Genomic DNA, 115,343 nt, shown 5'->3' with positions numbered 1-115,343 from the left:
GTGGGTGTACTCCGCTCTGCGCAGCAGTCTGGACATATTCGAATTGGGGTTTGGGATACTGGACCTGGTATTGCCGAAGAACAACGGATTAAGCTATTCCAAGAGTTTGAGCGCTGTGGGCATTTATCACCTTGGGGTGAACAAGGTTTAGGGCTAGGACTTGCCATCGTACAACGTATGACAGGTTTGCTAAATTACCCTGTTCATGTTTACTCAGAGTTGGGCAAAGGCTCATGCTTTATGATTGAAGTACCTATTGTCGAGCCACCAAAAGTTGCAACACCAGCTGTACAAGCCGTACCTTTAAAAACTAAAGCCTACCGTATTTTGTGCCTAGACAATGATGAAACTATTCTTGAAGGAATGAGTAGTTTATTAGGACGATGGGGTTATCAAGTTTTCAAAGCGACTGAACCTGAACAGGCGCTAGAAATTATTCAAAAAGAGAATATTCAGGTTTGGCTCATTGACCAGCACTTAAACCACAATCAACTTGGCGTTGATTTTATTACTCAAAATCGTCAAGAAGATGTTCCTGTTGCCTTAATTACAGCGGACTCGCACCCTGAATTACCGCAGCAATTAAAAGAACTGAATATTGTTTTACTCAAAAAACCGTTAAAACCTGCTTCATTAAGAGCATGGTTATCTGGGCTTAAAATTGCCAGCACGACAGACTAATCATTTATCGCTTCCCAACCTTTAATAAGTTTGGGGAGCGGTTCTTGGCAAAAATGTTTGACTGAATTTAAGCCAATAGGCAGAACTGCTCAAAAAGTCTACTTTTACCCAGTAAATCATTGACCAAAATTTCCAATGCCTTTTTTTCTATGGCAAAGCCCACCTTTTTTGTAAGTGAACACTTGTATACTTAGTTACAATTTAATAAATCATTGTTTTTATAATAGATTATTTACAAAAAATCATCTTATACGACTTTAGTCGTATTCTACTTGCATTCTTCATGACACATAAATATTCAAAACGAATTTTTAAATTGTATAACGAATTATCAAATCGATTTCCAATCTATATAGCTTCACTGCTCTAGAATGAATGCAAAGGATAACTGCCATGAATATTTCTGATAACACCCCACAAGGGCAACTCTCGTCTCAACAATTTTATCGTCAATACAGTGCCAATGCCTTACTTCCTGAGTTAGATTGGCAAAGTATTTTTCCGCATAGCAAGCTGAGCGAAGCACATATCAAAGCACTCAATACTATTTATCAGTGTGCTGTACCTCTCGCACTTAATGTATTTCATGATCTAAATTTTGATGTATTTGCGCCTGCTGCCTATCATCCGCAAGGCTTAGGTTTATTTGATAAATTAGCCCAACAAGAAGAGAACTTCTTAAAAGTTCTTACTGCTGAAAGTGAAAACCTTGACCATGAGACACGCCATCAAATCTGGAGTATGCTTTTACGCGGTGGCGCTGTTCTGGTTTTCAAGGCTTGGCTTGGTCATGTCAAACTCGGAGAAAACCTGTTAGATATGACTCAGTTCGATGAGCTTTCTGACTTGCTGTTTATTAAGACACCTCCACATCAACTTGCTGAACGTTTGCATGTAGATGAAAAAGCAAAACTTGACCATATCTTCTTAATGTATGGCAATGATATTTTCCTTGACCGGTTCAATAGCCTAGAAACCGCAGCTCTCTTTGTTGATTTAGGTGTTTATGATGCGGCGTTCTTAAGCTTGCGTGATGACCGTGTAGCTGAATATTTAAAAAGCAAGGGCTATGTGACCCAAGAACAAATTGATGATTTGCAATGTGCTCTTAACCCACTGTACTGCGATAGCCTAACACCTAAGCAAGATTGCCTTGCCTAAGTGGAACATATAAAAAAGACCTCAATTGAGGTCTTTTTTATTTTAGATTTTTTTATCTTCAATATTTAATGCACTAATTGCCAATACAGCCTGTGTACGATTTTGTACGCCTAGTTTTCTAAAAATAGCCGTTACGTGCGCTTTGATGGTAGCCTCTGAAACATCGAGTTCATAAGCAATTTGTTTATTTAATAAACCTTCTGCAACCATCATCAAAACACGGAATTGTTGAGGCGTTAACGACTGAATACGTTCAGCCAAAGCAGTTTCATCTGCCGCTCTCGGATCAAGATTAATATTTGATGGCAAGTTTGGCGGTAACCAGATTTCCCCATCTAACACTTGACGGATTGCTTCGCCAATATGACTTGGATGAGCCGATTTAGGAATATAACCCATTGCACCATGCGCAATTGCACGTTGAATAATTGACGCTTCTTCGTGTGCAGAAACCACAATAATAGGAATAGATGGATATTGTGCTCTTACATAGACCAGAGCCGAAAAGCCTGAAGCACCCGGTAAGTTTAAATCGAGTAATACCAGATCAGGTTCTGCCCCATTTTCCAAACGCTCATAAAACTCATCAACCGAAGCTGTTTCATGAATTTGTGCCTGCGGCAGGCTATAACGTACTGCTTGAATCAAAGCATGACGAAACAAAGGATGATCATCAACGATTAAAATATTCATAAGCGATTAAAGTAATCTTGAGCATAAGTATGGCCTATTGTAACCCTACTATTTAGATGAAAGATATGCTCATCTTATCCATTTTTATGCAAAATGTTGTTAAATACAGACCTTTGCTTCGATTTTCAGATGTTTTTTACCTTTTAATCAAAATTAATCTGTTTTTTATATAAGCTTTATTTTTATTCTAAAAAATATATCATCAATAATTATATAAAATAAAAACAGTTATTTAACTCGCTATTAAATAATAAAAATCAACTATTCGGGTTTTATATTTAAAACTGATAAGGTTGACCAATTTCGTTATTTTACAGTTCGCCAGCATTGTTGATTAATAAGTCCAATCTTCTTTTTTAGGCTTAGGAACCAAATCATGACTGGTATCACATCATCAAAACCCTTAAATATTGTTGCTGTTTCTGGTGGTTTGAATACGCCATCTAAAACCGAAAGTCTGGTTCAGGCCATTCTTGATGAGTTATCTGAAGCAATTGATATTAAAGTTCACTTTATTAAATTGAGTGAAATCGGGCCCTTATTAGGCGGCGCATTTTATCGCAACCAGCTTCCACAGCGCGTACAAGATGACCTTGCAGCGGTTGAAGCAGCAGATGCCTTAATTGTTGGTACGCCTGTTTACCGTGCTTCTTTTACAGGCCTTTTCAAACACTTTTTTGACTTCGTTGAACAAACTGCATTAGTAGATGTACCTGTACTTTTAGCTGCATCAGGTGGTAGTGATCGTCATGCACTCGTACTAGAGCATCAGCTTCGCCCATTGTTTAGCTTCTTTCAGGCGCAAACTTTACCAATTGGCGTATACGCAACAGATCGCGACTTTACTCCTGAATATACGGTGAAAAGTGAACAGTTATCTGACCGTATTACGCTAGCCGTAGCGCGTGCATTGCCAATTTTAGAATGGGCACCAGCGAAAGGTAAACGTGCTGAAGTGGTTAAACCTAAATCTCAGCAAGCGAATCAAGAGCTCGGTATTAATAAGCAAATTGAGCAAGAAGAAGTATTGCCTTCAGCAGCTGTACCAAATCTCGATGCAGCAGAATCTCGTTTGCATCATAAGTCCGGTAAATCATTAACGCATGTTGCCTAAGCGCAATATAGCTAAATAAAAATAACGAATGGGGAGAGAGCACCATGACGCAATTACAACAACCAATTAAATTTGCTTATTGGGTACCAAATGTAAGCGGTGGCCTTGTCGTAAGTAACATCGAACAGCGTACAGACTGGAGTTATGACTACAATGTTCGACTTGCACAGGCAGCCGAAAACAATGGTTTTGAATATGCGCTCACCCAAATTCGTTTTACGGCAGGGTACGGGGCAGAAAACCAGCATGAATCTGTGAGTTTCAGTCATGCATTACTTGCAAAAACTGAGAAACTTAAAGTGATTGCGGCTATTCTGCCCGGCCCTTGGAAACCGGCACTTGCAGCTAAACAACTCGCAACGATTGATTATCTAACTCAAGGTCGTATTGCCATTAATGTGGTAAGTGGCTGGTTCAGAGGTGAGTTTGATGCTATTGGCGAAGAATGGCCTGAGCATGATGAGCGTTATGTTCGCTCTGAAGAGTTTATTCGCACGCTAAAAGGAATCTGGACCACCGATAACTATAGTTTCGATGGTAAGTATTACCAATTCCAGAACTACACACTTAAGCCAAAACCTCTGCAAAAACCACATATTGAAGTCTTTCAAGGTGGTAGTTCACGTGCCGCACGTGACATGGCCTCTCGAGTGTCTGACTGGTATTTCACCAATGGTAATACTGTAGAAGAAATTCAAAAACAGATCGAAGATATTCGTACTAAAGCAAAAGCCAATAACCATCAAGTTAAAATTGGGGTGAACGCTTTCATTATTGCTCGAGATACCGAAGAAGAAGCTAAAGCAGTACTTCAAGAAATTATTGATAAAGCCAACACTGAAGCAGTCAACGCGTTTGGCGATGCAACTCGTGAAGCGGGTGCGGCCTCACCAGAACAAGAAGGCAACTGGGCAAAATCAACTTTTGAAGATTTAGTTCAATATAACGATGGCTTTAAAACCAATTTAATTGGTACACCTCAGCAAATTGCAGAGCGTATTGTGGCGCTTAAAAATGTAGGTGTCGACTTGGTTCTTTCAGGTTTCTTACACTTTATTGAAGAGGTGGAATACTTTGGTGAAAAAGTTCTGCCGCTCATTCGTCAGTTAGAACTACAACAGGAAAAGGAGGTAGAAATTCAAGCTAAATCAGCCTAAAACCTCCAGTTAAAACAGCGCAAGACAATAAAAACAATAAATAAAAATAAAGACATATTGGCTCCAAGACTCGGCTTGGAGCTTTTATTTTTTTTTAAGCTTTCTCTACTTCTCGAATGACAGTTTCAACTGAGTAACGACACCATTTTGAGAGGACTTCAATAAAAGCATTGAGTTCTGCTGGTTCGAAATGACTAACAATCATATAACAAGCATTACCCATAACTTTAAAGCACTCATCGATTTGTTCATATTGCTTCACTAAATTTTCAATTTCTTCAAAGGAGCGTTGTTCATTTAAATGCAAATGAATAAATTGTTTATGCCTGTATTGCACAGCAATGGTGTAATTTTTAATAACGCCTGCATCCATTAACTGAGCAATTCGCGCTCCTACTGCCTGTCCTGTCCGATGAACACGCTGCCCAATTTCTTTATTTGTTAAGCGAGAATCTTGCTTAAGCAATGCAATAATTTTTAGATCAATAGGGTCTAATTCAATATTCATTTTTCATAACGAAAGAAAACTGGCGATAATGCTTTCATAGGACTATAGCCGATTTTGCGGGCAGAGAATAACCTTGTTTTATCTTATACCAACAAGAGTATTCTCATGAAACAAGCACTATTAGTTATCGATGTACAAAATGATTATTTTAAAAATGGCAAAATGGAATTGGTTGGACCAGATCAAGCGCTCGATAAAATAAAACAGCTCGAGCAATATTTTAATGAAAAAGATTTACCGATTATTTATGTGCAACATATTAACCCGCCACAAGCCAGCTTCTTTCAAGAAAATACTGAAGGTGTGTTACTTCATCCAGAACTCAGTGCTGGCAGTAATTCATTAATCGTGACAAAGCATTATCCAAACAGTTTTTTAGAAACCAATTTAAAAGAACTTTTAAAAGCACATCAAATTGAACAACTCGTGATCACAGGCATGATGACACATATTTGTATTGATTCTGGCACACGTGCAGCCAAAGAGTTAGGTTATCAACCCATCTTAATTGGAGATGCCACTGCGACCCGTGATTTAAGCCATAACGGAAAAACTGTTAAGGCCGAAGATGTACAAACTGCTTTTTTAGCTGCTCTTGGTATGTTTGCGAGCGTACAAAATACTGCTGACTTTCTAGCAAAATCTTAAACAGGCTTAATAAAAAAGCCCCTATCGGGGCTTTTTTATTAAAACGTTATTTTTGTCTATCGGGATAAACTGTCGCAATCAGTTGATCCACCACAGCAGGTTCAGCTAGGGTTGAGGTATCGCCCAAACTATCCAGTTCATTCGCTGCAATTTTTCTTAAAATACGGCGCATGATTTTACCCGAACGGGTTTTAGGTAATGCCGGCGCCCAGTGCAGTGCATCTGGTGAAGCCACTGGTCCAAGTACTTTACGTACCCAGCTAATTAACTCTTTTCGCAGTTCTTCCGACTCTGGAACCCCCGCCTGCAAAGTCACAAAAGTACAAATACCCTGCCCTTTAATATCATGCGGCATACCCACAACAGCAGCTTCTGCCACCGCTTCATGCGATACAAGAGCACTTTCAATTTCAGCCGTACCTAGACGGTGGCCTGAAACGTTTAAGACATCGTCAACACGACCCGTGATCCAGTAATAGCCATCTTCATCACGGCGGGCGCCATCACCTGTAAAATAAGTATTTTTAAAGGTCGAGAAGTAAGCTTCAATAAAGCGATCTGGGTCACCCCAAATGGTACGCATCTGGCCCGGCCATGAATCTTTAATCACAAGGTTACCTTCGGCAGCGCCTTCTAGTTCATTGCCTTCACCATCGACAATCGCTGGTTGAATACCAAATAAAGGACGCGTTGCCGAACCGGGTTTTAAAGCTGTTGCCCCCGGTAATGGCGCAATCAAAATACCACCTGTTTCGGTTTGCCACCATGTATCAACAATTGGACAGCGGCCTTCACCAACAACGTTGTAATACCAGTTCCAAGCCTCTGGGTTAATAGGTTCACCCACTGAACCTAACAAACGCAAGCTACTGCGGTTACTTTCACGTACATACGAATCACCCTCTCGCATCATGGCACGAATCGCGGTTGGCGCTGTATATAAAATAGAGACTTTATGTTTATCGACCACATGACCAAGACGTGCCCATGTTGGATACTGAGGCACACCTTCGAACATTAAGGTCGTCGTACCATTTGCTAGTGGTCCATAGATTAGATAACTATGGCCTGTAATCCAGCCGACATCAGCGGTACACCAGTACACATCATCTTGTTTTAAATCAAAAACTTCTTTAAAGGTACTCGCCACATACACCAGATAACCACCTGTCGTATGCAACACTCCTTTAGGTTTACCCGTCGAGCCGGAGGTATAAAGAATAAATAAAGGGTCTTCGGCCTTCATTGGTTCTGGAGGACAGTTTGCATCCACCTCCATAATAATAAGGTGATACCACAAATCACGACCCGGCTTCATCTCGATTGGGTTTGCATTACGGTAAACCACAATCACATTTTCAACGCATTCTGTGCCCGGCAATGCTAGAGCCAAATCAACATTTTCTTTAAGTGGTAACAACTTACCGGCACGTAGGCTTGAGTCAGCCGTAATCACAAGTTTAGCTTGGCTATCTTCAATACGACTCGCCAACGAGTCTGGTGAGAAACCACCGAATACCACGCAGTGCACCGCACCAATACGGGCACAGGCTAACATGGCAATTGCAGCCTCAGTCACCATTGGCATATACAGCACAACGCGGTCACCTTTACCAATGCCATATTTCTTTAAAACGTTGGCGAAACGGCAGACTTCGTCGTGTAATTCTTTATAAGAAACGATTTTATGACGAGAAGGATGATCACCTTCCCAAATAATTGCAGGTTTGTGAGGGTGTTCTTTAAGATGCCTGTCCAAGCAGTTTGCTGATACGTTCAACTCACCATCAGCAAACCATTCAATCTTGAAATTGTCTTTGTCAAAACTGGTATTTTTAACTTGGGTAAATGGCTTTATCCAATCGACAATTTTAGCTTGCTCTGCCCAGAATTCATCTGGGTTCTCGATAGAGTGTTGATAACGTTTAAAGTAGTCTGCTTCAACAGTACGAGCAGTTTTTTTAAATTCCTCTGGTACTGGATAGATCTCATTCATACGCAACTTCCTTGATCTTGTGCATCCCATCTCGAGACTGTGGCTATTATTTTACTGGATCTTATTTGTTTGCCTTTTCAGTATGATGACTCTTTCAAAGCCTAGACAATGCGACTTTGGTCATATATTAATCACTTACTCAAGCATACGAAATTGTGAATATTTTTATAAAATTAAGTTGATTTAAAACATTTGTCTATAGCTTTTACTTTTATAATTTTTTTAAGTTTTGATGGTTTTGACCATCAACAAAGATTATTTTAGCTTTTAGAAGCAGTGCAGGAATAAAATAAGATGTTTGCCGAAACTCCCTCTTCACGTCCACCTCAACTCCCGTTTAAAGACAGCCCTTTTTCAATTCATGGCCGCTTTAACCGAATGAGTTATTTAGGTGGATATGGCCTGATTTATTTAGTCACAATCGTGGGCTATTTTATTCTGGCTTCGTTTCTTGGAAGTTTTCAGCTTTCAAGTGATCTATTTAATTTTGAATTTTACAGCTCTCTCTCCGGTATAAGTGCTTTAATGGTCTGGGCTTTCTGGCTATTTCTGATCTATCTCAACATTATTCTGGTCGTTCGACGCCTACACGATTTAAATAAAAGTGGCTGGATGGGACTACTGTTATTTATTCCAGTCGTTCAGTTCTTTTTTATGCTTTATTTACTGCTTGCTTCTGGTACAGCCGGCACTAATCAATATGGTCCTGTTCGGCCTTCAACGTTTATAGAAAAACTGATGGCTTGGCTTATTTTAATCGCTATTTTAATTAGCCTTATTTCTACAGCAGGCTTTTTTTACTACTTCTCTGGTACCGATACTATTCAAACCCCGACACAAATCTTACAAAAAGGAACGGAATACTTTTAATTAAAAAACACTTTATTATTTAGATGAACTCATTATAGTAGGCGCACATTTTATCTCCTACTATGATGGAAGCTGAAAAGGCTTTCTGAATTTATTCAATTAGAGACTTGTCGTGGCTGATGAACAAAAATCCTTAACGGATGTTGCAAAAAATACAGGCGAACTTTTGCAAGAAGCAGGTACTAAAACCACTCAAACAGTTTTAGCGCATACCGAGAAATACCATGATGCCTATACCACTATCGACAAAATCGTAGATAGTTTTTGGGAACGTGTACCTTATATCTGCATTGCAATTGTTGTTTTTCTTATTTTTTGGCTACTGACCAAATTATTTAAGTTCTTTGTTCGTAAGACTTTAGAAAATCGCTCTTATACTCGTCAAAATCTAGTTTTAGTTTTAAACCGTGTCGGTAGTACAGCGATTTTATTCTTTGGTTTCTTAATAGCTCTCGTCATTATGATTCCGGGGTTCACACCAGGCCAGCTTATGAGTGCGCTAGGTATTGGTTCGGTCGCCATTGGTTTTGCATTTAAAGATATTTTCCAAAACCTACTTTCAGGTATTTTGATTTTATTGAGCGAGCCATTCCGTATTGGCGATTCAATTGTGGTGAATTCACTTGAAGGAACTGTAGAAGACATCCAGATCCGTGCAACCTTCCTACGCTCACCGGATGGACGTCGCATTGTTATTCCAAATGCAACGGTTTATACAAGTGCCTTAACTGTTAATACTGCTTATCAACAACGACGCTGTGAGTTTGTAGTCGGAATTGGCTATGATGATGATGAGCAAAAAGCAAAACAGATTATTTTAGATATTCTCAACAATGACCGAAATGTACTGAGTCAGCCTGCGTTTTCGGTTAACGTCACAGCTTTAGCAGATTTCTCGGTTAACCTGACTGTACGCTGGTGGGTTGATACCACTGAAACTGATATCTCTTCATCTATTAGTAATATTCAAGCTCAAGTAAAACAAGCTTTCAATGAAAATGATATTGATATTCCTTACCCAATTCAGGAATTAAAAATGGTATCTAATCCACCAGCTTTAAACCCTGAAACATCAGCTAAACAAACGACCTAAAATATAAGAAATAGACGTTTCGGTTCTTAAAATACGGTTGCCTAAGCTCATAGCTTGGCAGCCGTTTTTTATGAGCAAATCTACTTCGTAAGGAATAAATCCCCCTTCCGGTCCGACCACTACACTACAAGCATGGCTAATATTAATTGGCATACGTTGCTCAGCATAAGGATGAGCCACATAGGCAGGTGTTTCCTGCGTAATTAAACTTGGCAAGACGTCTTCAACAAAAGGTTTAAAGCGTTTATAGAGTTGAATTTCAGGAACAATTGTATCGCCTGCTTGCTCAAGTCCCAGCGTAACGTAGTTGTCTATTTGCTGTAAAAAAGGAGTTTGCCAATAGCTTTTATCAACACGATAACTATGAATCAGGCTTATCCTTTCAACACCTAAAGTCACACTGTCCATAATTAGACGGCGTAAAACTTTAGGTCTTGGTAAAGCTACAATTAAATGAACCGGAAGTTTTGCTGGTAGTAGTTCTTCACAAATAGGCCGTATACGGACTTCATGCTCATTCATCGAAACAATTTCAGTGATATAACGGGCGCCGTTACGAATACCAACTTTTAGATTCTGGCCGACTGTAATATCAAGATGTTCACGCAAATGTTGTAATTGACGTTTTGAATGGATAGACCATGTATCCGACTGAACATCTTCAGGCTCTAGTAAAACAATATTCATGATTTTTCGGCCAGATAGCGATTAATCACCCCGATATGTTTTTGTAAGGAACCTTGATTACGTTGCAACACTTTATGCGCCTGTACCACTAACTGTTCAGTCGCCTCAGGTTCTGCCAGACATGCTAACCAGATATCAACGACCTGCTGTGCATCTTGAGCGATAAGCACAGCATTTTCATCAATGAACTCATCGACAATCGTTTGAAAGTTAAAATAACGCGGTCCAACCACAGTAGGTACATTTAAAACCATAGGTTCTAAAATATTATGCCCACCACCCGGTTCATTTAAAGAACCGCCTACAAAACACACCTGACTTAAGGCATACCATAACCAGAGCTCACCCATACTGTCAGCGAGATAAACTTGCGTGCTGGCATGAATACTTTGGCCCATACTTCTACGATGCGTAATTAAATTTAAATTTTGGCAAATTTCAAATACTTCATCGAAACGCTCAGGATGACGAGGCACCACAATACACACCAACTCACGATCTGAATTTAAATAAGGTGCGAGCGCTTCCAAAATTTGTTGTTCTTCGGGTGCATGTGTACTGGCAATCGTCACAACCTGCCGATTTTCCAGATACCACTGCTGATGCAATTGGGCTGCTTGTTTAATAAAAGCCTCTGGTGCATGAATATCAAACTTAATATTACCAACAACCTGACTTTTGTGTTCGTCTAAACCTAGCTCAACATAACGCTGACGAGTTGCACTATCTTGCGCTAACACCCAGTCCAGCTGTTTTAACATACCTGCGGTTAAACCCGAGACTTTGCCATATCCTTTTGCAGATTTCTCTGACAACCGAGCATTAAGCAGCAAACAAGGTACATGCCGTAACTTGGCTTGATCGATTAAATTTGGCCAGAGTTCAGTTTCAACCAGTGCTAAAAGCTTTGGCTGATATAACTCAAAAAATTTTTTTAAAAGAGGCTTCTGGTCTACAGGCAAATAAACGGCTTGAAATAAATCTAAATATGGTTCTTTTAGAAAAAGTGACTTGGCACGAGCCTGACCTGTTTTCGTGGTATTGGTCACTAAGACTGGCTGCCCAAGTTTTAGATAATACTCAATTAAAGGCTGTGCAGCATTGGTTTCCCCGACTGAAACAGCATGAAACCAGATCGCTTTTACATTCTTCGGTGCTTCAAACGGCCCAAATCTTTCCAGACATTCCTGCTGATATAATTCTAGACTTTCTGCACGTCTTTTTATCCGCCAACGATAAAACGGTTTTAATAAATGAAGTGCGGTGTTGTACCAAAATGGGGTCGCCAAGCGATTTGCCTCAAATAGTCAAAATTCAAAAACTGCGGAAAATATAACATAGATAAAAAAAATGGCAGAGTTTCGATACCTAAACTCTACCATATACAAGAAAAGTCATTTACTGAACTCACGAAAGAGCAAGTTCAGCATATAGTAAATTTAAATAATATTATGAACTTATGAAGCTTCTAAAGCCGGATAGTCTGTATATCCTTCAGCGCCTTTAGCATATAAAGTCGTTGGTTGAAGTTCATTTAATGGTAAGCCTTGTTCTAAACGCTGTAATAGATCTGGGTTAGCGATATATGCTTTACCAAAAGATACAGCATCTGCCTGACCTTCACGCAAGATACGTTTTGCTGACTCTGGTGTCAGATTTTCATTGGCAATCCATACACCATTAAATTTTTTACGTAATTGTGGGCTAATACTATCAGCTGCTTCATATTCACGAGAGAAAATGAAAGCCACATTACGTTGGCTGAGTTGTTCAACCACATAACCAAATGTCGCTAGCGGGTTTTCATCACCCATATCATGCGAGTCGCCACGCGGTGCAATATGCACACCTACTCGGCCAGCGCCCCACACTTCAATAAAGGCATCAACTACTTCTAATAACAAGCGAGCGCGGTTTTCAACCGGACCACCATACTCATCATCACGCTGGTTAGTATTACTTTGAAGGAACTGGTCAATTAAATAACCATTTGCTGCATGTAGCTCAACGCCATCAAAACCTGCTGCTTTAGCCAATTCAGCTGAATGTTTATATTGAGCAACAATTTCCTGAATTTCTTCAATTGAAAGCGCACGTGGCGTTACATATGGACGTTTAGGGCGTAATAAACTTACTTCACCCGCAGGTTGAATCGCACTCGGTGCAACAGGAATATCGCCATCTAAAAGCTCTGGATGTGAAATACGACCCACATGCCACAGTTGAACTACAATTTTTGAACCTTGAGCATGAACTGCTTCAATAATCTTATTCCATGCTTGTGCTTGCTCTTGTGACCATAGTCCCGGAGTATCTGCATAACCTACGGTTTTTGAACCAATCACTGTTGCTTCAGTGAGAATGAGACCAGCATTTGCACGTTGCTGATAATATTCCACCATTAAATCGTTTGGAACACGGCTTTCGCCACTACGCGCACGTGTTAATGGGGCCATTACCAGTCGATTTTTAATTTCAAAATCACCAACTGTTAAGGGAGTATTGAGTTCAGCCATGATCGCCTCGACTTACACTTTATTTGTTTTAAAGTGTTTGTTTTAAATGTTCGATATATTGCTGAATCAAAGCTTCGTTACGTGAAAAATAAGACCATTGTCCATATTTTTGGACCTGAATGAGACCCGCCTGCTGTAATACAGACAAATGATTGGACATCGTAGACTGAGCTACTTTACCCAAACGTTCAATATGACCTGCGCAAACCCCTTTTTCAAAACTACCACCACACTCTTCTACCGGTAAATAATGCTCCGGTTCTTTTAACCATTGCAGAATCTGCCGACGCAGAGGATTGGCTAGGGCTTTGCTAATTGCATCAATATCCATAGGCTCAACACGTCTTGTAAACGAACAAAGCTTTGTTCAGCATTTCGAAAACATAATATCGTATTTTGACGATATTCATATCTATTTTTTTCGATATTCATATCGTATTTTTCCGATTAACTTCCGAACACTGAACTGCTTTGCCGTTTTAATCGCTAAAAATTTAAGAGTTATAGAGCATTAAAAGTTCAAAAGACTCTTATAACCCCTGTTTTAAACTCGCTTCAATAAAACGATCAAGGTCACCATCAAGAACCGCACCAGTATTTGAATTTTCAACACCCGTACGTAAATCCTTGATTCGAGAGTCATCAAGTACATAAGAACGAATTTGGCTACCCCAACCAATATCAGACTTCGAGTCTTCAAGTGCCTGAGCGGCTTCATTACGTTTTTGCATTTCTAGTTCATACAATTTTGCACGTAACTGTTTCCATGCATGATCACGGTTCGCATGCTGTGAACGCTGGTTCTGACATGCCACTACAATACCAGTCGGAATATGCGTCAAACGTACTGCCGAATCGGTTTTGTTAATATGCTGACCACCTGCACCAGATGCACGGTAAGTATCAGTACGAACATCTGAAGGATTAATATCAATTTCGATATTGTCATCAACTTCTGGAGAAATAAATACCGCAGAGAAAGAAGTATGACGACGGTTACCACTGTCAAATGGTGATTTACGTACTAAACGGTGTACACCAGATTCTGTACGTAACCAACCATACGCATATTCACCTTCAACACGAATTGTTGCAGATTTGATACCAGCCACGTCACCGTCAGACACTTCCATAAGTTCTGCTTTAAAACCATGACGTTCAATCCAGCGCATATACATACGTAATAGCATTGAAGCCCAATCTTGTGCTTCTGTACCACCTGAACCCGCCTGAATCTCGACATAGCAAGGATTCGGGTCCATTGGATTGCTAAACATACGGCGGAATTCAAGTTTTGCTAATTCTTCTTCAGCAGTACTCAGTTCAGACTGAACATCTTCAAGCAAGCTTTCATCATCAGCTTCTACAGCCAAATCCAACATTGCTTTTGCATCTTCAAGCTGTGTAGATAAGCCATCTAATACATTAATAACGTTTTCTAGTTCGCCCTTTTCTTTCGCCATTGCCTGAGCACGGTTTTGATCGTTCCAGATCGCAGGGTCTTCTAACTCACGTAAAACTTCTTCTAAACGTTCTTTTTTTAGATCGTAGTCAAAGATACCCCCGTAGTGTTTGGCTACGATCAGTTAAGTCTTTCAATTGGTTTAGATAAGGATTAATTTCCACGCGAGTGTTCCCATAAAAGCAGATAAACAGTCGAATATTTTATCATAGCTACGGTTATCTTCGAACCTGCTTTAAACGCTAACTCTTATTTCAATGAATAAGTTTGCTAATTTTCTTTCAGTAGATTTTAAGCTTAACTCGTAACATCCCCATACAAAATTGGGTACTTTTCCAGCATTTTTAAGTTTCTACACAAAATCTCCTCATTTTTAATAAAATAAAACATTGTTTTTTTATTATTTAAAATCAATATATTAAATTAAATATAGTTACATAAAAAGCACATGGTTACAGTCCAGTTACTTGGACAAGATTGACGGTGAATGATTTTGCTCTAGACTGAAAGTTGTAACAAAACATTTATAAAATCGTTTTTAGAGGGGAGAGATTCCATGAAAAAACTAGCAATTGCATCAGCTCTTTTATCTGCTCTTGCAGTAAGTGGCACAGCAAACGCTTACCAAGCTGAAGTTGGTGGTTCTTACAATTATCTTGATCCAGATAACGGCAGCAGCGTAAGCAAATTCGGTGTTGATGGGACTTATTATTTCAACCCTGTTCAAACACGTAATGCACCGCTTGCAGAAGCAGCATTCTTAAACCGTGCAAGTAACGTTAACGCACATGTTAACTATGGCGATAACAGCGGCACAAAAGACACTCAATATGGCGTAGGCGTTGAGTACTTCGTTCCTAACTCTGACTTTTACCTTAGCGGTGATGTAGGCAGAAACGAACGTGAAATCGACAACACTAATATCGACAGTAAAGTGACTACTTATGCTGCAGAAGTAGGTTATTTACCAGCTCCTGGTTTATTACTTGCTCTAGGTGTTAAAGGTTACGACGAGAAAGACGGTAAAGACGGTGCAGATCCTACCGTTCGTGCTAAGTATGTAACTCAAGTTGGTCAACATGACGTAAACCTTGAAGCTTATGGTGCGTTTGGTGACCTTGACGAATATAAAGTTCGCGGTGACTACTACATCGATAAAACTTTAAGTTTAGGTGTGGACTACTACAATAACGACTTAACTGATAAAGATGAATTTGGTATCAATGCTAAAAAATTCTTAAATCAGCAAGTAAGTGTTGAAGGTCGTGTTGGATTCGGTGATAACGACAACACTTATGGTGTTCGTGCAGCATACCGCTTCTAATCTAACCTAGATTAAAAAAAATCCGCTCAATTGAGCGGATTTTTTTATTGATTTAAATGCACAATGCGTAGCTGTAAGCTCACATTACCATTAAAGACATTACGGTCTATTTCATAAACCAAATGCACATGGTCACGCATCGGATCAAACTCGAAGCGACCTGCTGCATTAAAAGCAATAGCATCGAAACTATATTGGTCTATCGCTAATCTAAGCTTTAAATGTGTCTCTTTGAGCCAACGAAAATCGACAACTTTAAAATGTCCTTCAAATTGAGGCAGTGGAAATTTTTGTCCCCACGGACCTAATTGCTCAATCCAGTTTAAGGTATCTAATTGCAAAGCAGAGACAGGTAGCTCACCATCGGTCCATAATGTCGCTTGAAAGATTGATTCATCCATAGCAGCTACACAATCATTAAATACGGTTTTAAAAGCTTCAAAGTTTTCTTTGCGAATCGTTAAGCCTGCCGCTGCCGCATGTCCACCAAAATGACTCACCAGCTCAGGATGTTGTTCGGCAACTTGTTCAATGGTATCTCGAATATGCACCCCATCAATGGAACGTGCTGAGCCTTTAATATGAATACCATCTTCATCTGGGGCAAACACAATCGTTGGGCGATGAAACTGTTCTTTTAAACGTCCCGCGACAATCCCGATGACACCTTGGTGCCAGTTTTCTTCAAACAAAACAAGCGCCGCAGGAATATCTTGTTGTGAGAGTTGTAAACTGTCTAAAGCAGATAAAGCTTGTTGCTTCATCTCCCCTTCAATTTGACGGCGATCGATATTTAACTGATTTAATTGCTGAGCAATGGGGTATGCAGTTTCCATTGTGTCAGCTAATAAACACTCGATCCCAATGCGCATACTCTCCATACGTCCAGCAGCATTAATACGCGGTCCGAGCACAAAACCTAAATCTTGGGCACGTATTGAAGTAGCTTCCCGACCAGCGATATCGAGTAAGGCTAAGATTCCTACTCGACACTGATGTTGCTGAATGCGTTTTACACCTGCATCGACCAAAATACGGTTGTTATAATCTAGGACAGCAACATCAGCATAAGTTCCTAAAGCGACCAAATCTAAATATTGAGTCACTTTACTTGTGCTTTTACCTTGTCTATTGCGTAGGCTCGCCAAATTGGCAAGTACATAAAAAGCAACGCCAACACCTGCCAATGCTTTACTTGGAAACTCACAGCCTAATTGATTTGGATTAACAACTGCTTCTGCAAGTGGTGTTTCTTTAGTCGTTAAGTGATGATCGGTAATAATCACTTGCATGCCTAGGGCATGTGCTGCATCAACACCAGCATGGCTAGAAATTCCATTATCAACCGTAATTAATAGATCGGGTTGATAGATGTGATGAGCAAGCTCAGCAATGGCAGGAGTAAGTCCATAGCCATATTTAAAACGATCCGGTACCAAATAGTCGACTTGTGCTCCCATATCGCGAAGCACGAGCATCATTAAAGCAGTGCTGGTTGCGCCATCAGCATCATAGTCCCCCACAATAACTATTTTTTTCTGCTCATCGATGGCTTGATCCATTAATGCTACAGCAGCGTCCAACCCTTTGAGTTCAGGGGCCAATAAATTCTTAAGCTTTAACTCTAGTTCTTGCTCGGATTGTACCCCACGTCTTGCCAAAATTTCGGCAATAAACGGAGGCACGCCCTGAAACTGTTCAGGGCGTGTCAATAAAGGTCTTTGTTTAATTTGTATTTTTGTCATTTAAGGCATCAGTCGGTGCAACGTCCATTGACCGTCGATTTTTTCATAACTCAAGCGGTCATGTAAACGATTTGGTCGCCCTTGCCAGAACTCATAATAATCTGGCTGTAGACGGTATCCACCCCAGAACTCCGGCTTATCGAGTACTTCACGGCTTTGAACTTGTTGTTGCAAGTCTTGAAAACGCTGTTGTAACAATTCGCGACTTTCAATTTTGCCACTTTGGGGGGTACTGATATGAGCTGCGATCTGGCTATCACGTGGACGTTTATGATAGTAGTCTGTAGATTCCTGTTCAGGAATTTTTACAACATGCCCACCTACTCGTACCTGACGCTCTAGACTTGGCCAATAAAATAACAATTCAGCATATGGATTTTCTGCCAAATCTATACCTTTTTGACTGTCATAGTTGGTATAGAAATCATAGCCTGCTTCTGTCGCACCGCGTAACAGCACAGTTCTGACATGCGGACGACCACTAGCACTCGCAGTTGCTAATGACATTGCATACGGTTCATGCAAGTTAGCTGCTAAAGCATGATTAAACCAACCTAGAAATTGTTCGTGGGGATTGCTAGCAACTTGAGTCTCGTACAACTCACCTTGTTCATAGCTTAAGCGCAATTCACTTAAGTCTTTAATGACATCACTCATGCCATACACCTTATGCGACTTGTGCCTGTGAACGAACTGCATTTGCTAAATGTTCAGCTAAAGTTTTCACTTCTTGCTCGTTATCACCTTCAACCATGACACGAATGACTGGCTCAGTTCCAGACTTACGAATTAAAATACGTCCACGTCCTTTGAGCTGCTCTTCAGCTTTATTGAACTCAGCAACTAATGCAGGAATAGAATATGGATCAAGCATTTGTTCCAAACGTACATTTACAAGAACTTGTGGGTACAGTTTAAAGTCGTGAACCAATTCGTGCAGCGCTTTGTTCTGCTCAACCATCACGGTTAACACTTGTAATGCTGCAATAATCGCATCACCTGTTGTGCTCTTGTCTAAAGTCAGAATATGACCAGAAGGCTCACCACCTGTTACCCATCCGTTTTCTTCTAGGGCTTGTAACACATAACGGTCACCGACTTTTGCACGGACAAAGCCAACATTTGCTTTTTCAAGTGCCACTTCAAGTGCCATGTTACTCATTACCGTACCAACAACACCTGCTGGCTTGTTTTTTGCCTGAGTCGCTAAAATATATAAGATGTGGTCACCGTCAATTAAGTTACCGAACTTATCAACCATCACTACACGGTCAGCATCACCATCAAAGGCAATACCTAAGTCAGCCCCATGTTCCACAACCGCTTTTTGTAAGCTCTCTGGATGAGTTGAACCACAGTTTTCATTAATATTTAAACCATCTGGCTCATTGTATAAAGCGACAACTTTAGCGCCGAGTTCACGGAAAACCGAAGGGCCAACGCTGTAAGCAGCGCCGTGAGCACAATCCACAACAATTTTTAAATTATTTAAATCAAAATGATATGGGAATGTAGATTTACAAAATTCGATATAACGACCATTTGCATCGGTCACACGAACACTTTTACCTAAGTTTGCAGTGTCTTCGATAAATAAATCTTTTTCTAATTCTTTATTAATTTCTTCCTGCAATGAATCTGGTAATTTTTTACCTTCACTTGAGAAGAACTTAATCCCGTTATCAAAATATGGGTTATGTGATGCAGAAATAACAATCCCTGCATGTGCATGTAAGGCACGGGTAAGATGTGCAATTGCCGGTGTCGGTAATGGTCCAAGTAAGTGAACATATACACCAGCAGCATTTAATCCCGCCTGCAAAGCAGACTCTAAAATATAACCGGATAAACGAGTATCTTTTCCTAATACAACAAGTGGTTTATTTTTCGGACTCGTTCGTTTTAATACCTTCCCTGCAGCAAAACCGAGTTTTAAAGCAAACTCTGGCGTAATCGGCATTTGCCCAAATTTTCCACGAATACCATCCGTTCCAAAATAACTCATAGCTTATCTCATTTTTACGCCACTTCAGCCGTGGCTCATTTCATATATGGCTATTCCGCCATATCTCTTTTCATCGGATTTACTTTACACCAAAAACAAAAAGCCGTCAGTGTACTGACGGCTTTCTTGATTGTTTTGGTTACCAAAATCTAACCAACACGATAGTTCGGAGCTTCTTTAGTAATCGTTACATCATGAACATGTGACTCAGACATGCCTGCTGAAGTAATTTTCACAAATTTCGCATTTTGGCGAAGATCTTCAATCACAGCTGAACCTGTATAACCCATCGATGAACGTAAACCACCCATCATTTGATGAACGATGTTACCCATTGGGCCTTTATATGGAACGCGGCCTTCGATTCCTTCTGGTACTAACTTCTCAGCACCCGCTTTTGAATCTTGGAAATAACGGTCAGCAGAACCAGTTGCTCCCGCCATTGCACCTAATGAACCCATACCACGATATGCTTTGTAGTAACGACCTTGGAAAAACTCAACTTCGCCCGGCGCTTCTTCAGTACCTGCAAGTAATGAACCAACCATGATCGTACTTGCACCCGCACCGATCGCTTTTGCCATATCGCCAGAGAAGCGGATACCGCCATCTGCAATTAAAGGAATTTGATCTTTTAGTGCGCTAGCAACGCTGTCAATTGCAGAAATTTGTGGCATACCGATACCAGCCACAATACGTGTTGTACAGATTGAACCAGGGCCAATACCCACTTTTACAGCATCTGCACCTGCATCTAATAATGCTAATGCAGCATCACCAGTTGCAATGTTGCCACCAATCACTTGTACTTGAGGGAAGTTTTGTTTCACCCAACGTACACGTTCAATTACACCAGCAGAGTGGCCATGTGCTGTATCAACAACAATGACGTCAACACCAGCTTCAACCAATGCTTCCACACGACTTGGTGTATCAGCCCCTGTACCTACCGCAGCGCCAACACGTAAACGACCAAGATCATCTTTACAACTGTTTGGATAGCTCTCGGCTTTGCGGAAGTCAGTTACTGTAATTAAGCCTTTAAGTTCGTTGCTCTCGCCAACGACCAAGACTTTTTCAATACGGTGTTTTTGCAATAATGCTTGAATATTTTCTTTAGACTCGCCTTCACGTACAGTGACTAAACGATCTTGGCCTGTCATGATGTTGCTAACAGGTTGTTCTAAGTTGGTTTCAAAACGCGTATCACGGCCTGTCACAATACCAACAACCTTGCCGTCTTTAACAACAGGTACACCACTAATGTTATTAGCAGAGGTAATTGCAATCAGTTCACGTACTGTAGTTTCAGGGCTTACAGTGATAGGGTCTTTCACCATACCCGCTTCGAATTTTTTCACACGGCGTACTTCTGCAGCTTGAGCAGCAATATCCATGTTTTTGTGCAAAATCCCGATACCACCATTTTGCGCCATTGCAATCGCCATACGTGACTCAGTCACTGTATCCATTGCAGCTGAAACTAATGGGATATTTAAATAAATGCCGCGAGTTAAACGTGTCTTTAGAGAGACATCTTTTGGGAGAACAGTAGAGTAGGCAGGAAGTAATAAGACATCATCGAAGGTTAGCGCTTCTTGAACGATGGTCAGCATAACAATCTCACTGGTAAATTCCGTGAGCTATTATAAACAAATTTCGATGCAATTTTCATATTATCTTTGCCTTTTTCAGCAATAGATATTCGCCTACTCTAAATATTTTCCACTTATTATTGTGTTAGCTTATATTTAACTCACCTGATCATAGTCGTGATCATTCTCTGAATCTGCCGGGCTAACTTGAATAAGAGGAATAAGCTGGTGCGCTAAACGAGCTTTATTACACTGCTCATCAGCAATCTGCACTTCTCTACAGGTAGAACTACGCACCGCATAGATGGAACAACCCACCTCTTTACCAATTTCACCCGTCAAAGCCTGACATCGGGGCTCAGGCTGATTGGTTCCACGCATACATGAATAGACAGGTGTCAAAGGTTCAACTAGATGTTCTTCCATTAACTCGGCCTCAGCCCAGTAAAATGAAACCCGAAAATGTGCACAACATGCCCCACAGCGTAGGCATTCATCTGGAGTCGCAACTTGAGATAACATTTTTATTCAAATTCTCGTCATCAAAAATTTTTCTGCGACGCGAAATCCTAAAAAAATTTCAAATTGGACTCAATATGTCGAACATTATTTTTTATGTTGGACAGCTAAAAATTTGTTCTGTCATTAAATCTACACCGCATGGTAATGTTTCAATCCAGTCTAAAAACTGATTAATCATCTCTTTACCAATAAATGGACTACCGTGCTGAGGGACAATCATTTCAATATCCATCTGACGAACCATGTTGACCCATAAGCGAATGACTTTATTTGAACACATATAACGTTGATGAAAAGCTTTCATTTTCATCACATGGCTATCAAAATCTTTTAGAGGCTGACTTGCATCATCTACGATGGATGCTCCCATATCGCCCGAAAACAAAATTTTAGCCACGGGATCATAAAACTGAAAATTACCCACCGAATGTAGAAAATGCGCTGGAACGATTACAAGTTTCGATTCACCTAATTGAATCACTTGACCACGATCAGGCAGCTCAATCAGACGGTCTTCCCAATTCCCTTTCATACGCTCACTCATAAATGATGAATTTAAGTGAGGTAAAAAACGTGCCCATAATTTTGAGGCCACCACTTTAGCATCGGTATAAACCAACCAGCGGGGCATTGAGGTTATAATGTCTGGATCCTGATGCGAAGCCATCACATAATCAAGATTTTTAAGGCGCGTATATTTATTAAGTTCCATTGTCAGCGGAACATAGGTCAAATCACCACCCGGGTCGATCACGGCAGCACGCTCATGATCAATAATTAAAAATTGATTGGCTTGTATGCCTTCCCCTTTGACCAAACTGGTAAAACTAATACATTTGTGTACGCCATTATCAAATAATATCTGTGATGTTGTTTTTTCAAACCCCATAAAATTCCCCAAAAAAACTTTAAATATTAGATATTTTTATTTCCATAATAAAATAATGGGATTCAATAACTCATGCAATGAATTACTCTATTTTTCTCATAATATTTTAAAATTGATTTTGCTTTTCTTATTTTATAAATGAATCATAATGTTATTTAAAATTAAACCGCAATAAATTAAAATAATTCTCATTATCAAATTTACTTTTTGTGCTGTTTAGGCCTCCCATGACTCAACGCTTTGCTTTTTCAACTTCAAAAACTTTGTTAGCAGTTGCTATTTTTACTTCAATGACAACAAGTCATGCTGAAGAACCGGCAGAACAGCAAAATTCAACCAATGTGTTACCCACTATTTCTATTCAAGCACAAAAAGAAAACCCCACTTCTTATGTCGCAACAAAAGCAAATTCAGCTTTAAAATCAGATGCACCTCTATTTAAAACTGCTCAATCAGTTTCTGTCGTCACCCGTGAACAACTTGACCAAAAACAAGCAAGAACTTTAGCAGACGCACTTGAAGGTGTTGCAGGCGTAGAAGCTGGGAAACTTGGTCGTCGTGGTTGGGACGACTTTATTATTCGAGGCCAAACTTCTTCTGATTCGGTCTATGTCGATGGTTTAAGGGTAGGCCAAAATACTTATGTTGCCACCGAACTATCTGGTATGGATCAGGTACAAATTTTAAAGGGTCCTGCTTCTATTAATTTCGGTTTAGTTGCTCCGGGTGGTATGGTCAATTTAGTGACTAAAAGGCCTGAAGCAGAAAGCTTTGCACGTGCTAGCATGACTTATGGTAGCTACAGTCTTAAAGAAGGAACATTCGATTTAAACTACAGCCCAAACAATAGCGAAAAAGGTGCTTTCCGTTTAAATGGACGTATCTCTGATCAAGATGATCCAACCGATTATGTTTATTTTAAAAATTTTTATATCTCGCCTTCTTATAATTTTAACCTCGGTGATAACACTGACCTCTCTGTAATCGCAAGCTATCAACACCGCGAATATATTCGTCAGCAAGGTTTACCTGTAATTGGTACATTAAAAGACAACCCTAATGGACCTATAGATCGTAGTTTATATATTGGCGATCCTAATTTCGGTAAATATGAGGCAGATGTTTATCGCACTGGTTATACGTTTAAACATACTTTTGATAATGGCTGGAACTTTAACCAGAATTTTGCCGTACAAAAAACCGAAATGGATGGCAAAGCAGTCTTTGCTCGTACAGGTAGTAACTTTTGGGCAAAAGATAAACAAGGGGAAATTGATTACACGACTATCAGCCGTAGAAATAACAGCCGACACCAAGTTATTGATAACTTAAGCTTCGCCATTGATAACCGTTTAAATAAACAGTTTGATCTATATGGCATGCAGCACGACATTAATATTGGAGTCGATGCTTTTCAGGAAAAAAGTGATTATACCAATGATAAATATGATATTGGTGATTTAAATATCTATAACCCTATCTATGGTCAGAACGTGACATTGAAGCAAAATGTACGTGATATCAATCGTCTCAAATATCTAGGGCTCTATTTACGCGACCGTATTCAGCTTAATGATCAATTACTTTTAAGCTTATCAGGACGTCAAGATTGGGCACAAACCCAAACTACAAGTTTAGTAACTGGCAATGCGAGTAAACAATCAGATAATGCATTTACGGGCAGTGCTTCTGTCATGTATACCCTCAATGATATTGTGGCACCTTATGTGAGCTACGCTACATCATTTACTCCAAATAGTGGTACTGATGTAAATAGCAACCCATTTAAGCCAGAAAAAGGAAAACAGGTTGAGGTCGGGATGAAATTACAAAGTCCCGATCAACGAATTCAAGGTGCTATCGCTTGGTATGATCTAAAACGTCAGAATGTTTTGGTTACTGATACTGCGAATAGTGGCTATAAAGTACAACGTGGTGAACAGTTAACTCGCGGTATTGAAACTGAACTTAGTGCAGAAATTTTAGAAGGATTAAAATTAACGGCTGCATATACCTACACAATTGATGCAGAAATTAGTAAAGATGCAAATGCAAGCAATGTAGGGAAAGCGCTCGACAATATTCCTGAACACGCTTATAGCTTGTCAGCTCGTTACAAATTTGATCCATCATCAAAACTTGGTTGGTATGTAGGTGGTGGTTTCCGAGGTGAAACTTATAAAACCGTTGATGGTTTAGATGTGCATGTTCCGGGCTATACAGTATTTGATACCGAAGCGGGTTATGATGCTGAGCGTTGGGGTGCCCAACTTGCGATTCGTAATTTATTTGATAAAGATTACTATGCAGGTGCTCTCAACGAAAATTTAGTGACTTTAGGTAATCCACGCCAAATTAACTTTACTGTGAAATTTAACTATTAAAATTACCTATAAAAAAACGCACTCCATTCGAGTGCGTTTTTTTGGCAGCTTAAAATGCGTTAGAAGAAATAATGCTGTACGAGCGTAGAAACACCTACAATGAAGAAAATAGCGGCGCCAATTTTATGAATGAGCGCAATAGACAAACGTTCAGCCAATTTGTTACCAATAAATACAGCTGGTGCGTTGGCAATCATCATTCCTAAAGTTGTGCCTAACATTACCCAGAAAATGCTGTCATAACGTGCAGCTAAAGCGACTGTTGCAATTTGAGTCTTATCGCCAATTTCCGCCAAGAAAAATAAAATAAAGGTTGCGCCAAAAACGCCAAACTTTTGCCATTTATTAATACTCGCTGTTTCATCATCAAGCTCATCTGGAATAAGCATCCAGAACGCCATACCAATGAAACCAACTGCAAGTACCCAGACTAAGATTTCAGGGCTTAAAACCGTTGTAATCCACTGCCCAAGCACAGCAGAAATACCATGGTTAATTAAAGTTGCTAAAAGAATCGCGATTAAAATAGGGATTGGCTTACGAAAACGAGCAGATAATAAAAGTGCCAACAATTGAGTTTTATCGCCCATTTCAGCGAGGGCAACAATCGAAGTAGAAATCAGAAATTCTTGCATGTCGGTTCTCTGGCTAGCATAAATGCCTATGACCTACCCCTCCTGCTAGCCAAATATCATAAAATGATTGCAGAGTGGTAAATCAAAGGTCTTGCCAACTCAGGAACGATGAGACGTTTAAGCTATGATGACCATGTTCTGTTGAACAATTATGTTGACCATCACCTATTCACATTTGCTGTGAATAGCGGCTACTCCCCAATGAAGTATGGGCTTATTATATTCGACTAAATCTATTTTTCAAATATTCAGGCAAAAAATTTTACCCATGTCCATACGAATAAACGGGCTATTCCTAACAGCACTGCAAGACAAGCACTTATACTGATAAAACCAATATGGCTGCTACTTGTTCCAGTTTGATATTCAAGGGGTAAAATCAGAGTAGCGACAAACACTTCAATCCCCATGACAACATAAGTCATCCACTCCCAAGGGAAGTGCAAAATACTGACCCATATTCCCATCAATAAAAATACAACCAACAACAAGGGCAACATAATTTTCAGAAAACCCAACATTTACTATTTCTCCTTTACGTAATAACGAGAAATGTCTCCTCACTCTCGATAAGTCCTGCTTAATCTGTAGATTAACCTAAAATTAAGTCAAATAGACATTAAAACAAAACCCCGCCGAAGCGAGGTTTTAGTATGTTCTTTCAAAGCATTAGATTAATAAAGTACGAATATCTTTAAGAAGTTTCGTAAGTTTATTTGTAAAGCGCGCTGCATCCGCACCATTAATTACACGGTGGTCATAAGACAATGACAACGGCAACATTAAGCGTGGATCAAAGTCTTTACCATTCCATACAGGCTGCATCGTTGCAGGTGAAATACCCAAAATTGCAACTTGTGGCCAGTTAACTAGTGGCGTAAATGCTGTACCGCCAATTGAGCCCAAGCTTGTGATCGTGAAGTTAGCACCTTGTAAATCTTTCGGTGTTAATTTCTTATCACGCGCTTTTTTACTCAACTCACCTAATTCAACAGCAATTTGCTTAATTGATTTTTGGTCAGGATTACGTAGTACAGGTACTGTCAAACCATCTGGAGTCGCAACCGCAATACCCATATGGATTTCATTACGGAGCAATACAGATTTCTGATCATCTGCTAAGTGACCCGCGAAATAAGGCTCTTCTTTCAACAAGTGTGCTACTGCTTTTGCAATAAATGCCAAAATTGTCAGGCTCACACCTTGTTTCTTAAAGCCGTCTTTCAACTCACCACGCCAAGCTTCTAGCTCAGTAATATCCGCAAGGTCAAACTGAGTTACTTGTGGAATGTAGTTGTTTAAAGACAACTGCGGTACAGAAACTTGCTGTAAACGCGTCATTGGTTTCACTTCACCACCACCAAAAGCAGTAAAGTCAGGTAATGACGGCAATCCAGCCGGAGCAGCAGTAGCTTGAGCTACTGGTGCAGCTTGCGGTGCAGTTAAACGACTCTTCACATAAGCAAAGATATCTTCTTTGACAACACGGCCATGCTCACCAGAAGTTTTAACTTGTGACAAGATTACACCAAGTTCACGAGCCAGCTTACGAACAGCAGGACCAGCATACACTTTAGCGTTTTCTGCCTCTTGCTCTTTCGTTAACTTATCAGTACCAGATGTAGGTGCCGCAGGTGCAGACTGAGTTGCAACAGGAGCAGCTGCTTTAGGTGCTGCTGCCTGTGGAGCTGGGGCTGCTTCTGCTTTTGCCGCTGGTGCAGCAGCAGGTGCTTGGCCTTCAGCTTCAATTGTTGCAAGCAATACACCTTGTGAAACTTGTTGGCCTGCTTGCAGGTGAATTGCTTTTACAACACCAGCAACGGTACTTGGAACTTCTACAGTTGCTTTATCTGACTCAACAACAACAAGGCTTTGGTCTACATCAACTTTATCGCCAACTTGAACCAAGATTTCAGCAACAATAGCTTTGTCTACACCCAAATCAGGAACATTGATATCAACTGAACCAGACTGAGCTGGAGCCGCTGCCACAGTTTCTTGCTTTGCAGCAACCGGTTCTGCTACCGCAGCTGGAGCTGGTGTGGTAGCAGGAGCTTCTGCTTGCGCATTAGATGCAGCTGCTGTTTTCACTTGAATAAGAACAACACCTTCTTTAACGGTATCGCCTTCTTTCACTTGAATACTTTCTACAGTACCAGCAACACTACTTGGAACTTCTACAGTCGCTTTATCCGACTCTACAACCACAATACTTTGTTCAACATCGATCTGGTCACCCACTTTAACGAGGATTTCACCAACCAATGCTTTTTCAACACCGATGTCAGGTACAGTCACTTCAACAGTTGCACTTGATGTAGCGGCAGCAGGTTGAGCTGAAGCTTGAGTTTGTTGCGCAGGTGCTGGAGCAGCTGGCTTTTCAGCCGCAGGAGCTGGTGTTGGTTCCGGTGCTGGTTGTGCCGCACCTTCTGCTTCGATCTCAATCAAAGCAACACCTTCAGTCACATCATCACCTTGATTAATCAAGATACTTTTTACGACACCTGCTGAAGTGCTAGGCACTTCAACAGTTGCTTTATCAGACTCAAGCACAACGATACTGTCGTCAACTTCAACACGGTCGCCAACTTTTACTAAAATTTCAGCGACATTTGCTTTATCTACACCAATATCAGGGGTCTTAATTTGCATGCTTAGTTCCCCTCACCTGTTTGCGTTTCATTGTATTCAGCAACTGGCTGAACTTCCGGATGTGCTTGCGGCGCCCACGCAACCGGACGGTCAGTATCTAGCTCAAAGTTAGAAATTGCATCTTTCACTAAACGTGCGTCTACTTCACCTTCGTCAGCTAATTTTTTCAAGGTAGCAACAACGATGTGCGCAGCATCAACACCAAAGAAACTACGTAAGTTCGCACGTGTATCTGAACGGCCGTAACCATCTGTACCCAATGCAACAAATGGGCGACCATCTGGAAGATAAGCACGGATTTGTTCACTGTAAGCACGCATATGGTCGGTCGCAGAAACTACGATACCTTCCGTACCACGTAATTGTTTAGATACCCAAGATTCTTTAACTTCTTCAGCAAGTGGGTGTAGGCGGTTGTATTCTTCACATGCCATACCATCACGTGCCAATTCATTGAAGCTTGTTACACTCCAAACATTTGAATGGATTTGGTATTCATCACGTAAGATTTTCGCAGCTTTAATTACTTCACGAAGAATTACACCTGAACCAAGTAACTGAACAGTTGCTTTTTCATCTTTCTCGAATAAATACATACCACGTTTAATGCCTTCTTCAACGCCTTCTGGCATTGCAGGATGCTCGTAGTTTTCATTCATTACAGTTAAGTAATAGAACACACGCTCTTGATTCACATACATACGTTGTAAACCGTCATGTACGATGACAGCTAACTCATAACCAAAACATGGGTCATAAGATACGCAGTTTGGAATCGTGTTCGCCAAGATGTGAGAATGACCGTCTTGGTGCTGTAAGCCTTCACCGTTCAATGTTGTACGACCCGCAGTCGCACCTAACAAGAAACCTTGAGCTTGTGCGTCACCCGCAGCCCATGCAATATCACCAATACGTTGGAAACCAAACATTGAGTAGTACATGTACATTGGAATCATTGGCAAGTTATTGGTTGAATAACTTGTCGCTAACGCAGCCCATGCACTCATCGCACCTGCTTCGTTAATCCCTTCTTGTAACATGTGACCGTCTTTTGCTTCACGGTAATGCATTAACTGTTCTTGGTCTTCCGGTGTATATTTTTGACCATGAGCGGCATAAATACCAAGCTGACGGAACATACCTTCTAAACCAAAAGTACGTGCTTCATCCGGAACGATTGGCACTACGCGGTCTTTAATTGCTTTTTCTTTAAGTAAAGCAGCAATTAAACGAACCATCACCATAGTGGTTGATTGCTCTTTGCCACCCGAACCTTTCAACACTGCATCAAATACAGATAGATCAGGAATCGCTAAAGATTCACTCTCACGACGACGTGCAGGTAAGTAACCACCTAACGCTTCACGACGCGCTTTCATATATTTCATTTCTGGAGAGTTTTCACTTGGGCGATAGAATGGAAGCTCTTCTAATTGCTCATCTGTGAATGGAAGATTGAAACGGTCACGTACATATCTTAAAGAGTCAATTTGCATCTTTTTGATTTGGTGAGTTTTGTTTACCGCTTCAATTTCTTCAGATAAACCGTAACCTTTAATAGTTTTCGCCAAGATTACTGTTGGTTGACCTTTTGCTTTCATCGCTTCTGCATATGCAGCAAAAACTTTATAAGGGTCATGACCACCACGGTTAAGATTATCGATATCTTCATCGCTTAAATCTTTTACAAGTTCCGCAGCTTCCGGGTACTTACCAAAGAATTTTTCGCGTGTATATGCACCGCCTTTTACTTGATAGCGTTGATAGTCGCCATCAACAGCTTCTTCCATACGTGCTTTTAATGCGCCGCTTGTGTCTTTAGCTAGTAATGGATCCCAATGACGACCCCATACTACTTTAATGACACGCCAGCCTGCGCCACGGAAGATTGATTCAAGTTCTTGAATAATTTTACCGTTACCACGTACAGGACCATCTAGACGCTGTAAGTTACAGTTAACTACCCAAATTAAGTTATCAAGCTTCTCACGACCAGCAAGTGAGATCGCGCCTAAGCTTTCTGGCTCATCCATCTCGCCATCACCGAGATATGCCCAAACTTTACGATCTTCTTCTTTGATCAAGCCACGGTTCATCAAATATTTTTGAATATGCGCTTGATAAATCGACATGATTGGACCAAGACCCATTGATACAGTTGGGAATTGCCAATAGTCAGGCATTAAATATGGATGTGGATAGCTTGGTAAACCGTTACCGCCAACTTCACGGCGGAAATTACTTAACTGTTCTTCAGTTAAACGTCCTTCAAGGAATGAACGTGCATAAATACCAGGAGCACAGTGTCCTTGGTAATAAATCATATCTCCGCCAAAGTTATCACTGTTAGCGCGGAAGAAATGGTTAAAACCTACGTCATATAATGTTGCACTTGATGCGAAGCTCGCCAAGTGACCACCTAAATCATCACCTGTTTTATTCGCGCGAAGTACCATTGCTAAGGCATTCCAACGAATCAATGCACGAATACGGCGTTCCATATCTTGGTCGCCTGGCATTGCAGGTTGCTCTTCAACAGAAATTGTATTTAAGTAAGGTGTATTGAGACGTTGAATTGGAACATGCTTAGCAATTGCTTGTTGGTAAAGTTTTTCCAACAAGAATGCCGCTCGCTCAGTTCCCATGTGTTGTAAAACTGAATCGAATGCATCTTGCCATTCTTGGGTTTCTTGTGCGTCGGAGTCACCGTAAAACGCCATAATTCACCTGTTCCTTGTTCTCTAATCTACTTTGTATTTTTACCACGTTTTACCCCTTTCAAGTTATTGCCACGGGTGAATGTGGGGGGGGCCTATTATTTTCTGAATGAATAGTCATTGACCGAGCAGTAAACAAAATAACAAAAAAACGCCAATAAAGGCGTTTTTTTATACAATCATTACGTTAAAAAAGGTTTAAGTTAATTTCAAATTCATAAATTTAATAACCTTGACCTTTGCGGCAATGTAATTAAGGCAACATTGCTAAGTAAGTTGATGGATTCTTACGTTGACCATCTTTAACTACTTCGTAATGTAAATGTGGACCAGTACAACGGCCTGTACAACCAACATTAGCAATATGGTCACCAGCAGAAACCTGATCACCTACTCGAACCATTAAGCGTGAAGCATGCGCGTAACGTGTTAAATAACCATTACCATGGTTAATTTCAACATATTGGCCATAACCTGTGCCCCAGCCTGATTTAGTCACAATACCCGGACCAGTCGCATAGATTGGCGTACCACTTGGTGCAGCCATATCTAATCCACCGTGATGCTCTGCACGACCACCCATGGTACGACCACCAAAGTTAGAAGAAACACGTACTGTATCAGGAAGAGGATGAGAAACTAACCAAGAATAAGGATTTGAAGAAGAGGTTTTAAATGAATTTTTAGCTGTCGTAGTGCCGTATTTCTTTGCCAGTGAATCATTGTTGAGTTCAACTGTTTTCTCACGTAAAGTCACTGAAACTTTTGCACTCGCCGGAAGATCTAAATCATCAGGATGAGTATATGAGCCTTGAGATAGTGTTTTTGATAACTGTTCCAATCGATCTGAATCAGTAGATTGGTTAATATTTTGATAATCTGCAAAAGCAACCGATGCTGCCGAAGCGGCAAGTGAAAACGCTAATAAAATACGACGCGTGTGCATAAAAACCTCTTGAAACTGTTCTTACTCAAGTTCCTTATGATCTCTTCCTTGATATCGGCTGAAATGAACGCTTAAGATTAGGACAAGAAACCATTTGAGAATGATCAATGTCTAAACCCGATAACGTTTTTCAACAAACCGGAAAACACATAAAAACAGGAAACCTTACGTTTCTAACAACGCAAGTCGCGCAATGGCAAAGACTTACGAAAATAATCCAACCCTTATTGCCCCAACCGGAACAATGGCAAGTCGTGTGTTATCAAAATGGCTCTTTAATTATTACTGGTGAAAATCAGGCAATGATTAGTCAACTCAGCTATTTACAGAGCCAATATGTATCTAAATTATCTCAACTTGAAGGATTAAAAGACCTACAAAGAATTCAAGTTCGCTTAAGAAATAAAACTATTCCTGTAACGACCTCATCTGAGCCTTCTAAATCCATCCCCCCGGAAACACAAGAAATGTTACGTAGTGCCGCCGACTTCGTGAGCGACCCTAAGCTTAGCCAAGCTTTACTACGTTTGGCAAGCAATAAAAAATGATGAGCTTTCTATTTCTTAATTAGAATCGTTCTTAATATGTGATAAAAATCACACTTATTAGTGTTACATTATAACATAGCCAAATAAAGACAATGACTTATGTCACACTCACGTATGGAATTGGACAGTCTTTCTCGTCATCAAATGTTACAATTTCATAATTACTCGGATCGCTTTGAACATTGCGTAATAGCTGATTATTTAAGGCATGTCCTGATTTATAGCCATCAAACTTGGCAATAATTTGATGACCAAGTAAATACAAATCACCAACTGCATCTAGAATTTTATGACGAACAAACTCATCGGCAAATCTTAATCCTTCTTCGTTCACAACACCCGTATCATCTACGCCAATTGCATTATCTAGACTTGCTCCTAAAGCTAAATTATTTGCTTTGAGATAATCCAAGTCTTTCATAAAACCAAAAGTTCGTGCCTCACTGACCTCATACACAAACGTTTCAGTAGAAAAATCGATGGTTGCAGACTGATATTCTTTGGCAAATGCAGGATGATCAAAATCAATCGTAAAGTTAAGCTGAAAGCCATTATGCGGGCTGAATATTGCTTTTTTATCATCAATTAAAGCCTCAACTGGCTTTAATATTTTTATAAATTTCTTAGGAGCATCTTGTTCACGCAGGCCACCTTGCATGAGCAAATAAATAAATGGACCAGCACTACCATCCATAATTGGAACTTCAGAAGCAGACACTTCCACAATTAAGTTATCGATTCCTAAACCGGCAATCGCACTCATCACATGTTCGATTGTCCCGACTTTAATATCGCCAGTGACAAGATTTGAACACATAAATGCTTCTTGAATCAGCAATGCATTAGCAGGAATATCGACAGGTGGATCCAAATCGATACGGCGAAATACAATACCTCCATCCACGGTATGTGGAATGAAATTGATCATCACTTTTTGACCGCTATGAAGACCTATTCCACTCGCTTTTACCACACGATTGAGAGTACGCTGTTTCACCATGCTTTGTAACTTCTTTTTTAAAACCGCTATACGTTAGCATATTTAGTCATTGATCAAAAATAAAAAAAGGCAGTGTTTATACACTGCCTTTCAATAGATTGTACGCTAAATTACTTACGTTGCTGATTTTTCAAGTAATCTTGAATACTCATTGGCGAAGAACGCGGTGTTGAACTTGGCGCATTATTCACGTCATTTTCAGCATTTTGGCGTTTATTAATTGCAGGAACGTCATCTTCATCTACAGATTGTGCAGATTGAGTTGATGTATGGCTAACTGTATTACGCTTTCTTGGCTCTGCATCAGCTGCATTACGTGTTAAACCAGTTGCAATCACAGTTACGCGTAATTCATCACGTGCATCTGGGTCAAATACTGTACCGTAGAAGATTTCACCTTCATCGAGGTCAACAATCTGGTTAACAACGTCAGTAATGATTTCTGTTTCACGTAATGTGATGTCATCGCCACCAGTAATGTTAATTAACACGCCTTTCGCATTAATAATATTCACATTATCAAGCAATGGGCTACGGATAGCTTGTTCAGCTGCTTGACGCGCACGGTCTTCACCACGGCCCAAACCAGCACCCATCATTGCGTAACCACGAGTACTCATTGCAGTTTTCAAGTCCGCGAAGTCAAGGTTAATGTGACCACGGTTAACTACAAGGTCAAAAATACTGCGTACAGCGTTTAACAATACGTCATCTGCCTTTTTATAGGCATCTTTCATTGAAATATCACCATAAACGCTTAATAAACGTTGGTTAGGAATAATAATCAATGAATCAACATGAGCTTCCAGCGCTTCAATACCACGCTCAGCAGACTTTTGACGACGACGGCCTTCAAAGTTAAATGGAGTTGTTACAACACCAACAGTCAAAATCCCCATTTCTTTAGCAACTTCGGCAACAACCGGAGCTGCACCAGTACCTGTACCACCACCCATACCAGCGGTTACAAACACCATGTCAGTCCCTTCAAGGTGCTGACGAATAATTTCACGGCTTTCTTCTGCTGCTACCTGGCCTACTTCAGGGTTAGCACCTGCACCTAGACCGCGTGTACTTTGCTCACCTAACTGAATTTTGAAAGGGGCATTCATACAGTCAAGTGCTTGTTTATCTGTATTAGCACAAACGAATTTAACACCCTGAATATCAGACTGTACCATGTGCTGAACGGCATTACCGCCACCGCCACCTACACCAAATACAGTGAAACGGGCTTGACCGTTGCCATCGTTTAGTTCATCTTCTATAAATTCAAATGAGGCCATGACCTTTAGGGTTCCTAATACATTATGGCAGTCACTTCAGCCCGTATACTGCCTTGATTTTCAAAAATAACTAATTTTAAGAATGCTGTGCAATACCAACCTTGTCAAGTACAGTGGTTTTCTCTTACAACTTCCTAACAATTCTACCAATAAATACATACATCCTAAAAAATGGCTTTAAGTTTGCTATTAAAAGCATTCCAGCCATTCACCATTCGTTCCCATACCGAACGGTCATTTCCCTCTTCAGGCTCCTCAACAGCTTCTTGTAATTCACTTTGGCTAAACATAAGTAAACCAGCTGCTGTTGCATACATTGAGCGGCGTAATGCAGCTTGATGCTGATCATCAGCATACACCTGTAATGGCGGATTACCTAGATGGGCAGACACACCTAACATACGACGCGCCAAACTTACCATACCTTCAATCTGGCAAGCATCACCAGTCAATACAACACCATGATATAGACCATGGATTGCACCGCTTTGTTCGAGTTCTTCGCGAATCTGGCTGAAAATCTCTTCATAACGAGCAATAATAATTTCCGCTAACTCAATTCGGCTAATCGTTTGCGGACCATCAATACCCTGTACTTGAATCATATGGTCAGGCTTAACAGCACTTAGATCAACGCAGCCATGCAGAATCTTAATACGTTCAGCTTCTTCAGTGGTTGTTTGTAACACGGCAGCAATATCACGTGTCACATGCTCACCACCACGCTGTAAGGTGCGTGCTAAAGCCAAACGGCCATCTAAATAAACTGCCAGATTGGTAATACCTGCACCAATATCGACAAGACAGACACCATATTCTTTTTCATCTTTAAGCAAACTTGCCTCAGCCGTAGCCAAGCAAGAAACCACCATTTTCTCAACTCCAATGTTCGCGCCTTTCATCGCACGATCAAGGTTTTGCATAGTGGCAATCGGCATCATCATAAGCTGATAATGACCAGTCATGCTGTGAGCGGTCATATTGATTGGGTTTTGAACCCATTCAGATGAGTCACCTAATTCAAATCCTAATGGGACCGCACTCGCTAGATAATAGTCAGAAGTCACATGGCTTGCTTTTGCCAACTCTAATGCACGTACAACTTCATTGGTTGTAATCACATGTGCCGGGTTAGCAACAGGTGTGCGTCCAGAAGCATAGAAACTTTGTAGCTCGGTACTCGGAATAGATACCCACGCACTATGAATGCGACATTCGGCCATATTTTCCGCTTCAGCAACAGCGTTTTTAATCGCAGCAATGACTTTATCGAGACTTACAATTTTTCCTTTGTTCATGCCTCGATTGCGAGCAGTTGCCATACCGATAACCTGAATGTTATCCGGCGCATGAATTTTTCCAATCAAAACTGAAACTTTATGCGTCCCAATGTCAATCGCAACAACTGAGGGAACAGCTTCACTCATCACTCATACCATTTCTTTGTTGTCTAATACCAGGCAAATTGCCTATTTTAAAGCCACGTATTATGGCTTTGCTTTTGTACCACCTGCAATGCTTGTGTCATCACTCGTTACAACAAACTGACCATTCACGATTTTAGGTGGGGTTGCATTCTTCCATTGAATAGATAATCCATTACGATATCGCAAATCAATGGCTGAGATTTTCGTCCACACAGGTTTTAGGTCAGATTGTGCCAAATGACTTAAACGTTGCAATTTATTCATTGTTTGATCTTGGTCAACAATAATTCGTAAACCAGAGTCAAACTGCATAAACCAAGTCATTCGCTCTGTTAGATATAACTCTTTTAAACGCAAATTAACAGGATGGAATAACTGATTAATTTCATTATAGCGTCGCATCATCATTTTAGACTGACTTACCGGCCCGTGTAGTAACGGAAGCTCAGGATGAAGTCTCGGCTCTGCTTCACTAAATACATCGCCACCATCGCTCAATAAGCGACCTGTTCCCCAACGGGCGATAGCATGTCGAGGCATAACACGAACGCGAATACCATTGGGCCAGGCACGAGATACGACGACTCGGTCTACCCATGAAATTTCTAATGCTTTATCACGAATCTGCTCTAAATCAGATGTAAAGTAGTTATCTTTTACAATCGGCTGCACATATCGCATCACTTGCTGAGTCTCAACTGGAGTTGTTGAACCTACAACTTCAAGTTTTGCAACAGTTGCATCAGTAATAACTTTATATAGTCCGTAAATTCCGACCGCCAAGACTAAAAAGGCAATAACCAGCAACACCCATCCGCCGGCATTGGCAAGTTTTTGCTTGCGCGTAGGCGGTTTTTCATGAATGGAGGTAATTGCCGCACGTTTACGGCGCATGGATGCCGGAAGTTGTGCCATATTTAAGCCGTACCTTCCAATGTTTGCTCAAGAATTGCAACACACAATTCATCAAAGCTATAACCTACTGCTTTAGCAGCCTTTGGTACAAGCGAATGACTGGTCATGCCTGGCACAGTATTTACTTCTAAAAGCCAGAAGTTACCTTGCTCATCCTGCATTGCATCAATACGTCCCCAGCCTTCTGCACCTACGGCTTGGAAAGCGCGTAAACATAGAGCTTGTAGTTTTTTCTCTTCAGTTTCGCTAAGACCACAAGGAATGCCATACTCGACATCATTACGTTGATATTTTGCTTCGTAGTCATAGAAAGCAACATCTGCTGGTGGCTGCAAACGAATAACAGGTAGAGGCTGACCATTTAAGAATGAAATCGTAAATTCGCGTCCTGTAATCCACTTTTCTGCCATAACTACAGCATCGTGCTGAGTTGCCTTTTCAATTGCTGCCGCAAAATCTTCAGCTTTCTCAACCTTACTCATGCCTACACTTGAACCTTCATGTACAGGCTTGATAATGACAGGCAACCCCAATTCAGCAATCACTGAATCCAAGTCAGTTTCTTTAGTAATAATGCGATACGGTGCGGTTGGTAAATCACTTCCTTGCCAGATTTGCTTGGTTTTGACTTTATCCATACCAATGGCAGAACCTTGTACACCCGTTCCTGTATAAGGGATGTTCAACCACTCAAGCACACCTTGGATTTGACCGTCTTCGCCACCACGACCATGCAATACAATAAATGCACGATCATAGTTTACAAGTTCAGTTACGCTACGGTCTTGCGGATCAAATGCCTCAGCCTGAACACCTGAACGTAACAAAGCGTCCAAAACTGCCTGACCACTATCTAAAGACACAGCACGCTCAGCCGATTTCCCACCAAGTAACACGGCAACTTTGCCGAATTTTGTAGCATTTGACACGTTTAAATCCTTAACCCGATAATTCAATACTTTTTGTTTATTTCACATACAAATGGTGCTGTGCAAGTTCTACTGAAATTGCTCCCACGTTACCTGCACCTTGCGTTAATAACAAGTCATTTGGTTGTAACACATTTTGCATGATGTTTTGCAAATTACCTTCAACCGGATCAATCAAAATCGGTTCAACCTGACCACGCAAGCGAATACTACGCGCCAAAGTACGGCTATCTGCGCCAACAATTGGTTTTTCCCCAGCCGGATAAACTTCTAGTAATAATAGTTGGTCGACTTGAGATAAAACTTCAATAAAGTCATCAAAACAATCACGTGTACGAGAGTAACGGTGTGGTTGGAAAAGCATAACTAAACGACGATCAGGATGGCTCTGACGAGCAGCTTTAATCGTAGCTTCTACTTCTTTAGGATGGTGTCCATAGTCATCGACTAATTTTACATTCCCTTCACCAAGCTCAAATTCACCTTGTACCTGGAAGCGACGTCCAACACCACTAAAACCTTTTAATGCACGGCTAATTGCTTCATCTGAAACGCCTTCATCAGTTGCAACACCAATTGCAGCCAAAGCATTTAAAACGTTATGTAAACCCGGTTGATTAATGGTTAGACGTAACGGCTCACGTCCTTTACGTAATACAGTAAAGTGCGAACGCATACCATCTTGCTCTACATCAATCGCACGGATGTCATTATCTTCATTAAAACCATAAGTAATAACCGGACGGCCTACACGTGGCAAAATCTCGCGGATGTTCGCATCATCGCCACAAACCACAGCCAAGCCGTAGAATGGTAAGTTATGAAGGAACTGTACGAAGGTATCTTTTAATTTATCGAAACTGCCTTCATAAGTGTCCATATGGTCAGCATCAATGTTGGTTACAATCGCTGCCATTGGCTGTAAATAAAGGAAAGATGCATCCGATTCGTCAGCTTCAGCAACAATAAAGCGGCTTTCACCCAGTGCTGCATTTACGCCTGTACTGTTAAGTAAACCACCGATCACATAAGTTGGGTCGAGGTTTTCTTCCGCCAACATTGTTGTTAATAAACTGGTGGTTGTAGTTTTACCATGTGTACCTGCCACAGCAATACCATGACGGTAACGCATAAGTTCACCGAGCATTTCTGCACGACGTACAATCGGAATACGTTGTTCAATGGCAGCTTTAACTTCCGGATTTTCCGGGTCAATTGCTGTTGACACGACAAGCACATTCGCATTTTTAATATTTTCTGCTTCGTGTCCGATATAGACCTTAATGCCATTTTCTTCTAATTGTTGTGTGGTTTTTGATGCCTTAATATCTGAACCGGAAATTTTATATCCTTGGTTAGCTAACACCTCAGCAATACCACACATACCTGCACCGCCAATTCCCACAAAATGAATGTGTTTGATACGGCGCATTTCAGGCACTTTAATCAGTTTTTTTGCTTGGTTCGCAGCTGTTGTTGGAGACATAGTAAATCCGATTACATTTTTTGGATAAGATCAACCACATGCTGAGTTGCATTTGGTTGGGCATGTTGACGCGCTTTCACTGCCATTTCTGTAAGTAATTGGCGATTCATCAGCGTAGTAAACAATTGATTTAAAACTTCTGGTGTCATAGTCGATTGCTGGCAAATTTTTGCAGCACCGACATCGGCCAGAAATTTGGCATTTGCAGTTTGGTGGTCATCCACCGCAATAGGAAGCGGTACAAAAACTGCTGCAACACCAGCTGTTGCTACTTCTGTCACAGTTAAAGCACCAGCACGGCAAATAATCAGGTCTGCTTCGCTATAAGCTTTCGCCATATCTTCAATAAACGGCAAAACCTGTACGGTCAAATTTGCTGGCGCATCTGCGTACAAAGCTTGAGTTGCTTCAACCTGTTGCTGACCACACTGGTGAAAAATATTCAGTGGAACCTGAAGTTGTTTTAATGCCGGAGGTAAGCGTTCATTCAGTGCTTTTGCACCTAAAGATCCGCCCACAATTAAAATATTTAACGGCTTACCCGCTTGCTCGCGTTCATCATAGCGCCACTTTGGACTTAAGATATCAGTGATTTCACGACGTACCGGATTTCCGGTTGTCACTACTTTTTCGCTAGCAGGAAATGTATTTGGAAACGCTTCACATACCACTTTAGCAACACGGGATAACTGTGCATTGGTAAATCCTGCAACCGCATTTTGCTCGTGGATGAGAACAGGAATACCTAATAAACGCGCTGCTAGCCCACCCGGGCCTGCCACATATCCCCCAAAGCCTGCAACAGCATCCACTTTAAGCTGTTTCATATAGCGCATTGCACTAAAAGTTGCTTTTAAAATTTTAAAAGGTGCAGCAAGTTTACGGATCACTCCGTTTCCACGCACACCTTGAATATCAATTTGATAAATTGGAATATTTTGATCTTTTAATAAACGATTTTCCATACCTGTTGGCGTGGCTAACCATGAAACTTGACAACCTTGTTGTTGAAGTTGTTTGGCTACGGCGAGGGCTGGAAAAACATGTCCACCAGTACCGGCAGCCATCATCATGACATGTTTAGGTTTGCTTTGCTGTGAATCGGTCACGGTCTAATTCTTCAACTCAAAAAACAATGGAAATTGTCATCTATTTTTGTAGCCGTTTATTTTAATCCTAAAGCTTCATTAACGAAAAGCGAATTTCACTCGTTTATAACAGAAAGATGTGCTTTTTTGAAAATATGCCTACAAAGCGCTAGCGTATTTCATATTGTGATTTTATTAATTCATATATTTTCGGGTGACTTCCAATAATAAGCTTAGAAAACCACCCGAACTAGACCATTATGCTGGACGACCGGCTTCTAATACATCAAATAGGTCATCGGCAATTGATGTACCAAATTGCGCATCAATTTCACGAATACAGGTTGGACTTGTCACATTAATTTCAGTGACATAATTCCCAATTACATCAAGACCTACAAATACCAAACCTTTTTCACGTAAGAAAGGACCAACTTTAGCAGCAATGAGTTTGTCATTTTCTGTGAGTGGACGCGCTTGACCTAAGCCACCAGCTGCTAAATTCCCGCGCACTTCACCATTTTGCGGAATACGTGCCAGACAATAAGGAATAGGCTCGCCATTTACCATTAAAATACGCTTATCCCCTTCTACAATTTCAGGAATGTAGCGCTGAGCCATAATTGGGCGGGTGCCTAATTCCGTAAGCATTTCTAAGGTAGAACCAATATTTACACCGTCTTGGTATAAACGGAAAATACCCATACCACCCATACCATCAAGTGGCTTAACGATCACATCACCGTGCTCGGTAATAAATTCGCGAATCAAGCTCTGCTGTGATGTCACAAGTGTAGGCACTTGTAGCTCTGGAAACTGCGTAGCAAAAAGTTTTTCATTGCAATCACGCAGTGATTGAGGCTTATTAATAATCCATGAGCCTTCACGCTCGGCTTGCTCAAGCACATAAGTCGTGTAGACAAAATTCATGTCAAAAGGCGGATCTTTACGCATGAGTACAACATCATAAGCCGCGATCGATTCTTTTTTCTTTTCGCCTAACTCATAATAATGGTTGTAATCTTCGAAAACTTTTAACGGAGAGATGAGACCGTAAGCCTTACCTTGATCGATATATAAATCTTGTTGTAATGCATAACCTAACTCATGTCCACGACGGCTCGCCGCCCACAACATTGCCATGGTTGAATCCTTTTTCAGATTTACGGTTTCAATCGGATCCATGACGACAAGTACACGCATGCTCAAGCTCTTCTTAAAATTTAAATTAGCATGAGTATAGCTGAGATTTTTCACTCGTTTTTCTTAATTTTAGTAAAACCTTATCGGTTATTTCTTTATCTTGAATTAAGGTAAATTCAGTTAAACTATGATCATAAAATATTATTTTTAAAGGCTAAAGATGAAACTTTATCGCTATTTAACCGGACCTGATGACTCTGCTTTTTGTGCACGAGTGACTAAAGCACTTAATCATGGTTGGGAGCTCTATGAAGCACCTACTATGACTTTTAATGGCTCTCAAGTCATTGTAGGCCAAGCGATTTGCAAAACAATTGACGAAAATTATGATCCAGAAATGGATATTTTAGATGTTCTCAAAAATAATGCGTGATTTTAGAGGGGCATTTTTATCAATAAAAAGCCCCCTCTAAAACCTAATTAACAAGAAAAACTAATGAGTCAACTCAATAAGTCCTTTAATTTGCTAATTAACTTCCTAAAAATCAGTTAATAAAAAATAAATATGCCATTTTTTAAGTTAATAGTTCTTTTATTCTAAACAATTAAATGATTATAATTATCATTTATACTTTTATTTTTGTTAATTGATTTTATTTTTATGTTAAGAATTTCTATATCATCTCCCCAAATTAAGGGTTCATTCCCGCTCAGCTTACTCAGTTTAATGATTTTAAATATTCAAGGTGCTAACGCCGAGGAATTGATTGACTCCTCATCAAAAGCCGCAGCCACCATGCCAACCATAAAAATCGAGGCCATGAGTGAGCTCGACCCGATTAAAAGCTATATCGATTATGACAAAGCCAATGTCACTCGTAATGGTTTAGATAAAAAAGATATCCCTCAAACCGTTGATACCATTGATGTACAGAAATATAAAATTTATGGATCGAATGATTTAAGCGTCATGCTGCAAGGTACACCAGGTGTATCAACCAGTTACGATATGCGTGGTGATGGGATCACGATTCGTGGTTTTGGTGCCGACACAGGCGATATTTACCGTGATGGCATACGTGAAAGCGGGCAAGTACGCCGCAGTACAGCCAATATTGAACGTATAGAAATTTTAAAAGGCCCCGCTTCGGTTTTATATGGCCGTAGTGCTGGCGGCGGGGTTGTGAATATGGTGAGTAAATTCGCCAATTTTGACTCTAAAAGTTCAGTTGGCGCATATGCAGGTTCATACGATAACTACGGAACAACCGCTGACATCAACCAAGTACTTAATGACAATTTAGCAGTGCGTTTGACTGGAGAATATGGTGAGGCAGGCAGCTTCCGCTCTGGTATTGAAAATAAGATTGAGATGTTTTCCCCAAGCTTTACCTATAAGAATGACGATGGAAAGCTGACTTGGACCACACAATATACCTATGACAAATTAGGTCGTGTGCCTGATCGCGGACCATCACATAATATTCTGCCTGCGGAAACTTCAATCAAAATGGGATTTGCCCAAGACGGCGATTATGTTGATGATATTTTGCAAGTCGTTCGTACCGATGTGAATTATGAATATGCGCCTGATTGGAACTTCCACTGGGCGGCAAGTTACCGACAAGCAGAACAGAACTTTGACCACTTTTATTTTGGAAATTATTGTGGTTTAGATGGAAAAAACTCAAAGAATGAGGCTTGTACAAAAAAAGGTTACATCGACCAAATTTACTACTGGCAACAAACCAGCAATAAGACCACAACCAATACATTTGATATTAAAGGAAAGTTCAAGACAGGCCAGCTTGAACACCAAATTATGGTTGGTACAGACTGGACTTATGAACAACGAGAGCCACGTCTAGCCAATAAAACTCAAAATGGGTCGGCCATTTATGGTTACGTTAATCCAATCACTGGTGAACGAGAGTACAGTCGTGGCAATGGCCCATTAAAGATTAGTCAGCATAACTATAATGAAGGCACAACTTACGGCGTATTTATTCAAGATTTAATTGGTCTAAATGACCAACTTAAACTTATGATGGGACTCCGCTACGATTACTTCGACTTTTCAACTACTAACAAAATTAACAATGAACATCGTAATGTAAAAGACAGTACTTTTAGCCCAAATGTTGGCTTGGTATGGCAACCAGTTCCTGAACATAGCTTTTATACGTCTTACTCTAAAAGCTTCGCACCGTTTGGTGGACAAATGGGTGTCAACCAAGTTACTGGAAGTACCGATGTCGCGAAAATGGATAAAGAGCCTCAATATAACGAGCAATATGAAGTTGGTGTAAAAAGTGAATGGTTCGATAATCGTTTAAATACTCAATTTTCTGTCTTTGATATCCGTAAAAATAATATTCGCTATAAACCAAACCCTGACAGTGAACCAGAGGTTTGGGCAACTGCGGGTCAACATCAATCTCGTGGTCTCGAATTTAGTTTTATTGGCCGTGTACTTGATAATGTCTTTGTTCGCGGTGGGTATGGCTATACCGATGCCAAAGTTAAAGAAGACAATCAAAACCCTGAGCGAGAAGGCAATTATTTAGCCAACACATCTAAGAACACCGGTAATTTATTTGTTCGCTATTTACCAACTGAACAGTGGTATACCGAAGTGGGCGTGACCTATGTGGGTTCTTATTATCCAAATATTAATAATCAAGTAAAAATGGAAGGCTTCAATCGTGTCGATGCAGCAATTGGCTACAGTGCCGACCCTTGGAATGTCACACTTGCGGTAAATAACCTAACCAATAAAGAGTACTGGCGTTCGGACAGCATGCCAGGCACACCACGTAATGTGTTATTGCGTTTGAATTATCAGTTTTAAGTAAATATTAAAAAGGCATACCCCTATTTAGAGGTATGCCTTTTTGTTTTTAGATACCGTATTTTTCACGGTAAGCTTGCATGTTTGCTAGCGCTTCTTTTTCGCCTTTCGCTTCTAAATAATCCATTAAATCTTTCATGGTAATCAGTGCGTGCACAGGGATTTCTAATTCTTTTTGAACTTCTTGAATTGCAGAAAGTTCACCTTGCCCACGTTCTTGACGATCTAGCGCAACCAACACACCCGCAATAGTTGCACCGGCATTTTTCAAAATCGTTACCACTTCGCGAATCGCTGTGCCTGCGGTAATTACGTCATCAATGATCCAGACTTTTTTACCTTCAACTGCAGCACCGACTAAAACACCGCCTTCACCATGATCTTTTGCTTCTTTACGGTTAAAGCCCCATGGCACGCTCTTGTTATGTGTTTGCGATAAAGCAACAGCAGTCGCAGCTACAAATGGAATACCTTTGTAAGCTGGTCCAAAAATCACATCAACATTTTCACATTGTGTTAATTTATCGGCATAGCCTTGTGCTAAAAGAGATAAAGCTTCACCATCGTTGAGTAGGCCTGCATTAAAAAAATAAGGACTCACGCGTCCAGATTTTAAAGTAAACTCACCAAATTTAAGCACACCGCGTGATAATGCGAGTTCGATAAATGCTTGCGGGTGAAATGACACAGGCGTTGTCATGAGGTGCTCCAAATTCACAATTGAGGTTAAATTTTCGCATGATACCAAAGGATCAGTATCCAAGTGATGTAAAAATTCTTCGAGTCGTTTCCATTAACGTAAATGGCTTACGTTCTTCAGTGACGAAAGGCTTACTTGAATGGTTAGAACAATCAGATGCCGATGTCGTATGCATGCAGGAAAGCCGCATTACCCATGAACAATGGACTGAGAAATTTAGACCCGAGGGATGGCATACCCATCTCTTTCCAGCAGAGCGTGCAGGCTACGCAGGTACTGCAATTTATAGCCGCTTACCCTTTGTCTCTATTAAAGATGGTTTAGGGTTTGAATTGGCCGATAGTCAAGGCCGCTTCATTTCTGCCGAATTCGATTTAGGTTTGTCACATCCCGTACATATTGCATCATTATACTTACCTTCAGGCTCAAGTGGTGAAGAAGCGCAAACACGTAAAGATTTATTTTTAGGTGAATATGCCAAAATCTTGAAACAATGGCGTGATGAGAATAAGTCCATCATTATTTGTGGCGATTACAACATTGTTCATAAACGGATTGATATTAAAAACTGGTCTGGCAACCAAAAGTCGTCTGGCTGTTTACCACATGAGCGTGCTTGGCTTGACCACATTTATGATGAACTTGGTTATGTAGATACTTTCCGTGTTGTAAGAACAGAAGCGGAATTGTATTCATGGTGGTCAAATCGCGGACAAGCGCGTGCGAAAAATGTAGGTTGGCGTATTGACTATCATGCATGTTCACCAGACTGGAAAGCGCGCACTGTAAATGCATGGGTCTATAAAGATCAATGGTTTAGTGACCATGCTCCAGTTATTATCGACTATAAAATTCAAGAATAAGTGAACACATGTTCACTTACATTGTCGTTTTTGCTTACAACACATGTCGCTTTTGAGTATTTTTCTTACACATGTTTAACGGCATTATAGCCCCACGGCACAGGGAAGCAGTCAGGATGACGCAAAAGGATAGGACGCCGTAGGAAGATAAAATAAACTTAAGATAAGTTTATTTGCAAGGATGTGACAATGGACGTTGAAATGAGACCCGCATGATCAGGATGATTAAATGCGGGTTTTCTCTTTTCTATCTCTTATTTTTTGCGCTACGTTCTTTTAGTTTTTTAATTTATTCTTATTAAGCTCATTATTACCTCGTCTTATGACAATAACATGACATTCTTTATTGTTTTAATCATTATTTTTCATTTGTTTTAAAAGTATCTGTATAAAGTAGTGCTCAAATGCATTTTGGGTTAGGCTGTGTGTTCTTTCTTTTTGACATGGTCCGATAAAATGTTAAAAATTTATGGTATTAAAAACTGTAACTCGATGAAAAAAGCATTTGATGCTTTACAAGCAAAAGGTTTGAGCTACGAATTTCACGATTATAAAAAACAAGGGATCGATGCCGATACTCTAAAAATCTGGTTAAAAGAAATTGGACAAGACACGGTGCTCAACAAGAAAGGTACCACGTGGAAAAAACTATCTGAAGAAGAACAAACGCGTGCTTTAAGCAGTGAAGATCATCTTATTGAGGCGCTAATTACTCAGCCAAGCTTAATCAAGCGACCAGTTCTACAGACCTCTAAAGGGTTTCTTGTGGGCTTTGATGAAACGGCCTATCAAAATTTAAGCGCATAAAAAAACGAGCCCAATGGCTCGTTTTTTATTTAGGCTTTTAGTTCGCACGAATCCAAGTTTGGTTACGGCCCAATGCTGAAACGCCAATATAACCACGTAATTTAAGCTTCTTACCGCCCTCAGCCAACTCACCTTTTAATTTGTAAGTTTTGCCAGATTTCGGGTCTAAAATTGTACCGTTTTCATAACTGTTACCACCTACATTTTTTAGATTATGTACAATGGTCACACCTTTAAGCGGTTTGTTTTTATACGGACCTTCACATTTTGTACAAGCGTTTTCTTCACCTGGTGTCAAAATGTTTTGAATGGTTGCAGTTAAGGTTCCATCCTTCTGTTCCGTAAATTTTACTACGGCTTTGGGTTTATTGGTTTGGTCATCAATCGTTTTCCATACCGTTCCGTTTAGTGGGTCAGCCGCATTGGCAAATGCAGCCATACCAACAAGTCCTAAAGCTAAAGCAATCTTTTTCATTTTTGTAATATCCTTGGGTCTTCCAAGACTTCAGTATTCAAAACTCGCAACGATATTGCAATTTTTGAATGTGACTGTTTCGTGTAACCTTGTAACCTTGAAAAATAAAATTTATAGGGAAACAAGTAATTAACATAAGCGGATACTATATGAATATACCTAATGTTTTAAAATATTATTTCACAGAAACATTTCTTAAAACAGCAATTCGCAAACCAAGTCAGTTGAATTTACCTCCAACTGCTCTGCGCCCTATGCTTGAACAACTTTGCCGAGCCTTTCCAAAACAAAAAAATGTAACCGTTCGACCAATCCGACTTGCTGGGATTAAGGGTGAAGAAATTAAAGCCCAAGATTCAGCGACCCAGCTTATTTTTCATATTCACGGCGGCGCCTTTTTTTTAGGAAGTTTAAAAACACATCATGCGTTCATGACAGATTTGGCTGCTCGTACCCAAATGCAAATTATTCATGTGGACTATCCACTTGCACCCGAGCATCCATATCCTGAGGCAACTGAGGCCTTATATGACGTCTATCAATCGTTATTAGTTCAAGGTATCCAGCCTAAAGATATTATTTTATCTGGTGACTCTTGTGGAGCTAATTTGGCTTTGGCACTTTGCTTACGTTTAAAAGAACAACCCGAGCTTATGCCAAGTGGCCTGATTTTATTGTCACCTTTTCTAGATTTAACCCTAACCAGTGAGTCTTTAAGATTTAACCAAAAACATGATGCCCTACTTTCTCTTAAAGCCCTGCAAATAGGTATTCAACATTATATTGGCAACCATATTGCGGCAGACGACCCACGTGTTTCACCTATTTTCGACAACTTAGAAGGTTTACCGCCAACATTAGTTCAGGTCGGTTCAAAAGAAATTTTATTAGACGATGCCAAACGTTTTAGAGAGAAAGCTGAAGAAGCAGGTGTCAAAGTACACTTTAAACTTTACACAGGCATGTGGCATAACTTCCAAATGTTTAATGCTTGGTTCGAAGAAGCAAAACAGGCGATGGCGGATATTGCTGAGTTTGCTCATGAACTTGATAAGACGTAATCAAAATGAAGAAGTGACAAATTTAAAATTTGTCACTTCTTCTTATTTTTCACAATCCAAATCATGAGGTTTAATTTATGAATCATGGTATGTTTAGGTTATGAATCCTTCAAACTCTCCCTCTTTAGGATGATCTGACGAAGAGACATCTCTATTTAGGAGTTCCTTTATTATTATGAAAATTCGTTTAATCACTCGTCCTATAAATAAAATAAAACAGGTGATTCTCAATTTCATCCATCACAATCACATTATTAACTGGACCCCATTACAAAAAAGCGCACTAATGCTTACCCTCGCCTGCGCAATGAATTTCAGTTGGATTTTATGGAAAGGCTATATTTTAATTACTCCTAGTGTTTGGCAATGGGCAAACCTATCTTTAGTTGAATCACAAATCTGGCTGAATTTACTGACCTTATTTTTATTAGCTGTACTCATTATTCCTTGTTATCGCTACAAAGACCAAGCTTGGGCGCAAAAAATTGTGCCTTTAATTAGTGTACAAGCCTTTATGTTGATGTTGTGCCACGATGGATATTTAATTGGAAGTATCAGCCCTGCCACAATGGTGGGTTACGTAGGCACTATTGGCGTAGGTTTGGTTTTATTTGAAAGAAAAATTGTTTATAGCGCTTTTATACCTGCAACTATTATTCTAGTGGTATGTACATATTTAAGTATGACGGGAGTTATTTCATATGCTCCCCTATTTAATTTTACAGCGATGCGGCATGCCCAAACCAATCCATTTTGGCTAGGAAGTATGCTGTTTTTTATTATGCCCATTTTAGTGGCGTGTTTTATTTTATTTGAAATATTGCTGACTCAATGGCGTCAACGAGAAACCTATATTCAACGTTTAAGCCAAATCGACCCATTAACTAATGTCTTAAATAGACGAAGCTTAAACACCCATCTTGAAGCACTTCATGAACAGCAATTTGATTATGCCGTGATCCTTCTTGATATCGATCATTTTAAAAAAATTAATGATATATACGGACATCATCAGGGTGATCAGGTTTTGATTGAAATTGCTCAGTGTCTTTCTGAAAACTTACGTAATGAAGATATTATTGGACGTTTTGGTGGAGAAGAATTTATTTTATTACTTCCTCATACCGATATTATTCAAGCAGAAAAAATTGCTGAACGTTGCCGGCAAGCTTTACAAGAATTGACTATCTTCAATAATCAAAATATCCAAATTCATGTAAGTGCCAGCTTTGGCATCAGCAGTTCTGCATTTGCAAATGACCCCTATCTTGTGATTAGACAAGCCGATCAAGCGCTCTATGCTGTAAAGGCCTCTGGGCGTAATCAAGTACGCACTTTTCACCAACTACCTCAGATCAAATCAATTTGAATCTTTAGCTTTTGATAAGCTTGCCAGCTGTTGTAAAAGCTCTTGCTGACTAAATGCGCCTGTTAAACGTAAAGAACGAATTTCTTGCTGTTGCTTGTTTAAAAAGAGATACGTAGGAGGCCCAAGAATATTCCATTGTTTGAGCAATGCTTCATGTGACTGGTCATAATGACTCAAATCAAGTTTAATGAGATAGTAAGGCACAAGAGCCGTCTGAACCTCAGGTGATTTTAAAATACGATGTTCAATAGGCTGACAAGCCACGCACCAATCGGCATAGACATCAACAACAATAGCCCGATCAGCAGGAGCTGCTGCTAAAATCTTTTGAAAGTCTGCTGCCGTGGTCGCCACATGCCACTCAGCCATATGCTCAGAATTTTGCAAGCTACGATTTTGAATATGTTGATACTGGTTATAAACCACAAATGGCGTTACCAATAAAAGCAGGAGCGCATAAAGCCACTGTAACTGCCCTTTTTTCCAAAAGAACTGATACAGCGCATAGATAATAAAAGCTAGCCCAAGTACGAAACTAAGTGCTTGCATCCCCCAATCTGGTAATAAAGGGCGGATGAAATAAAGGCTTAACCCCAGCATCAGAAAAGCAAAAATCACTTTAATCTGATGCATCCAGTCGCCCGCTTTAGGTAAGAACTTTGCACCTAAAACACTGGCAATGAGTAAAGGGATTCCCATGCCAAAACCGAGACAGAATAAAAGCAAAGCACCTTGCCATTGGTTCTGGGTTTGAGAAATAAATAATAAAGTTCCAGCCAAAGGCGCAGTCATGCATGGGCCAACCAAGAGCGCAGAAACCACCCCCATAACGCCTGCGCCAACTAAAGTACCACCTTGTTGCATGGACTGAATACGATCAAGGCGATTTAACCAAGTTTGCGGTAACCGAAGCTCAAAAAGCCCAAACAAATTTAGTGCAAAAACCACAAACAACAAACTAAACGCAATAAGGGTAGCAGGCTGTTGTAGCCAGCGTTGGAAATTTAAACCCGCTGAAGAAGCAATCAAGCCTAGACCTGCATAGACCAATGCCATACTACACACAAAAGTAAGTGCAATCATCCAAGCTTTTAAACCTTTGTGATCTCGGATAATTAATGAAGTTAAAATCGGCAGCATTGGTAAAGAGCATGGCGTAAATGCAAGCAGCATGCCTAAACCTAAAAATAATAAAACACCATACCAAAGCGAGTGTTCAATTAACTTTGCTGACCAAACCTGATCTTGGGCAATCTCCGGAGCAGCTCCTTCAGCTTGAGTAGCTGAACTCTGATTCTCTAAAGACTCCGTAGAGCTTGATGCTTGGGTATTTGCCAAATCTAATAAGCGTTTTGGTGCTGCACTAGCCTGATTTTGCAAACCGACCAGACCATCTGCGTCAGTTTGAAACTCAATAGTTTGTGGAGGATAACAAATACGGTCTTTGGCACAGCCTTGCCAAGTTACAGTGTAGTGCTCTGAAGGCTTGGTTTTAATCTGGAAGTTGACTTGATGGTAATAAACTTCGCTTTGGCCATAGTTCTCATCATATTGAGAAACCGCTTTAGGCAATTTTAAAGTTAAAGGCTGATTGCCCTGTTGTACGGTAAATTTATGTTGATATAAATAATAATTCGGCTGAATCTGCCACGATAACTTTGCGGTATGCGATTGTGGCGATTCAACCGAAAATGAAAAAGCCTGTTCGGGTGACAATAACTTATCTTCTGCAAAGACAAACTGACTCAATACAAAAGTAGCGGCTACTAGAAAATAAATAATTCCCTGAGAAATAAGCTTTTTCATCAATAATAATGAGTTCAAGTTAGTCTGATCAGAATAAGAATGCCATGCCTAAGCCACCTTTGTAGCTCTTATCTTGACCTTCTAAGTCCACACCAATATTTGCATCAAGTTGAGTGCGGTTATTTACTGCGTAAACTAGACCTGTTCCTAAACCATATTGGTAGTCTTGGCTTTCAGCTTTACGATAAACAAATTCAGAATATCCTGAAAGTTTGCCCGCAATCTTATAATTGATGGTTGGAATTGCAGTCACTGCCCAGTTACTGTTTTGTACTTCATAACGCATGGTAATAGAAGTATCCAACAAATCATTATATTTATAAGCTACTGCTGAACTTAAACTATATATATCGTCATGGGCAGTAAACTCATCATTACCTGTTGCGATAACAGCTTCAGCCAATACAGCCATTGTTAAATTTTCATCATTTAAATCAATCGCTTTTTTTAAGCCGATACTTACATCGCCAAAACCTGAGTTATCCGTTTTTTTACCCGCACGTTTAGTTTGAGTCCATGCCGGACCTTGCCAGCCTAATTGCAATTCCAAACCATCAGCTAAACCTGTACGGAATAACATATCCTCATTTACAGTAACTGTTTTTTCTTTAACGCCATCAACAGTTGACTCTGTATAAGTTGCACTTGGTAAACCTTGTTCCCATGCTAATTTACCAACTGGTGTAATGCCTGTTCCAAAGCCTGAACCCGGACGATCAAACGAGAACTCTGCGGCAAAAGTACTTCCTGCAGCAACGGCGGTCAGAGCAAAAGTTAAAATTTGAAATGTTCTCATTCTATTATCCAATCAAGTAGTTAATTCTTTTGACATTTTTGCTCCGTGACGGCGCAATAACTCTAGTGTTTCACGCTCTTCTTGAAGCGCTTCTGACCAATCTATTTCATCAAAATCACAATCAAAGAACAACTGACTGATTGAAGATAAAATGGTGAGTCCTTCTTCATCACGTGTGTTTGGATCAACTTTTTCATCTAGCAAGCGCTGAACTGCTGGTGCACATGCCGAACTTGCTGCATCCCATAGTGGACCATAAAACTCTTCTGCATCCCAAAGATGAACATTTGCCTTTGCCTGAATGAGGGCTTCAAGAATATCGAGATAAACTTGCAGGGCTTGCTGTTTTTCTTCTTGTGATAATGGAGTCCCCGCTTCATACGCTTCAGAGACGTCTTCCCACCATTTAAAAATTCCATCACAAATAATGGACACTGGCGGTCCTTGTTCCGGATCAATGAAATTCGGATCAAGACCCTCAGCAAGTAATTTTTGTACTTGCGCGAGTTCTAATTCTTCTATGGCTTTAATTAAAGCCTGCTGTTGGGTGGTTAACATGACCATCTCTCAAAAATATATTAGCGCTATTATGCCTAATCTCTACTGAAGATTTTAGAGGTCAACGCTATTGCATTGCAAACCTAAAGTTGTGAAGAGTTTTTATTGGACTTTTTATGTATTCATAAAAAAAGCCCCGAAGGGCTTTTTAGTGTTTTTTAAACTTCATCATCAATGAATTCTGGTTGACCACCTCTCGGGTGTTCTTTTTTCTCAAAGGTATGTTCAAGGCTACGTTTTAGCTTTTCAATCGCGCCATGAATTGAAGCGTCAATATTTCCTGCTTTATGGTGCACTGCAACTGGTTTTAAGCCAGAAGGACGTGCTTCGATCATACAGTGGATATCTTTGTCTCCACCTTTGTCCCCATTTTCATCACTAAAATGAACCGAGAAATGTGTAATACGTTCGCTATGACGTTGGAATTCTTGAGTAAGTTCTGCACGTACATAAGTAATTAAACGTTCACTATTATGGATGTTTTTATCTGTGCGGATTTCAATATTCATAAATACCATCCTCTCTTTCTTACTGTGGATCTTTTCTATGCAAAACTTTTTTATGTTGGCATGTTTTAAGCATGCATGAACTGACTTCAATTGTACATTTTGATGGTGTAATGGTTTGTTATCTCCTGACTTAAACGTACTGCTTTTAATTTATTTTGAAGATCTTCATACCTTCAATATCAGTCCATCTATAAAAATATGCAAGCTGATTTTTTAAATTTTTATGAAAAATTGAACAAAAGGAGAGCAATTGTGCCCGAATCTTATCTATCTGGAGCAGAACTTATTGAGCAGATTCAAAAGTCTCCTTATTCACGTGATTTAGTCGGTTATCACGGACAGCCTCCAGAGGTGAAATGGCCTAATAATGCTAAGGTTGCCGTGCAATTTGTGCTGAATTATGAAGAAGGTGGTGAAAAACATATTGAACACGGCGACGAAGGTTCAGAGCAGTTTTTATCCGAGATTATTGGCGCTGCAAGTTACCCAGCCAAACATATGTCGATGGACTCTATGTACGAATATGGTTCACGTGCTGGTTTTTGGCGCATTCATAATGAGTTTCAACGGCGCAAGCTCCCCATGACCATTTTTGGAGTAGCAATGGCACTTGTTCGCAACCCTTATATTGTAGAGGCAATTAAACAAGCCGATTACGATGTGGTTTCTCATGGCTACCGCTGGCTTCATTATCAAGAGAGTGATCTTGAAGTCGAAAAACAGCATATGGAACAAGCTTTATCTGTTTTAGAAAACTTGTTTGAAAATAAAACCATAGGTTGGTACACCGGACGTGATAGCCCCAATACGCGTCAGTTGCTTGCTGAGTTCCCGCAAATACAATACGACTCTGATTATTATGGTGATGAACTGCCTTTTTGGACGACACTTACCGATACGGCGGGTGCGTCACGACCTCATCTGATTATTCCTTATACTTTGGAATGTAACGATATGAAGTTCTGCTCACCAGGTGGATTTAATAGTTCAGAACAGTTTTTTCAATATTTAAAAGATAGTTTTGATGTGTTGTATGCCGAGGGAGAAACTGCACCAAAAATGATGTCTATTGGAATGCACTGCCGTATTTTAGGGCGTCCGGGTCGTTTTAAAGCATTACAAAGATTCCTAGACTATATTGAAATGCATGATCGTGTTTGGGTATGTCGCCGTCAGGATATTGCAGAATATTGGTATAAAAATCACATAAATCAATAATTGATTATTAATTTTCCAAATTCTTAAGCAAATCTCAAATCACTCTTGGCACTGTTATTGCTAAAACTCTATATCACGACAATGAGTTTAGGAATAACAGTGTTTTTAGCCGAGTTTAATCAAGCCCCACCCGACCAACTCAAGACTCTATTAAACAACTGCGTCCATATTCCTGTATGGGCCGAAAAAATTATTTCAGAACGTCCCTACTCATCAACTTCAGTTCTTTTAGGGTATGCAGAACAATTAAGCCACACATGGTCATGGCAAGAGATTCAGGCCGCGTTAGCCACCCATCCAAAAATTGGTGAAAGACAGGCAAAAAAACAGCTCAATGCAAAAGAGCAAAATTTTTCAGTCCAAGAACAAGCTGGCATTTCCTTAGATGAACAAACACAACAAGCCCTGCTGCAAGGTAATATCGAGTATGAGCAGAAGTTTGGTTTTATTTTTCTAATTAAAGCCGCAGGCCTCAGTAGCAACGAGATTTTAAAAAAACTCCATCAACGTCTTCAAAACAACTTAGCTATTGAAAAAACAATTGTACATGAGCAACTCGCTGCAATTGCTCTATTACGTCTATCTCAGGAAGTACAAGCATGATCAGCACTCATATTTTAGATACGAATTTAGGTAAACCGGCGTCACAGGTCGAAGTGAAGTTGTTTCATGCAGCCACTCATGAACTGATAGCGACTGCAATTACCAACCAAGATGGGCGAGTGAGTGATTTTGGAATAAAAAACTTAGGTACAGGTGCTTATCAACTTGAATTTGAAGTTGCCCCTTATTTTTCATCACAGCAAATCAAAACCTTTTTTCCCCGTGTTTGTATTCAATTTTTCATAGAAGACACCAATCAGCATTACCACATTCCATTACTGATCAGCCCGTTTGCTTACTCCACTTATCGCGGCAGCTAACTCAAATATAAATAGGAGAAAAATATGAATCATCAGCAAAAGAATGCGATTTCTCCAGAGCATGAATATTTAGGAATTTCCAAAAGTTTTGCTTACGGCTTACAGCATGTACTCACCATGTATGGGGGTATTGTAGCCCCGCCACTGATTATTGGAACGGCAGCTGGCTTAAGCGCAGCACAAGTCGGAATGCTCATTGCAGCGGCCCTATTTGTAGGCGGGTTGGCAACTCTCATACAAACCATCGGAACCAAATATCTAGGGGCAAAATTACCTCTGGTGCAAGGTGTGTCTTTTGCTGGTGTGGCAACCATGGTTGCTATTATCACTACAGGCGGTGGTTTACCTGCTGTCTACGGCGCGGTTATTGCCGCATCTTTAATTGGACTATGCCTTGCACCTTACTTTTCAAAAATTATTCGTTTTTTCCCACCTGTTGTGACGGGATGTGTCATCACGATTATTGGGTTATCTCTGTTACCCGTTGCGATTCGCTGGATGATGGGTGGTAACAACAAAGCACCTGATTGGGGTAGCGTCGAGAATATCTCTTTAGCTTTGCTGACCTTAGGCATTGTGATTATTCTAAATATGCTGCCACAAGCAAGTATTCGCCGTTTATCAATTTTGTTGGCTATTGTTGCTGGTACTACCCTTGCCTACTTTATGGGTTTTGGAGATTTTAGTCAGGTGAGCTCAGGCGCATGGCTGCAATTTCCACACTTATTTGCATTTGGTTTACCAACTTTTGAGCTAAGTGCAATTTTATCGATGCTAATCGTTACTTTGGTGATTATGACGGAAACTACAGCCGATATTATTGCTGTCGGAGATATTGTAGGAACCCAAGTCGATTCAAAACGCATCGCCAATGGTGTACGTGCAGATATGTTTTCAAGCGCTATTGCTCCTATCTTTGGTTCATTCATGCAAAGTGCTTTTGCCCAAAATGTTGGACTGGTGGCAATTACAGGCATCAAAAGCCGCTTTGTCGTGGCAGCAGGCGGAGTCATTCTGATTATTTTAGGTCTATTACCTGTTATGGGCCGCCTTATTGCGGCAATTCCTATGCCAGTACTTGGTGGTGCGGGTTTGGTCTTATTTGGGTCGGTTGCAGCAAGTGGAATTCGCACTTTGGCAAAAATTGATTATAACGATCAGAAAAATTTGATTATTGTAGCAACTGCTTTATCAGCTGGGATGATTCCAATTATTAACCATGAATTTTATGCTCATTTCCCAGTTTGGGTACAAACTTTGTTCCATTCGGGTATTAGTTCGACTTGTATCTTTGCTATCTTATTGAATTTGTTATTTAATCACTTACCTTCATTTCGCAGCTCGCGTACCCCTCATTTAAGCCAAACAATAAACACACGAAATACACATTAATGAGTTAGTTTTTTAGCGCCCCACTTCGGTGGGCTTTTTTTTAACCGTTGATCAAATTTGGCTTCATTTTTGCTTAAGACCCTGTATCCTTAGCGTGCTTTATTTGGGGGGAGATCATTTAAATGCAATTAAAGCAACTTGCGGCGACTTGTGCCTTGTTATCTGCAACTGCCATGGTTCAGGCAAAACCAATCTGGCAAGATTTTAGTGTGACTGGACTTTATGGTGAAAACTATGAAGTTGTAGATGACAAAGAAACTACGATTACTTTGGAATATGCAGCAAAAGTTAAATATGCTGATGTATTTTTCTTTATGGACCGCATGCGTGGCGAAGATGACTATAAAAGTACTTACTTTGAGTTATCACCACGTTTAAGCTTAGGTGAAGTTTCTGGCAAAAAATTGACATACGGCCCAATTAAAGATGTGCTCATTAGTACCACTTGGGAAAGTAATACTCAAAACGGCAATAACTTTGACAACTTCTTGTATGGTTTTGCAGTTGATTTAGATATCCCATATTTCCAATATGCGAATTTAAACTTCTACCGTGCGAACAATGAAAAAACTGACGACGATTATCAAATGACATTCGTTTATGGCATTCCATTAAAATTAGGATCTGAAGATTTCTTGGTAGATGGTTTCCTAGACTGGTCAACCGCTGAAGATGACCATGCGAGTGAGTTGAACTGGACAACTCAATGGAAATGGAATGTAGGTAAACACATTTCTCCTGATACACGTCTATACCTCGGTATCGAGCACTCAGTGTGGAATAACAAATTTGGTATTAAAGGTGCCGACGAAAATAACGTCAGTGCATTGGTTAAATACCACTTCTAAAATTTTTATTTAGAAGATAAAACAGCAAGGAAAACTCCTTGCTGTTTTTGTTTTTAATCGAGTGGATTACCCACAATATTACTAATAATTCCTTGCATAATATGTCCGCCTTGTTCACGGCGTAGTTCCGCATACCATGCCTGCGTGACCGTTTCATCTTTCATATGCGTTACGTCACAGCGTTTGCGCGCACGAAGCACCAATTCATTGGCACGTTCATTACGCTTGTTTTGATAGCGGCGTAAAGCATCCTCTAGTCCCAAAGTGTTAATTTGCAAAGACCGCGCTAAATAAATCGCGTCTTCCATAGCTTGGCAACCGCCTTGCCCAATATCAGGTGTCGTGCTATGTGCAGCATCACCTAAAATCACCACACGACCTTTATAAAACTGTGTGAACGGTTCAATATCATGGATTTCTACCCGATTGGTTTTTTGCGGGTCTAAGCGCTCAATAAGCTGCTGCACGGGTTGACACCAATCAGCAAAATATTGTTTTAAAAGTTTTTTATATTCATCCCGATTATTCTCTAACCCTGCTGGTAAAGGTACATCTAAAAAGAAATAAAAACGTCCATCCGCAACTGGCATCAGAGACGCGCGCTTACCCTCTCCTACATAAGTCGTCCATTGCTGAGCTGGCGCTAAATCTTCGGATATTTCAACCAGACCATTCCAGTTCACATAACCTGCATAGCGACGTTGTACCTGCTGACCTAACACATAGGCCCGAGTCATTGAATGCGTACCATCTGCCCCTATGAGTAAATCAGCCTGCGTTGAGCTGCCATCTGCAAAATGAACCTCTACAAAATCAGCTTTATCTTCAAGGCCTACCATTTTTTTGCCTAAATAAATCTGATCTCGACCAAACTCATCCATTAACATATTTTGTAAATCGGCACGTGCAACCGGATAAGGGCGTTGTCCTACTTCTTCAATTAATGGTCGTAAACTGAATTGTGTCATCACATCTCCAGTTAAACCATCTACATAGGCCAAGTCATCCATTTGTCCACCAAGTTTGGCGATTTTGTCAGTTAATCCCAGATAGTTCAGACATTTCACCCCATTCGACCACAGCGAAATTGCGGCGCCGACCGGAAGAATCTTTTCAGTTTGCTCAAAAATACGAACTTGGTGACCAAATTTCTTTAATGCAATGCCTGTGGTTAGACCTCCCATTCCCGCACCAATAATCACCACATTCATAACACGCTCCTATAGATATTCACCTATAGGGTGCTTATGCTAAAAACATGCCATCGTTCAAAATTTATTTAGCTTTTCCACAAAACTGGCATGCACCATGCTTATATATTTATGTATAAAACTCATCTCAACACGCTCAGTGTGAGTGCAGTTTTAAATGAAAAATCATGTTTTTAACAAGAAATACGGATACTCCATTATGGCAACATTGCACGCTCCAGCTTTTGAACTTCCTGAAATTTTGAATACTAAAACAAATTTGGCAGATGCCCGAATTGGTGCACAAGTGATTGAGTGTTCAGATGATTTCTTTGCCGAAGCAAAGCGAATGCTGCAATTTGAAGCACCTATTTTTGTTGAAGATAAATTTGATGATCATGGCAAATGGATGGACGGTTGGGAGACCCGCCGTAAGCGTCATGCAGGCTATGACTGGTGTATTGTGAAACTAGGTGTGAGTGGAAAAATCAGTGCACTTGATATCGATACCACGTTTTTTACAGGAAATTATCCTGCTTCTGCCTCATTAGAGGCATGTTATGCACCAAATGGTGACCTTACTGGGGCAAAGTGGCAGAGTATTTTAGAAAATACAGAGCTAGGGCCGAGTCAACATCATATTTTTATGGTCAATAATGATACAATTTTCACGCATATACGCCTCAATATTTTCCCAGATGGTGGTGTTGCCCGTTTACGCGTTTATGGTGACGTTCATATTCAGGTGACCGACCACGAGCAGACTCTCGATTTATTGGCCTTAGAAAATGGCGGTCGTGTAATTGCTTATAGCGATGCGCACTTTGGACATCCACGTAATTTGATTAACCCAGGCCGTGGCGTCAACATGGGAGATGGGTGGGAAACCAAACGCCGCCGCGCACCAGGTTATGACTGGTGTATTCTTGCATTGGGTAAAAGCGGAAAAATTGAAAAAATTGAAATTGATACGGCGCATTTTAAAGGTAACTTTCCTGCTGAAGTTTCTATTCAGGCGGTCTACCTTGAAAATGCAACCGATGCACAGCTGATTCCACAAAGTATGTTTTGGTCTTACTTACTTGAAGCCCAACCTATGCAAATGGACCATATTCATGAATATATGAATGAAATTTTACAGCATGAAAAAGTCTCGCATATCCGTATTAATATGATTCCGGATGGTGGTATTAGCCGTGTCCGTTTATGGGGAAAAATTGCCAAGTCATGATCATGAAGAATGTTCAAATTCAGCCTTTAACCATTGAGAACTTTCAGCCCTTCGGAGAAGTCATTTGTTGTGACGGGCATGATTTTTTTCATATTAATGATGCACACACCGAGCGCTACCATGCGCTCGTTGAAACTGAAATTGAAGGGGAAGCAAAGGCAGGAATTAGTATTTTCCGTAATATTAAGGCCAGTGTGTTGCCTCTAGAAATTTCAATGCTAGAGCGCCATCCGAAAGGCTCTCAAGCATTCATTCCATTACAGCAACAAAAATTTTTAATTATTGTGGCTCCTGGTTTAGACGAAAATACTCCTGATATTTCAAAACTATGTGCTTTTGTTTCGGATGGCAAGCAAAGTATCAATTATCGGGCAGGTACTTGGCATCATCCTTTGCTTACCTTTGAAGCACCGAGTGATTTTGCAGTAGTGGATCGAATTGGAGGCGGTGCAAATTGCGATATTTTTCAATTTCCCCATCCGATAAAAATTACTGTCTAAATTAAAATAGACAAATCTGTCTATTTTTTAATTTAATAGTAGAACCCGTTGTGGTGATTTCCAACAATTTAGGTTTAAATAAAAAAATCCCCACCAATTGAGCGGGGATTTTTTCATTTATTTTTAAACCGTAATATCAGCTAAGTTACCCTTCTGCTCAAGCCATTGCTTACGGTCTGCTGCACGTTTTTTTGCAAGGAGCTTGTCGAGTAAACCTGCCGTTAAATGTGCATCATCTAGATCGAGTTGCACCAAACGACGGGTGTTCGGATCCATTGTTGTTTCACGTAGTTGAATTGCGTTCATCTCGCCCAACCCTTTGAATCGGGTAATTTGCGGGTTCTTATTGCCTTTAACATTTTTCAAAATGGTTTCAAGCTCTTCATCATCTAGCGCGTAATGGACATCTTTACCAATGTCGATACGGAACAATGGTGGCATTGCTACATACAAATGCCCTTCTTCAACCAATGCTGGAAAATGTTTAACGAATAAAGCGCAAAGCAAAGTCGCAATGTGTAAACCATCCGAGTCGGCATCGGCCAAAATACAGATTTTGCCGTAACGTAATTCAGATAAATCATCACTACCCGGGTCTACACCAATTGCAATGGCAATGTCGTGAACTTCCTGAGAAGCAAGTACTTCATCTGAAGAAACTTCCCATGTATTTAAGATTTTTCCACGAATTGGCATGATAGCTTGAAAGTTCTTATCACGCGCCTGCTTGGCACTACCGCCCGCAGAGTCACCCTCAACAATAAAGAGTTCACTTTCTTCACGTGTTTGGCCCACGCAGTCCGCCAGCTTACCCGGTAAAGCCGGGCCAGAAACAATCTTTTTACGCTCAACTTTTTTCGCAGCTTTTAAACGGCGCCCTGCTTTAGAAATTGCCATTTCAGCAAGTTGCATGGCAATTTCAGCATGCTGGTTGAGCCAGAGTGCAAACGCATCTTTAGCAATATTTAAAACTATATTGGCAGCTTCACGACTCGAAAGACGCTCTTTGGTTTGACCAGAGAACTGTGGTTCTTGGAACTTGAGCGACAAAATGTAATTCACGCCATCCCAAACATCTTCAGCCGAAAGTTTAAGATTACGTGGTAATAAATTACGTAACTCACAGAATTCACGTAGCGCTTCAGTCACCCCTGAACGCAAACCGTTCACATGAGTACCACCTTGTGCAGTTGGAATCAGGTTGACATAACTTTCTTGAACCTGTTCACCACCTTCTACATTCCAGCAAATCGCAAATTCACACGCAGCACGGTCTGCTTGCCCACTGCTTACAAATGCAGGGTTTGGTAGAATTTCACGGTCTTGCAATTCATCCATCAAATAATCGACAAGGCCATTTTCAAATTGCCATTCGATTTTTTCATCGTTAATTTGATCGATATAAGTGATTTTTAAACCAGCAGCTAAAACAGCTTTGGCTTTTAAATTATGTTTAAGTGCTTTTAAAGCAAATTTTGGGCTATCAAAATATTTAGCTTCAGGCCAGAAACGTACCGTAGTTCCTGTCGCACGTTTAGGTGCTTTACCTTCTAACACCGCTAAAGGTGCAACAGGTTCGCCTTGCTCAAAGGCCATCTGGTATAAATTACCCTGACGCTGAACTTCTACCTCAACACGTGTAGATAAAGCGTTTACAACCGAAATCCCCACACCATGTAAACCACCTGAAAACTGATAGTTATCAGTACTAAACTTACCACCAGCATGCAACTTGGTTAAAATGATTTCGATACCACTTTGGCCATATTCAGGGTGAATATCGACTGGCATACCACGGCCATTATCTTCAACCGACAACGAACCATCTTTATAAACCGTGACACAGATTTTGTCGGCATGACCAGCTAAGGCTTCATCGACAGCATTATCAATAACTTCTTGGGCTAAATGGTTAGGACGAGAAGTATCGGTATACATCCCCGGGCGACGACGAACAGGGTCTAAACCGGAAAGAACTTCAAGCGATTGAGCCGTATATTGTGTCACGTTGTACGTTTTCCTTATTTGATGGTGTGCGCAAAGAATTCGATCACTAAGGGTAATTTTTCTTCAAAATCTTCCATGGCATGATTGCCATGAGCATCCGTCAAAATCAATGAGGATGGTGTTGCAGCACTATAATAGCGTTGTGCTTGACGATAATCCAAAATTTCGTCGCCTTGTTGCAACAAGACGAGTATTTTGTCAGCATTTTCAGGCTGTTTCAGTTCCAGTTGTTCTAACTGTCGTAACTGAACATGATCAATTGACCATTGATCGTTCACCTTATAAGGCATGCTTTCAACTTGAAATAACTCATCAAACAGCTTCCATGGTTGCATAGCAGGGTTAATCAGTACAGCCGGAATATTATATTTCGCGACAAAATACGTCGCAAAAAAACCACCAAGACTACTGCCGACTAAAGCCACCTCTTGTAAAGACTCAATCAGCTCTGAAACCTGTGCTACTACCTGTTCCGGAGATCTATTTAAATCTGGCAAATGCACATTTATGCCCAATTCGCTACAATACTGCTTAAGGCTGAGCCCTTTAATTGAAGAAGAGCTACTATTAAAGCCATGGAGGTAGATAATATTCATATATTTTTCCCTCTAAATTGAGAATAAACTCACATTTTTGTTCTCAGTTTGTATATAAAAACACTATTGTCAGACAAGAAAAACCACTCAACTTACCATTCATCAGTATTTTAAAAACATGTGTTATTTAAACTACTAAGATGGAAACGTTAGCTGCCGTTCATAAAAAGTACAGCTTAAAACGTCGGTTATAACGTAAATGGGGAAAAGATATGCCGAGCTTAACACCGTTACATGAAACTTATTGTAAATGGGATCGTACGCCACCTAGTCAGGCCGACGTACTAGAAGGTTTAGCTCAACTGTTCAGTACCAGCTTAAATGGTGTACATGAATTAATACAAGTCATTAATATTGAAGTATTAAAAAATGCTTTTGGTATTAGTGCCCAAAATGCTAAAAATTTCCAAAAACGGCCCTCTGTCCAAAAGGCATATCAGTTTTCTTATGGTGCCTTACAAAAATATGGTAGTTGTTTTTTAGCACCAGGGCTGCGTCGCATTATTGAAAAATTTCCAACCCTTCATGAGAAGCCATTAACACCAACCCTTCATTTTTTAGTAGGAGTGTTAAATGGTATTTTCGGAGACTATCTACTTAAACAACATAGCCCCCTCGCCTTGCCAATGGTTCTATACGACCACTACGGTGCAATCCAACAAGGCGAACTTGCAGGCCGTATTGTAATTTTGGTTCATGGTTTGTGCATGAACCATCTTACTTGGTCAAATGCACATTATGGCGGGATTGGTGAGCGTCTGTTAGCACAGCGTGATCACAACACGATGCTGTATTTAAATTACAATACAGGCCGCCGTATTTCAGCCAATGGCCGCAGTTTCTCAAATTTATTAGAAGATTTAGTACAGCGTAATCCAAGAATTACCAGCATTGATTTAATTGGTCATAGTATGGGTGGACTGGTTTCCCGTAGCGCACTGTTTTACGGTAAACAAAATATGTACCAATGGATTCATATGGTCGAAAACCTCGTCTGTATTGGTTCTCCCCACCACGGTGCAGTGCTTGAGCGTTTTGGATTTGCGCTACAAGATCGGCTAGGCGCTTTTCCATTTGTTGGCCTAATTGGTCAGCTGGTTAACATCCGTAGTAATGGGATTTTAGACCTACGCCATGGTAGTGTTCGAGATGATGACTGGGAATACATGGATGCCCGTATTGGTATGATGGATGACAACCGTGCTCCGGCTCCTCTACCTTCTCATATCAATACCTTTTTAGTGGCAGGAACACTCGAGTTTGAAAAGGTGCGTAATAAAGCGCTTACCGTGATTGGCGATTACTTAGTGAGTGTAAAAAGCGCACTAGGTGAACATCCTAATCCACGTTTTCAGCTTAAAGTTCCAGACTCACATAAAGCGGTGTTTTATGGCTTAAATCACTTTGAAATTCAATATCACTCAAGTGTTGCCGAACAGATTACTCGCTGGCTATATCCTCATGTGAATGATTATGTGCAAGAAGGTATTCAAACCCATATTATTGATATGCCGAACTATACGCTTGAAGATTTAGAAGGAATTGTAGAGACGTAAAAAAAAGCCCAACTTATGTTGGGCTTTTTTAATTAATTAGCTTTTGTAGAAGAAAGAAAATATTTTTAAATTTCAACCTTCCAAGCTTTATTGGCAACTAGTTTTCCATTTTTTATATTTAAAACGATATTATATGCTGCTGCACCACCATTATTAAAAGTATTTAAAATAAAAATATTATTATTTAAGAAATATATTTTAAAATCAGCAAGCTCGTTCTTGTCACTGTCTATACCATTTTTAGGAAAAAAGTATTGCTCTATATCATTTTCACCAATTTCTATTTTCTTATCTTTACTCTTAATAATGATTTTATCAAGTTGTAAAAAATCATTATTAGGTAAAGTACCATCAGTACCAAAGAATTTTTTATTATTAAAATACTTATATTCACCTTTAAAAGTTTTATAAAGTTTAGGATCTAAAATAGCTTTTTTTTGCATACACTTCTACTATTATATTTTTATCATTATAAACAGCTTTTTCTCTAGAATATTGAGATAGCTTAATAGAATTGTAACCACTAAAATTATTTACTCTATTTTTATAGACAAATCCAGTTACACCATTGCTTGCATTAACTAAACAAAAATTATTTGTCCCTTCATCCATCACACAAGAAACAATTTCATTATTATTTAATTTGGACGTAACTTTAGAATTTAAACTTGAATTTCCTCGTACATTAACGTACCCATCCTTATCTTGAATAAAACCAAAGTCAGCATATGAACTCTCAATAGATCCAATCATGAAAGCAGTAAAAACGATAAATTTAAAATGTTTTTTCATTTTGAACAAACTCATTATTCACTTCGAATTTCTATTTTATAATACTAGTAATATCAAATTTTAAGCTAATATTACTATTATCAAATGCAATCAAAATTTTAATAACGAACAATTACTCTTCATCATCATGACAATCATTTTTCTTATTTTTTATATTTATATCAGTTGTATAATTAGTTCTAAAATTTAAATTTATTAAATTTTCTTTTCTAAAGATTTTCGGCACTATATTCCAAACATTTTTACCGTTAGTAACAAATGCTAAATTAAATTCCGGAACTTTATTATTATTAGTGTTAATTTGATATTCTACAGAAAAACTATCTTTTTCTTACCAACAATATTATATATACGTGGCTGCTTTAAACCTTGATCACAAGCTTGATATATAAAAATTTTATCTTTTAAAATCTTAATTGTACTTTCACTACAATAACACCCACCTGTTTCCAAATCTTTCATGATACCATTTGTATATCTAAATGGTTTTATTAGCTTTCCTTCTAAATTATCAAGGTCCAAATATGAATTTTTCAAATCTTTTATTTTAGAATTATTAAAATCACTTAAACATTTATAGTTTCCACTATTTACTTCTTTTCCATTAAAATTACATTTTAAATTTCTATTTTTCAACCAAGAACGTTGAGTATCAACAAGATATTTAACTTCATTTTTATTATCACTGATATAGCCTTTTATATCTGAATACACACTATTCAGTTCATGCTCACTATTACTATATATTGTTTTCTTATCTAACTGTTCTGGTTTATAATCTGTAGCATTTGAGGTAATACATACGCTAAAAATCAATAAAAAATTATGAAATTTAATAAAACTAGTTCTCACTATATACACCTTTGATAAAACACACCAAGTATATATTAGGTTTGTTTTATTGGTATCAAATGCCAAATAAATTATATTTTAAAAACCATATAATAACTATTCATCTTTAATAAATAAGTTATCCTTACTATCTAAAACTTCAGGAGAATAAAGGTAATATTTTCCCTTTTTAAAAACTACTTTCCCGAATCTATTACCACTTTTATTATCAAAAAAATAAAGTTCATTATTTTTCTTTTTCACTTTGCATACATAGGACTTATCAACCTGAAAGCCGACAATAGAGTACACACATTTCTTGGGTGCTACTGTTAAAGTTGACTCTATCGTGGCAACATTTCCATCAGGTAGCTCCTCTGAACTATAATAGTGATATGTACCATTCCATATTTCTGTATTTGCAAATGTATGATTAGCAAATAGTAAAATTAAGAATAATATTGAATATTTCATGTTATTTCCGCAGCATTTTAATTAAATCACTTCCATCATCATATTTTATATTTCCTATTTTTTTACAAGAAGATTCTTTATTAATAACAAAGTTAATAAATTCTGAATATTGATGATATTCAACTTTAACTGTTACTAAACTATCCGTATCCTGTAATATTTTATATTTATTAGGAGTATCTTGAGAATGAATTAAAATATTAAAATCAATATTACAAACCCCATTATTTCTTGCACTACATTCTTGATCTTTTATAAGTAAATTTGTAAGGTTTTTATCAAAAAAATTACTTAAGGTTTTAATATTTTTATTTTCAATAACCTCATCTCCATTAATAGGAAATTTATTATATAAATCAGTAATTAGAGCTTTTGAAGTATTGTAACATTCAGCTTCTTTTGCGGAAGCGCAACCAGATAAAAGGCTTAAACATAAAATTTCTAAAATTAAAAGTTTCATTAAAATCTCCTATTTAACAAATTACATTCTAAAATATCTGTAGTTAACATGATCGCTATAAATTCTATGACCTTTTTGTTTAAAATCAGAAATCCATTGGCTACCATCATAGCCTGCAATATGGCCATATTGATGCTTATCAGTTTTGGTGATGATATAAATATCACCTAATTGAGGTTTATTAAACTCTTCAGGTATTTCTTTATAACCTATTTTTTTGAGAGTTGGTCCCCAATCTGATGCTGCGACAGGATGTCCTGAAGTGTCGGCTCCTCCTGCCTCTAATGCAATTCTTACATACTTTGCACATTGATGTTGACTTTTTTCTTTAGCTCTCTTTCTCAAAATTTCAGCAAATTTTTCCAAATTAATTTTCTGAGTATTTTTTATCTCAGTTTGATTTATGTATGCACAATTATAATTTTTCTCTAAATTTTGACTTTTTATACCTTCGGTTAAATGTTTTTTAATTTCTTGTTCAACCTCCCAAACTTTAGTTGAACCATTTTTAAATCCTTGTCTAATAACTTTTTTACCATCCCGTTTATATTCCTCATTCTCTTTCATAAAACTAGGATTTTGATGATATGGGCTTTCTAAAAATTTTTTAGAAGTTACTTCTGCGTCTTTGGGTGCCGCATATACAATATCTTCATCTTCTAATCGGTTTTCTTTGACATTTTTAGGATAATTAACCCATAAATATAATCCAGTTAGATTTTTAATCTTTGTATGAGCAGAGTTTAATTTATAGTATTTTTCTACATAATCTAATTGTTGTACAGCTGACATTTTCGCTAAATCAGATCTTTTAACTTTTAAATCAATTGAAGCAAATTTTCCGAATTGGATAAGACCAACATAACCACCTTTAGCATCGTCTGTTAATTTTTTGCTGATAAAAGTTCCAATTTTTGGACTAAAAGTTCCGGCAGACTCTAAATGCATAACAGCCATTAATTGGCTTGCCATATTCTCTGAATCATTAGGCCACAAATTTTGTGCTATTTTTATAACTCTTTTCCTAAATTCACAACTAACTTTAGATCCCCAAGCCAAATTATATTGTTTACAAATGCATGGTGAAGTTGCATTAGTAGCAACTTTCATTGGTTTTCCTGACTCTTTTGTATATTCATCAGTTATATCTTTTGACTCTATTCTTTTTTGAGGTTTATCTGAAGTATTTTTATTATTATTTTCATGTGAATTTACTTTCTGAGTAGAAGATGATTTATTATTTTCATGCTTAGATTGTTTGTTATCAGGACTTTTCTTAGAATCACTTGATTCACCTTTGTATGGAATTTTAATAATTTGTCCGACATCTATATGATCAGGATTTTTTAATTTATTTAAATGTACAATTTCACTAGTTTTACAATTAAATCGATGAGAAATTGAAGATAAGTTTTCTCCTTTTTTTACTTTATGCGTTAAATATCTATAATTACCAGGTTTATTCGTTGATTTTGCTAAGATAATATTATCTAAAAGTATTTTTGATGATATTACTCTTACTATCTCCTTTTTATAAATAACAGTGTGTCTAACTTTTTCTTTCAAATCACCTGTTATAATATTTTTTAAATATACATAAAGAGTATCGCCTACATCTCTACTTATCATTACTGTTAAGCCATTACTATTTGTCATTCCAGAAGCAATAGTTGTGCCCTTTTCATTCTTAATAACATGATATAAATTAGGTATATTATTACCAGTAAATAATTCAACAAACCTAAACTGAATTAAACCTTTCTTATTCATTTTCTCTCCCCTTAATTAGAATTATTATTTAAATTAGAGTCATTGTTGGTTTCATAGTCATCAAAATCCTCAAACTCTTCTGTTTCTTTATGCCATTTATCAGCACTATATCCCACTAAAACCTTCATTTTGTCAGGCGTACTACTCTTGAATCTTTCTGTTCTTCCTAATTCATCTAAATTCCCTTGCGTAACTCTTTGATTTTCAAAAATTGCACTATATTTAATATTTTCGAAATCACTCCATTGAAAAATCTTATACAAATCAATTCTATTACTATAATCAAAAGAACTAGGTAACTCAGGAACCTCATAAGAAACCTTTGCCCCACTCGTAAACAAATGCTGCCCAGCTTTACTTTCAAACTTACCACCTGTTGTTGAAAATACCCCATTGGCATTAATTTTGAGCTGTGACCCACCTGCGGTTAATATAATTTCTTTTGGACTGGTAAGCTCGATTTTTTCTTCAGTAGAAATAAGCTTAATCACCTTCTTCGCAATTGCTTCAATAGCATCATCTTGTGCTTGTAGTTCGAGCTTTCCTTTCGCGGCATAAGCACGCAAACCCTTTTGCGCAGCAAATAAACTAATTTTGTCTTGTGCATGCCCAATAATATTTTTCTGAGCACTCAAATTAATTGAACCGCTGGCACTTTCGGCAATATCTTGCGAAGCTTGCAAAATAATATTTTCAGGCGTCGTCAAAGCAATACCATTTGGTGATGCTAACAACATAAGGGCTTGTCTAAAGATCTTACCTTGCTCTTGCTGTTTAGTATCGGAACTGCTTTCTAAACCTTGGGTATAACCCTCCATAAAGCCTTGTAAAGAACTCAATGCTTTAGAAGGTGATACTTCCAATTTACTGCCTTTACTAAAAGTTCCACACGTACTCATCAAATCAAAGTCTTTAGTCTCGACATTTGCTAAGACTTTCCCGACCTCTTGAATACTTTCAAATGGATTTTTATGAATTCGGTCTTTAATACTTGCGAGTTTTCCTTTAACAATATCAGGGCCATGTTCTTCAACGTTTTCGATAAATGCTTTTAAATTTTCTACCGCATCTTTAGCATCGCTAAAGAAAGAATTAAATTCATCTACAACGCCTTTTGCATTTCCCCCTAGTGCACCAATGTCTTGAATAAAGCCACCGCAGTCTTTTAGGGCATGGATAGGATCGTTATTAATTCCTTCTTTGAATAGGTTTACCGTACTATTTAATGCCTGCCCTGTGGTTTTTAACTCAAGAGACTGGATGAATTTGGGTAAGCGATTAATTACATTCAAAGCATCAGTTTGTTGCTTGGCTGCAACTTCACTGAGCATTTTCATGCTTTCATAACCTTGTGAAAGTAAGGATTGTGCTTGTGCGGCCTCTAGATGGTCTGCAATCGCTTGCTCTTGTGCATAGGTACTAATGAGCATGCCTTTACCCGCCCGCACAGCTCCCCAAGCGTCTGTTCTAAGCTCAAAGCCTTCACCACGGCCTTGGCTTGTCGCTTGTTCTTTAGGATGGCTTAAATTACCTAAATTCAACTGTGTTGCCGCATGGCTACTTTGGAGTTGAGTACTGATCTGCCCTGTTGTGTCATCAAAGCGTAATTGGTTGAAGCCACTTCCATTGATTTCCTGACTGCGTATGCCACTTAGCTTTTTAGTATCAGGAAGCTGCCCTTTTACATCGAATTTAGTTGGCGAACGCTGTGCTTCATGGATTCGGCCCGTCACAAATGGACGGTCGATATTGCCATCAAAGAAGTCAATGACCACCACTTCACCAATACGTGGTAAGAAACGTGCACCATAACCTTCTCCTGCCCAAGGAGTCAGTACATCCACCCAAGCCGAGTCGGTATCATTGTCATTACTACCTGCGCCACCATCATGGCCATGATCATCACTACGAGTAAATAGAAAACGTACTTTAATGCGTCCCCATTCATCGACATGAATAGTTTCTCCCTCAGGTCCCACGACTTTCGCTCTTTGTGGGTAAGCAATTGGTCGATGCTGTTCCGGATTGTATTCAGGTGCCGTTTTGATTTGACGGCGTATTAACGTCAGCTCATTACTTTGACGTTCGATATCATCGTAACCATGTTGATCCCAACGACTTTGGGTTAATAACTGGCTAACTTGCTGATGTAAATCTTTAGGTAAATTATTTTGGTTATAGAAATTTTTGGCAATGATTAGGAACTCTTGATCTGCTCCTTCATGCTGATCAATTTCAGGGTGTTCGCGTAGATTAAACCAATAGCCGACTTGGGTATCGCGCACACTACTGTAGGCTTTAAAGTATTTGGCCCGACTCGCATGCATGTCAGTGAAGTGCTGATTTAATTTTTCTAATTGGCTACTGCTTGAAGCGGTTGCCTGATCTTCCCCTTTTAAATCTTGCATCCAGGCGGGGCTTACGTGCCATGCTTGCTCAAGACTTAAAGTAGCCGAATCAAAGTTATCTGAGTGTGTATGGGTAGTAACAACCGAACCATTACCCTCTTCTTGCGCTAACGCATCGGGCTGCCAACGCTGTACATGTACGGCAGTCGGTTGCAGACTTCGCACTGCAACAAAGCCTGTAATACTATCTTGATATTCGGTTGCGCTACTTCTGTGATAGCGAATACTACGACGCGCTAAAGCTTGGTATTGGTTATTGTCATCAATTAATCTTAGTTTTTGAGCTTGTATTGGTGCAGTAAAATGAGGGACAAGAAGCTCTGATTCATCAATGAGCCAACTAACACCCTCACTTCGCCACAAACGTGTGAGAAAGTCATAGTCAGACTCATTATGCTGCATAGTGAACGGACGAATATCATAGTTTTGACTTAACCCACCCAAATCAAGACTTAAACTCGCAGCAAACAGTGGACTTTTTTCTTGCCATTCTTTAAATAGAACTTCGGTAATTTCTACAATACTTTTATTCATAAAAACACGACTATTACGGCGTTTGTGCCATAAATTTGTCGCATCTTCTATAGTCAGCTTATAAAGCGTTAAAGCGCCATCACTTTGTCCATAACTGGCCTCAGTCACAATACCTGTAGTGCGGAACAATTGCCCCGAATCAGTGACCTGATCAACAGCGACTTGGACACCAATAAATTGCTTCAGTGCAATTTGGGCATTGGTTGAAAGGCAAATCAATTCTGCCATTAGGCCACCATTTAGCTGATGTTGGCCTTCTATACGTTGTAAGAATACTTGATGATTGAGTAGTTCATTAGAAAATTGTACGTGGATAGCACGTTTCTGAGCATTTAGCCCTATTTTTTCCAAGACACTAAATATATTAAAAAGCATTTTTTTATAATCATAAGGATATATAAACGGCTGCACTTTATAAAAAACAGAACTATCTGTCTACAAAATTATGCGTTATTTCTATCAATTTTTTTATATTTTCACTTATTCGAAAGTTATAAAAAAAGCCCAACTTAAGTTGAGCCTTTTTTAATTACTTTAAACTTACTTTTTAGCCGTCTTAAACACTGGATAAAAACGGAATAACTGCCATAAACAAACCAATAACAGTAAAAGGAAATAGACCAATGACCAAACTGGTAAAGACTGACCTAAAAAAGTCCAGTCAATTGCCGCACACTCACCTGAGCCAGAAAGTACCTCTTGTAAAACGGTTTTCATTGGTAAAGCATCAATGAGGTAATTTAAACCCGGACCACAGCTTGGTACTTGATCTGGTGGTAAATGCTGTAGCCAAACATGTCGGCCCGCCACCCCCACTGACCATAAAATTGCAATACCTGCCAAAAATGCATAAAAGCGTTTAATCGCATTGGAAACCGGGTTATGCAAAAACGCAATAAGAGCCACAAAACCCATTGCCATTAAGCCAACACGTTGAAAAATACAGAGCGGACATGGCTCTAACCGTTTTACATGTTCCAAATACAACGCAAAAGACATGCCGACAATGCTTGCCAGAACAAGCAGTCCACTCACCAAACGGTAACTTAATCGCATGTAAAACCTCGTTTTTATCTATATTGTTCAAGATATTGATCAAAACTGATCTGACTATCTTGCTCAAGTTGTTCTTGCTGCTGTAAAGATTGCACAGCCAATTGTTCAAAATATTGCAAAGTCTCTGCACTAATCTCATGCTTTTCATAAGTTTCAGCATGTAACTGTGCCATATGACTACCAAAGCTCCAGGTTCCACCATGCTTTAATGTGTCATCAATCACATGAGCAGATAATGTTTCATCTACTTCATCAATACGTTCTTGCATCACAGCCAAAGCCGAGCTGTATAGATCTGTTGCATAGGTCTGATCGAGTAAGCGAGCACAATCCTGCATTTTAGAAATATGCTGACGTGCCCAATCTTCAATATGATAAGACCCGTTTAAATCAGTAATGGTTGCGTTTGGTGCTCGACCACGGTTAACCACTTCTGTCTGGTTTTTCTCAATCAAATCTTGCTCAGGGCATAACAGTTCAGGACTATCGCTTAATAAACAATAAAGCGCTAATGCCTCAAGGAAACCTGCTGTTGTTTCATTGACGCCAATTGCCGAATATGGATTTACGTCCACTGCACGAAGTTCAACATAACCCACCCCTCGATTTTTCAAGGCTTGAGACGGTGTTTCACCCGCTTGAGGAACTTGTTTTGGACGCACGAGACTGTAATATTCATTCTCGATTTGTAAAACATGATCATTAATTTGCAATGGTTCACCAGAGGCATCATTTAACCCTAAACGGCTAAATGGCGGATATGGAGAATGTACTGCTTTTTGTAAACCGGCCAGATAACCCGTTAAATTGTTATAGTGAATGCCTAAACTTTTTTGTGCCGAGTTTTGGTAGCCTAAACGCCCCATACGCAGAGCTGTAGCATACGGTAAATAATATGACCCTTTGATTAAAGGCAACAAATGATGTTCATGACCCGTCAGAAAACAACGGCAAACCGATGGGCTCGCACCCACCAAAAACATAACCAGTGGCGTTAAACGAATAAAGTTACGAATCAAACCAAAATAGCGATGACTACGATAATCTTGCAGACTAAGTGCTTTTAATTTTTCGTCAGTTTCATGTGCCTGCAAAGCAGAAAAAAGAGAATCAGGGAAAGATAAATTATAGTGTACGCCCGAAATCGTCTGCATACGGCGACCATAACGAATACCTAAACCACGGCGATAAAGCGTCTTGAAACGGCCAATATTAGAAGTGCCATATTGAGCTAGACGAATACGTTCTTCATTGTCATCTAGCATACATGGCATAGACAACGGCCAGAGCTTTTCACCATTTTCTAAATGACGGTGCACAACCGCATGAATATCGGTGAGCTCATGCAAGGCATCACCAATGGTTGGCTGTGGTGAAGTAATAAACTCCATCAACGCTTCAGAATAATCTGTGGTGATTTTCGGATGTGTTAAAGCTGAACCTAATGCCTTTGGATGTAACTCTTGTGATAAGAACCCATTACTTTGCATACGTAGGCTTTCACGTTCTATTCCACGTAACATGCCTTGTAGTAGCGACGAATCCACCCAAGCAGGAATAACTGATTGAGATGGTGTAGTGGGTTGACTCATGCATTTGCTCGCTTATAAAAGATCACTATATACAAAATCGTGACATGATACGGCTATTGATATGATCACATCATTTCAGTTTGGCAATTTTTATCACAATCTTGTTATTTAAGACACGAAAGAATTGTGATTTTATTGAAGAATAATTGCTAAAGAGTTGTCAATATCATGAACGATCAAGACATTTTAAACTTCTGGTTTTCACCTGAACACCGTTCACTCTGGTTTGCAAAAAGTGAGGATTTTGACGCAAAAATTCGTGATCAATTTGCAGACGTTCATCGGCAGGCAACTCGAGCAGAACTTTGGTCTTGGCGGAAAACACCAGAAGGTCGTCTTGCAGAGATTATTGTGCTAGATCAGTTTTCTCGCAACATTTATCGTGATCAACCCGAATCTTTTGCTTATGACGGCCTTGCTTTAGCCTTGTCACAAGAAGCAATTAGCTTGCAACTCGATGCACAACTTAACCCAGAACAGCGCTCGTTTTTGTACATGCCATTTATGCATAGTGAATCGAAGCTAATTCATGAGTTTGCTTTAAAATTATTTCAACGCCTCGGCAATGAAATTAATTTAAGCTTTGAGAAAAAACATAAAGTGATTATAGATCGCTTTGGACGTTATCCTCATCGCAATGCCATCCTTGGACGTGTCTCAACACCAGAGGAAACCGAATTTTTATTAGAACCGAACAGTAGTTTTTAAGACTTCTCTATTTTTAATGCTGACGCATCCATTCTTTTATGCTCAGCTGGGAGTTCACCATGAAATATCTCTCTCTTTGTTTAGCTTTAGGCACTGCCATAACTTTAAGTGCTTGTTCAACTGTACCCAGCAAACCAAAAACTTTCGATCAGCTTGGCCAGTTTTCGGCCTATCCGTTAAATGCTCAAACGTTTCGAATCAGCTTTCAGGCTGATCCAAACATGAGCTATGGAGCAGCCGAAGAAATTACTTTGGTGAAATCAGCACAGACTACAGTACAAAAAGGTTTCCGCTTTTTTAAAGTGCTGAACGACCCAAGTAATCAAAGCCAAAAGCCACCGCGTCAAGCTGTAGTTTACCCATCTGCACCAAGCTTTTACCCGTATGGTTACTACCGCCGCTATCCGGGTTTCTGGCATGATCCGTTCTATGATTTCCCGCAAGTGGTCAATATCGACCCTGTTCAAGTGTCGTATACTATTGAATGTTATCGGGATCAAAAGCAGGCTCCTCAAGATGCCTTTGATGCAACGTTAATTCTCAAATCTATCGGACAAAAATATGGTTTAAGCCCGACAGGAGAATTGTTGCCGCCACCTGAGCCGCCAGTAAAACAAAAATGAATAGGATGACCGTATGAATATGGCAGAAGAAGTACACCATGCACCCAATCTGAAGCGCAGCAAATATTTCGCTACGATGGCACTTATTATTGTGGTGGTGCTGTGGATTGGGTTATTGATCGCCAATCGCTTTCTGCCAGAGTACACAGACTTAATTCATATTTTAATGCTAGGTGCGGAAGCTGGTGTAGTGGGTGGACTAGCAGATTGGTATGCGATTACCGTTCTGTTTCGAAACCCATTTGGTAAGCTTCCCATCCCTAAGTTTTTGCGTGATCATACCGAAATTATTCCACGTAATAAGGCACGTATTGCCGAATCAATGGGTCGATTTGTGCAGGAAAACTTCCTGTCGCCTCAGGTGGTCGAACGAAGCCTAGAAAAAACCGATTTAAGTCTTGCCATTGGCCAATGGCTTGCCAGTCCACAAAACAATACGCAAGTGGTACAACTCATTCAGCAAACTGTACCTAAAGTTTTTGAATTTGTGAGCCAAGAACAAATTGCCAATTTCGTGCAAAACAACAGTGTGCAATGGGTGCGTAACACTCAAGTCAATAAACTTGCGAGTGAAATGCTGCGTGCAGTATTGGAAAATGATTTCCACCAAGATGTACTGCAACGTGGTCTCGATATCGCGCATGAGTGGGTGGTACAAAATCCGGATAAAACTCGCGAATTGACAAGAAAAATGTTTAAAGCGCTGGGCGTCTGGTCTCTTGCAAAAGGTGCAAGCTGGATCGGTATTGATGTTCAGCAGCGCACCATTGATTCACTGGTTGAAAAAGTAGAATCAATGCTGGCTGACCATGAACACCCATGGCGACAGGAAATTGAAACTATTGCCCACTCGCTCATGCTGGAGTTGGCAAACCCTGAGAGTATTGCCAGCCAACGTCTAAATAGTGGCAAAGATGCGCTGCTAGATAGTCCTCAAGTCTTAAATTTCATTAGTGGCGCTGTCACTATTTTATGTGATGCCATTAAAGAAGATTTAATGAAAGAAGACTCTGGTATTGCAATGAACCTCAGAGCTGCCATTCAGCAGTTGGGTGAAAACCTTGTCCAAAATGTAAAAGTACGTGAAGTTCTCAACAAAGAAATGACAGGACTTGCCATGAACTTTACGGACCAATATAGCCATAAAATCATACGCTATGTGAGTGAGCGTATTCATGAGTGGGACTCACGTGAAATGATTGGAAAAATTGAAAACGAAGTCGGTGGCGACTTACACATGATTCGTGTGAATGGCGTTGTGGTAGGTGCATTTATCGGCTTAACTCTAGGTGTAATACGAGCAGCGATTGAATCAATTTTATAACGTTAATAATTTCCTTAAGAGAACAATATGCTACAGCTTCAGTCCAAATTGCCCACACAAGGGGTGACTATTTTTAGTACAATGACGGCAATGGCACAGCGCTTGGGTGCACTTAACCTTTCACAGGGTTTCCCGGATTTTCCTGCACCCCCTGCTTTGCTCGAAGCCCTATCTCAGGCAACTTTGGCTGGACACAATCAGTACCCACCTGGTGATGGCATTCTCGCACTGCGTGAACAGCTCGCTTTACAATTTCAACAACGTGATCATCTTCAACTTGATCCTGTAACTCAAATCACGATTACGCCCGGTGCAACCATAGCAATTTTCTGTGCCATACAAGCCTGCATCAACACAGGTGATGAAGTCATTATTTTTGACCCGAGTTATGACAGCTATGGACCTTCTGTCGAGTTAGCAGGTGGTAAAGCGGTACATATTGCCTTGCAAGCACCTGACTTTAAGGTGAACTGGCAACAAGTTAAAGATCGAATTAACGATAAAACCCGTATGATTGTGGTAAATACTCCCCACAATCCAACAGGTACAATCTGGTCCAAACAAGACTGGTTAGAACTCATTGAACTAATTCAGGATAAAAATATTGTAGTTTTATCTGATGAAGTCTACGAACACTTAGTTTTTGATGGTCAGCAACACTTTAGCGCGTTGCATTTCCCTGAGCTCAGAGAACGTAGTTTTGTGATTGGTTCTTTTGGAAAAACCTTCCATGTCACAGGTTGGAAAACCGGTTACTGTGTTGCTTCACCTGATTTAATGCGTTTGTTCCGCCAGATTTATCAATATGTTAATTTCTGTGGCACAACACCTTGTCAGATTGCGCTTGCGCAATATATGCAGCAACACCCAGAACATATTCAGGAACTTTCACAGTTTTATCAGACTAAACGAGACCGATTTAATCAGGCGATTTACAATAGCCGTTTTTTGCTTAAACCATCGCAAGGAACTTATTTCCAAAACCTTGATTACAGCCAGATTAGATCTGACTTAAATGATGTGGAAATGTGCCAGTTTCTTGCCGAGCAACATAAGATTGTGGCTATTCCTGTTTCAGTGTTTTACCAACAAGCCCCCGAGTCTTTACGCTTGATTCGTTTCTGCTTTGCAAAAAATGATGAAACACTGCAAAAAGCAGGAGAAATTCTGAATCAATGTTAATAAATTTAGTCACTTAGCATAGTAAAAATACTACAAGAAATTCCACACAACTATGCTAAGTTGAATATCCGACCCGCTCATCAGAGAGATGGGCGATGGAGAATACATGCCACCAAGACAGTCTTTAATTCATCAGCAAAATCTTTGGAAAACATTTTTTGTTTTCTTATTGCCCCTGATTGCAACCAATATCTTGCAAAACCTGTCCGGTACCATTAACACCATTTTTGTTGGACAAATGATGGGGGTCGATGCGATTGCTGCCGTCTCGGTTTTTTTCCCCATTTTGTTTTTACTGCTTGCGTTTATTATCGGTATTTCAACGGGTACTACTGTTTTAGTGGGTCAGGCTTGGGGCGCGCAGAATATTGAAAAAGTTCAAAGTGTGGTGGGCTCTACTCTGTTTATGACCATCATTGGCGGTATCATTACCGCAATCATTGGTGTGTTTTTTGCCCATGATATTTTAGAACTTTTAGGTACGGATCCGAAGGTGATGCACCTCTCTTTGCCTTATGTGCAATGGATGTTGGCAGGTAGTCCTCTTCTCTTTGTTTATATTATCTATACCTCAATTTTACGCGGTGTAGGAGACAGTACTACTCCTTTACTTGCACTGGCTTTAACCAGTGTGATTGGTTTGGTCATTACCCCGATATTACTTAAAGGTTATTTTGGTTTACCCGCTCTAGGAATTATTGCTCCGGCAATTGCGACCATTACTGGCTATGTAGCTATTCTCATTTTTCTTGCGATTTATCTAAACAAGAAAAAGCATCCTCTTCGACCGAACCGTCAGCTTTTGCAACATATTCGTCATAATTCGGAATTAAGTAAAATCATTTTACGCCTAGGTGTTCCAACCGGTATTCAAATGATTACCACTTCAATGGCTGGTTTAGTCATTGTGGGTTTAGTGAACCGTTTCGGAGCTCATGCCACAGCTGCGTATGGTGCCGTGAATCAGGTACTCAACTATATTCAGTTTCCAGCGATTTCGATCTCTATCGCGGCCTCAATCTTTGCAGCACAAGCGATTGGTGCTGGTAAGTCGGACCTACTCGCACGTGTTACACGCACCGCTTTGGGAATGAACTTTTTATTTACAGGTACCTTAATTGCACTCGGCTATCTATTTTCAAAATATTTGATGGCTTTATTCATCACAGATCCAACTGTGGTGGTGTTAGGGCAACAGCTTTTATTTATTGTACTTTGGGCAATTTTATTCTTTGGTGCAGGTGCCATTTTTGCATCAATTATGCGTGCCAGTGGGACTGTAACCGTACCGATGCTGATTAACATCTCTGCCATTTTATTTATTGAAATGCCATGTGCTTACTGGTTTAGTTCGATGTGGGGACTTAAAGGCATTTGGGTCGCCTATGCCTTGGCATTTGTCAGTTTATGTATTATTCAAGGCTTGTATTATCAATTTATCTGGAAGAAAAAGAAGATCAAAGTTCTTATTTAGAATGCATTAAACCTTATAAAAAAAGCCATCAATTGATGGCTTTTTTCTTTTAAACCTTATTTCATCCATTTGGTTACAATGGTTGAAGCACGTTGATATCCCGTTGGGAATAAACGCTGGAATGCATCCAGAATTTTTGCATCGCTACCGATGAGTAAACGGCGTTTATTTTTCAAAACTGCATCTAAAATTTGACGAGCTGCTTCCTCTGGTGGGGTACGCAATAACTTGTCAAAGTTTTGAATCGATTTAGTTGGGTCCATACCCAAGCTACTCAAGCTATCACTCATTTTTGCAGCTTTAGCAATATTAGTACGAATACCGCCCGGATGTACACATAGCGAACTTACGCCGCATTTTTCAATATCTAACTCTTGACGCAATGACTCAGTAAAACCACGTACCGCAAATTTAGTTGCATTATAGCCAGACTGTGTCGGTTGAGCCGTTAAACCAAATAAGCTGGAAATATTAATAATATGGCCATCTTGTGTTTGCTTAATGAACGGTAAGAATTCTTTAGTACCGTAAACCACGCCCCAGAAGTTAATTCCCACAATCCACTCTAAATCTTCGTAAGTTGCACCTTCTACAGTTGAGCCTAAAGCTACACCCGCATTGTTAAAAATCAGGTTAACACAGCCATGATCTTGAACAGTTTCCTGTGCCCACTGCTTTACTGCCTCGCGGTCAGAAACATCTAACTTCTTGGTTGTTACAGTAATGTTACTGTACGGTTTTAATAGCTCAACGGTTTTCTCTAAGCCCTTTTCATTAATGTCACTTAATGAAAGATGGCAGCCCTGCTTTGCCAGAAGAATTGCTAATTGTTGCCCAATGCCAGAACCCGCACCCGTAATTGCAGCGACTTTGTTTTTAAAATTTTTCATTGTCCATCCTTTGTTTTTCGATTTGCACAACTGGTTCATTGCATGTGCAATTTAGACTCTTTCAATATAATTTTGACAATATACATTGTCAATATAGTACACTGTAATTTCAGATAGATTGGCACAATTCTGCTGACCGCTTTATCATAGGGCTCATATTTGCCAAAAAACCGATAAATTAGGAAACCATTTATTTATGGCGACAAACGACTCAACCAGTAAAAAGAAAACAAAAACTGTGAGTAAAGAACGTCAGTTCAAAGGGTTATCTCTGTCTGAGCGCAAAGAGGCACGCCGCGAAAAACTCATTGAAGCTGGTATTGCAACTTATGGAACCCTTGGCTTTTTTTCCGTGACGGTAAAAGATGTCTGCCAAGAAGCAAAACTCACCGAACGTTATTTTTATGAATCATTTAAAAAGAGTGAAGATTTATTCCAGACTATCTTTTTAAAAATGATTGAAGAATTACAGCAAAACTTGATGCAAGCCGTCATTAAAGCGGCACCGGACCCTGAGCAAATGGTCGATGCTGGTTTACGTGCTCTACTGAGTACTTTAAAAGACGACCCTCGTTTGGCTCGTATTGTGTATGTCGATGCAATTTTGGTCCAAGAATTACATAATCAAGCCACCATTCAGGAAACTCTCGCCCAGTTTGATCGTATGATTCAAGCTTTTGTGATGCTAACCATGCCGCAAATCCAGCATAACGAAAATGAACTCTCATTAATCGCTACTGGTTTAAATGGATACGTGACACAAATTGCCGTTCGATGGGTGATGGGCGGGTTTAAGCAGTCTCTAGAGCAAGTTTTAGCGGCCTGCCGTATCGTTTTTTTAGCTTTGCTCGCGAAAGTTTCAAAATAATATTAAAGTTTTTTGACACTGTTTTTGTTGTAAAAACCTCGTTTAAGATAAGCTTGTAACACACTGAATGGTTTTAAGAAAATTTATACCTATCTGTCATCATTTGGTCATGCGCTTGCCGTATTTTTGTCACAAATTATTGCTAAATTCGATTTTATAGACTTTTCTGCAATGAAATTGTCATAATTAATCTTTGTAATAAGCCTGTCATAACTACAAAACGGTTCACCGTTAAAATCTACAAGGTATTACGCTGTGAAAGATGACTATATTTTAATTGTCGATGATGAGCTTCCTATCCGCGAAATGATCCATACCTCTTTGGACATGGCAGGCTTTCAGTGTTTACAGGCAGAAGATGCCAAACAGGCTCATCAAATTATCGTCGACCAACGTCCGGCGCTTATCTTGCTCGATTGGATGTTACCCGGGGGCGTAAGTGGGGTCGACTTATGTCGCCGTTTAAAACGTGATGAAAACTTAGCAGAAATTCCAGTCATTATGTTGACCGCTCGCGGTGAAGAAGACCACAAAGTACAAGGTCTGGATGCTGGTGCAGATGACTATATGACCAAACCATTTTCAACCCGTGAATTGGTTTCTCGTATTAAAGCTGTTCTACGCCGCGCAAATGCATTAAGTGGTGAAAAAACAATTGATGCCAATGGTTTAATTCTTGATCCTGTAAGCCAACGCGTAAGCTTTGGTAACAGTATTTTAGATATGGGACCAACAGAATACCGTCTGCTTGCATTTTTTATGACCCATCCGGAACGTGCCTATACACGTGCCCAGTTGCTCGATCAGGTGTGGGGCGGTAATGTATACATCGAAGATCGTACTATCGATGTGCATATCCGTCGTTTGCGTAAAGTCCTAGAACCTTTTGGTGTAGACCGATTTGTTCAGACTGTACGTGGTACAGGTTATCGTTTCTCAACACGTGCAGATTTAGCCGCAGGTTAACCAAAATTTATGTATGAACCCTACCCCGTCCCCGAACAGGTACGTGAACAAAAGCTTTCCCGCTACAGTAGTTTATGGACGTTTGCTAAACAAGATTTACGACTTTTATTATTTTTCCTGATTATTGCAGGTTTAGTCGGTTTAGGAATTGGGTATTTCTGGAGCTGTATTTTTATTGCCTTTGTGGTGTTTTTTACACTTCAGTTGCGTTCTTTATATTTGGTCAATGACTGGATTGCCAATAATCCATACGATGTCCCTCCGAACCTCAACGGAATTTGGGGGGCATTATTATTTAACGTTTATCGTGCCCAGCGCCAAGAACGTATTGTTCAAGCGGAAATGGTAGGACTTATTGACCGCGCTCAATCTTCATTAGTTGCACTTGCCGAAGCGGTAGTCTTGATTGATGATCAACATCAAATTGAATGGTGGAACCCAGCCGCAGAGCGTTTACTAGGAATTAGTCCACTTGACCGTGGTCGCAACTTACTAACCATTTTGCGCCAGCCAACTTTTATTGAATATTTTAACAATATTGATCAGGCACCCGATGGGATTAAGCTTCACTCAAATCTTGATGATGACCGTTATGTACAGGTTAAGCTCACACGATTTGGTGGGGAAAGTCGCTTACTTGTGGCATACGATGTAACTCGTATGCATAATCTTGAGCAAATGCGTAAAGACTTTGTCGATAATATTTCGCATGAACTGCGCACACCATTAACCGTACTGAGTGGTTATATCGAAACATTTACCGACCAAGAAGATATTAACCCGCGCTGGAAACGTGCATTTGACCAGATGCAATCTCAAACCAAACGTATGAATGCGTTGGTTAATGATTTACTACTGTTATCAAATTTAGAAAATAATAAGAAAATCGCAAAAAATCAGATTATTGAAATGCCGAGCTTAATGAATCAATTATTTGATGATGCTCAGGCCTACAATGCCGATTATGGGCATACACTCAATTTACATATTGATAGCCACTGTGACCTCATCGGTTCAGACATGGAAATTGCCAGCGCATTTAGTAATTTAATTACCAATGCCATTAAGTACACACCAAAAGGCGGAACCATTACCATTGGCTGGCACGATGACGGTGAGCATGCTTACTTTAGCGTACAAGATACCGGTATCGGCATTAACCCTAAACATTTACCGCGTCTGACTGAACGCTTCTACCGCGTGGACAGCGACCGTAGTCGTCAAACCGGTGGAACAGGTTTAGGCTTAGCGATTGTAAAACACGTACTCATGCAACACGGCGCCTACTTAGACGTGCAATCTAAAGAAAATGAAGGTTCAACTTTTACCGCAGTTTTTCCAAAAGAAAGACTCTATAACATGACTTAAAATCATCTTTCTTCAAATATAAAAAGCCGACTTATGAAAAGTCGGCTTTCTTGTAGCATTTAAACCCATTTATTTAAAATTCGAGCAATACGATTTTGTCTGATTTTTCTCTATGACATTTAAAAAGTCAGTAGCAAAAGTATGACTCTGACGTAGTGCATCGCGATGATCTCCACCATCAATCGTTTGATAAATGGTTGGTTTTTTTAATTTACATAGCTGTTGGTAATAAGCATATGTTCCTCTAGGGTCAACTAAATGATCTTTAGAACCCTGAACAATCATTAACGGTACAGTCGGCACCATATTTTCAATAGACTGCTGTTTTAAATAAGACAAAAGAGGTTTTAAATCTGCATTAGGTCGAAATATGCTAGAAGGAGATTTCTTCAAATCAGATTGAAGTTCAGATAAACAGCGGCTACGTGCTTGAGTCAGCACATTGCCCATTTCTGGACTGACTAAATTCTCAGGAATAATACTTGGCTCTGCTGCTTGCGCTCCCAATAATACAATCGGGAAAAATGCTGTCACACTTGGTTCTGGGTTTGGATGACTCAACACATATTCTGCAATGCCTTCATATTGATAGCCGCCTGGCGCAAGAGCAATTGCCCCTTTTAGATCGAGTTCGGGAGCATCTTTTTGACCATAAGCCGCCACGGTAATAGCAGCAGCACCTCCTTGGCTATGTCCCATCACCAACCACTGTTGATTAAAATCTTTTGGCTTAAGTATATGTAACGCCCGCACTGCATCTACTACTGTATGCAATTGGCTCTTTGCATTCATATAAGGATGTGCACCTAAAGTACCCAGACCTTGATAATCAGGTGCGACTACTGCATAGCCTCGTGCAAGCCAACCATCTAACGCTTTTGAAGCAACTTCCTGATATGAATGAACTGGTCCACTGGCATAATCACCCGAAGGTGCACAAGTATCGGCTACTCCTGTTGTACCATGCGCCCAAGCTAGTACGGGCCAGCCATTTTTTGGTGGTGTTCCTTTCGGTAATAAAATAAACGCTGAGGCAACGATAGGCTCGTTATTCACACCTCGACTACGATAATTTACTAATAAGCGCTGATCTGCATGAGGAAATAAATCCGTCACATCTTGTTGCGCTATAGAAAGTATTGAGCCCGGTTTTTCACTCACAATTTGCTTACTCAAATCTGTAATTGGAGCAGCCATAGCAGAACCAGATATCAAACAAATACTGCTAAATAAAATTTTTAATAAAGAATTACTTTTTCTAATCAAGGGATTACTCCTCTATTATTTACATTACATCTATTTAAATAATCAATTTATAAAATATAAATTACCATAAAATTATCTATATTTATATTCGGTCAAAAATATATTGAAATATAATCATTGAAATTTAATAAAACTATATTTTAAAAATATCCAGTATAAATATAGTTGCAAAAATTAATCCAATTTCAATGATAAAAAATATATGCTGATATTTTCTTAATTACTATAGCGATTAAAATGTCAAAACAAAAATTTATACCCTACCTGATTTTTCTTATTCTCGGTTCTCTATCCATCCATAGCTTTGCAGACGTACAAGTATATGGTCCGGGTGGCCCAGCACCCGCCATGAAAGAAGCCGCCAAACAATTCACCAATAAAACCAGCATAGCTGTTCATGTGAATTCTGGTCCTACTGCTCAATGGTCTGAAAAAGCGAAACTAGATGCAGATATTATCTATAGTGGTTCCGAAGCCATGATGTCTGATTTTGAAAATGCTTTTTCTGAGCAAATTATAAAAGATTCGGTGGAACCTTTATATTTACGCCCCGCAGCCATTTTAGTACGCAAAGGAAATCCTAAAAATATTAAAGGATTTAAAGACCTAGCTAAATCTGGCGTTAAGGTTTTAGTTACACATGGTGCAGGTCAAGTCGGTATGTGGGAAGATATTGCTGGCAGAACCGGAAATATTCAATTAACAAAAGCTTTTCGAAAGAATATTGCCACCTATGCAGCCAACACAGGTATTGCCAAGAAAAACTGGGAAGAAAATAGCAGCTATGATGCTTGGTTAGTCTTTAATATTTGGGGAATCAGTAACCCAGATGTTGGACAAATTATTCCCATCGAACCGGAGCTAGTTGTCTATCGCGACACAGGTGTAGCATTGACTAAACATAGTTTAAAAGACACTGAGACTAAACGTTTTGTAGAGTTTCTATCTTCACAGCAGGGCAATACTATTTTCAAAAAATATGGTTGGACTAAATAATTAAAAAGGGAGCGCAGCTCCCTTTTATTTTTAAAATTATTCACTCTAGTTCACCTAGAATATATTCATTTCAAATTAAATATACGCCTGCGGCATATAAAGCGCCCAATATTAAACAAAAGGCTGAGCTGACATACCAAAATAAATCACTATTACCGACAAATTTTGACTTTAACCATGGAAAAGCAAAACCACGGATAAGAAACACTGCTGCAACAAGCGACAAAATAATTTTTGTAAAAGGTAATACCTGTATTCCCTTTGCTGCAAAGAAGGCATACATAGAACATACAGTCAGAATTAAGCCCACAGTTATAGCTGTAAAATTAGGATACCAGTGTCCTCTTTCAACCATCTGGACAATACTTTTCCCAGCCCCTAAAAACCGAAAACCATTTGCTCCCCAGAACACACAAACAAAATGAAGTAATGCGGCACACAATGTTAATAAAGCAGCAAGATATAGTAGAACGTTTGGAAGTGATTGCATTAGATTTTATACTAATCAATATATGTGAGATTTATTATACTTAATTATAAAATATATAAAACTTATAAATAGTTAAAATAAAATTAACTTGGTATTTAATATTTTAAATACCAAGCTTAGGTCATCCCAATTATTTACTCTCAAACTCTTTAAAATCAGCTTTTCTGATTTTTGCATGGATCCCTTTGGTTTTATCTACTACTTGTGAAACTTCAAAATCAGTCGCGGCACTTAAATAGGCATACGCTGTCGCTTCATCAATACCGTATTCTTGGTTTAAGAAACGAATGGCTTCACGTGTAGATTTCTTCATCGCTTCATCAAGATCTTCATCAAGTCCTGGTGTAATCCAAAACTCAGCATTTTCAGCTAAAGGTTGTTTTAGCTCTTTGCCCGGTATTTTGTCCTTACCTGCTTTGAGTAAGGTAAATTTCAGCGTGGCGCGGGCTGAAGCTTCTAGTGCCGTTAATGCCACTTCCCCATCGCCTTGCGCGAAATGACTATCACCCGTATAGAATAATGCACCTTTAACCTGAACAGGATAATACGCAGTTGAACCTGCACCTAGTTCATTAATATCAATATTTCCGCCATACATTGCAGGTGGTACAGAGTGAACAGGCTCAGACGTATTGGCTGCTACCCCCATAATTCCCATAAAAGGATACAGCGGAAAACGTATTGATTTACCAGATTCTGTTTTTAATACTCCTTCGTATTCACCTTTAGCGTTTTTTTCAATTGGAGTGAAAATCGATACATTTCCATAACGTTCAGGATGCTCAGCCGATGCATTTTCTTGCTTTGCTTTTTTAGGAAACTCCCCTACTAAAGCACCTTTACCATGTCGACTTGAAATCACACCGTAAGGAACACGCGGCTCAACTTTAAGTACCTCAACTTTCAAAATATCACCGGGCTGTGCGCCTTCAATTGCAACAGGGCCTGTCACAATATGCGGCCCATCTTTATGAAAATCATGCTTTAAATTTGACTGCGTAATTGTTTTTGCATCTTCCAAGATTTCATTAGATTTGACACCTTTCGATTGAAAGAACTTTTCAGCATTACGCCCTTGGTCTTCAAGCAAACCTTCATGAGAAACCGTATCAAATGTCACAACACTACCCGACGGAACAGTAAGCACGGGTTTAGCATCTCGATTTGGTAAATAGCCCCATGTAATGGTATTTAAAGTAGATGGAACATAATAATTCCCTTTATATTCCCCAGTTTGAAGTTGAGTAGGTTGTTTTGAAATTTGATTTAAAACTTTAAAATCATTGGCATGAGTGAGTGAAATACAAAGTACAGATAAAACCGAAGCTGTCAGACATTTAACTTTTAACATGATTTCAGAACCTAAAAAATATGAAAATTACAGTAAGGTCCTGAGTAGTTAGCAAGCATTGTGCCAAGGCTAAAGGCTGTGCAATATCTAAAAAGCACCTCGTATTTATAAAATTAAATAAATTTTTTGTATTTAATTACTTATCTTCAAATAAAAGTAAAATTACGACTTAAAACTAACTTAAATATTCCTTTCTCTTTTTATTTATTAATTTTCAATCATATTAATATTTTTGCTCTTTTCAGACACATATTTATAGGCTAGCTTCTATAACGTGCTATTTCAGATCACTTAACAATAATTATATTTCCATATAATATAGATAAACACATAGTTATATATTTTACTTTTATATAATTTAAATCAAAAAATAAACCCTGAATAATTAAACTCAGGGTTTGCTTTTTATACGAGCTCTATAGAAGACTAAATTGTATGCCCCATGCGCTCGCCCATAACAACAACGGACTCGGCTTTAAAACGTTGCTCCCATTCGATCTTATCTTTTTCAAATAAAATAACAGCTGTAGAACCTAAATAAAAACGTCCAAGCTCAGCACCTTTCTCTAGCTTTAACTGATGATGTTGTAATTCGATACGGCCTGAAGGTTTTACCTTGCCTGTTGCCACAGTTTCAATACCAGCAACAATCATCGCACCTACTAGAACAACAGCCATACGGCCAAGTTCAGTATCAAACAAACACACCATACGTTCATTACGAGCAAATAATCCCGGTACATTTTCAGCAGTGACCTGATTTACCGAAAATAGCTCGCCTGGCACATATAACGTTTCTGTTAATGTCCCTGCAAACGGCATATGAACACGATGGTAATCACGCGGTGATAAATAAACTGTCGCGAACTCACCGTCTTGGAATGGCTGAGCCAGTTGTGGATCGCCAATGAGTTTCTCTACAGAGAAACTTTGACCTTTTGCTTGAAAGACTTCACCTGCAGTAATTTTACCAATTTGAGAAATTGCGCCGTCCGCTGGTGACACAATGCTATCTGCATTTTCGTCAATCAGACGTACACCTTCTTTTAATGCACGGGTAAAAAAGTCATTAAAAGATTTATATTTCAGTGCATTGCCTTGTTCAGCAATCGATAAATCAATCCCATATTTAGCTTTAAACGCATGAATAACAGCGTTTTTCACAACTGGATTTTCACTCGCAGCAACTTTACCTACCACACGGCTCAATTGATGCTGTGGTACAAGATTTTGTGCCTTAATAAATAATTCTTTTTTTAATCGAGATGTGAAACTCACGACGGTGATTCTCCAGTAATAATAGGACTATCGAGGCGATTGCCCCATTCACTCCACGCACCATCATAGGCTTTTGCTTCCCAACCTAAAAGTCTAGCCAGAATATAAGCCAAACCAGAACGGTGATGTGACTGGCAGTATACGACTACAGGTTGTTTTAAATCGAACCCAAGTTGTTCAAGACGCTGCCGCGTGCGTTCAAGCGGATGCAATTTTAGATGATTTTGACGATTAAGTGCAGTACTCCATTCAAAATGGAGGGCATTTGGAATGTGACCACCGCGTCGCGCTGCTAAACGGACGCCACTATATTCATCACTCGTCCGGCAATCCCACAATTGCACACTTTCTTGCTCAACTTGTTTGCGTAGTTCTTCATAGTTCACTCGGAACTGAGCAGCATGTGATAAATCGATCTGAATTAAGTTATCAACTCGAGGTAATTCTTCAACCTCGGCTGTGGTGAGTAAACCTGCACCAAGCCATGCATGAATTCCGCCATTAATTAAACTTGTACGGGTAAAACCTAAGCAATGGAGATTCCAGATTAAACGCCCTGCCCATGCTCCACCTTCATCATCATAGACCACCACGTGGTGATTTGGTGAAATATTCAATTTTTCAATTAACGCTTGTAAACCTGCTTCATCCGGTAAAACACCTGTTGCTTCTTCATGTTGAGCAACTAACCATTTAGGCTGTAAGTGAATAGCATGCGGAACATGGAGCTGCTCATAAACTGATGCACGGCTCAAATCTACAATACGGATATATTCATTGCCTAAATAAGGCACTAACTCTTCTGCTTCTATTAATAAATCGAGTTTAAAATCAGGGAGTGTCATTGTCATGGTTACTTTTTATACCAGCTTAATTTCATCTTAGCATAAGCTTATATCTATCAAACTCTGATTTTCTGCTAGTGTTTAGCAGAAAATCAGATATTAAAATTCTCAAGTCTTAAGTGGCTGCCAAGCGCTTAAGCTCTATTGTAATTAAATTGCTTCATCCAGCTCTTCGATTTGGAAAACCTGACGTAAATAGGCCAAGAATGTATCGTTATCAGTCATGGTTTTGCCAGGGCTGTCCGAAATTTTAGCAACAGACTGGCCATTACACTCAACCAGTTTCAATACAATATTGAGCGGTGTTTGGCCCATGTCATTGGTCAAATTAGTACCAATACCGAAACTCACCTGGAAACGGTCTTTGAAATATTGATGTAGCTCCCAAGCCTTTGGTAAATTAAGGCCATCACTAAAGGTCAACATTTTGGTTTTGGTATCAATTTTTAATTTACGATAGTGTGCATACGCTTTATCACCCCACTCGTACGGATCACCACTGTCATGACGTAAGCCATCAAATAATTTGGCAAAATACAAGTCAAAATCTCTTAAGAAAGCGTCCATACCAACAACGTCAGTTAAAGCAATTCCTAAGTCTCCGCGATATTCTTGAACCCATGTTTCTAAAGCAGCTTTTTGAAAGTCACGTAAGCGAACATCAAGCGCCTGAAACGCTTGTAGGAATTCGTGGGCCATGGTTCCAATTGGCGTAATATTTAACTCTTTGGCAAGCAAGACGTTACTTGTACCACGGAACACATTTGGCACAGTGTTATGGAATGCAGCAACTACATGTTTTTGCCATTCAAAACTATAACGACGGCGGGTACCAAAATCAGAAACTAAAAATGGTGGATCATTCGGTTGTTGAGATTTTTCGTATTGCTGAATTAATTCAAGTTTTGCTTGTAAACGACGCTCGCCTTCAGCCCAGACTTCATCTGTTTTAATTCGGCTAAAATATAATTCATTTACAATGGCTAAAACAAAAATCTCAAACATCATGGCTTGAACCATTGGCCCTTCAATACGGATATCTAATCGACCTTCTTCATCTATACTCGCATGAATAAAACGGCGTTTGAGTTGAAATAATTCTAAATAATCGACAAAGTCGCTTTTAATAAATCGTAATTTTCTTAAATATTGTAGTTCGTCTTCTTTATATTTGAGATTACATAAATGGTCGAGTTGCTCGTTTAAATCATCCAAAATATCCACTAATGGATAGACCGTATCTTCTAAATTTCTGCAACGAAAATGATAGACGCTATGTGTTTGCGGGAATTTATGCAAAACCACTTGTAGCATCGTAAATTTGTACAAGTCTGTATCAAGTAAAGAATGGATAATTGGAGACATAGTCAATGATTATTCGCTTGCTTCTTAGCATTAAAGCATATTTTTCTAGATGAATTGCGAGCTTTTATACCATTGTTGCAGTTCCATGAAATTTCCTTTTAAAAATCATTTAATTTAATTTCTGCTAAACTGCATCCACTCAATTAATTGCAGAAACTTTCTCTAACAATGCGCGCTTTAATACAACGAGTTCTTGAAGCTAAAGTAGTAGTAGACGGTGAAACGACCGGTGAAATCCAGCATGGCTTATTGATTTTTTTAGGAATCGGTCGAGACGACACGCTCGCCACCGGACAAAAGCTCATCGACAAGATTTTGAAATATCGTATTTTTGATGATGAGCAAGGCAAAATGGGCTGGAATGTATCTCAGGTGAATGGCGGAATCCTGCTTGTTTCACAGTTCACTTTAATGGCTCAAACGCAAAAAGGACTACGTCCAGACTTTGGTCCGGCCATGCCACCTAGCGACGCAAAAGCACTATATGAACAGTTAGTAGAATATACTCGTTCACAGTTTGAAAATGTTCAAACAGGTATTTTTGCTGCGGATATGAAAGTTCATTTGATTAATGATGGACCAGTCACTTTCAATCTGGAAGTTGAAGCATAGATATAAAAAAACTCCCGAACGGGAGTTTTTTGTTAGATCTTAACGACCAGTTTTTTCTTTAATAAAAGCCCGTGCTTGACGTACTTTATCTTTTACTGGTTTTGGTAATTTTGGTGGAATCAATTTAGCTGCTTGATTAAACCAAACGAGCAAGCTGAAATCACCTTCCATTTTAATGCTACCGTCTTGCATACCCGTCATAAATGCTGTTGGGTCACCTTTGAGTAAAGTTTTTACACCTTGTTCACTATCTGCAAACTGCAAAATAAAGTCAGCTTTTTCAGGTGATCCAGCAACTGTATCGATGTGACCATGATTAATAATAATTTGGCGAGCCACACCTAAATCAGTACCAATTTGAATGCGGAATGCGCGGTCATGCACTAGCTCAATAAACTTAGGACTTGTACGTGCCAACTGTTTCATACGCAGCGCCAAACCTGCTACCAATAAATCTAACGGGTCTGTACTGACATCAACAAGTGGTAACTTGACTACAGGTATAGAAGAAAGTTTCATGAACATTCACGCCTATTGTATTTTTATGAAAACCTTGGGGCAAAACTCAGCAAGGACTCACCATTGCCTGTTTCGTGCATCGACTGATGATATTCTAATTGGCAACGCAATCTATATATGAAACGTCAACAGACCAGTCTATCGTAGCATAACTGGCTATTTTTTAATAAATGCTTTGTATAATAAAAATCATGTTTTCGTAAATAAAAAAGGCATGCTGTGCATACCTTTTTACCGTTAGATAACAATTGAATTATCGGCTAGAACATTGCTGCTGATCATCTTCATATACTGGCGTGTGTTCTATATATTGGCGATTTGCCAAAGCCTTCTGTGCCTGTTTATCCTCACGTAATAAAACAAATGTAACCATTACCATCGCTAGACTTAGTGCAGTTAAATAACTATATGTGACTGGCATTTCAAAAGTGACTTGAACTCCAAAACGGACCACTTCCAATAGCCCCCAAAAAAACATCCCTGCAAGCATAAAACCAAGCCAACGACGGTAAGGAGAAAAGAACACAGCAACAAGCGCGACAGCAATTAAGCTGAGTCCGGCGATAGCGGCAAAATTCGCTGTTACCATAGAAACCTCCGTCTTAATGAAAACGTCTAAAAACATTCGGTCTGAACACCAGACCTCATTCCAAAAACAACTTTAATTCATGATTTGTGTTGAAGCTTAGAAAGCATTATGGATGTTTTTTTTTAGAAAAAAAGACCTGTTATTTGTCGATGCGACATACTTTGTCGCAACATTCTTTTGTCATTACATTTTTGTAAATTTAAAAAAGTTCTACTTCCTATATGGCATCAATTCTGGCGTGTCATTACAAAAAACTATGCTGTTTTTTTGCCTCAAAATAAGTTTTTTTCAGTTTTTTTTATTGCCTTTTTTCTGTGCATAATTTTGTCATAACTTGCTTGTTTTTATGACTATTCTGCATAAAAAAAGCGCTACTCTTGAGCAGCGCTTAATGATTGTTCACTATTATTTAAGCACGGCTTAAATCTTTATCATGCATACCGAGTAAATACAGTACTCCATCCAGACCAACGCTTGAAATCGCCTGATTTGCATTTTGACGCACCAGTGGTTTAGCACGATATGCTACGCCAAGTCCTGCAATCGCAAGCATCGGTAAATCATTTGCGCCATCGCCAACAGCCATCGCTTGCTCTAGTGAAATACCGAGTTTGTTCGCCAGCTCACGCAGCAACTCTGCTTTACGGGCACCATCAACAATTACACCTTTTACTTCACCAGTCACAACGCCATCTTGTACATCTAAAACGTTAGCGTGAACTTCATCAATGCCTAATTTAGCTTGTAAATATTCAGCAAAATATTGGAAGCCACCAGATAAAATTGCCGTTTTATATCCAAGGGCTTTTAAAGTCGAAATGAGGCGCTCGGCACCTTCAGTGATCGTCAATCGCTCTGCAATTTTAGGTAAAACTGATGCATCAAGACCTTTGAGTAAAGCAACCCGCGCACGGAAACTTTGCTGGAAGTCCAACTCACCTTGCATCGCTCTTTCAGTAATTTCAGCAACTTGCTCGCCCACCCCTGCTTCAAGCGCCAATTCATCAATTACTTCTTGTTCAATTAAAGTTGAATCCATATCGAAGCAGACTAAACGGCGGTTACGTCGATAAGCGTTATCTTCCTGAACAGCCACATCAATATTTAATTCGCTTGAAAGAAGCAAACAAGCTGCACGCATAGCTTGAGCATCTAAAGTCGGACCACTGCTTAAACCAAACTGTACACAAGCACGGCGAGGCAATGTGCTATCTTTTTCAAGATCTACACGACCTGATAAACGAGTTACAGTTTCGATGTTAAAGCCTTGGCTAGACACAATTTGTGTAACGGCTTGTAAATGTGCAGCAGTGAGTTCCGGTGCTAAAGCCGTGACGATATAACGAGTTCGTCCACCTTCGCTGACCCATTGATCGTATTCTGCACCCGAGATAGGTTTAAAGCGCACTGTTAAGCCAATATCATGTGCTAAAATCAAAATCTCTTTCATTGCCAACGCGGTCGCGGTTTCATTTTCAGAGGCGACCACAATGCCCAATGTCAGTTGATTATGAATAACAGCCTGACCTACATCCAGTATTTGCAATGAATGTACGGATAGTACTTGCATTAATCGGGTAAACTGGTTTGGTTGGTCCGGTCCTAAAAAGGATATAAGAATGATTTCTCGCATGAATTGACTCTAGTCTGAGTGACAACTATTGTAAGAATCATAATCGAATTTCAATATAATTGCCTTGGAAGTTTAACTTGATTGCGCCTAGACAAGGGCTATTTGCTAGCCTACTGATCATTAGTTTTGCATTGCATACCTTTTTATTGGTGATTGCAACGACACACCAGCTCAATGAAAACCGTGCGAGTCAAGGTCAGCTCATGACCAGTCAACTCGTTGCAGACAGCTTATCTGAGCTTGAACCTGCCAATACGGTCTCTTTAGCTCTGATTGCCAATCGCTATGCGACCAATCCAAGTGTGGCATCTATCCGTATTCTTGACGCCAATAAACAAGTTTTGGCAACAAGCGGCATGTCAAAAACTCGCCAAGGTGAAATTTTTGTTCGTGATGCGCTTCAAAACGAGAAAAAAGTCGGTTCTATTGAAATCACACTAATTCAACCAAGTATTGGGGAAATTCTTCGTACCCAATGGCTTGCGATTTTAGCCTCACTGTTCTTACATGTTTTATTATGGCTTGCTTACCGTGCCATCGCTCGCCCAACGCGTAGCGAATACTTAGCTCGTATTAATGAAGAAAACCGTTTAAAACATGAAATTCAAGAGTTAACTCAAGCTCTCGCGCTTGAAAAACAAAATACAGTGACCTTGGTAGCCCAAGCTCAGCAGCAAGCTAAAGCTAAACCAATTGTTCGCTCGCAACCAGAAAAAAGCTTAGAGTCTACAGACCAAAATACCTTGGCACTTAATATTCAATTTTATGACCCTAAACAATTATTAAGTAGTGTTAACCAGTCTGTTTCTGTACCGTACTTTAAACTTTGTCAGCTCTTTTTAAATAAGAGTATTGAGCTATGTACAAAGCATTATCATTTGAAAGCAACTGATATTGATGTTGTAGATGAGTTTCATGCAGAGGGCGCAACACTTGCCATTTCGACTTCACATCCACACGCTGTAGAGTGTCTACTTATGGTAGGTACGGTTTTTCAATTGCTTTCAGATGTTTTATATAAGCGTTACCGTGAAGATAAACGCTTTGCACTACAAACTCGCAGTGCCGTGTGTAATGCCGTAGAAGCAATGCAAATTGATGCCAAAGAAGCTGCTCAACGTTTAGCGCAACATCTTCATGCGAAAGAATCTGCACTCTACCTTGATAATGAACAGCTTAAAGCAATTCAAGACAGCTATCAGCTTGTTGCAATGCCTAACCCAAGTAATGTCATGACTCGTCATGCATTTATGATCAATGGTATGAATGCTGAATGTGCAGAGCTTGCACAAAATATTCGAACTGAAATTTTGATGGGTAAAAAATCAATTCCTCAAAATGACAGCCCGAGTAGTGCAGCATCTTAAAAATTTATTGCGCGCATTTAAACCTAGCCATCCGGCTAGGTTTTTTTATCTAAATTTATGGTATTTATTTTAAATAATTTTATTTCTTTATGATTTATTTATCTAAATAAATCCGGTTCTATGATGTTGAGTCGTAAATTTGGATAAATCAGAATCATAGGCAAAATTCTATAAACAGCGTAAACTATGCGAAATTTATTCAATAGAAATTGTCTTACGACAAAAAAAGGTGAAAGCAAATGCCGCTGAGTCGTGTTGAAGAACTTGTCGCCGATATCCGTGCAGGCAAAATGGTCATCTTAATGGATGACGAAGACCGTGAAAATGAAGGTGACCTTGTCATCGCAGCAACGCATGTACGCCCTGAAGATATTAACTTCATGATTACACATGCACGCGGTTTAGTTTGCTTAACTTTAAGCCGTGAACGTTGTAAACAATTAAACCTCCCGCTGATGGTTGACCAGAACGGTGCCCAGCATGGTACTAACTTTACGTTATCTATCGAAGCAGCTGAAGGTATTACCACAGGTATTTCGGCAGCAGAACGTGCTCACACGATTCAAGCTGCTGTGGCAGCACATGCCAAACCAACCGATATTGTACAACCGGGTCATATTTTCCCACTCATGGCACAGCCAGGTGGTGTATTACACCGTGCAGGTCATACCGAGGCAGGTTGTGATTTAGCACGACTGGCAGGTCTTGAGCCTGCATCTGTCATTTGTGAAATCATCAAAGAAGATGGCACAATGGCACGCCGCGCAGATTTAGAAATTTTTGCTGAGAAGCATGGCCTAAAAATTGGTACAATTGCCGACCTAATCCACTACCGTATGACCAATGAGCAAACTGTAGAACGTTTGGATCAAAGAACGATTCAAACAGAATATGGTTCATTTGAGCTCTATCGCTATCGTGAGATAGGTAACCCTGACATTCACTTGGCTTTAGTCAAAGGTGAGCCAAAAGAAGGTGTTACAACGGTACGTGTACATGGTTTTAGTCCTGTTCGCGATTTGCTTAAGCTAAATAAAGCTGACGGTGAACCGGCTTGGAATCTAGACCGTGCGCTACAAACGATTGCAGCAAGTGACCGCGGCGTTTTAGTCTGGATCGGACAAGATCATTTGCAAGACTTGGGACCAGCGTTGGATGATTTAACTAAGCCAAAACCGGTGAAATCCAATGCAGCACTTTCACATCAATATCAAACCATTGGTGTTGGTGCTCAAATTTTGCGTGATTTAGGTGTTGAAAAAATGAAGCTTCTTAGCTCACCATTGCGTTTCAATGCCTTATCTGGCTTTAATTTAGAAGTAGTGGAATATGTCACTGCTGATCAAATCACAACGAAATAATCGAGGTTGCTATGGCAATTCGCCGTATTGAAGGTTTATTACATCTCGCAAGCGAAGGTCGTTATGCGATTTTAGTGGGTCGTTTCAACAGTTTTGTTGTTGAACATTTATTAGAAGGCGCGATCGACACGTTAAAACGTCATGGCGTAAATGAAGATAACATTACTGTTATTCACGCTCCAGGCGCATGGGAACTACCGATCGTTGCTAAAAAATTAGCTACATCAAACCAGTTTGATGCCATCATTGCACTCGGTGCAGTCATTCGTGGTAGCACACCTCACTTTGACTTTGTTGCTGGTGAATGTGCGAAAGGTTTAGGTGTAGTTGCGTTAGAAAGCAGCTTGCCTGTTATCAATGGTGTATTAACTACTGACAGCATCGAGCAAGCAATCGAACGCTCAGGTACAAAAGCAGGAAACAAAGGTAGCGAAGCTGCTTTAACTGCAATTGAAATGGTTAATTTATTAAAGGCAATTTAAAGCATGTCTCAAACACTGCAAGCCGCTTATGCAGCAAAACGTAAAGCACGTCGTTTTGCTGTACAAGGTATTTATGAGTGGCAAATGAGTCACAACCCTGTACATGAAATTGAAGCGCGTACACGTGCTGAAAATGCCATGCATAAGGTTGACTTAAACTATTATCACGAACTACTTACTCAAGTTATCGCTCAGCACGAAGACCTTGATGCGTTACTTATTCCGGTACTTGACCGTGAAATTGACGCGCTAGATGGTGTAGAGCTCGCAACCTTGCGTTTAGGTGCTTACGAGTTACGTGATCATCTAGAAATTCCATATCGTGTGGTACTTGATGAAGCAATCGAACTTGCGAAGCATTTTGGCGGAGCAGACAGTCATAAATACATCAATGGTGTATTAGACCGTTTAAGTTCGACACTGCGTAGCGCAGAAAAACAACAAGCAAAATAATAGGCTTGATGTTCTATGGCTGAGTTCTCAATTATTGATCAATACTTTAATCGTCAGTCACATCCTGACGTTGCGCTTGGTATTGGTGATGACTCAGCCTTAATTACCCCCCCTCCAAATCAACAACTGGTGATCTGTGCCGATACACTTGTTGCTGGACGTCACTTCCCTCTTGAAACCTCGCCCCATGCGATTGGCTGGAAAAGTGTTGCCGTAAATCTGTCTGATATTGCTGCAATGGGTGCCAAACCACATAGTATTTTACTTGCGATCAGCTTGCCTCAAGTTGACCATGAGTGGCTTGAAGGATTTAGTCAGGGAATCTATGACTGTTGTAATCAATTTGGAGTTGCCTTAATTGGCGGAGATACCACTCAAGGTCCGCACCTTACCATTACCGTCACAGCCATGGGCTGGATTGAAACAGGAAAAGCTGTATTACGTTCAGGCGCTAAGGTCGGTGATTATGTTTGTGTAAGTGGGCAGATTGGTGATGCTGCTTATGGGCTTCAGCATTTAGGACATTCCCTACAACAAAGACTGGACTATCCGACGCCACGTTGTAAGCTTGGAGAAGAGCTAAAAGGGCTCGCCTCTAGCATGATCGATGTGTCAGATGGTTTAGCTCAAGATTTAGGACATATTTTAAAAGCATCCACGGTTGGAGCACGACTCATCCTAGAAAAATTACCTGTTGATCCTGTACTGCAACAACTAGAAGAACAACAACGTTGGCAATATGCATTGGCAGGTGGTGATGACTACGAATTATGTTTTACAATAACACCGCAAAATTATGAAAAACTTTTGCAAAAACAACTAGACGTTAAGATTACAATGATTGGACAGATCGTTGAGCAAACAAAACTAACTTTTGAGCATTTGGGTTCAGATTACCCATTGCAAATTCATGGATACCAACACTTTGCATAAACCGCCGATTCATTTTAAAGACATGTCTTGGTTCAACCGCTGCATCGTTTTCTGTGGGGTTGGTTTTGGATCTGGTCTTGCTCCTAAAGCACCTGGTACTTTTGGCTCTGCTTTTGCCTTACTTTTTGTTCCCATCTGGTTATCTCTCGGATTTACTTTAAGTTTAATCGCTATTCTCATCATGTCAGTGGTGGGTATTTATATTTGCGGTCAAACTGCAAAAGTAATCAACGTACACGATGATGGTCGAATTGTGTGGGATGAATTTGCAGGTCAATCTATTACCTTTATTCCCCTGCTCTATTTACAACAAATAAATTGGATTTGGGTAATTACAGGATTTATATTATTTCGAATTTTCGATGTTTGGAAACCTTGGCCTATACGCGTCATTGATCGCCAAGTACACGGTGGTTTTGGTATTATGCTTGACGATATTATTGCCGGTGTATGGGCTGCTCTTTGTACACTAATTATTATCCATTTGAGTTAAATCATTCGAGTTATTCATGTCAACTACTGTCATTATTCTTGCTGCAGGCAAAGGAACGCGAATGCGTTCTCAGCTCCCTAAAGTACTACAACCTTTAGCTGGTCGCCCGCTACTAGGACATGTTATTAAAACAGCAAAACAACTATTAGCAAAAAACATCATTACCATTTATGGACATGGTGGCGATCACGTAAAAAAGACATTCGCACAAGAAAATATTCAGTGGGTTGAACAAGCAGAACAGTTAGGGACCGGTCATGCTGTACAGATGACTTTACCGGTACTTCCTAAAGACGGCATTTCATTAATTTTATACGGTGATGTTCCTTTAGTCCGTCAAACAACACTTGAACAACTGATTGAAGCATCAAATAAAACCGGTATTGGCATGATTACTTTACATGTCGATAACCCAACAGGTTATGGCCGTATTGTCCGCCAAGACGGTAAAATCCAAGCGATTGTTGAACATAAAGACGCAACCGAAGCTCAGCGTCAAATTCAAGAAATCAACACAGGTATTTACTGTGTCAGCAATGCAAAACTGCATGAGTGGTTGCCTAAGCTTTCAAATGAAAATGCACAAGGCGAATACTATTTAACTGATATCGTTGCGATGGCTGTTGCTGATGGTCTAGAAATCGCCTCAATTCAACCAGAGCTCGCATTTGAAGTTGAAGGTGTAAATGACCGCCTACAACTTGCAGCACTTGAGCGTGAATTTCAGAAGCAACAAGCAAAAGAACTTATGCAGCAAGGCGTAACTTTTGCTGATCCTGCACGTTTTGATTTACGTGGTACAGTAAAAGTTGGTCATGATGTCCGTATTGATGTGAATGTCATTATTGAAGGCGACTGTGAACTCGGTGACTTTGTCGAAATCGGTGCTGGCTGTATCTTAAAAAATACAACCATTGCAGCGGGTACTAAAGTCCAAGCGTACAGCGTTTTCGATGGAGCGGTTGTTGGGGAAAATACCCAAATTGGTCCATTCGCACGCTTACGTCCAGGTGCTAAATTAGCAAACGAAGTACATATTGGCAACTTTGTTGAAGTCAAAAATACAACGATCGGTCTAGGCAGTAAAGCTAACCATTTCACCTATTTAGGTGATGCCGAGATCGGTGCTGAATCAAATATTGGGGCAGGTACAATCACCTGCAATTATGATGGTGCAAATAAACACAAAACCACTATTGGCGATGCAGTTTTTATCGGTTCTAATAGCTCGCTGGTTGCGCCTGTGACTATTGGTAATGGAGCAACAGTCGGTGCGGGTTCTGTGATTACGAAAGATGTGGCTGAACAAAGTCTCTCCTTTGAGCGTGCTCAACAAATTTCTAAAGCAAATTATCAACGTCCCCAAAAGCTTAAAAAATAAGAGGATTGAAATATGTGTGGTATCGTCGGAGGCGTTGCAGAACGTTGTGTAACCGAGATTTTAATTGAAGGTTTAAAACGTCTTGAATATCGTGGTTATGATTCGGCTGGTGTTGCTTTACTGAACAAGCAACAGATTTTACGTGAGCGTCGTGTTGGTAAGGTAATCAATCTTGAAGATGCCGTTGCTGATCAACAACTCACGGGGACAATCGGTATTGCTCATACCCGTTGGGCAACACACGGTAAACCGACCGAAAATAATGCTCACCCGCACATGTCAGGCAAGGTAGCAGTCGTTCACAACGGTATTATCGAGAACTATCAAGAGCTTAAAGATGACCTTCAAGCTTTAGGATATGTATTTACTTCTCAAACAGATACTGAAGTGGTAGCCCATTTAGTTGCAGAAGCTCTAAAAAATACTGATAGTTTACTTGAAGCAGTAGAATCTGTAGTTCCTCAGCTTAAAGGTGCCTATGCGTTAGGTATTATTCACAGCGATTACCCAGATGAACTCATTACTGTACGTGAAGGTTCACCACTTGTAATTGGTGTGGGTATTGGCGAGAACTTTATCAGTTCAGACCAATTGGCCCTTTTACCAGTAACGAACCGTTTCATTTACTTAGAAGAAGGCGATATTGCCCGTCTTACTCGTACTACAATTGAAGTATTTGTAAAAGGTGAACGTGTTGAACGCCCAGTTAAAGAACTTGATGCAACTGTAAGCAGCGCTTCAAAAGGTGAATATAAACACTACATGCTCAAAGAAATTTATGAGCAACCTGAAGCAATCAAACAAACAATTTCTCAAGCGCTTGATGGCAACAATTTACGTGATGATTTCTTGAAAGATGCTGATGCAGATTTCAGTAAACTTCAAAACGTACAAATCATTGCGTGTGGTACAAGTTATCACTCAGGAATGATCGCTAAATATTGGTTTGAGCAATTGATTGGTGTGCCTTGCCAAGTTGAGATTGCGAGTGAATTCCGTTATCGCTCACCAGTGATTGTGGAAAATACACTTTACATCTGTATTTCACAATCAGGTGAAACAGCGGATACCTTAGCTGCACTACGTGAAACTCAAAAACGTGCTAAAGCAAATAATATCGACATTCAGACTTTAACGATCTGTAACGTCGCAACGTCTTCAATGGTGCGTGAAACTGATCACCACTTATTGACACTTGCAGGCCCAGAGATTGGTGTTGCATCAACAAAAGCGTTCACGACTCAGCTTGCTGCATTAATGTTGTTAATCTTGAAAATTGGTCAAGTGAAACAACGTATTAGCAATGTGATGATTGAAGAGCTTGCTCGTGAATTGTGGCATAGCCCGAAAGTGATTCTTGATACACTTAAGCAAGATGCTGAAATTTTGCGCTTGTCAGAATTGTTCGTTGAAAAGCAGCACTGTTTATTCTTAGGTCGTGGCACACACTATCCAATCGCATTGGAAGGTGCTTTAAAGCTTAAAGAAATTTCATATATTCACGCAGAAGGTTATGCGGCTGGTGAGTTAAAACATGGCCCATTGGCCCTTGTTGATACTGAAATGCCAATCGTGATTCTTGCGCCAAATGATGAAATGCTTGATAAGCTTAAGTCGAATATGGAAGAAGTTCAGGCGCGTGGCGGTGAATTATTCGTTTTTGCTGATGAAAATAGCGGTGTAGTCGAAAAAGACCGTCAACATGTCGTTCATATTCCAGCAGTAAACGAATGGCTTGCACCAATCATTTATAGCGTACCAGTTCAGTTATTGTCTTATCACGTTGCTGTATTACGTGGTACAGACGTTGACCAGCCACGTAACTTGGCGAAGTCAGTAACTGTAGAGTAATTCAAAAAAGATCACTATTAAGGCATCACCTGCTTTAATAACTGATTTATTAAGCCCGATATGCATTAATTGCCTATTGGGCTTTTTATAGCTCTACAGCTTTTACAGACAATTTCTCAGATAACAAAGAAAAAGTAACATCCGCAACTTCCAACGGGTCTGAACTGGTCCAAATAATATGATTTCCTTCATTTGGACTTTCAGAACTTAAATGATATTGATTGAGCTGACGAATTAATTGTGCCGTTACAGCTTCCGAAGGCTCAATAATTTGAATATCACGACCTACAATTTCCTGAATCGTGTCTGAAACAAATGGATAGTGTGTGCATCCTAAAATAATCGTATCGACTTTTTGCTCGACCAACGGCGCCAAAATATTTTTTAAATAATCTTTAACTTCCGCGGTATGTGCTTTGCCCGTTTCAATTTTTTCGGCTAAGCCAATACACGGCACTAAAGACACTTTAATATCTTGCGCATACGTTTCAATTAAACTTTTTAAGTTTTTGCCCTTCACCGTGGTGGCAGTTGCCAAAACCGCAATATGCTTGCTCACAGTCATTGCCACAGCGGGTTTTACCGCTGGTTCTATCGCAATAAGTGGCACATTAATTTGCGCTCTAATCGTTTCAACCGCAACAGCCGTCATGGTGTTACAAGCAATCACGATCGCTTTGCATTTGCCCTGAGCAACTAGGTTTGAAATTAGATGCGTGGTTCGTGAAACAATCCAGTCGCTTTCTCTGTCTCCATAAGGGACATATTTCGAGTCGGCGAAATAGATAATATCTTCATTTGGAAGCGCCTCCCGAATATGCTTAAAGAGAGACAACCCGCCTAAACCAGAGTCAATCATTCCAATCGGGTTGTTATTGTTATTCATGCTTTATCCTGTATTTCATGTGTTTAGAAAAATTCTTTCATGGTTGCCAAGTCTGTGAGCACGACTTTGGGCTGAATGGTTTTTAATTTTTCGGCCGATGTATAACCCCAACCTACCGCAGCAAAATCAATGCCTGCTTTATGTGCAGCTTCGCCATCAGTCGTTTGGTCGCCGACATAAATGGCTTGGTTTTTATTTACATCCAAAATGTTGAGAACACGCTTTATTCGCTTCGCTTTGCCAAATATAGACGAGCCACCATCAATATGGCTAAAAAGCTCACAGAGTTCTTTACCCAGTACATTTTGACAGTTTTCTTTAGAGTTTGAAGTAATAATTGCGAGCGTATAACCCCGCTTATGCAGTTCAATTAAGTGGTCCCGCATACCCTCAAACAAATGAATTTCTTCATCTCTTTCTTTCATTAACCGAATAAAGTCTTTCACAATCCAAGGCAGTTTCCACCTAGAAACATTCATCTCTTTCATAATTTCTCTAGGCGTAAGTTGTTTGTAGTAATCGACTTCGTGAAGGCTTACCGATTTAAATTTATACTTTGCGGAAAGTTGATTTAAAACGCTTAGAAAAAAATGAAAGGAGTCGGCTAAAGTGCCATCTAAATCAAAAATAATAGCCTGATATTCTTTTAGGTTTTTTTCCATTTCTAGTTTCGAAAATATATTTTTTCTTATTATATTCTGTTTTCTATCGGTTTTTAAATCAGGCCCAACGAGGACCTGACCTAAATTTCGGATTTTATTTTAAGCTGCCGCTTTTTGTTCCTTAATCCAATTTTTAATACGGGCATCGAGTATATTTAAAGGCAAGGTTCCTGCATTTAAAACCATGTCATGGAACGCTTTGATATCAAAACGCTCTCCAAGCTCCTGTTTGGCTAGCTCCCGTAGCTCTAAAATTTTCAGTTGGCCCATCTTATATGCTAATGCTTGGGCAGGAATAGCAATATATCGATCAGTCTCTGCCTGAATATCTGGTTCATCTAAAGCTGAGTGTTCACGCATAAAATCAATCATTTGCTGACGGGTCCATTTTTTATAATGCACGCCAGTGTCAACCACTAAACGACAAGCACGGAACAACTCACTCGATAGTCTTCCATAATCTGAAAGCGGGTCTTTATAGAAACCAACATCTTTACCCAGTTGCTCTGCGTAAAGTGCCCATCCTTCAATATAAGCGGTATGATTGGGTTGCTTTCGGAACATCGGCAAATTTGGCAGGTTTTGGGCAATATCAATCTGCATATGGTGGCCGGGAATTGCCTCATGGTAAGCGGTCGCTTCCATTGATATTTTGGAACGTTCAGAGAAGTCACCAGTATTTACATATACTTGTCCCGGCCGTGAACCATCAGGCGTTCCTTGATGATACTCCGCACCTGCCGCTTCTTTTTCGCGATATTGCTCTACAGGCAAAACTTCGACTTTATTTTTGGGTAACAAACCAAAGAGCTTTGGCAACTCTGGTTGCATTTGGGCAATATATCCTCGATAAATCTCTAAAATTTCTTCACGAGATTTTGCGAAAACCGCAGGATTTGTTTTTAAGGATTGTTGGAAACTTTTTAAGTCATTAAAACCTTGTGCTTTGGCAATTTTCAGCATTTCCGCTTCTATACGAGCAACTTCTTTTAACCCGAGCTGATGAATGTTTTCAGGGCTTTCCGAGGTTGTCGTATTATTTTCTACATAAAAGCGATAGAGCTCGTCACCGTTTGGCAAGCTCCATATACCCTCGTGTTGTCGTCCATGGGGCAAGTAATCTTTTTCAATAAACGTCCCGAGTTTTTGATAAGCAGGCCGAACATTCTGATCTATGGCCTGTAGTATTTCACGGCTTAAACGCTCTTGTTCTGCTTTCGAAATATTTTTTGGAAATTGCTTTAATGGAGAGGCATAAACACTGTCCTTCCCTGCGGGAGTTGCAATGCTATTAATCTGCTTTGCCACCTTTTCAATTAAATATTTGGGTGGCATCAAGCCGTCTTTTTGTCCTTGTTTCGCTAACTGAATACCTTGCTCAAGAATAAGAGGAATTTGTTTTAAACGAGCAATATAGTCTTGATATTGCTTAGCATTATTAAATGGAATCGAACTAATAAATCCCGGAAATTGTAAATGTAGCCCCCACATTTGATTAAAAGGCATTTCATACAATTTCAAATCATAATTTTTAAGTGTTTCTTTCAACTGATAAATCATTAAATCTTTATTTAATTGATCAGTTGCTGAAAACCCTGTGCTATCAATTGCTTCAAAACGTTTTAAAAAATTTTGCGTAGTTTTTTTATCTTTCTCAATCTGATTTTTTGAAAACTCGGTCCATCGATCGTTGTAGCGTAAATCGCCTAAAGTCGTTGCAGTTTCAGGGTTATTTTTCAAAGTATATTCCCACTGTTCCTGTAAAAGTTGGTTTAAAGCTTTCACCCGAACAGAGACATCACTCTTTTGTTTAGATTGTGATTTTTCGATAGTATTTGTATTTATTTCGGGGGTTGCAGTATTAGAAGAATGAGACATCCAAAATAAAACACTGATACAAGCAAAATGTAAGGTTCTGTTTTTCATTTAATTATCCAAACATATTTAACGAATTTTAAAATAAAGACAAAACAAATTACGTGCCAAGCAGCATATAAAATAGTGTAAAAATCGAGTATTTTTTTAACTAAATGATTTTATAAATTAATTTTCTTTTTAATTAAATTAATTATAGTTGCTATCTATATTCCATATTTGACTTTAATTTACCAGAAAGTCAAAAAAAAGCGCACATGAGCGATCTCAGTGCACTTTTCATTTCTACATTAAAAATTGTTTCTCAAGAAAACAAATATTGATAAACAATATAGGCAGCCAGTTTTGCTGTTCGATTATCTAAATCAAATTTTGGATTGCACTCAGCAATATCTAGAAGTTTGATTTTGCCAGACTCTTGAATATGCTTAAAAATCGCTTCAAAAGTCGCTAAATCAATTCCTTTTACAGCAGGTGCACTGACTCCCGGTGCAACCGCAGCCGCGAATACATCTAGATCAATCGTAACGTACAAACAGTCTACTTTTTCAATAAAAGCATCAACCGCTGCAAGCACGTTGTTTAGGTTAAAAATATTAACCTCATGATCACGTAAATATGAACAATTCAGCGCATCGGCAGTATCAAACAAAATTTTAGTATTGGCATGGTTGGCAACCCCAATACATAAATAATTAAATTGTTTTTGATGCTGTTCTGAAAGTCGAGCTGCCTGTAAAAAAGGTGTTCCAGAGGTGGCATGCTCTGCTTCACGCAAATCAAAATGGGCATCGAAATTAATAATGCCGATTTTTTTATCTGACGCGTGGGCTTGTACATATTGGAACAGACCGCTAAAGCTGCCAAATGCAACTTCATGTCCACCGCCCAATACAACAGGTTTTAAGCCATGTTCTAGGCTATCTGCGACTTGTTCAGCTAATTCGCTTTGTGCTTGCTCTAAATTGCCATATTCACAGGTCACCGTCCCCAAATCGACAATACTGACTGGACGATGAATTGGTAAGTTAGCCAGTTGGGTACGAATCGCATCTGGTGCGTCGGCAGCACCAACTCGGCCTTTATTACGTTTTACGCCTTCATCAGAGCTAAAACCAATCAGGGCAAATTCAGCATGTTGGGTGGTATTCACAATATGGTGAATACGTTGATGTGCCTCACCCTCGCCATCATGTCGGCCTTGCCATTTAAATGTGTGATTCATGTGACACCGTTTAAAAAATAACTTCTTGTCCATGCTGAACGACTCGCTTAGGCAAATCTCCGCCCAGCCAGTAAACAATTTCAGATGGATGTTCAATATCCCAAGCCACAAAGTCAGCGACTTTACCTTGCTCTAAACTGCCGTGTGTTTGCTCTAAACCGAGCGCTTGTGCAGCATGAATGGTGACACCGGCTAATGCTTGCTCAGGCGTTAAACGGAATAACGTACTGCCCATGTTGAGCATTAAACGTAAAGAAAGTGCTGGAGATGTACCCGGATTTAAATCACTCGACAGCGCAATACGCACTCCGTGTTTAATAAGACTTTCAATCGGTGGGTATTGTGTTTCACGCAATAAATAAAAGGCACCCGGTAATAACACTGCAACCGTGCCCGACTCTGCCATGGCTTTGACATCATCTTCGGTCATGTACTCTAAATGGTCAGCCGACAAAGCATGATAACGTGCGGCCAAGCTTGAACCACCTAGCGATGAAAGCTGTTCGGCATGAAGTTTAACGGGTAGCCCCAATGATTGTGCCGTTTTAAAAACACGTTCAACCTGAGCTGGCGAAAATGCTAAATGCTCGCAGAAAGCATCAACAGCATCGACTAAAACTTCAGCATGCAGTTTAGGCAGCATTTCTGTACAGATATGCTCGATATAAGCATCGCTTTGGTCTTTGTACTCTGGCGGTAAAGCATGTGCAGCTAAACACGTGCTTTTTACCGTCATTGGTAATTTTTCACCAATTTGACGGATCACACGCAGCATTTTGCGCTCGTTTTCGTAGTTGAGTCCGTAGCCAGACTTAATTTCAATGGTGGTTACACCGTCTTGTTGCATGCAGCGAATACGCTTAAGGGCTGAGTTCAGTAATTGTTCTTCACTGGCTTCTCGGGTTGCACGAACAGTACTGGCAATACCGCCACCACTTGCAGCAATTTCAGCATAACTCACGCCCTGTAAGCGCTTTTCAAACTCAACACTACGGTTACCACCAAATACGCTATGCGTATGACAGTCGATGAACCCTGGGGTTACCCAAGCGCCATTTAAGTCAACTGTTTCGGAATAAGTGTCGGCAGGAAGTTGTTGTTGTTTTCCAATCCAGTGGATGAGATGCCCTTCTGTGACAATTGCAGCATCTTCAATGTAGGAATATTGCCCATTTTGCATGGTGGCAATATGGCAGTTTTGCCAAAGTTTTTTCATTAGCCTATCCTCGAAACTGCCCAACAGTAAAACTATTGGGCAGCTGATTTGTTAGCTTTCCATTTCTATGTTTTGCTGGACAGGCTCACTTTCCTTTCCCAAGCTTTGCTCTGGTTTTACCCAAATACGATAAGCAATAGTTAAGAGAGCAAGCCAAGTGATTCCTACATAAATTGCAGGACGCGAATCTGGGAAGTAGCCCATCATCACTAAAATGAACACCATAAAACCGATTGCAAAAGCAGGGGCATATGGCCAGCCAAATACAGGGAAATCAAGTGCCTTAATTTCAGCAGTAGATAATTTACGGCGCATCGCGACTTGTGAAAGCAAGATCATGAGCCATACCCAAACAGTTGCAAACGTTGCGATTGATGCAATGATGACAAACACATTTTCAGGAATCAGGTAGTTCAGCACCACACCAATTAACAGCACGCCAGCCATAACCACAACAGTCATCCAAGGCACACCATTACGCGATAATTTTTGGAAAATTCGAGGTGCCTGACCACGATTTGCCATACCGTACAACATACGGCCTGCACCAAACACATCACTGTTAATTGCCGAAATTGCAGCAGTTACCACCACAATATTTAAAATATTTGCAGCAGATTTAATGCCTAAGTTTTCAAAAATTTGTACAAACGGACTACCTTGGCTACCAATCTGGTTCCATGGGAAAATCGACATGAGTACAAATATAGTCAGTACATAGAAAAGTAAAATACGTACCGGAACAGCATTAATTGCTTTAGGTAAAGTAGTTTTCGGGTCTTGTGATTCACCTGCTGTAATACCAATAATTTCGATACCACCGAAAGCAAATACCACTACAGATAAACATGCAACCAAGCCTGCAATGCCATGTGGCATAAAGCCTTCATAGATCCATAAGTTTTGAATCCCCGGCACTACACTGCTATGGTCAGCATGGAAGCCATAGAACATCAAACCTAAGCCACCTAAAATCATGGCAACAATGGCACTCACCTTGACAATTGAGAGCCAAAATTCGAGTTCACCAAAGACTTTCACATGAATGAGGTTAATCGCGCCCAAGAACATGATGAGAGACAAAATCCAGATCCACCGTGGGACATCGGGATACCAGAACCCCATATAAATACCAAACGCAGTGACATCGGCAATTGCAACAATCACCATCTCAAAAACATAAGTCCAGCCTGTCGTAAAGCCGGCCAAAGGACCAATGTATTGAGAAGCATAGTGGCTAAATGAGCCAGAGACAGGGTTATGGACTGCCATTTCACCCAGTGCGCGCATCACAATATAAATTGCAATCCCTGCAACGATGTACGCAAGTAATACTGAAGGCCCTGCCATTTTAATAGCAGTTGCCGAACCATAGAAAAGCCCAGTTCCAATTGCTGAGCCCAATGCCAAGAAACGAATGTGGCGGGTGTTTAAGCCCCGCTGTAGTGTGGAGTTTTGTGACATTATAATCTCCAATCCTTGAGGAAATTTAGTTGGATTCGGCCACTCCATGTGACCGTTTTATCAATCACACTTCAGATAAACTAGGGAGTAGTTTTGGAATGAGTAACTCGTTTAGGCAACCACTCGCAAGCAATTCACTAGCCTGTTCGATATCAGGAGCAAAGAAACGGTCTTCACTGTAGTAAGGAACTTGGTCGCGCAAGATTTTACGAGCTTGTTCAAGTTTAGGCGAGCTTTTTAAACCTTCACGGAAGTCTAGACCCTGACAAGCGCCTAACCATTCAACAGCTAAAATGCCGCGAACGTTATCAGCCATATACCAAAGACGTTTACCAGCATTTGGAGCCATCGATACATGGTCTTCTTGGTTGGCTGAAGTCGGTAAGCTATCCACACTTGCAGGATGTGCAAGCGCTTTGTTGTCACTTGCAAGAGCAGCAGCGGTTACCTGAGCAATCATAAAGCCCGAGTTAACACCGCCATTTGCTACCAAGAACGGTGGAAGCTGTGACATATGACGGTCCATCATCATCGAAATACGACGTTCAGATAGTGAACCAATTTCTGCAATTGCCAATGCTAAATTGTCGGCCGCCATTGCAACAGGTTCTGCATGGAAGTTACCACCAGAAATCACGTCACCTTGTTCAGCAAACACAAGCGGGTTATCAGATACGGCATTTGCTTCAATTTCTAATACTTCAGCAGCCTGACGGATTTGAGTTAAACATGCACCCATCACCTGTGGTTGGCAACGTAAAGAATATGGGTCTTGAACTTTGCCACATTCTTCATGTGAACGAGAGATTTCACTCGAATTAGTCAATAAATCGCGATAAGCCGCAGCTACATCAATTTGACCTCGTTGGCCGCGTACTTCGTGAATACGCGCATCGAAAGGTGCACGTGAACCAAGCATTGCTTCAACACTTAAGCCACCACAAACTGTCGCGGCAGCAAATAAATCTTCTGCTTCAAATAAGCCGCGTAAAGCGTAAGCCGTCGAAACCTGCGTACCATTTAAAAGTGCCAAACCTTCTTTAGCCGCTAAAGAAATTGGTTCCAAGCCTGCAATTTTTAAAGCTTCAACTGCTGGTAACCATTCACCTTTATAACGTGCCTTACTTTCACCAAGTAAAACTAAAGACATGTGTGCAAGGGGTGCCAAGTCACCAGAAGCCCCTACTGAACCTTTAAGTGGAATGTGTGGGTAAACTTCAGCATTAATTAAGGCCAACAAAGCATCAATGACTTTACGACGAATACCAGAGAAACCACGTGCCAAGCTATTTGCTTTCAATAGAATAATTAAACGAACCATTGCATCATCAAGTGCTTCGCCTACACCTGCGGCATGCGAAAGAACTAATGAACGCTGTAATTTCTCTAAATCTTCAGGCGCAATTTTAGTTGAAGCAAGTAAACCAAAACCTGTATTAATACCGTAAGCTGTACGTCCTTCATTTACAATTTGCTCTACACAAGCCACGCTTGCATTAATTGCAGATGAAGCACTTTCATCTAATTTAACTTTAATTGGGTTGAGGTAAGCTTGACGTAAATCGGCTAAGGTCAGTTTTCCCAGTTGGATCAGTAATTCCATGTTGGCTTCCTAATTTTTTGCACTATATTCTGCTGAGACGGTGCTTTTCACAATTGCAAAAAGCACCGCCAGTTCTTCCATGTATTTTTATTGCGTGATCATTGGCAAGTGTAGGCCTTGCTCTTTGGCACAGTTAATCGCAATTTCATAACCTGCATCGGCATGACGCATAACACCTGTTGCAGGGTCATTGGTTAGTACGCGAGCAATACGTGCAGCAGCTTCATCTGTACCGTCACACACAATCACAACGCCTGAGTGTTGAGAGAAGCCCATACCTACACCGCCACCATGATGTAGAGACACCCAAGTTGCACCGCCTGCTGTATTTAACAATGCATTTAATAAAGGCCAGTCTGATACTGCATCTGATCCGTCTTGCATTGCTTCAGTTTCACGGTTAGGACTTGCAACCGAACCTGAGTCTAAGTGGTCACGACCAATCACGATCGGTGCAGACAATTCACCGCTACGAACCATTTCGTTAAATGCCAAACCAAGTTTTGCACGTAAGCCTAAACCTACCCAGCAAATACGCGCTGGTAAGCCTTGGAAGCTAATACGTTCACGAGCCATGTCTAACCAGTGATGTAAATGTTCATCATCAGGAATTAACTCTTTAACTTTGGCATCTGTTTTATAAATATCTTCCGGATCACCAGAAAGCGCTGCCCAACGGAATGGACCAATACCACGGCAGAACAATGGACGGATGTATGCAGGTACGAAGCCTGGGAAATCAAAAGCGTTTGCTACGCCTTCTTCTTTCGCCATTTGACGGATGTTATTGCCATAGTCAAATGTTGGAACACCCATTTTTTGGAAATCAAGCATGGCTTGTACGTGTTTTGCCATCGACTGTTTTGCAGCTTTTACAACAGCTTCCGGTTCTTTTTTCGCGCGTTCACGGTATTCATCCCAAGTCCAGCCTACTGGTAAGTAGCCATTAAGTGGATCGTGTGCACTTGTTTGGTCAGTTACCATGTCTGGACGTACACCACGGCGTACAAGCTCAGGTAAAATTTCAGCAGCATTACCATGAAGTGCGATTGAAATTGCTTTACCTTCTTTTGTATAACGGTCAATACGCGCTAAAGCATCATCTAAATCAGTCGCTTGTTCATCTACATAACGTGTACGTAAACGGAAATCGATACTTGCTTGTTGGCATTCGATGTTTAAAGAACATGCACCTGCAAGTGTTGCAGCTAAAGGCTGAGCACCACCCATACCGCCTAAACCGGCAGTAAGAACCCAACGACCTTTTAAATCACCATTGTAATGTTGGCGACCTGCCTCAACGAAAGTTTCATAAGTACCTTGTACAATACCTTGGCTACCAATGTAGATCCACGAACCCGCTGTCATTTGACCGTACATTGCCAAAGCTTTAGCGTCTAATTCGTTAAAGTGTTCCCAGTTCGCCCAGTGCGGTACAAGGTTTGAGTTTGCAATTAAAACGCGTGGCGCATCTTTATGAGTTTTAAATACACCTACTGGTTTGCCTGATTGAACTAATAAAGTTTCGTCAGTTTCAAGATTTTTTAGTGTATCTACAATTTTGTCGAAACATTCCCAGTTTCGTGCTGCACGGCCAATACCACCGTATACCACCAATTCTTTCGGGTTTTCTGCAACGTCCGGATCAAGGTTATTCATCAACATACGCAATGGGGCTTCAGTTAACCAACTCTTAGCCGTTAATTCAGTGCCGCGTGGTGCACGAATTTCTACATCACGAAATTTTGTTGTCGTTGTTGTCACAGTCGGACTCCTTCCTTTGAGCTTACATCAGCAGAACATCACTTGTTTCTGCATTTGTATAGTAATGTATTAACTTGTATATACATCTATATACTACACAAATATTTTTCGGCGTGAAGAGGCTTGCTCGTATTTTTTTTAAAAAGTTGAATAAACTTATGAATTAAATTAATTTATTTTTATATCCGACATAAAAAAAGCACATATCTTCTAACAAGACATGTGCTTTTTAATCAGTAAATGATGTCTTTTTAACGTTGAATTAGCTCAATGACATAGCAACTTTTGTGCTGTTTTTTTGGAAAATTGATTGATGTGACACTAGCATTTTTCTCAATTTTTAGCGTCTCATGAGCAGCAAGCTGAACGGAATGCTCATCAACGTTCACTTCCGTTTCACTACCCTGATTAAAAATAAAAATCAGGTCTGCCGAGCTTATAAATGCCTGCTCCGCTGCCTCATTCAACCACTGAAAACGGGCATGAAACTTTGCAGGATCATAAATTAAATTTAAATCCCGAATTGCACCGTCTACCAGTTCACTTTGGACCTGACTTTCACCATGAAAAGCAAAAATATCGCCCTGTTTCAGCTTTTTGGCAGGAAGGTCATCGACATGCAGTACCATGCCCTGCCCATCAAGTACGCTAATAATGCGTTGTTTATTGGGAAATAACGAAAATGGCCCAGAAGTTGTTACATCTGCCATCGAAATGCGCCACTCAAAGTCGGCTTCACCTTGGCTTCGAGCAATTTCTAAAGTAAAGCCTGCACCATTTTTCCAAAGCATTTTTGTATATTGATCGGCCCTGATCAATTCAATCATGGATTAAATTTCCCTTCGAGATAATAGCGACTGCCCGGATAAATCAATCGTGCACTTGAAATGAGTTGTTTGTTTGACCATGTGCGACGGCGGATGAGTAAACACGGTTCAGCTTTAGTAATCTTTAACCACTTACACTCTTGAGGCGATGCTAAAAC

104 protein-coding genes, 2 pseudogenes and 1 riboswitch (2 of these 107 cut by a window edge) are annotated in these 115,343 nt (G+C 39.8%); of the genes and pseudogenes, 42 read left to right on the top strand and 64 right to left on the bottom strand.

Annotated features, from left to right (window positions below):
- Positions 1 to 681: the end of a PAS domain-containing hybrid sensor histidine kinase/response regulator gene (locus G9371_RS07275; protein ID WP_001089744.1), read on the top strand. The gene continues 2,817 nt to the left of window position 1, outside the view; the window shows 681 of its 3,498 coding nt (coding positions 2,818-3,498); its start codon lies off the left edge, out of view; its stop codon occupies positions 679 to 681.
- Positions 682 to 1,074: 393 nt separating this feature from the next.
- Entirely contained in the window at positions 1,075 to 1,842 is a 768-nt protein-coding gene (locus G9371_RS07270; protein WP_001026732.1) for a hypothetical protein, read from the top strand.
- Positions 1,843 to 1,884: 42 nt separating this feature from the next.
- Here the strand turns inward: G9371_RS07270 and G9371_RS07265 are convergent, their stop codons facing one another.
- The gene (locus tag G9371_RS07265; RefSeq protein WP_001023261.1) at positions 1,885 to 2,535 is read right to left on the bottom strand and encodes a response regulator; all 651 of its coding nucleotides are present in this window, start codon (positions 2,533 to 2,535) and stop codon (positions 1,885 to 1,887) included.
- A gap of 376 nt (positions 2,536 to 2,911) precedes the next feature.
- Between G9371_RS07265 and msuE the strand changes: the two genes are divergently transcribed.
- A complete protein-coding gene (gene msuE / locus G9371_RS07260) occupies positions 2,912 to 3,649 on the top strand; it encodes an FMN reductase (RefSeq protein WP_000145860.1) in 738 nt (245 codons plus the stop codon).
- 44 nt (positions 3,650 to 3,693) lie between these two features.
- Positions 3,694 to 4,806: a dimethylsulfone monooxygenase SfnG gene (gene sfnG, locus G9371_RS07255; RefSeq protein WP_029424085.1), complete on the top strand. Its 1,113-nt coding sequence runs from the start codon at positions 3,694 to 3,696 to the stop codon at positions 4,804 to 4,806.
- Positions 4,807 to 4,900: 94 nt separating this feature from the next.
- Here sfnG and G9371_RS07250 read toward each other — a convergent pair whose 3' ends face one another.
- Positions 4,901 to 5,314, bottom strand: coding sequence for an Lrp/AsnC family transcriptional regulator (locus G9371_RS07250; RefSeq protein ID WP_001019415.1), 414 nt, complete (start codon positions 5,312 to 5,314; stop codon positions 4,901 to 4,903).
- 105 nt (positions 5,315 to 5,419) lie between these two features.
- On the opposite strand from G9371_RS07250, the gene G9371_RS07245 reads away from it, so the two are divergent.
- Positions 5,420 to 5,962, top strand: a complete 543-nt coding sequence (locus tag G9371_RS07245) for a cysteine hydrolase family protein (RefSeq protein WP_029424084.1) — start codon at positions 5,420 to 5,422, stop codon at positions 5,960 to 5,962.
- 46 nt (positions 5,963 to 6,008) lie between these two features.
- Here G9371_RS07245 and acs read toward each other — a convergent pair whose 3' ends face one another.
- The gene (gene acs / locus G9371_RS07240) at positions 6,009 to 7,958 is read right to left on the bottom strand and encodes an acetate--CoA ligase (RefSeq protein WP_001002959.1); all 1,950 of its coding nucleotides are present in this window, start codon (positions 7,956 to 7,958) and stop codon (positions 6,009 to 6,011) included.
- Between the two features lie 294 nt (positions 7,959 to 8,252).
- Between acs and G9371_RS07235 the strand changes: the two genes are divergently transcribed.
- A complete protein-coding gene (locus G9371_RS07235; protein WP_000457175.1) occupies positions 8,253 to 8,828 on the top strand; it encodes a DUF805 domain-containing protein in 576 nt (191 codons plus the stop codon).
- A 112-nt stretch (positions 8,829 to 8,940) separates the two neighbouring features.
- Positions 8,941 to 9,921 carry a mechanosensitive ion channel family protein gene (locus tag G9371_RS07230; protein ID WP_000752853.1) on the top strand — a complete coding sequence of 327 codons (981 nt, stop codon included), beginning with the start codon at positions 8,941 to 8,943 and terminating at the stop codon, positions 9,919 to 9,921.
- On the opposite strand, the gene G9371_RS07225 is transcribed toward G9371_RS07230, so the two are convergent.
- The 5 genes from G9371_RS07225 to prfB form a co-directional block, all read right to left on the bottom strand.
- Positions 9,901 to 10,608, bottom strand: a complete 708-nt coding sequence (locus tag G9371_RS07225) for a 16S rRNA (uracil(1498)-N(3))-methyltransferase (RefSeq protein ID WP_001028399.1) — start codon at positions 10,606 to 10,608, stop codon at positions 9,901 to 9,903. The two genes, G9371_RS07230 and G9371_RS07225, sit on opposite strands and share 21 nt — an antisense overlap.
- The gene (locus G9371_RS07220; protein ID WP_029424083.1) at positions 10,605 to 11,897 is read right to left on the bottom strand and encodes a 3-deoxy-D-manno-octulosonic acid transferase; all 1,293 of its coding nucleotides are present in this window, start codon (positions 11,895 to 11,897) and stop codon (positions 10,605 to 10,607) included. Before G9371_RS07220 ends, G9371_RS07225 begins: the two co-directional genes overlap by 4 nt.
- A gap of 168 nt (positions 11,898 to 12,065) precedes the next feature.
- Positions 12,066 to 13,124: an alkene reductase gene (locus G9371_RS07215; protein WP_000819048.1), complete on the bottom strand. Its 1,059-nt coding sequence runs from the start codon at positions 13,122 to 13,124 to the stop codon at positions 12,066 to 12,068.
- 28 nt (positions 13,125 to 13,152) lie between these two features.
- Positions 13,153 to 13,455 (bottom strand): ArsR/SmtB family transcription factor, encoded by a 303-nt coding sequence (locus tag G9371_RS07210; protein WP_000350419.1) that lies wholly within the window; start codon positions 13,453 to 13,455, stop codon positions 13,153 to 13,155.
- Between the two features lie 199 nt (positions 13,456 to 13,654).
- Positions 13,655 to 14,750, bottom strand: a protein-coding gene (prfB, locus tag G9371_RS07205; protein ID WP_096640204.1) for a peptide chain release factor 2 whose coding sequence is annotated in 2 segments (ribosomal slippage) — positions 13,655 to 14,677 and positions 14,679 to 14,750 — 1,095 coding nt in all. Because the reading frame shifts where the segments join, the coding sequence is not laid out codon by codon here.
- 392 nt (positions 14,751 to 15,142) lie between these two features.
- Here prfB and G9371_RS07200 point away from each other — a divergent pair.
- Complete coding sequence (locus G9371_RS07200; protein WP_000731729.1) at positions 15,143 to 15,910, top strand: putative porin; 768 nt, start codon at positions 15,143 to 15,145, stop codon at positions 15,908 to 15,910.
- Between the two features lie 44 nt (positions 15,911 to 15,954).
- Here G9371_RS07200 and recJ read toward each other — a convergent pair whose 3' ends face one another.
- From recJ to G9371_RS07170, 6 genes are all read right to left on the bottom strand, one after another.
- Positions 15,955 to 17,655 carry a single-stranded-DNA-specific exonuclease RecJ gene (gene recJ / locus G9371_RS07195; RefSeq protein ID WP_029424082.1) on the bottom strand — a complete coding sequence of 567 codons (1,701 nt, stop codon included), beginning with the start codon at positions 17,653 to 17,655 and terminating at the stop codon, positions 15,955 to 15,957.
- Positions 17,656 to 18,312 (bottom strand): pyridoxamine 5'-phosphate oxidase, encoded by a 657-nt coding sequence (gene pdxH, locus G9371_RS07190; protein ID WP_001286115.1) that lies wholly within the window; start codon positions 18,310 to 18,312, stop codon positions 17,656 to 17,658.
- Positions 18,313 to 18,322: 10 nt separating this feature from the next.
- A complete protein-coding gene (glmM, locus tag G9371_RS07185) occupies positions 18,323 to 19,660 on the bottom strand; it encodes a phosphoglucosamine mutase (RefSeq protein ID WP_000119868.1) in 1,338 nt (445 codons plus the stop codon).
- Between the two features lie 149 nt (positions 19,661 to 19,809).
- The gene (gene guaB / locus G9371_RS07180) at positions 19,810 to 21,276 is read right to left on the bottom strand and encodes an IMP dehydrogenase (protein WP_000956023.1); all 1,467 of its coding nucleotides are present in this window, start codon (positions 21,274 to 21,276) and stop codon (positions 19,810 to 19,812) included.
- Between the two features lie 135 nt (positions 21,277 to 21,411).
- Complete coding sequence (locus G9371_RS07175) at positions 21,412 to 21,777, bottom strand: YkgJ family cysteine cluster protein (protein ID WP_000952249.1); 366 nt, start codon at positions 21,775 to 21,777, stop codon at positions 21,412 to 21,414.
- Positions 21,778 to 21,868: 91 nt separating this feature from the next.
- Entirely contained in the window at positions 21,869 to 22,666 is a 798-nt protein-coding gene (locus G9371_RS07170) for an MBL fold metallo-hydrolase (protein ID WP_000505322.1), read from the bottom strand.
- Positions 22,667 to 22,893: 227 nt separating this feature from the next.
- Between G9371_RS07170 and G9371_RS07165 the strand changes: the two genes are divergently transcribed.
- A complete protein-coding gene (locus G9371_RS07165) occupies positions 22,894 to 25,050 on the top strand; it encodes a TonB-dependent siderophore receptor (protein ID WP_029424081.1) in 2,157 nt (718 codons plus the stop codon).
- Between the two features lie 59 nt (positions 25,051 to 25,109).
- Here the strand turns inward: G9371_RS07165 and G9371_RS07160 are convergent, their stop codons facing one another.
- The 5 genes from G9371_RS07160 to G9371_RS07140 form a co-directional block, all read right to left on the bottom strand.
- The gene (locus G9371_RS07160; RefSeq protein WP_001154984.1) at positions 25,110 to 25,685 is read right to left on the bottom strand and encodes a TMEM165/GDT1 family protein; all 576 of its coding nucleotides are present in this window, start codon (positions 25,683 to 25,685) and stop codon (positions 25,110 to 25,112) included.
- A 15-nt stretch (positions 25,686 to 25,700) separates the two neighbouring features.
- Positions 25,701 to 25,897: riboswitch (yybP-ykoY riboswitch) on the bottom strand.
- Positions 25,898 to 25,933: 36 nt separating this feature from the next.
- Positions 25,934 to 26,206 (bottom strand): hypothetical protein, encoded by a 273-nt coding sequence (locus G9371_RS07155; protein ID WP_000900286.1) that lies wholly within the window; start codon positions 26,204 to 26,206, stop codon positions 25,934 to 25,936.
- A gap of 148 nt (positions 26,207 to 26,354) precedes the next feature.
- Positions 26,355 to 28,337, bottom strand: coding sequence for a 2-oxo acid dehydrogenase subunit E2 (locus tag G9371_RS07150; RefSeq protein ID WP_029424080.1), 1,983 nt, complete (start codon positions 28,335 to 28,337; stop codon positions 26,355 to 26,357).
- Positions 28,338 to 28,339: 2 nt separating this feature from the next.
- Positions 28,340 to 31,057 (bottom strand): pyruvate dehydrogenase (acetyl-transferring), homodimeric type, encoded by a 2,718-nt coding sequence (gene aceE, locus G9371_RS07145; protein WP_000896433.1) that lies wholly within the window; start codon positions 31,055 to 31,057, stop codon positions 28,340 to 28,342.
- 250 nt (positions 31,058 to 31,307) lie between these two features.
- Positions 31,308 to 32,000, bottom strand: a complete 693-nt coding sequence (locus G9371_RS07140; RefSeq protein ID WP_000557460.1) for a M23 family metallopeptidase — start codon at positions 31,998 to 32,000, stop codon at positions 31,308 to 31,310.
- 107 nt (positions 32,001 to 32,107) lie between these two features.
- Between G9371_RS07140 and G9371_RS07135 the strand changes: the two genes are divergently transcribed.
- Complete coding sequence (locus tag G9371_RS07135; protein WP_000042455.1) at positions 32,108 to 32,548, top strand: DciA family protein; 441 nt, start codon at positions 32,108 to 32,110, stop codon at positions 32,546 to 32,548.
- Between the two features lie 97 nt (positions 32,549 to 32,645).
- Here G9371_RS07135 and lpxC read toward each other — a convergent pair whose 3' ends face one another.
- The 8 genes from lpxC to gshB all read right to left on the bottom strand — a co-directional run bounded on the left by lpxC (position 32,646) and on the right by gshB (position 41,882).
- A complete protein-coding gene (lpxC, locus tag G9371_RS07130) occupies positions 32,646 to 33,548 on the bottom strand; it encodes a UDP-3-O-acyl-N-acetylglucosamine deacetylase (protein WP_000240700.1) in 903 nt (300 codons plus the stop codon).
- A gap of 110 nt (positions 33,549 to 33,658) precedes the next feature.
- Entirely contained in the window at positions 33,659 to 34,834 is a 1,176-nt protein-coding gene (ftsZ, locus tag G9371_RS07125) for a cell division protein FtsZ (RefSeq protein ID WP_000135734.1), read from the bottom strand.
- Positions 34,835 to 34,998: 164 nt separating this feature from the next.
- Positions 34,999 to 36,261, bottom strand: a complete 1,263-nt coding sequence (gene ftsA, locus G9371_RS07120; protein ID WP_001287630.1) for a cell division protein FtsA — start codon at positions 36,259 to 36,261, stop codon at positions 34,999 to 35,001.
- Positions 36,262 to 36,321: 60 nt separating this feature from the next.
- Positions 36,322 to 37,176 (bottom strand): cell division protein FtsQ/DivIB, encoded by an 855-nt coding sequence (locus tag G9371_RS07115; protein ID WP_000057904.1) that lies wholly within the window; start codon positions 37,174 to 37,176, stop codon positions 36,322 to 36,324.
- Positions 37,177 to 37,178: 2 nt separating this feature from the next.
- Entirely contained in the window at positions 37,179 to 38,105 is a 927-nt protein-coding gene (locus G9371_RS07110) for a D-alanine--D-alanine ligase (RefSeq protein ID WP_000063661.1), read from the bottom strand.
- A 37-nt stretch (positions 38,106 to 38,142) separates the two neighbouring features.
- Positions 38,143 to 39,591 (bottom strand): UDP-N-acetylmuramate--L-alanine ligase, encoded by a 1,449-nt coding sequence (murC, locus tag G9371_RS07105; protein WP_000075472.1) that lies wholly within the window; start codon positions 39,589 to 39,591, stop codon positions 38,143 to 38,145.
- 11 nt (positions 39,592 to 39,602) lie between these two features.
- A complete protein-coding gene (murG, locus tag G9371_RS07100; protein ID WP_000132437.1) occupies positions 39,603 to 40,700 on the bottom strand; it encodes an undecaprenyldiphospho-muramoylpentapeptide beta-N-acetylglucosaminyltransferase in 1,098 nt (365 codons plus the stop codon).
- Between the two features lie 237 nt (positions 40,701 to 40,937).
- Positions 40,938 to 41,882 (bottom strand): glutathione synthase, encoded by a 945-nt coding sequence (gene gshB / locus G9371_RS07095; protein WP_001265491.1) that lies wholly within the window; start codon positions 41,880 to 41,882, stop codon positions 40,938 to 40,940.
- 160 nt (positions 41,883 to 42,042) lie between these two features.
- On the opposite strand from gshB, the gene G9371_RS07090 reads away from it, so the two are divergent.
- Together G9371_RS07090 and G9371_RS07085 are read left to right on the top strand one after the other, a co-directional pair.
- The gene (locus G9371_RS07090) at positions 42,043 to 42,255 is read left to right on the top strand and encodes a DUF1737 domain-containing protein (protein WP_000781166.1); all 213 of its coding nucleotides are present in this window, start codon (positions 42,043 to 42,045) and stop codon (positions 42,253 to 42,255) included.
- A gap of 228 nt (positions 42,256 to 42,483) precedes the next feature.
- Complete coding sequence (locus tag G9371_RS07085; RefSeq protein ID WP_032009241.1) at positions 42,484 to 44,673, top strand: TonB-dependent receptor; 2,190 nt, start codon at positions 42,484 to 42,486, stop codon at positions 44,671 to 44,673.
- Positions 44,674 to 44,722: 49 nt separating this feature from the next.
- On the opposite strand, the gene pyrE is transcribed toward G9371_RS07085, so the two are convergent.
- The gene (pyrE, locus tag G9371_RS07080) at positions 44,723 to 45,373 is read right to left on the bottom strand and encodes an orotate phosphoribosyltransferase (RefSeq protein ID WP_000211303.1); all 651 of its coding nucleotides are present in this window, start codon (positions 45,371 to 45,373) and stop codon (positions 44,723 to 44,725) included.
- A 38-nt stretch (positions 45,374 to 45,411) separates the two neighbouring features.
- On the opposite strand from pyrE, the gene G9371_RS07075 reads away from it, so the two are divergent.
- Together G9371_RS07075 and G9371_RS07070 are read left to right on the top strand one after the other, a co-directional pair.
- Complete coding sequence (locus G9371_RS07075; RefSeq protein ID WP_029424078.1) at positions 45,412 to 46,236, top strand: exodeoxyribonuclease III; 825 nt, start codon at positions 45,412 to 45,414, stop codon at positions 46,234 to 46,236.
- A 456-nt stretch (positions 46,237 to 46,692) separates the two neighbouring features.
- Positions 46,693 to 47,043, top strand: coding sequence for an arsenate reductase (locus G9371_RS07070; protein ID WP_002059456.1), 351 nt, complete (start codon positions 46,693 to 46,695; stop codon positions 47,041 to 47,043).
- A gap of 37 nt (positions 47,044 to 47,080) precedes the next feature.
- On the opposite strand, the gene G9371_RS07065 is transcribed toward G9371_RS07070, so the two are convergent.
- On the bottom strand, positions 47,081 to 47,518 hold the full coding sequence (locus G9371_RS07065) for a DUF2147 domain-containing protein (RefSeq protein ID WP_000717015.1): 438 nt from the start codon (positions 47,516 to 47,518) through the stop codon (positions 47,081 to 47,083).
- A gap of 149 nt (positions 47,519 to 47,667) precedes the next feature.
- Between G9371_RS07065 and G9371_RS07060 the strand changes: the two genes are divergently transcribed.
- Positions 47,668 to 48,579, top strand: a complete 912-nt coding sequence (locus G9371_RS07060; RefSeq protein WP_029424077.1) for an alpha/beta hydrolase — start codon at positions 47,668 to 47,670, stop codon at positions 48,577 to 48,579.
- Between the two features lie 175 nt (positions 48,580 to 48,754).
- A complete protein-coding gene (locus G9371_RS07055) occupies positions 48,755 to 49,948 on the top strand; it encodes a sensor domain-containing diguanylate cyclase (protein WP_029424076.1) in 1,194 nt (397 codons plus the stop codon).
- Here G9371_RS07055 and dsbD read toward each other — a convergent pair.
- The 4 genes from dsbD to G9371_RS07035 all read right to left on the bottom strand — a co-directional run bounded on the left by dsbD (position 49,940) and on the right by G9371_RS07035 (position 53,617).
- A complete protein-coding gene (gene dsbD, locus G9371_RS07050) occupies positions 49,940 to 51,754 on the bottom strand; it encodes a protein-disulfide reductase DsbD (protein WP_029424075.1) in 1,815 nt (604 codons plus the stop codon). The two genes, G9371_RS07055 and dsbD, sit on opposite strands and share 9 nt — an antisense overlap.
- Before the next feature lie 28 nt (positions 51,755 to 51,782).
- A complete protein-coding gene (locus G9371_RS07045; protein ID WP_001258754.1) occupies positions 51,783 to 52,550 on the bottom strand; it encodes a transporter in 768 nt (255 codons plus the stop codon).
- Positions 52,551 to 52,562: 12 nt separating this feature from the next.
- Positions 52,563 to 53,108, bottom strand: coding sequence for an ankyrin repeat domain-containing protein (locus tag G9371_RS07040; protein ID WP_000958427.1), 546 nt, complete (start codon positions 53,106 to 53,108; stop codon positions 52,563 to 52,565).
- 158 nt (positions 53,109 to 53,266) lie between these two features.
- Positions 53,267 to 53,617, bottom strand: coding sequence for an HPF/RaiA family ribosome-associated protein (locus G9371_RS07035; protein WP_001019316.1), 351 nt, complete (start codon positions 53,615 to 53,617; stop codon positions 53,267 to 53,269).
- A gap of 252 nt (positions 53,618 to 53,869) precedes the next feature.
- Between G9371_RS07035 and puuE the strand changes: the two genes are divergently transcribed.
- From puuE to G9371_RS07010, 5 genes are all read left to right on the top strand, one after another.
- Positions 53,870 to 54,835, top strand: coding sequence for an allantoinase PuuE (gene puuE, locus G9371_RS07030; RefSeq protein ID WP_029424074.1), 966 nt, complete (start codon positions 53,870 to 53,872; stop codon positions 54,833 to 54,835).
- Between the two features lie 99 nt (positions 54,836 to 54,934).
- Positions 54,935 to 55,438 (top strand): 2-oxo-4-hydroxy-4-carboxy-5-ureidoimidazoline decarboxylase, encoded by a 504-nt coding sequence (gene uraD, locus G9371_RS07025; protein WP_029424073.1) that lies wholly within the window; start codon positions 54,935 to 54,937, stop codon positions 55,436 to 55,438.
- On the top strand, positions 55,435 to 55,758 hold the full coding sequence (uraH, locus tag G9371_RS07020; protein ID WP_029424072.1) for a hydroxyisourate hydrolase: 324 nt from the start codon (positions 55,435 to 55,437) through the stop codon (positions 55,756 to 55,758). Before uraD ends, uraH begins: the two co-directional genes overlap by 4 nt.
- Positions 55,759 to 55,782: 24 nt before the next feature.
- Positions 55,783 to 57,150, top strand: a complete 1,368-nt coding sequence (locus G9371_RS07015; RefSeq protein ID WP_001016457.1) for a nucleobase:cation symporter-2 family protein — start codon at positions 55,783 to 55,785, stop codon at positions 57,148 to 57,150.
- 122 nt (positions 57,151 to 57,272) lie between these two features.
- Positions 57,273 to 57,998 (top strand): outer membrane protein OmpK, encoded by a 726-nt coding sequence (locus G9371_RS07010; RefSeq protein WP_029424071.1) that lies wholly within the window; start codon positions 57,273 to 57,275, stop codon positions 57,996 to 57,998.
- Between the two features lie 53 nt (positions 57,999 to 58,051).
- Here G9371_RS07010 and hpxO read toward each other — a convergent pair whose 3' ends face one another.
- Positions 58,052 to 59,209: an FAD-dependent urate hydroxylase HpxO gene (gene hpxO / locus G9371_RS07005; protein ID WP_001103527.1), complete on the bottom strand. Its 1,158-nt coding sequence runs from the start codon at positions 59,207 to 59,209 to the stop codon at positions 58,052 to 58,054.
- A 199-nt stretch (positions 59,210 to 59,408) separates the two neighbouring features.
- Here hpxO and alc point away from each other — a divergent pair, with 199 nt between their 5' ends.
- Positions 59,409 to 60,419: an allantoicase gene (alc, locus tag G9371_RS07000; protein ID WP_029424070.1), complete on the top strand. Its 1,011-nt coding sequence runs from the start codon at positions 59,409 to 59,411 to the stop codon at positions 60,417 to 60,419.
- Positions 60,416 to 60,919, top strand: a complete 504-nt coding sequence (locus G9371_RS06995) for an ureidoglycolate lyase (protein ID WP_029424069.1) — start codon at positions 60,416 to 60,418, stop codon at positions 60,917 to 60,919. The genes alc and G9371_RS06995 overlap by 4 nt, the downstream gene beginning before the upstream one ends.
- 123 nt (positions 60,920 to 61,042) lie before the next feature.
- On the opposite strand, the gene parE is transcribed toward G9371_RS06995, so the two are convergent.
- Positions 61,043 to 62,926, bottom strand: coding sequence for a DNA topoisomerase IV subunit B (gene parE, locus G9371_RS06990; protein ID WP_000195974.1), 1,884 nt, complete (start codon positions 62,924 to 62,926; stop codon positions 61,043 to 61,045).
- Between the two features lie 14 nt (positions 62,927 to 62,940).
- Complete coding sequence (locus G9371_RS06985) at positions 62,941 to 63,522, bottom strand: YqiA/YcfP family alpha/beta fold hydrolase (protein WP_001021725.1); 582 nt, start codon at positions 63,520 to 63,522, stop codon at positions 62,941 to 62,943.
- 212 nt (positions 63,523 to 63,734) lie between these two features.
- Between G9371_RS06985 and G9371_RS06980 the strand changes: the two genes are divergently transcribed.
- Positions 63,735 to 65,078: an alpha/beta fold hydrolase gene (locus G9371_RS06980; RefSeq protein WP_001139637.1), complete on the top strand. Its 1,344-nt coding sequence runs from the start codon at positions 63,735 to 63,737 to the stop codon at positions 65,076 to 65,078.
- A gap of 65 nt (positions 65,079 to 65,143) precedes the next feature.
- Here G9371_RS06980 and G9371_RS06975 read toward each other — a convergent pair.
- The 8 genes and pseudogenes from G9371_RS06975 to gshA all read right to left on the bottom strand — a co-directional run bounded on the left by G9371_RS06975 (position 65,144) and on the right by gshA (position 74,995).
- Positions 65,144 to 65,870 (bottom strand): annotated as a pseudogene (locus tag G9371_RS06975) (SH3 domain-containing protein).
- Positions 65,871 to 65,982: 112 nt separating this feature from the next.
- Positions 65,983 to 66,722: pseudogene (locus G9371_RS06970) on the bottom strand (lysozyme inhibitor LprI family protein).
- A 96-nt stretch (positions 66,723 to 66,818) separates the two neighbouring features.
- On the bottom strand, positions 66,819 to 67,175 hold the full coding sequence (locus G9371_RS06965; RefSeq protein WP_002132404.1) for a DUF5991 domain-containing protein: 357 nt from the start codon (positions 67,173 to 67,175) through the stop codon (positions 66,819 to 66,821).
- Position 67,176: 1 nt separating this feature from the next.
- On the bottom strand, positions 67,177 to 67,635 hold the full coding sequence (locus G9371_RS06960) for a hypothetical protein (protein ID WP_023896062.1): 459 nt from the start codon (positions 67,633 to 67,635) through the stop codon (positions 67,177 to 67,179).
- A 21-nt stretch (positions 67,636 to 67,656) separates the two neighbouring features.
- Positions 67,657 to 69,405 (bottom strand): muramidase family protein, encoded by a 1,749-nt coding sequence (locus G9371_RS06955; protein ID WP_023896061.1) that lies wholly within the window; start codon positions 69,403 to 69,405, stop codon positions 67,657 to 67,659.
- A gap of 11 nt (positions 69,406 to 69,416) precedes the next feature.
- Positions 69,417 to 72,722 (bottom strand): type VI secretion system Vgr family protein, encoded by a 3,306-nt coding sequence (locus G9371_RS06950; RefSeq protein ID WP_029424068.1) that lies wholly within the window; start codon positions 72,720 to 72,722, stop codon positions 69,417 to 69,419.
- 165 nt (positions 72,723 to 72,887) lie between these two features.
- The gene (locus tag G9371_RS06945; RefSeq protein ID WP_029424067.1) at positions 72,888 to 73,403 is read right to left on the bottom strand and encodes a disulfide bond formation protein B; all 516 of its coding nucleotides are present in this window, start codon (positions 73,401 to 73,403) and stop codon (positions 72,888 to 72,890) included.
- 14 nt (positions 73,404 to 73,417) lie between these two features.
- A complete protein-coding gene (gene gshA, locus G9371_RS06940; protein WP_000082280.1) occupies positions 73,418 to 74,995 on the bottom strand; it encodes a glutamate--cysteine ligase in 1,578 nt (525 codons plus the stop codon).
- Between the two features lie 168 nt (positions 74,996 to 75,163).
- Between gshA and G9371_RS06935 the strand changes: the two genes are divergently transcribed.
- The 5 genes from G9371_RS06935 (at position 75,164) to G9371_RS06915 (ending at position 80,306) form a co-directional block, all read left to right on the top strand.
- A complete protein-coding gene (locus G9371_RS06935; RefSeq protein WP_000999587.1) occupies positions 75,164 to 75,703 on the top strand; it encodes a DUF924 family protein in 540 nt (179 codons plus the stop codon).
- A 59-nt stretch (positions 75,704 to 75,762) separates the two neighbouring features.
- The gene (locus G9371_RS06930; protein WP_000876371.1) at positions 75,763 to 76,326 is read left to right on the top strand and encodes a CC0125/CC1285 family lipoprotein; all 564 of its coding nucleotides are present in this window, start codon (positions 75,763 to 75,765) and stop codon (positions 76,324 to 76,326) included.
- 13 nt (positions 76,327 to 76,339) lie between these two features.
- Positions 76,340 to 77,650 (top strand): DUF445 domain-containing protein, encoded by a 1,311-nt coding sequence (locus G9371_RS06925; protein ID WP_001055481.1) that lies wholly within the window; start codon positions 76,340 to 76,342, stop codon positions 77,648 to 77,650.
- A gap of 27 nt (positions 77,651 to 77,677) precedes the next feature.
- Positions 77,678 to 78,832, top strand: coding sequence for a pyridoxal phosphate-dependent aminotransferase (locus G9371_RS06920; RefSeq protein ID WP_029424066.1), 1,155 nt, complete (start codon positions 77,678 to 77,680; stop codon positions 78,830 to 78,832).
- Positions 78,833 to 78,938: 106 nt separating this feature from the next.
- Positions 78,939 to 80,306 carry an MATE family efflux transporter gene (locus G9371_RS06915; protein ID WP_001135116.1) on the top strand — a complete coding sequence of 456 codons (1,368 nt, stop codon included), beginning with the start codon at positions 78,939 to 78,941 and terminating at the stop codon, positions 80,304 to 80,306.
- 56 nt (positions 80,307 to 80,362) lie between these two features.
- Here the strand turns inward: G9371_RS06915 and G9371_RS06910 are convergent, their stop codons facing one another.
- Positions 80,363 to 81,196, bottom strand: coding sequence for an SDR family NAD(P)-dependent oxidoreductase (locus G9371_RS06910; RefSeq protein ID WP_000787753.1), 834 nt, complete (start codon positions 81,194 to 81,196; stop codon positions 80,363 to 80,365).
- 196 nt (positions 81,197 to 81,392) lie between these two features.
- Between G9371_RS06910 and G9371_RS06905 the strand changes: the two genes are divergently transcribed.
- From G9371_RS06905 to phoR, 3 genes are all read left to right on the top strand, one after another.
- Complete coding sequence (locus G9371_RS06905) at positions 81,393 to 82,064, top strand: TetR/AcrR family transcriptional regulator (RefSeq protein WP_000224581.1); 672 nt, start codon at positions 81,393 to 81,395, stop codon at positions 82,062 to 82,064.
- Between the two features lie 255 nt (positions 82,065 to 82,319).
- Positions 82,320 to 83,030, top strand: coding sequence for a phosphate regulon transcriptional regulator PhoB (gene phoB, locus G9371_RS06900; RefSeq protein ID WP_000650776.1), 711 nt, complete (start codon positions 82,320 to 82,322; stop codon positions 83,028 to 83,030).
- A 9-nt stretch (positions 83,031 to 83,039) separates the two neighbouring features.
- Positions 83,040 to 84,398: a phosphate regulon sensor histidine kinase PhoR gene (gene phoR, locus G9371_RS06895; protein WP_000273191.1), complete on the top strand. Its 1,359-nt coding sequence runs from the start codon at positions 83,040 to 83,042 to the stop codon at positions 84,396 to 84,398.
- A gap of 69 nt (positions 84,399 to 84,467) precedes the next feature.
- Here phoR and G9371_RS06890 read toward each other — a convergent pair whose 3' ends face one another.
- Complete coding sequence (locus G9371_RS06890; RefSeq protein WP_029424065.1) at positions 84,468 to 85,664, bottom strand: alpha/beta fold hydrolase; 1,197 nt, start codon at positions 85,662 to 85,664, stop codon at positions 84,468 to 84,470.
- A gap of 237 nt (positions 85,665 to 85,901) precedes the next feature.
- Here G9371_RS06890 and G9371_RS06885 point away from each other — a divergent pair, with 237 nt between their 5' ends.
- The gene (locus G9371_RS06885) at positions 85,902 to 86,660 is read left to right on the top strand and encodes an AcfC family putative adhesin (RefSeq protein ID WP_029424064.1); all 759 of its coding nucleotides are present in this window, start codon (positions 85,902 to 85,904) and stop codon (positions 86,658 to 86,660) included.
- Positions 86,661 to 86,730: 70 nt separating this feature from the next.
- Here G9371_RS06885 and G9371_RS06880 read toward each other — a convergent pair whose 3' ends face one another.
- The 5 genes from G9371_RS06880 to pncB form a co-directional block, all read right to left on the bottom strand.
- Complete coding sequence (locus G9371_RS06880; RefSeq protein ID WP_001191147.1) at positions 86,731 to 87,150, bottom strand: hypothetical protein; 420 nt, start codon at positions 87,148 to 87,150, stop codon at positions 86,731 to 86,733.
- 130 nt (positions 87,151 to 87,280) lie between these two features.
- Positions 87,281 to 88,501: an acetamidase/formamidase family protein gene (locus G9371_RS06875; protein WP_000921706.1), complete on the bottom strand. Its 1,221-nt coding sequence runs from the start codon at positions 88,499 to 88,501 to the stop codon at positions 87,281 to 87,283.
- A 426-nt stretch (positions 88,502 to 88,927) separates the two neighbouring features.
- Entirely contained in the window at positions 88,928 to 89,779 is an 852-nt protein-coding gene (gene asd, locus G9371_RS06870; protein ID WP_002062283.1) for an archaetidylserine decarboxylase, read from the bottom strand.
- Positions 89,776 to 90,624, bottom strand: coding sequence for a sulfurtransferase (locus G9371_RS06865; RefSeq protein WP_002057484.1), 849 nt, complete (start codon positions 90,622 to 90,624; stop codon positions 89,776 to 89,778). The genes asd and G9371_RS06865 overlap by 4 nt, the downstream gene beginning before the upstream one ends.
- Before the next feature lie 150 nt (positions 90,625 to 90,774).
- Positions 90,775 to 91,989, bottom strand: a complete 1,215-nt coding sequence (gene pncB, locus G9371_RS06860) for a nicotinate phosphoribosyltransferase (protein ID WP_000074561.1) — start codon at positions 91,987 to 91,989, stop codon at positions 90,775 to 90,777.
- A gap of 168 nt (positions 91,990 to 92,157) precedes the next feature.
- Between pncB and dtd the strand changes: the two genes are divergently transcribed.
- The gene (gene dtd / locus G9371_RS06855; protein ID WP_029424063.1) at positions 92,158 to 92,601 is read left to right on the top strand and encodes a D-aminoacyl-tRNA deacylase; all 444 of its coding nucleotides are present in this window, start codon (positions 92,158 to 92,160) and stop codon (positions 92,599 to 92,601) included.
- Between the two features lie 39 nt (positions 92,602 to 92,640).
- Here dtd and G9371_RS06850 read toward each other — a convergent pair whose 3' ends face one another.
- The 3 genes from G9371_RS06850 to serB all read right to left on the bottom strand — a co-directional run bounded on the left by G9371_RS06850 (position 92,641) and on the right by serB (position 95,342).
- Positions 92,641 to 93,120 carry a hypothetical protein gene (locus tag G9371_RS06850; protein ID WP_000778126.1) on the bottom strand — a complete coding sequence of 160 codons (480 nt, stop codon included), beginning with the start codon at positions 93,118 to 93,120 and terminating at the stop codon, positions 92,641 to 92,643.
- 253 nt (positions 93,121 to 93,373) lie between these two features.
- Positions 93,374 to 93,709: a ciprofloxacin tolerance protein AciT gene (gene aciT / locus G9371_RS06845; RefSeq protein WP_000255593.1), complete on the bottom strand. Its 336-nt coding sequence runs from the start codon at positions 93,707 to 93,709 to the stop codon at positions 93,374 to 93,376.
- Between the two features lie 409 nt (positions 93,710 to 94,118).
- Positions 94,119 to 95,342, bottom strand: coding sequence for a phosphoserine phosphatase SerB (gene serB, locus G9371_RS06840; protein ID WP_001206799.1), 1,224 nt, complete (start codon positions 95,340 to 95,342; stop codon positions 94,119 to 94,121).
- Between the two features lie 59 nt (positions 95,343 to 95,401).
- Here serB and G9371_RS06835 point away from each other — a divergent pair, with 59 nt between their 5' ends.
- The 8 genes from G9371_RS06835 (at position 95,402) to glmS (ending at position 103,663) form a co-directional block, all read left to right on the top strand.
- Positions 95,402 to 96,709, top strand: a complete 1,308-nt coding sequence (locus G9371_RS06835; RefSeq protein ID WP_002000748.1) for a hypothetical protein — start codon at positions 95,402 to 95,404, stop codon at positions 96,707 to 96,709.
- A 239-nt stretch (positions 96,710 to 96,948) separates the two neighbouring features.
- Entirely contained in the window at positions 96,949 to 98,070 is a 1,122-nt protein-coding gene (ribBA, locus tag G9371_RS06830) for a bifunctional 3,4-dihydroxy-2-butanone-4-phosphate synthase/GTP cyclohydrolase II (RefSeq protein WP_001131392.1), read from the top strand.
- Positions 98,071 to 98,081: 11 nt separating this feature from the next.
- A complete protein-coding gene (gene ribE / locus G9371_RS06825) occupies positions 98,082 to 98,552 on the top strand; it encodes a 6,7-dimethyl-8-ribityllumazine synthase (RefSeq protein ID WP_001007829.1) in 471 nt (156 codons plus the stop codon).
- A 3-nt stretch (positions 98,553 to 98,555) separates the two neighbouring features.
- A complete protein-coding gene (gene nusB / locus G9371_RS06820; RefSeq protein WP_000084188.1) occupies positions 98,556 to 99,005 on the top strand; it encodes a transcription antitermination factor NusB in 450 nt (149 codons plus the stop codon).
- A gap of 15 nt (positions 99,006 to 99,020) precedes the next feature.
- Positions 99,021 to 99,938, top strand: coding sequence for a thiamine-phosphate kinase (gene thiL / locus G9371_RS06815; RefSeq protein WP_005109237.1), 918 nt, complete (start codon positions 99,021 to 99,023; stop codon positions 99,936 to 99,938).
- Positions 99,916 to 100,431, top strand: a complete 516-nt coding sequence (locus G9371_RS06810) for a phosphatidylglycerophosphatase A (RefSeq protein ID WP_000380675.1) — start codon at positions 99,916 to 99,918, stop codon at positions 100,429 to 100,431. Before thiL ends, G9371_RS06810 begins: the two co-directional genes overlap by 23 nt.
- A 16-nt stretch (positions 100,432 to 100,447) precedes the next feature.
- The gene (glmU, locus tag G9371_RS06805) at positions 100,448 to 101,812 is read left to right on the top strand and encodes a bifunctional UDP-N-acetylglucosamine diphosphorylase/glucosamine-1-phosphate N-acetyltransferase GlmU (RefSeq protein WP_029424062.1); all 1,365 of its coding nucleotides are present in this window, start codon (positions 100,448 to 100,450) and stop codon (positions 101,810 to 101,812) included.
- A 12-nt stretch (positions 101,813 to 101,824) separates the two neighbouring features.
- Positions 101,825 to 103,663 carry a glutamine--fructose-6-phosphate transaminase (isomerizing) gene (glmS, locus tag G9371_RS06800; protein WP_029424061.1) on the top strand — a complete coding sequence of 613 codons (1,839 nt, stop codon included), beginning with the start codon at positions 101,825 to 101,827 and terminating at the stop codon, positions 103,661 to 103,663.
- Positions 103,664 to 103,748: 85 nt separating this feature from the next.
- Here the strand turns inward: glmS and murI are convergent, their stop codons facing one another.
- The 10 genes from murI to hutC all read right to left on the bottom strand — a co-directional run.
- Positions 103,749 to 104,549, bottom strand: coding sequence for a glutamate racemase (murI, locus tag G9371_RS06795; RefSeq protein ID WP_029424060.1), 801 nt, complete (start codon positions 104,547 to 104,549; stop codon positions 103,749 to 103,751).
- 23 nt (positions 104,550 to 104,572) lie between these two features.
- Complete coding sequence (locus G9371_RS06790) at positions 104,573 to 105,211, bottom strand: HAD family hydrolase (RefSeq protein ID WP_029424059.1); 639 nt, start codon at positions 105,209 to 105,211, stop codon at positions 104,573 to 104,575.
- A 99-nt stretch (positions 105,212 to 105,310) separates the two neighbouring features.
- Positions 105,311 to 107,137, bottom strand: coding sequence for a DUF885 domain-containing protein (locus G9371_RS06785; RefSeq protein WP_029424058.1), 1,827 nt, complete (start codon positions 107,135 to 107,137; stop codon positions 105,311 to 105,313).
- Positions 107,138 to 107,390: 253 nt separating this feature from the next.
- Positions 107,391 to 108,311: a formimidoylglutamase gene (gene hutG / locus G9371_RS06780; RefSeq protein WP_029424057.1), complete on the bottom strand. Its 921-nt coding sequence runs from the start codon at positions 108,309 to 108,311 to the stop codon at positions 107,391 to 107,393.
- Positions 108,312 to 108,321: 10 nt separating this feature from the next.
- Complete coding sequence (gene hutI / locus G9371_RS06775) at positions 108,322 to 109,527, bottom strand: imidazolonepropionase (protein WP_029424056.1); 1,206 nt, start codon at positions 109,525 to 109,527, stop codon at positions 108,322 to 108,324.
- Between the two features lie 51 nt (positions 109,528 to 109,578).
- Positions 109,579 to 110,991, bottom strand: coding sequence for an amino acid permease (locus G9371_RS06770; RefSeq protein ID WP_000081464.1), 1,413 nt, complete (start codon positions 110,989 to 110,991; stop codon positions 109,579 to 109,581).
- Positions 110,992 to 111,055: 64 nt separating this feature from the next.
- The gene (hutH, locus tag G9371_RS06765; protein WP_029424055.1) at positions 111,056 to 112,594 is read right to left on the bottom strand and encodes a histidine ammonia-lyase; all 1,539 of its coding nucleotides are present in this window, start codon (positions 112,592 to 112,594) and stop codon (positions 111,056 to 111,058) included.
- Between the two features lie 87 nt (positions 112,595 to 112,681).
- A complete protein-coding gene (hutU, locus tag G9371_RS06760; protein WP_000214181.1) occupies positions 112,682 to 114,358 on the bottom strand; it encodes a urocanate hydratase in 1,677 nt (558 codons plus the stop codon).
- Positions 114,359 to 114,609: 251 nt separating this feature from the next.
- Positions 114,610 to 115,185, bottom strand: a complete 576-nt coding sequence (locus tag G9371_RS06755) for a HutD family protein (protein WP_029424054.1) — start codon at positions 115,183 to 115,185, stop codon at positions 114,610 to 114,612.
- Positions 115,182 to 115,343, bottom strand: partial view of a histidine utilization repressor gene (hutC, locus tag G9371_RS06750; protein ID WP_001138319.1) — the final stretch only. It continues 591 nt past the right edge of the window; the window shows 162 of its 753 coding nt (coding positions 592-753); the start codon falls outside the window, past its right edge; the stop codon is at positions 115,182 to 115,184. The genes G9371_RS06755 and hutC overlap by 4 nt, the downstream gene beginning before the upstream one ends.

Source organism: Acinetobacter sp. EKM10A, assembly GCF_011075215.1.
Taxonomy (GTDB): Bacteria; Pseudomonadota; Gammaproteobacteria; order Pseudomonadales; family Moraxellaceae; genus Acinetobacter; species Acinetobacter baumannii.
The sequence above is the reverse complement of the archived record's forward strand: the minus strand, read 5'-3'. Positions and strand labels throughout refer to the sequence as shown.

Excerpts from the sequence above, each read along its gene's own strand:
- G9371_RS07270 (WP_001026732.1), top strand. The coding sequence starts at position 1,075 with ATGAATATTTCTGATAACACCCCACAAGGGCAACTCTCGTCTCAACAA.
- G9371_RS07265 (WP_001023261.1), bottom strand. The coding sequence starts at position 2,535 with ATGAATATTTTAATCGTTGATGATCATCCTTTGTTTCGTCATGCTTTG.
- msuE (WP_000145860.1), top strand. The coding sequence starts at position 2,912 with ATGACTGGTATCACATCATCAAAACCCTTAAATATTGTTGCTGTTTCT.
- sfnG (WP_029424085.1), top strand. The coding sequence starts at position 3,694 with ATGACGCAATTACAACAACCAATTAAATTTGCTTATTGGGTACCAAAT.
- G9371_RS07250 (WP_001019415.1), bottom strand. The coding sequence starts at position 5,314 with ATGAATATTGAATTAGACCCTATTGATCTAAAAATTATTGCATTGCTT.
- G9371_RS07245 (WP_029424084.1), top strand. The coding sequence starts at position 5,420 with ATGAAACAAGCACTATTAGTTATCGATGTACAAAATGATTATTTTAAA.
- acs (WP_001002959.1), bottom strand. The coding sequence starts at position 7,958 with ATGAATGAGATCTATCCAGTACCAGAGGAATTTAAAAAAACTGCTCGT.
- G9371_RS07235 (WP_000457175.1), top strand. The coding sequence starts at position 8,253 with ATGTTTGCCGAAACTCCCTCTTCACGTCCACCTCAACTCCCGTTTAAA.
- G9371_RS07225 (WP_001028399.1), bottom strand. The coding sequence starts at position 10,608 with ATGAATATTGTTTTACTAGAGCCTGAAGATGTTCAGTCGGATACATGG.
- G9371_RS07215 (WP_000819048.1), bottom strand. The coding sequence starts at position 13,124 with ATGGCTGAACTCAATACTCCCTTAACAGTTGGTGATTTTGAAATTAAA.
- G9371_RS07210 (WP_000350419.1), bottom strand. The coding sequence starts at position 13,455 with ATGGATATTGATGCAATTAGCAAAGCCCTAGCCAATCCTCTGCGTCGG.
- G9371_RS07200 (WP_000731729.1), top strand. The coding sequence starts at position 15,143 with ATGAAAAAACTAGCAATTGCATCAGCTCTTTTATCTGCTCTTGCAGTA.
- recJ (WP_029424082.1), bottom strand. The coding sequence starts at position 17,655 with ATGACAAAAATACAAATTAAACAAAGACCTTTATTGACACGCCCTGAA.
- pdxH (WP_001286115.1), bottom strand. The coding sequence starts at position 18,312 with ATGAGTGATGTCATTAAAGACTTAAGTGAATTGCGCTTAAGCTATGAA.
- glmM (WP_000119868.1), bottom strand. The coding sequence starts at position 19,660 with ATGAGTTATTTTGGAACGGATGGTATTCGTGGAAAATTTGGGCAAATG.
- guaB (WP_000956023.1), bottom strand. The coding sequence starts at position 21,276 with ATGCTGACCATCGTTCAAGAAGCGCTAACCTTCGATGATGTCTTATTA.
- G9371_RS07175 (WP_000952249.1), bottom strand. The coding sequence starts at position 21,777 with ATGTTATCTCAAGTTGCGACTCCAGATGAATGCCTACGCTGTGGGGCA.
- G9371_RS07170 (WP_000505322.1), bottom strand. The coding sequence starts at position 22,666 with ATGGGGTTTGAAAAAACAACATCACAGATATTATTTGATAATGGCGTA.
- G9371_RS07165 (WP_029424081.1), top strand. The coding sequence starts at position 22,894 with ATGACTCAACGCTTTGCTTTTTCAACTTCAAAAACTTTGTTAGCAGTT.
- G9371_RS07160 (WP_001154984.1), bottom strand. The coding sequence starts at position 25,685 with ATGCAAGAATTTCTGATTTCTACTTCGATTGTTGCCCTCGCTGAAATG.
- G9371_RS07155 (WP_000900286.1), bottom strand. The coding sequence starts at position 26,206 with ATGTTGGGTTTTCTGAAAATTATGTTGCCCTTGTTGTTGGTTGTATTT.
- G9371_RS07150 (WP_029424080.1), bottom strand. The coding sequence starts at position 28,337 with ATGCAAATTAAGACCCCTGATATTGGTGTAGATAAAGCAAATGTCGCT.
- aceE (WP_000896433.1), bottom strand. The coding sequence starts at position 31,057 with ATGGCGTTTTACGGTGACTCCGACGCACAAGAAACCCAAGAATGGCAA.
- G9371_RS07140 (WP_000557460.1), bottom strand. The coding sequence starts at position 32,000 with ATGCACACGCGTCGTATTTTATTAGCGTTTTCACTTGCCGCTTCGGCA.
- G9371_RS07135 (WP_000042455.1), top strand. The coding sequence starts at position 32,108 with ATGTCTAAACCCGATAACGTTTTTCAACAAACCGGAAAACACATAAAA.
- lpxC (WP_000240700.1), bottom strand. The coding sequence starts at position 33,548 with ATGGTGAAACAGCGTACTCTCAATCGTGTGGTAAAAGCGAGTGGAATA.
- ftsZ (WP_000135734.1), bottom strand. The coding sequence starts at position 34,834 with ATGGCCTCATTTGAATTTATAGAAGATGAACTAAACGATGGCAACGGT.
- ftsA (WP_001287630.1), bottom strand. The coding sequence starts at position 36,261 with ATGAGTGAAGCTGTTCCCTCAGTTGTTGCGATTGACATTGGGACGCAT.
- G9371_RS07115 (WP_000057904.1), bottom strand. The coding sequence starts at position 37,176 with ATGGCACAACTTCCGGCATCCATGCGCCGTAAACGTGCGGCAATTACC.
- murC (WP_000075472.1), bottom strand. The coding sequence starts at position 39,591 with ATGTCTCCAACAACAGCTGCGAACCAAGCAAAAAAACTGATTAAAGTG.
- gshB (WP_001265491.1), bottom strand. The coding sequence starts at position 41,882 with ATGCGTGTACTTGTCGTCATGGATCCGATTGAAACCGTAAATCTGAAA.
- G9371_RS07090 (WP_000781166.1), top strand. The coding sequence starts at position 42,043 with ATGAAACTTTATCGCTATTTAACCGGACCTGATGACTCTGCTTTTTGT.
- G9371_RS07085 (WP_032009241.1), top strand. The coding sequence starts at position 42,484 with ATGTTAAGAATTTCTATATCATCTCCCCAAATTAAGGGTTCATTCCCG.
- pyrE (WP_000211303.1), bottom strand. The coding sequence starts at position 45,373 with ATGACAACGCCTGTGTCATTTCACCCGCAAGCATTTATCGAACTCGCA.
- G9371_RS07075 (WP_029424078.1), top strand. The coding sequence starts at position 45,412 with ATGATACCAAAGGATCAGTATCCAAGTGATGTAAAAATTCTTCGAGTC.
- G9371_RS07070 (WP_002059456.1), top strand. The coding sequence starts at position 46,693 with ATGTTAAAAATTTATGGTATTAAAAACTGTAACTCGATGAAAAAAGCA.
- G9371_RS07065 (WP_000717015.1), bottom strand. The coding sequence starts at position 47,518 with ATGAAAAAGATTGCTTTAGCTTTAGGACTTGTTGGTATGGCTGCATTT.
- G9371_RS07060 (WP_029424077.1), top strand. The coding sequence starts at position 47,668 with ATGAATATACCTAATGTTTTAAAATATTATTTCACAGAAACATTTCTT.
- G9371_RS07055 (WP_029424076.1), top strand. The coding sequence starts at position 48,755 with ATGAAAATTCGTTTAATCACTCGTCCTATAAATAAAATAAAACAGGTG.
- dsbD (WP_029424075.1), bottom strand. The coding sequence starts at position 51,754 with ATGAAAAAGCTTATTTCTCAGGGAATTATTTATTTTCTAGTAGCCGCT.
- G9371_RS07045 (WP_001258754.1), bottom strand. The coding sequence starts at position 52,550 with ATGAGAACATTTCAAATTTTAACTTTTGCTCTGACCGCCGTTGCTGCA.
- G9371_RS07040 (WP_000958427.1), bottom strand. The coding sequence starts at position 53,108 with ATGTTAACCACCCAACAGCAGGCTTTAATTAAAGCCATAGAAGAATTA.
- G9371_RS07035 (WP_001019316.1), bottom strand. The coding sequence starts at position 53,617 with ATGAATATTGAAATCCGCACAGATAAAAACATCCATAATAGTGAACGT.
- uraH (WP_029424072.1), top strand. The coding sequence starts at position 55,435 with ATGATCAGCACTCATATTTTAGATACGAATTTAGGTAAACCGGCGTCA.
- G9371_RS07015 (WP_001016457.1), top strand. The coding sequence starts at position 55,783 with ATGAATCATCAGCAAAAGAATGCGATTTCTCCAGAGCATGAATATTTA.
- G9371_RS07010 (WP_029424071.1), top strand. The coding sequence starts at position 57,273 with ATGCAATTAAAGCAACTTGCGGCGACTTGTGCCTTGTTATCTGCAACT.
- hpxO (WP_001103527.1), bottom strand. The coding sequence starts at position 59,209 with ATGAATGTGGTGATTATTGGTGCGGGAATGGGAGGTCTAACCACAGGC.
- alc (WP_029424070.1), top strand. The coding sequence starts at position 59,409 with ATGGCAACATTGCACGCTCCAGCTTTTGAACTTCCTGAAATTTTGAAT.
- G9371_RS06995 (WP_029424069.1), top strand. The coding sequence starts at position 60,416 with ATGATCATGAAGAATGTTCAAATTCAGCCTTTAACCATTGAGAACTTT.
- G9371_RS06985 (WP_001021725.1), bottom strand. The coding sequence starts at position 63,522 with ATGAATATTATCTACCTCCATGGCTTTAATAGTAGCTCTTCTTCAATT.
- G9371_RS06980 (WP_001139637.1), top strand. The coding sequence starts at position 63,735 with ATGCCGAGCTTAACACCGTTACATGAAACTTATTGTAAATGGGATCGT.
- G9371_RS06965 (WP_002132404.1), bottom strand. The coding sequence starts at position 67,175 with ATGAAATATTCAATATTATTCTTAATTTTACTATTTGCTAATCATACA.
- G9371_RS06960 (WP_023896062.1), bottom strand. The coding sequence starts at position 67,635 with ATGAAACTTTTAATTTTAGAAATTTTATGTTTAAGCCTTTTATCTGGT.
- G9371_RS06955 (WP_023896061.1), bottom strand. The coding sequence starts at position 69,405 with ATGAATAAGAAAGGTTTAATTCAGTTTAGGTTTGTTGAATTATTTACT.
- G9371_RS06950 (WP_029424068.1), bottom strand. The coding sequence starts at position 72,722 with ATGCTTTTTAATATATTTAGTGTCTTGGAAAAAATAGGGCTAAATGCT.
- G9371_RS06945 (WP_029424067.1), bottom strand. The coding sequence starts at position 73,403 with ATGCGATTAAGTTACCGTTTGGTGAGTGGACTGCTTGTTCTGGCAAGC.
- gshA (WP_000082280.1), bottom strand. The coding sequence starts at position 74,995 with ATGAGTCAACCCACTACACCATCTCAATCAGTTATTCCTGCTTGGGTG.
- G9371_RS06935 (WP_000999587.1), top strand. The coding sequence starts at position 75,164 with ATGAACGATCAAGACATTTTAAACTTCTGGTTTTCACCTGAACACCGT.
- G9371_RS06930 (WP_000876371.1), top strand. The coding sequence starts at position 75,763 with ATGAAATATCTCTCTCTTTGTTTAGCTTTAGGCACTGCCATAACTTTA.
- G9371_RS06925 (WP_001055481.1), top strand. The coding sequence starts at position 76,340 with ATGAATATGGCAGAAGAAGTACACCATGCACCCAATCTGAAGCGCAGC.
- G9371_RS06920 (WP_029424066.1), top strand. The coding sequence starts at position 77,678 with ATGCTACAGCTTCAGTCCAAATTGCCCACACAAGGGGTGACTATTTTT.
- G9371_RS06915 (WP_001135116.1), top strand. The coding sequence starts at position 78,939 with ATGCCACCAAGACAGTCTTTAATTCATCAGCAAAATCTTTGGAAAACA.
- G9371_RS06910 (WP_000787753.1), bottom strand. The coding sequence starts at position 81,196 with ATGAAAAATTTTAAAAACAAAGTCGCTGCAATTACGGGTGCGGGTTCT.
- G9371_RS06905 (WP_000224581.1), top strand. The coding sequence starts at position 81,393 with ATGGCGACAAACGACTCAACCAGTAAAAAGAAAACAAAAACTGTGAGT.
- phoR (WP_000273191.1), top strand. The coding sequence starts at position 83,040 with ATGTATGAACCCTACCCCGTCCCCGAACAGGTACGTGAACAAAAGCTT.
- G9371_RS06885 (WP_029424064.1), top strand. The coding sequence starts at position 85,902 with ATGTCAAAACAAAAATTTATACCCTACCTGATTTTTCTTATTCTCGGT.
- G9371_RS06880 (WP_001191147.1), bottom strand. The coding sequence starts at position 87,150 with ATGCAATCACTTCCAAACGTTCTACTATATCTTGCTGCTTTATTAACA.
- G9371_RS06875 (WP_000921706.1), bottom strand. The coding sequence starts at position 88,501 with ATGTTAAAAGTTAAATGTCTGACAGCTTCGGTTTTATCTGTACTTTGT.
- G9371_RS06865 (WP_002057484.1), bottom strand. The coding sequence starts at position 90,624 with ATGACACTCCCTGATTTTAAACTCGATTTATTAATAGAAGCAGAAGAG.
- pncB (WP_000074561.1), bottom strand. The coding sequence starts at position 91,989 with ATGTCTCCAATTATCCATTCTTTACTTGATACAGACTTGTACAAATTT.
- dtd (WP_029424063.1), top strand. The coding sequence starts at position 92,158 with ATGCGCGCTTTAATACAACGAGTTCTTGAAGCTAAAGTAGTAGTAGAC.
- G9371_RS06850 (WP_000778126.1), bottom strand. The coding sequence starts at position 93,120 with ATGAAACTTTCTTCTATACCTGTAGTCAAGTTACCACTTGTTGATGTC.
- aciT (WP_000255593.1), bottom strand. The coding sequence starts at position 93,709 with ATGGTAACAGCGAATTTTGCCGCTATCGCCGGACTCAGCTTAATTGCT.
- serB (WP_001206799.1), bottom strand. The coding sequence starts at position 95,342 with ATGCGAGAAATCATTCTTATATCCTTTTTAGGACCGGACCAACCAAAC.
- ribBA (WP_001131392.1), top strand. The coding sequence starts at position 96,949 with ATGCCGCTGAGTCGTGTTGAAGAACTTGTCGCCGATATCCGTGCAGGC.
- ribE (WP_001007829.1), top strand. The coding sequence starts at position 98,082 with ATGGCAATTCGCCGTATTGAAGGTTTATTACATCTCGCAAGCGAAGGT.
- nusB (WP_000084188.1), top strand. The coding sequence starts at position 98,556 with ATGTCTCAAACACTGCAAGCCGCTTATGCAGCAAAACGTAAAGCACGT.
- thiL (WP_005109237.1), top strand. The coding sequence starts at position 99,021 with ATGGCTGAGTTCTCAATTATTGATCAATACTTTAATCGTCAGTCACAT.
- G9371_RS06810 (WP_000380675.1), top strand. The coding sequence starts at position 99,916 with ATGGATACCAACACTTTGCATAAACCGCCGATTCATTTTAAAGACATG.
- glmU (WP_029424062.1), top strand. The coding sequence starts at position 100,448 with ATGTCAACTACTGTCATTATTCTTGCTGCAGGCAAAGGAACGCGAATG.
- glmS (WP_029424061.1), top strand. The coding sequence starts at position 101,825 with ATGTGTGGTATCGTCGGAGGCGTTGCAGAACGTTGTGTAACCGAGATT.
- murI (WP_029424060.1), bottom strand. The coding sequence starts at position 104,549 with ATGAATAACAATAACAACCCGATTGGAATGATTGACTCTGGTTTAGGC.
- G9371_RS06790 (WP_029424059.1), bottom strand. The coding sequence starts at position 105,211 with ATGGAAAAAAACCTAAAAGAATATCAGGCTATTATTTTTGATTTAGAT.
- G9371_RS06785 (WP_029424058.1), bottom strand. The coding sequence starts at position 107,137 with ATGAAAAACAGAACCTTACATTTTGCTTGTATCAGTGTTTTATTTTGG.
- hutG (WP_029424057.1), bottom strand. The coding sequence starts at position 108,311 with ATGAATCACACATTTAAATGGCAAGGCCGACATGATGGCGAGGGTGAG.
- hutI (WP_029424056.1), bottom strand. The coding sequence starts at position 109,527 with ATGAAAAAACTTTGGCAAAACTGCCATATTGCCACCATGCAAAATGGG.
- G9371_RS06770 (WP_000081464.1), bottom strand. The coding sequence starts at position 110,991 with ATGTCACAAAACTCCACACTACAGCGGGGCTTAAACACCCGCCACATT.
- hutH (WP_029424055.1), bottom strand. The coding sequence starts at position 112,594 with ATGGAATTACTGATCCAACTGGGAAAACTGACCTTAGCCGATTTACGT.
- G9371_RS06755 (WP_029424054.1), bottom strand. The coding sequence starts at position 115,185 with ATGATTGAATTGATCAGGGCCGATCAATATACAAAAATGCTTTGGAAA.